This window comes from Methylobacterium sp. UNC300MFChir4.1 (assembly GCF_900110155.1).
Classification (GTDB): Bacteria; Pseudomonadota; Alphaproteobacteria; order Rhizobiales; family Beijerinckiaceae; genus Methylobacterium.
Genome location: NZ_FOCS01000005.1, coordinates 111,946 through 225,827, shown reverse-complemented (window position 1 = coordinate 225,827; position 113,882 = coordinate 111,946). Strand labels below are relative to the sequence as shown.

103 protein-coding genes and 2 pseudogenes (2 of these 105 only partly in view) are annotated in these 113,882 nt (G+C 72.0%); 58 read left to right on the top strand and 47 right to left on the bottom strand.

Annotation, left to right across the window (positions count from 1 at the left end):
• Positions 1-1,160: the 3' portion of a protein adenylyltransferase SelO gene (locus tag BMY19_RS09970; RefSeq protein ID WP_100251587.1), read on the top strand. It extends 316 nt beyond the left edge of the window; 1,160 of the gene's 1,476 nt are visible here — the last part of the coding sequence; the start codon falls outside the window, past its left edge; the stop codon is at positions 1,158-1,160.
• 16 nt (positions 1,161-1,176) lie between these two features.
• On the opposite strand, the gene BMY19_RS09965 is transcribed toward BMY19_RS09970, so the two are convergent.
• Positions 1,177-1,392, bottom strand: a complete 216-nt coding sequence (locus tag BMY19_RS09965) for a hypothetical protein (RefSeq protein WP_056522883.1) — start codon at positions 1,390-1,392, stop codon at positions 1,177-1,179.
• Between the two features lie 443 nt (positions 1,393-1,835).
• Here BMY19_RS09965 and BMY19_RS09960 point away from each other — a divergent pair, with 443 nt between their 5' ends.
• From BMY19_RS09960 to BMY19_RS09935, 6 genes are all read left to right on the top strand, one after another.
• Entirely contained in the window at positions 1,836-2,768 is a 933-nt protein-coding gene (locus BMY19_RS09960) for a glycine betaine ABC transporter substrate-binding protein OsmF (protein WP_020090994.1), read from the top strand.
• 207 nt (positions 2,769-2,975) lie between these two features.
• Entirely contained in the window at positions 2,976-4,166 is a 1,191-nt protein-coding gene (locus tag BMY19_RS09955) for an ABC transporter permease (protein WP_100251586.1), read from the top strand.
• Positions 4,163-5,095 carry an ABC transporter ATP-binding protein gene (locus tag BMY19_RS09950; RefSeq protein ID WP_100251585.1) on the top strand — a complete coding sequence of 311 codons (933 nt, stop codon included), beginning with the start codon at positions 4,163-4,165 and terminating at the stop codon, positions 5,093-5,095. Before BMY19_RS09955 ends, BMY19_RS09950 begins: the two co-directional genes overlap by 4 nt.
• Positions 5,095-5,835 (top strand): ABC transporter permease, encoded by a 741-nt coding sequence (locus tag BMY19_RS09945; protein WP_100251626.1) that lies wholly within the window; start codon positions 5,095-5,097, stop codon positions 5,833-5,835. The genes BMY19_RS09950 and BMY19_RS09945 overlap by 1 nt, the downstream gene beginning before the upstream one ends.
• A gap of 257 nt (positions 5,836-6,092) precedes the next feature.
• Positions 6,093-6,311, top strand: coding sequence for a hypothetical protein (locus tag BMY19_RS09940; protein ID WP_020090998.1), 219 nt, complete (start codon positions 6,093-6,095; stop codon positions 6,309-6,311).
• 138 nt (positions 6,312-6,449) lie between these two features.
• A complete protein-coding gene (locus tag BMY19_RS09935; RefSeq protein WP_244534877.1) occupies positions 6,450-6,914 on the top strand; it encodes a hypothetical protein in 465 nt (154 codons plus the stop codon).
• Between the two features lie 16 nt (positions 6,915-6,930).
• Here BMY19_RS09935 and BMY19_RS09930 read toward each other — a convergent pair whose 3' ends face one another.
• The 4 genes from BMY19_RS09930 to BMY19_RS09915 all read right to left on the bottom strand — a co-directional run bounded on the left by BMY19_RS09930 (position 6,931) and on the right by BMY19_RS09915 (position 8,474).
• A complete protein-coding gene (locus tag BMY19_RS09930) occupies positions 6,931-7,242 on the bottom strand; it encodes a hypothetical protein (RefSeq protein ID WP_100251584.1) in 312 nt (103 codons plus the stop codon).
• 84 nt (positions 7,243-7,326) lie between these two features.
• On the bottom strand, positions 7,327-7,734 hold the full coding sequence (locus BMY19_RS09925; RefSeq protein WP_020091001.1) for a hypothetical protein: 408 nt from the start codon (positions 7,732-7,734) through the stop codon (positions 7,327-7,329).
• Positions 7,734-7,994: a hypothetical protein gene (locus BMY19_RS09920; RefSeq protein WP_056523187.1), complete on the bottom strand. Its 261-nt coding sequence runs from the start codon at positions 7,992-7,994 to the stop codon at positions 7,734-7,736. The genes BMY19_RS09925 and BMY19_RS09920 overlap by 1 nt, the downstream gene beginning before the upstream one ends.
• A gap of 129 nt (positions 7,995-8,123) precedes the next feature.
• Positions 8,124-8,474 (bottom strand): hypothetical protein, encoded by a 351-nt coding sequence (locus tag BMY19_RS09915; protein ID WP_056522867.1) that lies wholly within the window; start codon positions 8,472-8,474, stop codon positions 8,124-8,126.
• A gap of 73 nt (positions 8,475-8,547) precedes the next feature.
• Between BMY19_RS09915 and BMY19_RS30450 the strand changes: the two genes are divergently transcribed.
• From BMY19_RS30450 to BMY19_RS09900, 4 genes are all read left to right on the top strand, one after another.
• Positions 8,548-8,790 carry a hypothetical protein gene (locus BMY19_RS30450; RefSeq protein WP_139215628.1) on the top strand — a complete coding sequence of 81 codons (243 nt, stop codon included), beginning with the start codon at positions 8,548-8,550 and terminating at the stop codon, positions 8,788-8,790.
• Between the two features lie 70 nt (positions 8,791-8,860).
• Positions 8,861-9,274: a Ros/MucR family transcriptional regulator gene (locus BMY19_RS09910; protein ID WP_100251583.1), complete on the top strand. Its 414-nt coding sequence runs from the start codon at positions 8,861-8,863 to the stop codon at positions 9,272-9,274.
• A gap of 137 nt (positions 9,275-9,411) precedes the next feature.
• The gene (locus BMY19_RS09905) at positions 9,412-9,654 is read left to right on the top strand and encodes a hypothetical protein (protein WP_091676038.1); all 243 of its coding nucleotides are present in this window, start codon (positions 9,412-9,414) and stop codon (positions 9,652-9,654) included.
• A 222-nt stretch (positions 9,655-9,876) separates the two neighbouring features.
• Positions 9,877-10,716, top strand: coding sequence for an alpha/beta fold hydrolase (locus BMY19_RS09900; protein WP_091977898.1), 840 nt, complete (start codon positions 9,877-9,879; stop codon positions 10,714-10,716).
• 160 nt (positions 10,717-10,876) lie between these two features.
• Here BMY19_RS09900 and BMY19_RS09895 read toward each other — a convergent pair whose 3' ends face one another.
• Positions 10,877-11,338 (bottom strand): GNAT family N-acetyltransferase, encoded by a 462-nt coding sequence (locus BMY19_RS09895; protein ID WP_100251582.1) that lies wholly within the window; start codon positions 11,336-11,338, stop codon positions 10,877-10,879.
• A gap of 380 nt (positions 11,339-11,718) precedes the next feature.
• On the opposite strand from BMY19_RS09895, the gene BMY19_RS09890 reads away from it, so the two are divergent.
• On the top strand, positions 11,719-13,017 hold the full coding sequence (locus BMY19_RS09890) for an MFS transporter (RefSeq protein WP_244534876.1): 1,299 nt from the start codon (positions 11,719-11,721) through the stop codon (positions 13,015-13,017).
• Positions 13,018-13,151: 134 nt separating this feature from the next.
• Positions 13,152-14,111 (top strand): helix-turn-helix domain-containing protein, encoded by a 960-nt coding sequence (locus BMY19_RS09885; RefSeq protein ID WP_100251580.1) that lies wholly within the window; start codon positions 13,152-13,154, stop codon positions 14,109-14,111.
• A gap of 19 nt (positions 14,112-14,130) precedes the next feature.
• On the opposite strand, the gene BMY19_RS09880 is transcribed toward BMY19_RS09885, so the two are convergent.
• A complete protein-coding gene (locus tag BMY19_RS09880; protein WP_100251579.1) occupies positions 14,131-16,275 on the bottom strand; it encodes a peptidase domain-containing ABC transporter in 2,145 nt (714 codons plus the stop codon).
• Positions 16,272-17,588, bottom strand: coding sequence for a putative HlyD family type I secretion protein (locus BMY19_RS09875; RefSeq protein ID WP_100251578.1), 1,317 nt, complete (start codon positions 17,586-17,588; stop codon positions 16,272-16,274). The genes BMY19_RS09880 and BMY19_RS09875 overlap by 4 nt, the downstream gene beginning before the upstream one ends.
• Before the next feature lie 551 nt (positions 17,589-18,139).
• On the opposite strand from BMY19_RS09875, the gene BMY19_RS09870 reads away from it, so the two are divergent.
• The gene (locus BMY19_RS09870; RefSeq protein WP_012321783.1) at positions 18,140-18,370 is read left to right on the top strand and encodes a hypothetical protein; all 231 of its coding nucleotides are present in this window, start codon (positions 18,140-18,142) and stop codon (positions 18,368-18,370) included.
• 85 nt (positions 18,371-18,455) lie between these two features.
• Positions 18,456-19,370 (top strand): AraC family transcriptional regulator, encoded by a 915-nt coding sequence (locus BMY19_RS09865; protein WP_100251577.1) that lies wholly within the window; start codon positions 18,456-18,458, stop codon positions 19,368-19,370.
• Positions 19,371-19,374: 4 nt separating this feature from the next.
• Here BMY19_RS09865 and BMY19_RS09860 read toward each other — a convergent pair whose 3' ends face one another.
• Positions 19,375-20,736, bottom strand: coding sequence for an NAD(P)H-dependent oxidoreductase (locus BMY19_RS09860; RefSeq protein WP_020091013.1), 1,362 nt, complete (start codon positions 20,734-20,736; stop codon positions 19,375-19,377).
• Positions 20,737-20,954: 218 nt separating this feature from the next.
• Complete coding sequence (locus tag BMY19_RS09855) at positions 20,955-21,863, bottom strand: LysR substrate-binding domain-containing protein (protein WP_100251576.1); 909 nt, start codon at positions 21,861-21,863, stop codon at positions 20,955-20,957.
• 129 nt (positions 21,864-21,992) lie between these two features.
• Here BMY19_RS09855 and BMY19_RS09850 point away from each other — a divergent pair, with 129 nt between their 5' ends.
• The gene (locus tag BMY19_RS09850) at positions 21,993-22,856 is read left to right on the top strand and encodes a class II aldolase/adducin family protein (RefSeq protein ID WP_020091015.1); all 864 of its coding nucleotides are present in this window, start codon (positions 21,993-21,995) and stop codon (positions 22,854-22,856) included.
• Between the two features lie 56 nt (positions 22,857-22,912).
• Here the strand turns inward: BMY19_RS09850 and BMY19_RS09845 are convergent, their stop codons facing one another.
• Positions 22,913-24,046, bottom strand: a complete 1,134-nt coding sequence (locus BMY19_RS09845; protein ID WP_100251624.1) for a citrate synthase — start codon at positions 24,044-24,046, stop codon at positions 22,913-22,915.
• A 75-nt stretch (positions 24,047-24,121) separates the two neighbouring features.
• On the opposite strand from BMY19_RS09845, the gene BMY19_RS09840 reads away from it, so the two are divergent.
• From BMY19_RS09840 to BMY19_RS09775, 14 genes are all read left to right on the top strand, one after another.
• Positions 24,122-25,576 carry a CoA transferase gene (locus BMY19_RS09840; protein ID WP_100251575.1) on the top strand — a complete coding sequence of 485 codons (1,455 nt, stop codon included), beginning with the start codon at positions 24,122-24,124 and terminating at the stop codon, positions 25,574-25,576.
• Positions 25,577-25,839: 263 nt separating this feature from the next.
• Positions 25,840-27,303: a class II fumarate hydratase gene (gene fumC, locus BMY19_RS09835; protein ID WP_100251574.1), complete on the top strand. Its 1,464-nt coding sequence runs from the start codon at positions 25,840-25,842 to the stop codon at positions 27,301-27,303.
• 46 nt (positions 27,304-27,349) lie between these two features.
• Positions 27,350-29,077 (top strand): ubiquinone-dependent pyruvate dehydrogenase, encoded by a 1,728-nt coding sequence (gene poxB, locus BMY19_RS09830; protein ID WP_100251573.1) that lies wholly within the window; start codon positions 27,350-27,352, stop codon positions 29,075-29,077.
• 30 nt (positions 29,078-29,107) lie between these two features.
• Positions 29,108-29,506, top strand: coding sequence for a cupin domain-containing protein (locus BMY19_RS09825; protein WP_100251572.1), 399 nt, complete (start codon positions 29,108-29,110; stop codon positions 29,504-29,506).
• Between the two features lie 11 nt (positions 29,507-29,517).
• The gene (gene mqo / locus BMY19_RS09820; RefSeq protein WP_100251571.1) at positions 29,518-31,029 is read left to right on the top strand and encodes a malate dehydrogenase (quinone); all 1,512 of its coding nucleotides are present in this window, start codon (positions 29,518-29,520) and stop codon (positions 31,027-31,029) included.
• 107 nt (positions 31,030-31,136) lie between these two features.
• Positions 31,137-32,549: a cytochrome ubiquinol oxidase subunit I gene (locus BMY19_RS09815; protein WP_100251570.1), complete on the top strand. Its 1,413-nt coding sequence runs from the start codon at positions 31,137-31,139 to the stop codon at positions 32,547-32,549.
• A 6-nt stretch (positions 32,550-32,555) separates the two neighbouring features.
• The gene (gene cydB / locus BMY19_RS09810; protein ID WP_100251569.1) at positions 32,556-33,542 is read left to right on the top strand and encodes a cytochrome d ubiquinol oxidase subunit II; all 987 of its coding nucleotides are present in this window, start codon (positions 32,556-32,558) and stop codon (positions 33,540-33,542) included.
• 47 nt (positions 33,543-33,589) lie between these two features.
• On the top strand, positions 33,590-35,446 hold the full coding sequence (locus tag BMY19_RS09805) for an FUSC family protein (RefSeq protein WP_100251568.1): 1,857 nt from the start codon (positions 33,590-33,592) through the stop codon (positions 35,444-35,446).
• On the top strand, positions 35,443-35,667 hold the full coding sequence (locus tag BMY19_RS09800) for a DUF1656 domain-containing protein (protein WP_020091025.1): 225 nt from the start codon (positions 35,443-35,445) through the stop codon (positions 35,665-35,667). The genes BMY19_RS09805 and BMY19_RS09800 overlap by 4 nt, the downstream gene beginning before the upstream one ends.
• A gap of 1 nt (position 35,668) precedes the next feature.
• Positions 35,669-36,664: an HlyD family secretion protein gene (locus BMY19_RS09795; protein WP_091675993.1), complete on the top strand. Its 996-nt coding sequence runs from the start codon at positions 35,669-35,671 to the stop codon at positions 36,662-36,664.
• Positions 36,665-36,756: 92 nt separating this feature from the next.
• Positions 36,757-37,788, top strand: coding sequence for an aldo/keto reductase (locus BMY19_RS09790; protein ID WP_056522820.1), 1,032 nt, complete (start codon positions 36,757-36,759; stop codon positions 37,786-37,788).
• A 135-nt stretch (positions 37,789-37,923) separates the two neighbouring features.
• Positions 37,924-38,862: a pirin family protein gene (locus BMY19_RS09785; protein ID WP_100251567.1), complete on the top strand. Its 939-nt coding sequence runs from the start codon at positions 37,924-37,926 to the stop codon at positions 38,860-38,862.
• A 167-nt stretch (positions 38,863-39,029) separates the two neighbouring features.
• Positions 39,030-39,566: a hypothetical protein gene (locus BMY19_RS09780; protein WP_091927734.1), complete on the top strand. Its 537-nt coding sequence runs from the start codon at positions 39,030-39,032 to the stop codon at positions 39,564-39,566.
• 31 nt (positions 39,567-39,597) lie between these two features.
• Positions 39,598-40,116, top strand: a complete 519-nt coding sequence (locus BMY19_RS09775; protein WP_020091030.1) for a hypothetical protein — start codon at positions 39,598-39,600, stop codon at positions 40,114-40,116.
• 51 nt (positions 40,117-40,167) lie between these two features.
• On the opposite strand, the gene BMY19_RS09770 is transcribed toward BMY19_RS09775, so the two are convergent.
• The gene (locus BMY19_RS09770; protein ID WP_100251566.1) at positions 40,168-40,611 is read right to left on the bottom strand and encodes a Ros/MucR family transcriptional regulator; all 444 of its coding nucleotides are present in this window, start codon (positions 40,609-40,611) and stop codon (positions 40,168-40,170) included.
• Between the two features lie 121 nt (positions 40,612-40,732).
• Between BMY19_RS09770 and BMY19_RS09765 the strand changes: the two genes are divergently transcribed.
• A complete protein-coding gene (locus tag BMY19_RS09765; protein ID WP_100251565.1) occupies positions 40,733-41,701 on the top strand; it encodes a helix-turn-helix domain-containing protein in 969 nt (322 codons plus the stop codon).
• A 7-nt stretch (positions 41,702-41,708) separates the two neighbouring features.
• Here the strand turns inward: BMY19_RS09765 and BMY19_RS09760 are convergent, their stop codons facing one another.
• From BMY19_RS09760 to ppk2, 3 genes are all read right to left on the bottom strand, one after another.
• A complete protein-coding gene (locus BMY19_RS09760) occupies positions 41,709-41,936 on the bottom strand; it encodes a hypothetical protein (RefSeq protein ID WP_020091033.1) in 228 nt (75 codons plus the stop codon).
• A 583-nt stretch (positions 41,937-42,519) separates the two neighbouring features.
• A complete protein-coding gene (locus BMY19_RS09755) occupies positions 42,520-42,768 on the bottom strand; it encodes a hypothetical protein (protein ID WP_139215627.1) in 249 nt (82 codons plus the stop codon).
• Positions 42,769-42,846: 78 nt separating this feature from the next.
• A complete protein-coding gene (ppk2, locus tag BMY19_RS09750) occupies positions 42,847-43,794 on the bottom strand; it encodes a polyphosphate kinase 2 (protein WP_244534875.1) in 948 nt (315 codons plus the stop codon).
• A gap of 154 nt (positions 43,795-43,948) precedes the next feature.
• Between ppk2 and BMY19_RS09745 the strand changes: the two genes are divergently transcribed.
• Positions 43,949-44,224 carry a hypothetical protein gene (locus tag BMY19_RS09745; RefSeq protein ID WP_020091037.1) on the top strand — a complete coding sequence of 92 codons (276 nt, stop codon included), beginning with the start codon at positions 43,949-43,951 and terminating at the stop codon, positions 44,222-44,224.
• Between the two features lie 57 nt (positions 44,225-44,281).
• Positions 44,282-45,142, top strand: coding sequence for a hypothetical protein (locus tag BMY19_RS09740; protein ID WP_020091038.1), 861 nt, complete (start codon positions 44,282-44,284; stop codon positions 45,140-45,142).
• Between the two features lie 24 nt (positions 45,143-45,166).
• On the opposite strand, the gene BMY19_RS09735 is transcribed toward BMY19_RS09740, so the two are convergent.
• The 6 genes from BMY19_RS09735 to BMY19_RS09710 form a co-directional block, all read right to left on the bottom strand.
• A complete protein-coding gene (locus tag BMY19_RS09735) occupies positions 45,167-45,547 on the bottom strand; it encodes a response regulator (RefSeq protein WP_100251622.1) in 381 nt (126 codons plus the stop codon).
• 128 nt (positions 45,548-45,675) lie between these two features.
• Entirely contained in the window at positions 45,676-47,028 is a 1,353-nt protein-coding gene (locus tag BMY19_RS09730; protein ID WP_100251563.1) for an LLM class flavin-dependent oxidoreductase, read from the bottom strand.
• A 19-nt stretch (positions 47,029-47,047) separates the two neighbouring features.
• On the bottom strand, positions 47,048-47,608 hold the full coding sequence (locus BMY19_RS09725; protein WP_100251562.1) for a cupin domain-containing protein: 561 nt from the start codon (positions 47,606-47,608) through the stop codon (positions 47,048-47,050).
• Between the two features lie 19 nt (positions 47,609-47,627).
• Positions 47,628-48,566 carry an ABC transporter substrate-binding protein gene (locus BMY19_RS09720; RefSeq protein ID WP_100251561.1) on the bottom strand — a complete coding sequence of 313 codons (939 nt, stop codon included), beginning with the start codon at positions 48,564-48,566 and terminating at the stop codon, positions 47,628-47,630.
• On the bottom strand, positions 48,566-49,660 hold the full coding sequence (locus BMY19_RS09715; protein ID WP_091977919.1) for an LLM class flavin-dependent oxidoreductase: 1,095 nt from the start codon (positions 49,658-49,660) through the stop codon (positions 48,566-48,568). Before BMY19_RS09715 ends, BMY19_RS09720 begins: the two co-directional genes overlap by 1 nt.
• 27 nt (positions 49,661-49,687) lie before the next feature.
• Entirely contained in the window at positions 49,688-50,833 is a 1,146-nt protein-coding gene (locus tag BMY19_RS09710) for an acyl-CoA dehydrogenase family protein (protein ID WP_100251560.1), read from the bottom strand.
• Positions 50,834-51,323: 490 nt separating this feature from the next.
• Between BMY19_RS09710 and BMY19_RS09705 the strand changes: the two genes are divergently transcribed.
• From BMY19_RS09705 to BMY19_RS09695, 3 genes are read left to right on the top strand one after another with little or no spacing between them, the layout of a single operon-like run.
• On the top strand, positions 51,324-52,424 hold the full coding sequence (locus tag BMY19_RS09705) for an ABC transporter substrate-binding protein (protein WP_100251559.1): 1,101 nt from the start codon (positions 51,324-51,326) through the stop codon (positions 52,422-52,424).
• Between the two features lie 8 nt (positions 52,425-52,432).
• Complete coding sequence (locus tag BMY19_RS09700) at positions 52,433-53,437, top strand: ABC transporter permease (RefSeq protein ID WP_100251558.1); 1,005 nt, start codon at positions 52,433-52,435, stop codon at positions 53,435-53,437.
• Positions 53,431-54,222, top strand: a complete 792-nt coding sequence (locus BMY19_RS09695; RefSeq protein ID WP_056522794.1) for an ABC transporter ATP-binding protein — start codon at positions 53,431-53,433, stop codon at positions 54,220-54,222. The genes BMY19_RS09700 and BMY19_RS09695 overlap by 7 nt, the downstream gene beginning before the upstream one ends.
• A gap of 12 nt (positions 54,223-54,234) precedes the next feature.
• Here BMY19_RS09695 and BMY19_RS09690 read toward each other — a convergent pair whose 3' ends face one another.
• The 4 genes from BMY19_RS09690 to BMY19_RS09675 all read right to left on the bottom strand — a co-directional run bounded on the left by BMY19_RS09690 (position 54,235) and on the right by BMY19_RS09675 (position 58,606).
• Positions 54,235-55,593: an MFS transporter gene (locus BMY19_RS09690; protein WP_100251557.1), complete on the bottom strand. Its 1,359-nt coding sequence runs from the start codon at positions 55,591-55,593 to the stop codon at positions 54,235-54,237.
• Positions 55,594-55,633: 40 nt separating this feature from the next.
• Positions 55,634-56,539 carry an amidohydrolase family protein gene (locus BMY19_RS09685; protein ID WP_100251556.1) on the bottom strand — a complete coding sequence of 302 codons (906 nt, stop codon included), beginning with the start codon at positions 56,537-56,539 and terminating at the stop codon, positions 55,634-55,636.
• Between the two features lie 4 nt (positions 56,540-56,543).
• Positions 56,544-57,779: an MFS transporter gene (locus tag BMY19_RS09680; RefSeq protein WP_020091050.1), complete on the bottom strand. Its 1,236-nt coding sequence runs from the start codon at positions 57,777-57,779 to the stop codon at positions 56,544-56,546.
• Positions 57,780-57,865: 86 nt separating this feature from the next.
• Positions 57,866-58,606, bottom strand: a complete 741-nt coding sequence (locus BMY19_RS09675) for a GntR family transcriptional regulator (RefSeq protein ID WP_100251555.1) — start codon at positions 58,604-58,606, stop codon at positions 57,866-57,868.
• Between the two features lie 223 nt (positions 58,607-58,829).
• Here BMY19_RS09675 and BMY19_RS09670 point away from each other — a divergent pair, with 223 nt between their 5' ends.
• The gene (locus tag BMY19_RS09670; RefSeq protein ID WP_234081819.1) at positions 58,830-59,009 is read left to right on the top strand and encodes a hypothetical protein; all 180 of its coding nucleotides are present in this window, start codon (positions 58,830-58,832) and stop codon (positions 59,007-59,009) included.
• A 398-nt stretch (positions 59,010-59,407) separates the two neighbouring features.
• Positions 59,408-61,726 (top strand): catalase/peroxidase HPI, encoded by a 2,319-nt coding sequence (katG, locus tag BMY19_RS09665; protein ID WP_100251554.1) that lies wholly within the window; start codon positions 59,408-59,410, stop codon positions 61,724-61,726.
• A gap of 61 nt (positions 61,727-61,787) precedes the next feature.
• On the opposite strand, the gene BMY19_RS09660 is transcribed toward katG, so the two are convergent.
• From BMY19_RS09660 to BMY19_RS09630, 7 genes are all read right to left on the bottom strand, one after another.
• Positions 61,788-62,942, bottom strand: a complete 1,155-nt coding sequence (locus tag BMY19_RS09660; protein ID WP_100251553.1) for a M20 aminoacylase family protein — start codon at positions 62,940-62,942, stop codon at positions 61,788-61,790.
• Between the two features lie 78 nt (positions 62,943-63,020).
• The gene (locus tag BMY19_RS09655) at positions 63,021-64,391 is read right to left on the bottom strand and encodes a DUF3100 domain-containing protein (protein WP_244534874.1); all 1,371 of its coding nucleotides are present in this window, start codon (positions 64,389-64,391) and stop codon (positions 63,021-63,023) included.
• Between the two features lie 219 nt (positions 64,392-64,610).
• The gene (locus BMY19_RS09650; protein WP_100251551.1) at positions 64,611-66,149 is read right to left on the bottom strand and encodes an aldehyde dehydrogenase family protein; all 1,539 of its coding nucleotides are present in this window, start codon (positions 66,147-66,149) and stop codon (positions 64,611-64,613) included.
• Positions 66,149-67,033: an NAD(P)-dependent oxidoreductase gene (locus BMY19_RS09645; protein ID WP_100251550.1), complete on the bottom strand. Its 885-nt coding sequence runs from the start codon at positions 67,031-67,033 to the stop codon at positions 66,149-66,151. The genes BMY19_RS09650 and BMY19_RS09645 overlap by 1 nt, the downstream gene beginning before the upstream one ends.
• Before the next feature lie 101 nt (positions 67,034-67,134).
• Positions 67,135-68,046, bottom strand: a complete 912-nt coding sequence (locus BMY19_RS09640) for a LysR family transcriptional regulator (RefSeq protein WP_100251549.1) — start codon at positions 68,044-68,046, stop codon at positions 67,135-67,137.
• Positions 68,043-69,284: an amidohydrolase gene (locus BMY19_RS09635; RefSeq protein WP_100251548.1), complete on the bottom strand. Its 1,242-nt coding sequence runs from the start codon at positions 69,282-69,284 to the stop codon at positions 68,043-68,045. Before BMY19_RS09635 ends, BMY19_RS09640 begins: the two co-directional genes overlap by 4 nt.
• A gap of 13 nt (positions 69,285-69,297) precedes the next feature.
• On the bottom strand, positions 69,298-69,747 hold the full coding sequence (locus tag BMY19_RS09630) for an Lrp/AsnC family transcriptional regulator (protein ID WP_020091060.1): 450 nt from the start codon (positions 69,745-69,747) through the stop codon (positions 69,298-69,300).
• 147 nt (positions 69,748-69,894) lie between these two features.
• Here BMY19_RS09630 and alr point away from each other — a divergent pair, with 147 nt between their 5' ends.
• The 3 genes from alr to BMY19_RS09615 all read left to right on the top strand — a co-directional run bounded on the left by alr (position 69,895) and on the right by BMY19_RS09615 (position 72,975).
• The gene (gene alr / locus BMY19_RS09625; protein WP_100251547.1) at positions 69,895-71,028 is read left to right on the top strand and encodes an alanine racemase; all 1,134 of its coding nucleotides are present in this window, start codon (positions 69,895-69,897) and stop codon (positions 71,026-71,028) included.
• An 8-nt stretch (positions 71,029-71,036) separates the two neighbouring features.
• Positions 71,037-72,296 carry a D-amino acid dehydrogenase gene (locus BMY19_RS09620; RefSeq protein WP_100251546.1) on the top strand — a complete coding sequence of 420 codons (1,260 nt, stop codon included), beginning with the start codon at positions 71,037-71,039 and terminating at the stop codon, positions 72,294-72,296.
• Positions 72,297-72,639: 343 nt separating this feature from the next.
• Positions 72,640-72,975, top strand: a complete 336-nt coding sequence (locus tag BMY19_RS09615; protein ID WP_100251545.1) for a hypothetical protein — start codon at positions 72,640-72,642, stop codon at positions 72,973-72,975.
• Between the two features lie 25 nt (positions 72,976-73,000).
• On the opposite strand, the gene BMY19_RS09610 is transcribed toward BMY19_RS09615, so the two are convergent.
• From BMY19_RS09610 to BMY19_RS09580, 7 genes are all read right to left on the bottom strand, one after another.
• Entirely contained in the window at positions 73,001-74,086 is a 1,086-nt protein-coding gene (locus tag BMY19_RS09610) for a protein-glutamate methylesterase/protein-glutamine glutaminase (protein ID WP_091675931.1), read from the bottom strand.
• On the bottom strand, positions 74,083-74,931 hold the full coding sequence (locus tag BMY19_RS09605; protein WP_091927761.1) for a CheR family methyltransferase: 849 nt from the start codon (positions 74,929-74,931) through the stop codon (positions 74,083-74,085). The genes BMY19_RS09610 and BMY19_RS09605 overlap by 4 nt, the downstream gene beginning before the upstream one ends.
• Before the next feature lie 13 nt (positions 74,932-74,944).
• Entirely contained in the window at positions 74,945-75,418 is a 474-nt protein-coding gene (locus BMY19_RS09600) for a chemotaxis protein CheW (protein ID WP_091927762.1), read from the bottom strand.
• A gap of 102 nt (positions 75,419-75,520) precedes the next feature.
• Positions 75,521-77,713, bottom strand: coding sequence for a HAMP domain-containing methyl-accepting chemotaxis protein (locus BMY19_RS09595; protein ID WP_100251544.1), 2,193 nt, complete (start codon positions 77,711-77,713; stop codon positions 75,521-75,523).
• Positions 77,714-77,776: 63 nt separating this feature from the next.
• Positions 77,777-78,187, bottom strand: a complete 411-nt coding sequence (locus tag BMY19_RS09590) for a chemotaxis protein CheW (protein WP_234082945.1) — start codon at positions 78,185-78,187, stop codon at positions 77,777-77,779.
• Between the two features lie 98 nt (positions 78,188-78,285).
• Entirely contained in the window at positions 78,286-80,373 is a 2,088-nt protein-coding gene (locus BMY19_RS09585; protein WP_100251543.1) for a chemotaxis protein CheA, read from the bottom strand.
• A gap of 629 nt (positions 80,374-81,002) precedes the next feature.
• Positions 81,003-82,250 (bottom strand): methyl-accepting chemotaxis protein, encoded by a 1,248-nt coding sequence (locus BMY19_RS09580; protein WP_091675917.1) that lies wholly within the window; start codon positions 82,248-82,250, stop codon positions 81,003-81,005.
• Positions 82,251-82,568: 318 nt separating this feature from the next.
• On the opposite strand from BMY19_RS09580, the gene BMY19_RS09575 reads away from it, so the two are divergent.
• Both BMY19_RS09575 and BMY19_RS09570 read left to right on the top strand, forming a co-directional pair.
• Entirely contained in the window at positions 82,569-82,850 is a 282-nt protein-coding gene (locus tag BMY19_RS09575) for an STAS domain-containing protein (RefSeq protein ID WP_100251542.1), read from the top strand.
• 33 nt (positions 82,851-82,883) lie between these two features.
• Entirely contained in the window at positions 82,884-83,249 is a 366-nt protein-coding gene (locus tag BMY19_RS09570; protein WP_100251541.1) for a response regulator, read from the top strand.
• A gap of 63 nt (positions 83,250-83,312) precedes the next feature.
• Here BMY19_RS09570 and BMY19_RS09565 read toward each other — a convergent pair whose 3' ends face one another.
• Both BMY19_RS09565 and BMY19_RS09560 read right to left on the bottom strand, forming a co-directional pair.
• Entirely contained in the window at positions 83,313-84,437 is a 1,125-nt protein-coding gene (locus BMY19_RS09565) for a hypothetical protein (protein WP_100251540.1), read from the bottom strand.
• Between the two features lie 77 nt (positions 84,438-84,514).
• A complete protein-coding gene (locus BMY19_RS09560) occupies positions 84,515-85,471 on the bottom strand; it encodes a putative antibiotic biosynthesis monooxygenase (protein ID WP_056529849.1) in 957 nt (318 codons plus the stop codon).
• Positions 85,472-86,609: 1,138 nt separating this feature from the next.
• On the opposite strand from BMY19_RS09560, the gene BMY19_RS09555 reads away from it, so the two are divergent.
• Entirely contained in the window at positions 86,610-87,092 is a 483-nt protein-coding gene (locus tag BMY19_RS09555) for a nucleoside deaminase (RefSeq protein ID WP_012321704.1), read from the top strand.
• A gap of 87 nt (positions 87,093-87,179) precedes the next feature.
• Positions 87,180-88,568, top strand: coding sequence for an FAD-binding oxidoreductase (locus BMY19_RS09550; RefSeq protein WP_100251539.1), 1,389 nt, complete (start codon positions 87,180-87,182; stop codon positions 88,566-88,568).
• A gap of 12 nt (positions 88,569-88,580) precedes the next feature.
• Here the strand turns inward: BMY19_RS09550 and BMY19_RS09545 are convergent, their stop codons facing one another.
• Positions 88,581-89,675: a DUF4272 domain-containing protein gene (locus tag BMY19_RS09545; RefSeq protein WP_091927768.1), complete on the bottom strand. Its 1,095-nt coding sequence runs from the start codon at positions 89,673-89,675 to the stop codon at positions 88,581-88,583.
• A 459-nt stretch (positions 89,676-90,134) separates the two neighbouring features.
• On the opposite strand from BMY19_RS09545, the gene BMY19_RS09540 reads away from it, so the two are divergent.
• The 7 genes from BMY19_RS09540 (at position 90,135) to BMY19_RS09510 (ending at position 99,771) form a co-directional block, all read left to right on the top strand.
• Entirely contained in the window at positions 90,135-92,255 is a 2,121-nt protein-coding gene (locus tag BMY19_RS09540; protein ID WP_100251538.1) for a M48 family metalloprotease, read from the top strand.
• Between the two features lie 7 nt (positions 92,256-92,262).
• Positions 92,263-92,778 (top strand): hypothetical protein, encoded by a 516-nt coding sequence (locus BMY19_RS09535; RefSeq protein WP_100251537.1) that lies wholly within the window; start codon positions 92,263-92,265, stop codon positions 92,776-92,778.
• A gap of 175 nt (positions 92,779-92,953) precedes the next feature.
• Positions 92,954-93,229: a CsbD family protein gene (locus BMY19_RS09530; protein ID WP_100251536.1), complete on the top strand. Its 276-nt coding sequence runs from the start codon at positions 92,954-92,956 to the stop codon at positions 93,227-93,229.
• Positions 93,230-93,796: 567 nt separating this feature from the next.
• Complete coding sequence (locus tag BMY19_RS09525) at positions 93,797-94,075, top strand: hypothetical protein (RefSeq protein ID WP_244534873.1); 279 nt, start codon at positions 93,797-93,799, stop codon at positions 94,073-94,075.
• Between the two features lie 65 nt (positions 94,076-94,140).
• Positions 94,141-95,313, top strand: a complete 1,173-nt coding sequence (locus BMY19_RS09520) for an efflux RND transporter periplasmic adaptor subunit (RefSeq protein ID WP_244534883.1) — start codon at positions 94,141-94,143, stop codon at positions 95,311-95,313.
• 131 nt (positions 95,314-95,444) lie between these two features.
• Positions 95,445-98,633 carry an efflux RND transporter permease subunit gene (locus BMY19_RS09515; RefSeq protein WP_020091083.1) on the top strand — a complete coding sequence of 1,063 codons (3,189 nt, stop codon included), beginning with the start codon at positions 95,445-95,447 and terminating at the stop codon, positions 98,631-98,633.
• A gap of 190 nt (positions 98,634-98,823) precedes the next feature.
• Complete coding sequence (locus tag BMY19_RS09510; protein ID WP_100251535.1) at positions 98,824-99,771, top strand: hypothetical protein; 948 nt, start codon at positions 98,824-98,826, stop codon at positions 99,769-99,771.
• A gap of 202 nt (positions 99,772-99,973) precedes the next feature.
• Here BMY19_RS09510 and BMY19_RS31620 read toward each other — a convergent pair whose 3' ends face one another.
• Positions 99,974-100,762, bottom strand: coding sequence for a family 16 glycosylhydrolase (locus BMY19_RS31620; RefSeq protein ID WP_280141616.1), 789 nt, complete (start codon positions 100,760-100,762; stop codon positions 99,974-99,976).
• A complete protein-coding gene (locus BMY19_RS31275; RefSeq protein WP_280141615.1) occupies positions 100,659-101,255 on the bottom strand; it encodes a glycoside hydrolase family 16 protein in 597 nt (198 codons plus the stop codon). The genes BMY19_RS31620 and BMY19_RS31275 overlap by 104 nt, the downstream gene beginning before the upstream one ends.
• Before the next feature lie 483 nt (positions 101,256-101,738).
• Here BMY19_RS31275 and BMY19_RS31615 point away from each other — a divergent pair, with 483 nt between their 5' ends.
• From BMY19_RS31615 to BMY19_RS09490, 3 genes and pseudogenes are all read left to right on the top strand, one after another.
• Complete coding sequence (locus tag BMY19_RS31615; protein WP_280141614.1) at positions 101,739-104,348, top strand: beta strand repeat-containing protein; 2,610 nt, start codon at positions 101,739-101,741, stop codon at positions 104,346-104,348.
• 120 nt (positions 104,349-104,468) lie between these two features.
• Complete coding sequence (locus tag BMY19_RS09495) at positions 104,469-106,178, top strand: type I secretion system permease/ATPase (protein ID WP_244534872.1); 1,710 nt, start codon at positions 104,469-104,471, stop codon at positions 106,176-106,178.
• Positions 106,175-107,501, top strand: a pseudogene (locus BMY19_RS09490) (HlyD family type I secretion periplasmic adaptor subunit). The gene BMY19_RS09495 and the pseudogene BMY19_RS09490 overlap by 4 nt, the downstream one beginning before the upstream one ends.
• 499 nt (positions 107,502-108,000) lie before the next feature.
• Here BMY19_RS09490 and BMY19_RS09485 read toward each other — a convergent pair.
• Positions 108,001-108,225, bottom strand: a complete 225-nt coding sequence (locus BMY19_RS09485) for a hypothetical protein (protein ID WP_020091090.1) — start codon at positions 108,223-108,225, stop codon at positions 108,001-108,003.
• A gap of 984 nt (positions 108,226-109,209) precedes the next feature.
• Between BMY19_RS09485 and BMY19_RS09480 the strand changes: the two genes are divergently transcribed.
• Positions 109,210-109,476, top strand: a complete 267-nt coding sequence (locus BMY19_RS09480) for a hypothetical protein (RefSeq protein ID WP_100251532.1) — start codon at positions 109,210-109,212, stop codon at positions 109,474-109,476.
• Between the two features lie 79 nt (positions 109,477-109,555).
• Complete coding sequence (locus BMY19_RS30845) at positions 109,556-109,729, top strand: hypothetical protein (RefSeq protein WP_170862935.1); 174 nt, start codon at positions 109,556-109,558, stop codon at positions 109,727-109,729.
• 509 nt (positions 109,730-110,238) lie between these two features.
• Here BMY19_RS30845 and BMY19_RS09475 read toward each other — a convergent pair.
• Positions 110,239-110,628, bottom strand: a pseudogene (locus BMY19_RS09475) (IS481 family transposase); the annotation flags it as partial.
• A 124-nt stretch (positions 110,629-110,752) separates the two neighbouring features.
• On the opposite strand from BMY19_RS09475, the gene BMY19_RS09470 reads away from it, so the two are divergent.
• Positions 110,753-112,369 carry an FAD-dependent oxidoreductase gene (locus tag BMY19_RS09470; protein ID WP_026604614.1) on the top strand — a complete coding sequence of 539 codons (1,617 nt, stop codon included), beginning with the start codon at positions 110,753-110,755 and terminating at the stop codon, positions 112,367-112,369.
• A 516-nt stretch (positions 112,370-112,885) separates the two neighbouring features.
• Here the strand turns inward: BMY19_RS09470 and BMY19_RS09460 are convergent.
• Positions 112,886-113,882, bottom strand: the 3' portion of a protein-coding gene (locus BMY19_RS09460; protein WP_100251531.1) for a HAMP domain-containing sensor histidine kinase. Its footprint extends 422 nt past the window's final position; only the last 997 of its 1,419 coding nucleotides appear in the window; the start codon falls outside the window, past its right edge; the stop codon is at positions 112,886-112,888.

Here is a 113,882-nt window from a genome sequence, read left to right as displayed (position 1 = left end):
ACATCCAGCTGAAGGGCGCGGGCCCGACGCCGTTCTCCCGGCGGGGCGACGGGCGGGCAGCGCTCGGCCCGGTCCTGCGCGAGTACCTCGTCAGCGAGGCCATGGCGGCGCTCGGCATACCGACCACCCGGGCCCTCGCCGCCGTGACGACCGGCGAGCCGGTGGTGCGCGAGACGCTCCTGCCGGGCGCGGTCCTCACGCGCGTGGCGGCGAGCCACATCCGGGTCGGCACCTTCCAGTTCTTCGCGGCGCGGGGCGACGTCGAGGGCCTGCGGGCGCTCGCCGACCACGTCGTCGCCCGGCACCATCCGGACGCGGCCGGGGCCGGCAATCCCTACCGGGCGCTGCTGGAGGGCGTCGTCGCGGCCCAGGCGGCCCTCGTCGCCCGCTGGTTGCACGTCGGCTTCGTCCACGGGGTGATGAACACCGACAACATGTCGGTCGCGGGCGAGACGATCGATTACGGGCCCTGCGCGTTCCTCGACGCCTACGATCCCCGGACGGTCTACAGCTCCATCGACCGCAACGGCCGCTACGCCTACGGCCAGCAGCCGCGGATCGCGCTCTGGAACCTGACCCGCCTCGCCGAGACCCTGCTGCCGCTCCTCGCCGAGGGCGAGGACGCCGCGGTCGCCGAGGCCGAGGCGGCGCTGGCCACCTACGCGCCGCGCTTCGAGGCGGCCTATCACGGCGGCCTCGCCCGCAAGCTCGGCCTCGCCGAGACCCGCGACGGCGACGCCGAGCTGGCGGGCGACCTCCTCAAGGGCATGGCCGAGAACCAGGCCGACTTCACCCTGACGTTCCGCCGGCTCTGCGACGCGGCGGCGCGGCCTGAGGCCGACGCGGCCGTGCGCGACCTGTTCGTCGACCCGACGCGCTACGATGCCTGGGCGGCCGCGTGGCGCGCGCGGCTGGCGCAGGAGGCACGCGACCCGGTCGAGACCGCCGCCGCGATGCGCCGGGAGAACCCGGCCTTCATCCCGCGCAACCATCGGGTCGAAGCGATGATCGAGGCCGCCGTGGAGCGGGACGACTTCGCTCCGTTCGCGACGCTCCTCGCCGTGCTGGCCCGCCCCTACGACGACCAGCCGGACCACGCCGCCTTCGCGGAGGCGCCCGCGGGCGGCGGCGTCGGCTACCGGACCTTCTGCGGCACCTGAGCCCGCGCGCCGCCGGTCAGGACCGCGGCCACGTGAAGATCTCGCGCAGCCCGCCCGCGTGGCGAAACCAGTGGACGCGGGTCGCTGGATTGAAACCGTGATCCTGGTACGAAGTGGCGATCACCGACACGAGAGTCTCGGCCGCCGAGCGGTCGTGAATGTCGTAGGCCAGAAGTTTGGGAGTACCGTCGGTCTCGCGGGTGAGATCGCGAACCAGAATCGAATACGACATATCCCCCCTCCTTTCGACACAAAGCATGTACTCAAGATTATATCGCCAAAGCCAGGATCGTTCGCGGAAGGATCGTGTAAAGGTTAAACAAAATTAACGGGAATGTGTTGATTTGATACGGCCCCGGTTGGACTCGCCGGGCACGCAGGTGTTCGCGGGGGTCGCGCGGCCCGCGACGCCGGAGCGGTCCGGTTCGGGAGACGCGGCTGTCGACCGGGTTCGGGCACCGAATCACGCCGCGGCGCCGGCCCGAGAGCTGCTCCCGATCGTGTCGCAGCGGTCTGGACGGACGACGATTCGGGCGGAGTCAGTCGCGCCATGCCCCCTCTCCCGTGCGGCACAGGCTCGGCGCGCCTCCGCCTCAACTTGACCGGGACCGGCCCTAGATGTCGGAAGGCGGGCGCCCGACCGGACCGACGGGGCGCAGGGCAGAGCCGGAGGCCATGGTGAAGCGGATCCGGGCGGGGCTCGTCGCGGCAGGGCTCGCGCTGCTGACAGCCCAGTGCGCGCCCACGCCCGGCGCGCCGGCGGCCGGGATCGTCGTCGCCTCCAAGCTCGACACGGAGGGCGGGGTGCTCGGGAACATCATCCTGCAGGCGCTCCAGGCCCGGGGCCTGCCGACCGTCGACAAGATCCAGCTCGGCGCGACCGCGATCGTCCGCCAGGCCCTGATCGAGGGGCAGATCGACATCTATCCCGAATACACCGGCAACGCGGCGTTCTTCTTCGGGAAGGCCGATCTCCCGGTCTGGAAGGACCCGGAGGCGGCCTACCGCACGGCCCGGGACCTGGATCGCGCGGCCAACGACCTCGTCTGGCTGACGCCCGCCTCGGCCAACAACACCTGGGCGATCGCGGTGCGCGAGGAGGTCGCGCGGGCCGCGGGCCTGAGGACCATGAGCGACTTCGGCCGCTACGTGGCGGGCGGCGGCGCGATCAAGCTCGCCGCCTCGTCGGAATTCGTGACCAGCCCGGGGGCGCTGCCGGCCTTCGGCCGGGCCTACGGCTTCACCCTCCGGCCGGACCAGCTCGTCATCCTGGCCGGCGGCGACACGGCCGCGACGATCGCGGCGGCGGCGCGGGGCACCTCCGGCACGAACGCCGCCATGGTGTTCGGCACCGACGGCAGCATGGCGGTCGCGCGCCTCGTCATGCTGGACGACGACAAGGGCGTCCAGCCGGTCTACCAGCCGGCGCCGGTGGTCCGCGGCGCGGTCCTCAAGGCCCATCCGGAGATCGCCGCGGTGCTGGACCCGATCTTCCGCAAGCTCGATCTGGCCACGCTCCGGGATCTCAACGGCCGGGTCCAGATCGGCGGCGAGCCGGCCTCCGCGGTCGCGGCGGACTTCCTCCGCCAGAACGGGTTCGTGCGGTGAGCCGGCCGCGCGGACAGCGCGGCGCGACGCGCCCTCACCGGCGGAGCCGTCCGCGGCCCGCGGGATCCCGCGTCGACAAGCCGGGGCTCCGCCGGCAAGGATGCGCGGCGGGGCGCCCGAGAGCGTCGCGACGCCGGTGACCCGCCTCATGAGACCCGCCGCATTTCCGTCCATCGTCGCGCCCCCGGGCGCCGCCGCAGCGTGAGGATGGGGGAATCCCTCGCGACCGGGCGGTTTCGCCCGGGCGTCGATCCGCTGGGCGCGGCCTTCGCGGCCGTCCTGGCACTGAGCCTGCTCGCCCTGCCGCTGATGACGACCCGGCCGAACCGGATCGCGGCCGGCACCGCGCTGACGGCGTGGTCGGCTCTCACCCCCGGCGCGGCGCTCCTCCTCGGGGGCGTCGTCGCCCTCGCGCTGCCGCCGCTGGTCCTGCGGTCGGCGCCGATCCTGCGGCTGGCCGCCGCCGCCGCGATCCTGCTGCTGCTCGGCCTCGCGGCCGGCTGGGCGGCCGATCACCTGACCGCGCCGGGCGACCGGCACGGCCGGGTCTCGCCGGACGCGGGCTGGTGGCTCGCCTTCGTCACGGCGGCCCTCGCGGCCGGCGACGGGCTGGCGCGGCTGCGGCCGGGACCGGTCCTGCGGATCGCCGCGCTCGCCCTGCTGGTCGCCGCGACGGGGCTCGCCCTGCGCACCGGCTTCTGGGACAACCTCTCGGTCCTGCGGGAATATGCCAGTCGCTCCGACACGTTCGGCCGGGAGCTGCGGACCCACGCCGCCCTCGCCCTCGCATCGGTGGCGGCCGCCGCCCTGGTCGGGATCCCGGCGGCCGTGCTCGCCCGCCCGGTCGCGCCCGCGCGGACGGGCCTGCTCACGGGCCTCAACGTCGTGCAGACCGTCCCGTCCATGGCGCTGTTCGGCATGCTGATCGCGCCCCTGGCCTGGATCGGCCGGGAGGTGCCGAGTGCGGCCGCCCTCGGCATCGCGGGGATCGGCGCCGCGCCGGCCTTCGTGGCGCTGTTCGCCTACGCGCTCCTGCCCGTGGCCGCCGCGACCGTCGCGGGCCTCGACGCGGTGCCCTGGCCGGTGCGCGACGCCGCCCGGGGCGTCGGCATGACCGCGCGCCAGCGGCTGTTCCAGGTCGACCTGCCCCTCGCCCTGCCGGCGATCCTGACCGGGATCCGGATCGTCCTCGTCCAGAATATCGGCCTCGCGGTGATCGCGGGTCTCGTGGGCGGCGGCGGCCTCGGCGTGTTCGTCTTCCAGGGCATCAGCCAGAACGCGGGCGACCTCGTCCTGCTCGGCGCGCTGCCGACCGTCGCCATGGCGACCGGCGCCGCGGTGCTGCTCGACGCCGTCATCGACCTGAGCCGCGGCCGCGCGGCGGAGCGGATCCCATGATCGACCTTGCCGGGGTGAGCCGCGACTTCGAGGGGCGCACGGTGGTGGCGGACGTCACCCTGCGGGTCGAGGCCGGGGCGATCCTGACGGTGGTCGGCACCTCGGGATCGGGCAAGACCACCCTGCTGCGGATGATCAACCGCCTGATCGAGCCGAGCGCCGGGACGATCCGGATCGCGGGCCGGGACGTCCGGGAGGTGCCGCCGCACCTGCTGCGGCGCGGGATCGGCTACGCCATCCAGGGCCACGGGCTGTTCCCCCACCGCACGGTCGCGGAGAACATCGCGGTGGTGCCGAGGCTCGTCGGCTGGGACCGCCGGCGGATCGCCGCGCGGGTCGACGAGCTCCTCGGCCTGTTCAACCTCGATCCGGCGATCTACCGGGACCGCCTGCCGGCGGCGCTCTCCGGCGGCGAGCAGCAGCGGATCGGCGTCGCCCGGGCGCTCGCGGCCGAGCCGCCGATCCTGCTCATGGACGAGCCCTTCGGCGCCCTCGATCCGATCATCCGCGGGCGGGCGCAGGCGGACCTTCTGGCGATCCAGGCGCGCTACGGCACCACGATCGTGCTGGTGACCCACGACATGACCGAGGCCCTGCATCTCGGCGACCGGGTCGCCGTGATGGATGGCGGGCGCCTCGTGCAGGAGGCCGCGCCGGCAGACCTCGTCGGCGCGCCCGCCACCGCCTTCGTCGGCGCCCTCCTCGGCAGCGGCGACCGGGCCTTCCAGCTCATGGCCCTGCGCGCCGTGGACGATCTGATCGAGCCCGGCCCGGCGCCGGGCGCGCCCATCCCGGCCGGGACCACGGTGCGGGCCGCCCTCGCCGAGAGCCTGTGGTCCCGGCGCCCGGCGCTGCCGGTCAGCCGCGACGGCGTCGTCCTGGGCCGGGTGACGCGGGAGGCCCTCGAGGCGCGGGGCGCCCGGCCGTGATCCGCGCCCCGCAGATCGCCCGGGCCGCGCTCCTCGCCCTGCTCGGGGCGTTCCTGGTCGCCCCGGGGTGGTTCGCGCCCCTGTTCCGGCCCTTCGCCCCCGGCGACACGCCGCCGATCTACGCCCAGACGCCGCTGCTGACGCTCGCCGTCAACCACCTCCTGCTCGTCGCCGCCGCGAACGTGACCGCGGCCGCGATCGCCCTCGGCCTCGCGGTCGCGGCCACGCGGCCGGCCGGCCGCGACGTGCTGCCCTTCGCCCGGTCGGTGGCCCGAATCGGGCAGACCTTCCCGCCCGTCGCGGTCCTGGCCCTGGCCGTGCCGATCCTCGGGTTCGGCGCGGTCCCGACCCTGATCGCCCTCGTCCTCTACGGGCTGCTGCCGATCTTCGAGACCGCGCTCACCGGGCTCGAGGATCTCGACCCGGCGCTGATGGAGGCCGCCCGCGGCATGGGGCTGACCGACCGGCAGAGACTCGTCCGCGTCGAGCTGCCCCTGGCGCTGCCCATGATCCTGTCGGGGATCCGCCTCGCCGCGATCATCGGGCTGGCGACGGCGACCATCGGCTCGACGGTCGCCGCCAGCACCCTCGGCGAGGTGATCATCTCCGGCCTGCTGACCGGCAACACCGCCTACGTCCTGCAGGGCGGCCTCGTCGTGTCCGCGCTGGCGCTCCTGATCGACGGCGGTTTCCGCCGACTCGAGCGCGGCGCGGCACGCCGGGCTGGATTTCCTTCCTAGAGGCGACTAGAAGGCCAGCGGGGTCGTACGCGCGGCCCTGGGGCGTGGAACCCCCTGTCTGATGGTCGGTGCCGACCACAACGGCACCCGTATCCTTGGCCACACGGTCGGGGAGCCTGCGGCGTATGTCCAGGCGTTCCGGCGCTAAAGGTCGTAGGGACCGTTCAGACACGGTTTTCCAACTCCCCGACTCGGGATGGTCGAAGGCTCGCTCGCGGGGGCGCACCGCGAGCCAGGGCCCGCCGGGAGGATGGGCCATGGGTTCCAGCGATCCCGAGACGCGCAGGCGGCAGCTCGACCGGCTGCGCGCGGCCTACGAGGCCCGCGCGGGCCGGCCGGACCTCACGGCCATCGGCAGCGGTGCGCGGCACTCGCGGGTGCTCCTGGGACGCATCCTCGTGGTGCTCGGCGGCCTGCCGGACGGGGCCGGACTGCCGGCGATCGGTCCGGGCGGGAACGGACGCGCCCAGACGTAGCCGCGCGGGTCGCGGCGCCGGACGGCCGGCGAGACGCGCGACCGCGGCGGCCTGACCGGCACGGAGGCTGGCGTGAAACCGGATCGACGGATCCGGTGCGACGGGACAGGCGGGTCGACCGGCGATAAGACGCTGCCCATGACGTCGCCCATGACGCCCGCCGACCGGGACCGGTTCGAGAAGTGCCTCGCGCTCGCCGATCAGGGGGCCACGGCGGGCGAGCGCGCGGCCGCCCGGGCGGCCGCCGAGCGCATCGCCCGGGGTGCCGGGCTGACCCTCGCGGCGGCGGCCGAGGCGCTCCGGCGGAGCGGGCAGGCCTCCGCCGATCGGGCGACCCGCCCGCCCCCGCCCCGGCGGTCCTATCCCTGGGCGCAACCCAAGGAACCGGTGACACCCGTCACGGTCGAGGAATTGCTGCGCCAGAAGGCCGAGACGGAGGCGTGGCGCAAGCGCAGCGCGGCCGCCGCCGACCGCCGCCGGAAGCGGGAGCGCGCCGATCAGGAGGCCTACGTGGCGGAGCAGCGCGCCCGGCAGGCGGAGCGCGACCGGGACTGGGCGCGCACCCGCGCGGATCCCCCAGGGGCGCCGGAGGACGGGACCTGAGCGCCGGTCGGCCGGCTCAGCGGTGATGCCGCGGCCGCGCGCTCCGGTGCGCCCGCGCCCTGCGGTGCCGCGGCGCGACCCGCGGCGGCGCCGGCGGCTCCGCGGCGGCGACCGGGGGCCCGGGCGGGACGCCGTCACGGGCGGCGACGATCCGGCGGGCTTCCTCGACGCTCATGTCGCAGGCGCTCGTCATGCCCTGCAGGGCGCCCAGGGCGCGGTTGTACTCGGGAAGGTTGATGCATCCGGGGACGCCCCACGCCCAGGCGGGGACCGGCGCGGAGCCCGCCACCGCCAGCGCGAGGGCGGCAAGAGCGTTCCTGAGCGACACGGATCCCTCTCCTCTTCACCGAGGCCCGGATCCCGCCCCCTGAGGCAGCACGCCCCTCCGGGGGGCGGGTTCACGGACGCCCGATCAGGCCCCGCCGCACATGTGCTGGGAGTCGGGCAAAGTCCAGGAATCCAGCGTGCGCAGGTTGGTCGTCGTGTACATCTTGCCGCGATCGTCGCCCTTGGGGCAGCCCGTCGGCACGAGTACGAGGCAGGTCATGACCCGGTCGCCGACCCGCGACCGCGCGACCGCTTCGACATACGCGTAGGAGACGCCGTAGACACCGTTCTTGAGATCGACGCTCGTCCCGTCGCCGATCCCGTCGCCCTTCGGCTTCACGAGCGTGTCGCTGAACCGGGTCCCGATCCGCGCGATGGTGGTCGCCGCGCAGGTGCCGACCCGCGTCGGCACCTGCGCCTCGGCGGCGGACGCGAACCCGAGACCGGCGACCACCAGGGCGCCGGCCAGGATCGGTCCGGGGGCAGCCACCATCAGGCGGCTTCGAGGAGGAAGTTGGCCCGGCGGAACATCAATTCGCGCCGGTAGAAGTAGACGCCGCGGTGCCGCATCGCCGCGTGCGCCGCGTCCACGTCGAATCCGTACGGCCTGTCCCGGGTCGTATCGATGCAGCCGACATACATCCATCGGACACCGTCGATGAGCGACGGGATGGGCTGGTCCTGTCGGACGGCGCAGAACTGCTCCCCGTCCGAGGCCGAGATGAAAATGTAGAAGGTCTTCCGCGCGCACATCCGAACCTCCATGGGACTCGGGGGTGTAACCGCAACGCCACGGTCAAGCTATAAACCGACCTTGAAGCAATAGTCAAGCTTCTGCCACATTTCCGTCACGTGTGGGACAGACCGCCCCGGCCGCACGCCTCACAGGCAGCCGACCCGCCGCAGGGCGCCGATCAGCTTCCGGCCGACGCGGTAGCCGTTGAGGGATTCCGATCCGAGGATGCGGACGGTCTCGGCCGACGCGGTGCGGTCGTACAGGAACACCTGGAAATCCGACCGCCCCTGCCCGACGGGGCCGCTGCTGACCTGGCCGCAGAATGCCACGGCGGACTCCGCCTCGGCGGGGATCGGTCGGATCTTGCGGAATCTCACGAGGCCCGCGTCCGGGAAGGCCGCGGCGACCCGCGCCCGCATCTCGGCCTCCAGATCGTCGGCGCCCTGCCCGTGGGCGAACGGCGCCGCGAGCAGGCCTCCGAGGAGCGCCGCCAGCATCGCGCGTCCCCATCCCGCCCCAGGCACGGTGCGGGACTTCCGGACCCTCGACCTCGGCACGGACGGGCGGCGTGTGGCGGCCATGAACGGACTTCGCGATGCGCTCGAAGCGTATTGGATCACGAAGATCTGCGAAGTGGAAGCGTCGGAACCTCGCTGGCGAATTGTCCGGCAGGCGCGACCCGAAAAATCCGGCGGCGCTCTCCCAATCTCGGACAGGACCATGGCCATGTCATTGACCAACCGGACGGCGCGCGTCGCATCGAAATTCTGCATTCAAAATTCGTTACTTGCCAAGCATGTCATTCTGCATTGACAGACGATAATGTCCGAGTATTCCTGGTCTATAATAGGTGTCGGCAGGGTCGAAGAAGGGGTCGATCGCTTTGCGCAAGAACCAGGACCAGCTCGAGCCGACCATCAGCGACGTGGCCCTGCGCGTCGTGACCGCCTATCTGTCGAACAACGCGCTGCCGCACACCAGCATACAGCCGCTCCTGATCACCGTGCACGGCGCGCTCTCCGCGCTCACCGACCGGCCGGCGGTCGTCGAGGCGCCGCCCGAGCAGCCCGACGCCGCTCAGATCCGCGGCTCGGTCCGCCAGGACGGCATCGTCAGCTTCATCGACGGCCGGTCGTACAAGACCATGAAGCGGCACCTCACTTCGCACGGGCTGACGCCGGAACTCTACCGCGCGCGCTACGGGCTGCCGGACGATTACCCGATGACCGCGCCGGGCTACGCCGAGCGCCGGTCAGAGATCGCCAAGGCGATCCGGCTCGGCAGCAAGGCCGCCTGATCGACGCAGCCCGTCCGCCGAGCCCCCGTGAACCGATGGCCCGCACGGACGTAGACGCGCTGGGCGGGGCGGCGCGCGCGTGCCGGCACTGCGGGTTGGCCCGTCTGGCAACGCGATCGGGTGAGAGGGATCTGGCCATGAAGGGTCTGTCTGGCTGCGTCGCCCTCCTTCTCCTCGGCATCGGACCGGCCTCGGCGCAGACCGTCCTGGCCCCGTCCGGAGACTCGGCCGTGACGCAGCCCGGTGGGACGGCGGGGCGGGCCGCGCGACGCAACATCCAGGAGGCCTACCGCAACGGCGACGTGGTCGGCCATCGACATGCGCCAGCCGCCCCCGCGCCCCGGCCGGACCGGCCCCGCCGCACGAGCCCGCGCTTCTAGAGGCCCCGCTCCTCGCGCGAGCGCCGTGCTGCGCGCCGGCCTTCGGTGCCCGGGCGCCGGCGGAGGCCGCGCTCGCCGCCAGCGGGCCACGGTCTGAAATCGTTCTGTAATCCGAGCCGGTCACGGTCCGCGCGCAGGTCGACCGCAGATCGCGGTCGCGGCGGGTCGCGCTGGACCGGATCGCCCCGGCAGCCCGGCCCCGGCAACGACGACAGGTGCTCGATGCTTCGGACTGCGATCGCCCTGACTCTTCTGCTGGCCGGAGCCCCGGCCTGGGCCGGACCGCGCTGGCAGGACCTGCCGCCGACCCCCGCGCCGGTCGCCGGCACGGTTTCCGGTCGCGCCGCTGTCAACGGCATCCGGCTGTATTACGCCACGATCGGCAACGGTCCGCCGGTCGTCCTGCTGCACGGCGGCCTGTCGAACTCCGATTACTGGGGCCACCAGGTCGCGGCGCTCGCCGCCCGCCGCACGGTCATCCTCGTGGACAGCCGCGGGCACGGCCGCAGCACCCGGGACGATCGGCCATTCGGCTACGACCTGATGACCGACGACGTGGTCGGGCTGCTCGACGTGCTGAAGATCCCGCGCGCCGACATCGTCGGGTGGAGCGACGGCGCGATCCTCGGTCTCGACATGGCGATGCGCCATCCCGACCGCGTCGGCAAGGTGTTCGCGTTCGGCGCCAACGCCGACCCGTCGGGCCTGATCGAGGGTGTGGAGACGAACCCGACCTTCGCCGCCTTCATCGACCGGGCCGGCAAGGAGTACGAGGCCCTCTCGCCGACCCCGAAGGACTACGCCGCCTTCGTCGACGCGGTCGGCCGGATGTGGGGCGGGCAGCCGCGCTGGACCGAAGCCGATCTGAAGCGGATCCGCGCGCCGGTCCTCATCGCGGACGGCGACCACGACGAAGGTATCAAGCGCGCGCACACCGAGTACCTCGCTGCCACGATTCCCGGGGCTGGGCTGCTGATCCTGCCCAATGCCAGCCACTTCGCGTTCCTCCAGGATCCGGCGCTCTTCAACGCGGCGCTCCTCGGCTTCCTGGACGGGCCTTGAGGGTCCTGGGCGGCCCCCTGACGCGCGCGACTCACCGGGCCGACAGCCAGCCTTGCTGGCCCTAACCCAGTCGGCCTCTGCGCCTGGACGTACGGATCGCGGACGCGCGGCGCGGGCCGCTTCGGGAACGGCGGCGCGACGAGGACGCCGACCCGACCCGTCAGGCGATCGCGAGATGGAGGAACTGGTTGAAGTCGCTCGGCACGTAGGTCCCGAACGCGGGGCCGTTCACGAAGCCCCGACGCCGATAGAGTTCGAGCGCGGGCGCGAATGCGGGTCCGCGTCCGGTCTCGAGGCTGAGGCGTCGCGCGCCGCGGGCGGCGGCGGCCGCGATAATGGTGTCGAGGATCGCCGCGCCGGCTCCCAGGCGGAGGAAATCCGGATGCGTCCGCATGGACTTCACCTCCGCGGTGCCGTCCGTCGCCATCCTGAGCGCCCCGACGCTCGCCACCCGCCCGCCGCGGCGCGCCGTCCAGACAGTCACGTCCGGTGCTTGCAGGCCTGACAGGTCGAGAGCGAACACGCTGCCCGGCGGCGAGGATGCGTGCATGCCGGCGAGATGGAGCGCCAGCAGCGCCCGTGTCTGCGTATCGGACAGGTCGTCCCGCGCGATCTCGAACATCGTGCCCTGGCCATCCGCCTCGACATCCCCCGCGCAGGATGTCCTCCCGATCAACGATCAGCAAGGCGCGGAACGGCGGTGCGGCCCCCGCGCCGAGGCTCCCGGCGGAGGGCGGATCGACAGCTCCGCAAGACCCGCGGACCGCCGACCTCCCTGCGACCCGCAACCATGGCGCGCATGGTGCATTTGTGAACGCCGTCACGTTCCCCGGTGGGGAACACGCTGCCGTGGCGGTGCGTCACCGGTTGCGGGCACGCTCCGGCCGGAGAGGACTCACACGCTTGATCGACGCCGGAAGTCAGACCGCGAGTGCCTCCGATGCCGCCGCATCGGTCGCCGGGTCGATCGCGGCCGTCACGCGGCGGCTCGATTCCCTTCCGATGACGCGGCTTCACGCGGTGGCGCTCGCCGTCTGCACGCTGGGCCTGTTCACCGACATCGCCGAGGTCGCCCTGAGCAACGCCCTGGCGGCCATCTTCCTCGCGCCGCCCCACAACCTGCCGCGGGGCAGCCTCTCGCTGCTCCTCGCCTCCGTGTTCGCCGGCGGCGCCGTGGGCGCGCCCGTCTTCGGAATGCTGGGGGATCGCCTCGGCCGCAGGCGCGCGCTCCAGGCCTCCCTCGCGCTGATGGCCGCCGGATCGCTGGCGGCCGCCGCGAGCCAGGGGCTCACGGCGCTGACGATCGCCCGGACGGTCTCGGGGTTCGCGATCGGCGGGTTCCCACCCCTGGTCGCCACCTACCTCGCCGAGGTGACGCCCGCGCGCCGACGCGGCGCGACGCTGCTGGTCTGCGCCGGACTCGGGCTCCTCGGCGGCTTGGCCGCCATCGGCCTCGTCCAGATGATGGCCCCGGCCGCGCCGCTCGGGATCGAGCCGTGGCGCTGGGCGCTGATCCTCGGGGGCGCCCTGGCGGCGCTCGGCGGCGTCCTGTTCGCGCGGCTGCCGGAATCGCCGCGGTGGCTCGCCTCGGTCGGGCGCTCCGCCGAGGCCGACGCCGCCTGCCGCCGGTTCGAGCGCGCGGCCGGCCGGAGCCGGGTCGCCGCCCCCGCCGACCCGGACCCGGACCCGCCCGCGACCGGGCCCGCGGGGTTCCGGGGCCTGTTCGCCGAGACGCGCCAGCTGCGCCGGACGGCCCTGTTCGTCGGCCTCTACACCCTCGCCCCCCTGGCGACGATCGCCTTCCCGCTGCTCAGCGCCGTCGTGATGGTGGAGAAGGGCTTCAAGGTCGATCAATCCCTCGTCTTCGCCGCGCTGTCGATGCTCGGCCCGCCCCTGGGTACCCTGCTGACCGCGCTGGCGATCGACCGGCTCGAGCGGCGCGCCGTCCTGACGGCCCTGGCGGCGGCGATGGCGGCCCTCGGCACGGCCTTCGCCGCGAGCGGCACGTTCCTGACCCTGGTCCTGGTCGGCATCGCCTTCAACACCGCGGCGGCGACCTACGGCAGCATCCTCGCCGTCTACGCGACGGAGCTGCTCCCGACGCCGCTGCGGGCCTCGGCCATGACCTGCGCCTGGGCCGGCGGCCGGGTCGCGGCCGCGCTGGCGCCGATCATCCTCCTGCCGATCCTCTCGGCCTACGGGCCGCACGCGATGTTCGCGGTGATCACGCTCGTCCTCGCGGCGAGCGCGGCCCTGCTCCTCGCCGGACCGCGCGGCCTGTCCGGGCAGGCCCTTGCTTAGGAAAACCCGGACGCGCGGGTCTCCGACCCGCGGCGCCGCGCCGGATGGCGTCGGTTGCCAATCCGGCAAGATTCACACGATAAAGTTGCGCAGGCAGCCGGACGGAACCGCCGGGCACGCCGGGGGTGTCACACGTGTCTAGCCCGGTGCTCGTCCCGAGCCTCGTCGAGACGACCCGTCACGTCGACCCCAAGCAGGCCTTCGAGTTCTGGCGCTGCACGGCCCTGGCGGCGTTCGGCGATATCGACCGGCAGCATCCGCGGGAGCGGTTCTCGGCCAAGCGCCTGACCGTGGCCTCGGACGGCTGGTCGCTGACCCACACGGTGAGCAGCCCGGTCGAGGTGGAGTTCCGGTCCCGCCACGTCGACCGGAACGCCCGCGGGATGGTGGTGATCGGCCTCGCGCTCGACGGGATCGGCTACCAGGAGCAGAATGGCCGCGGGGCCCAGTTGACCCCTGGCGACATCGGCTTCCTGTCGCGGAACCGGCCGTTCGTGGCCGGCACCCAGAGCGCCTACGACGAGGTCCGCCTCGCCGTTCCGCGCGAGATGTTCGAGGCCTTCGTCGGCGACGCCGACGCCTTCGCGGGCCGCAGCCTCACCCCGCACCCGTCCGGGGCGGAGGTCCGGGCCCGGCTGCGCGGCGTGGCCGGCTCGATCGCCTGGATGTCCGCCGACGAGGCGCAGGCGGCCGTCGAGGGCGTGCTCCACCTCCTCGGCCACCTCGTCGACGGCGCGGCCCGGCGCGGCGATCCGGAGGCGGTCTCGCAGGCGGCCGTCGTCTCGCTCGCCCGCGCCCACATCGCGCGGCGGATGCACGATCCCGACCTGAACCCGCAGGACATCCAGCGCGCGCTCGGTCTCTCCCGGACCAGTCTGTACCGCGCCTTCGCGGAGACCGGCGGCATCGCGGCGGCGATCCGCGACGCGCGCCTCGACCTCGCGCGCCGGCGCCTCGAGGCCCGCCGCGACGACAAGATGCGGATCGCCTCGATCGCCTACGCGTGCGGCTTCACCGACGTACCGACCTTCAACCGCGGCTTCCGCAAGCGCTTCGGCCTGGCCCCGGGCGACCTCCGGCCCGCGCTCCCCTAGGCGAAGCGCGTCGGGCGCGTCAGCCCGCGGCGGCGAGATCCGCCCGGTCGCGGACCTGGGCGGGGAAATCGAACACCGCGTCCGCGTGGGCGATCGTCGCCGGGCGATGGGCGACGATGACCCGCGTCATCCGCAGGTCGCGCAGGGCCTGGGCGATCACCGCCTCGGTGGCCTCGTCGAGGTGGCTCGTGGCCTCGTCGAGGAACAGGATCTCTGGCCGCCGGTAGAGGGCGCGCGCCAGCACGATGCGCTGCTTCTGGCCGCCCGACAGGGTCGAGCCCATGTCGCCGACGAGGCTCTCGAAGCCCATGGGCATGCGGCGGATGTCGTCCAGGATCGCCGCCCGGGCGGCGCACTCGGCGATCCAGCCCGCGTCCGGATGCTCGTCGAAGGCCGCGATGTTCTCGGCGATCGAGCCGGCGAACAGGCCGTCGCTCTGCATCACGCCGGCGATCCGGCGCCTGTAGGACCCGGCGGCGGTGCGGATGTCCTGGCCGTCGGCGGTGACGATCCCCTCGCTGGGCGGCGTCAGCCCCATCATCACCTTCATGAGCGAGGTCTTGCCGCATCCCGAGGGACCGGTGATCGCGAAGCACGCGCCGGCCCGCACGGACAGCGAGACGCCGCGGAAGATCCAGGGCTCGTCGACCCCGTAGCGCAGCGCCAGGCCCGCGCCGGCGAGCGTTCCGGCCTTCAGGGCGACGACCGGGGGCGCCCCCGGCTGCGCCCCGGCGGCGAGATCCTGCTCCTCCGGCTCGCACAGCACGATGTCGGCGAGCCGGTCGGTCTGCACGTCGAGCATGCGCAGCTTGAACCACGCGTCGATCAGGCTGCCGATCCGGGTGGCGAACTGGTCGCGATAGGCCAGGAACGCCACCAGCATGCCGAGCGACAGGGAGCCGCCGATGACCGCGCGGGCGCCGAGCACCAGCAGGATCAGCCGGTCGAGGCCGAACAGGAACTCGTTCGCGCGGCCGAACACGAGGTCGAGGCGCTGCAGCCGCAGCCGGGCGTTCAGGGCCGTGACGAAGTGGTTCATCCAGGCGCCGCCGCGCCGCTCGAGCAGGTCGAGGAGCTTGACGCTCGCCATGCCGCGGACCGTCTCGATGAAGTGCGTCTGCTGGCGGGCCTCGGCCACGAGGGCCTCCTCGCTCCCCTCCCGGTACGCGCCGTAGGCGAAGACCCGCAGGACCGCGTTGAGCGCCGTCGAGGCCAGGACCACGGCGACCAGCCAGCCGCCGTAGACCGTCAGCATCACCAGCATGCCGACCGCCATGAGCCCGTCGAGCATGGCCTGGACGAGATCGGTCGTCAGGCCCTTCTGGATGGTGGCGAGGGAGCCGAACCGCGAGATCACGTCGCCGACATGGCGCTTCTCGAAGTAGTCGAGGGGCAGCCGCGACAGGTGGTCGAACAGGCCGGCCGACCACTGGTAGTTCAGCCGGGTTCCGGCCAGCATGATCGCCCAGGTGCGGGCGATGCTGAGGCCGAGCTGGAGCAGCAGCAGCAGCGCGAGGCCGATCGCCACCACGAGGAGCAGATCGTGGTCGGCGTTCACGATCACCTCGTCGATGACGACCTGCGAGGCGATGGGCATCAGGAGTGCGACGAGCTCGATCCCGAGGGAGAGGGCCAGGACCTGGGCCAGGGCGGCGCGGATGCCGGCCATGTTGCGGAACAGGTCGCGCAGCCGCAGGCCCGGGGCGGCCCGCTCGCGCCGGAAGCCCGGATTGGGCACCGCCTCCAGAGCGACGCCGGTGAATTCCCGCGAGGCCTCCGCGAGGCTGACCCGCCGCCGGCCGCGGCCCGGATCGTTGATGACGAGGCCGCCGCGCTCGACCCGGGTCAGCACCACGAAGTGGTTGAGGCCCCAGTGCAGGATGCAGGGCAGCCGGAGCCGGGGCAGGTCCGTGAGTTCGACCCGAAGCGCGCGGGCGGTCAGGCCCTGGGCGCCGCAGAGGTCGATCAGGTTGCGCAGGGTCATGCCCTTGAGGGACAGGGGATGGCGCCGCCGCAGCGTCGCGAGGTCGATCTGGCGCCCGTGATAGGCCAGGACCATGGCGAGGCAGGCCATGCCGCACTCGGCGGCCTCGGCCTGGAGGACGACCGGCACCCGGCGGCGGAGCCCGAAATCCAGCCGGGCGGCGAGGGACGGCGCCGTCACGGGGCGGCCTTCCGGACCGGCAGGGCGTCGAGGCCGCCGCGCGTGACGAGGGCGAGGCTCTCCCGGACATGCGTCACGGGATCGAGCAGCCAGCGGTAGAGCGACCGCTTCTCCAGGGCGATGTCGGCCTCGACGCGCATGCCCGCCTCGAGGCTGCGCCGCTCGCCGTAGGCCAGCACGGTGTCGGAATCGGGCCGGACCACGATGCGGTAGAGGTCGGTCCCCTCCCCCCGGGCGGCGGCGCGCCGCGCGAAGTCGGGCGCGTCGTCGCTGCCCAGCGGCGCCCGCGTGACCTCGGTGACGACGCCGCGGTGCAGGCCGAAGCGCTGGAACGGGAAGGCGGCGTAGCGCAGCATCACGGGCGCGCCGGCCTCGGCGAAGCCGATAGCCGACGAATCGACGAACAGGTTGGCCTGGAGGCGCCCGGCGCTCGGCAGCAGGGTCAGGAGCGTCGCCCCGGCCGCCACGGTCTGGCCGACCTGCGCGCGGATCGACGTCAGGGTCCCGGCCTCCGGCGCCCGGACCTCGATGGCGCGGCGCGCCTCGCTCTCGGCCTTCTGCTGCGCCAGCTGGGCGGCGGTCCGGTCGAGGTCGGCGAGGTCGCGGGCCAACCGGTCGTCGTAGGCGGCGAGCTGGGACTTCGTGTCGGCGAGCTTGCCGTCGATCTGGAGGCGGCTCTGCTGGAACTGGGCGAGCTGCGCGCTCGCCTGCATGTAGAGGTAGTTCTGGCTCTGGAAGTCGGCGGCGCGGGCGTAGCCGCGCGCCACGGCGTCCGCGAGTTCCTCGACCCGCGCCCGGAGCGGCGGAACCAGCTTGTCCTGCAGGTCGATCTGCTTGGCGAGCTGGGCCGACTGCTCGCTCAGATTCGCCACCTGCTCGCGCAGCGCCTGCCGCTCCGTGCCGGCCAGATCGGCCCGGGCGGTCCGCTGCCGCTCGACGCTCTGGCGCTGGCGCTCCAGCTCGGCGATCACGCGCTCCTGCGTGGGGCCGCTCGCCGACACGGCGTCAAGGTCGATCGTGTACAGGAGCTGCCCGCGCGCGACCTTGTCGCCCTCGCGGACGCCGGTCGAGCCGACGCGCCCCGCCACCGGGCTGGCGAGGCTGATCAGCCCGATATCGGGCGCGAGCAGGCCGACGGCGTGGATGCGGCGCGTGTAGGTGCCCTGACAGGCATACAGGCCGACCGCCGCCACCATGATCACGCAGGCCGCGGCCACGAGGCGGACCGGCAGAGGCTGGATGATCTGCGCCTCGCCCAGCCACGCGTTGCGTCGCGCCTCGATAACCTCAAGTCGAAAGAGCGGACTTGGCACCCGGAGAAAGCAACCTTCCTGAAGGAGACAGCCGTATTCGAGGGCAATGCTCAGCGCATCTGCCACCTTACTCGGTCGCATCACGGGAGTTTCATGTCAACACTTGCCGACACGGCGAATTTTGAATAATCCTGCCCGCGTCAGAACGTCGCGCCTGCGTCGAAAATCGTCCGTTTTCAATGGTTTATTCCAATTCGCCGTCGAGCTTACTTTGCAGCGCAACAGGACGTCAGTTTTTGCATCATCGCGTGCTGCGTTGCGAAAACTCGACGGCGTGAGACGCGGTGAGACGCGCCGCTTCGCAGCGCAGGCGGCCGCAGTGCCGACAGCGTCTGGCGCGCGGCCTGGGAAAGACAAGGCCTGTCAGTTTTTGCGCATTGGCCGGGCTCGATCGTCCGCGAGCATTATCGGCTGGCCATGACCGATTGACACGAAGCACATCTCTGTAATCCTAAAGGCAGGTGCCGACGTCCAAGGCGCCTAGACGCTACGATCAGGCAATAGATCGAAGCAAATAACCTTCTACCTGAATCTCAATCTGGAGAACGATCATGCAGGACAGCATCGATACCGTCCGCGAGCTGAGCGCCGCCGAGCTGGACCAGGTCGGCGGTGGCCTCGGGGTCGGCCTCACTGTCGGCCTCGGGGTCGACGCGAGCCAGGAGCTCGGTGCGGTCTCGGGGGTCGTGGGCCAGGTCGGCGGTCTGGTGAGTGGCCTGGTGGGCAGCGTGCTCGGCGCGGTCGGCGGTGTCGTCGGCGGCGTGACCGGCTCCCTGCGCTGACGGTCTGACACCGGGAGGGCGGCCGCGGGGCCGCCCTCCTCCGTCGCGGGGCGTGACCGCGACGACACCGGAATCACGGGCCCGCATGGACAGCACAGCCGAGAGTTCAGCCGCGACCACAGCCGAGACGATCGCGTACGCAACGAGCGGCAGCACCGGGCATCTCTCCGGCCGCCCCGAGCTGACCTGCTACGCGCCGAGCGACCGCGGCCTCCCGGAGGTCGCCTTCATCGATTTCCGCTTCCCCACCGGCGGGTGGAGCACGCACGCGGTCACCGGCCTTGAGGTCGCCGCCAGCACGCAGCCCGCGGGGGCGCACCACGCGGTCGATTACGAGGTCGCGGCGCGGCTGACCGAGCGCGAAGGCCTGCTGGTCCGGCGTCCCGGCCTGAACGGCACGACCCGTTGGGCGGGCCCGTATGCCGGCCGCGTCCTCTCCTTCTCGGCCGCCGCCGTCGAGCGGCTGGCCGAGGCGCCGATCGGCAAGATCGCCTTCGCGGCGGACGGGCGCGATCTCCGCGCCTGCCGCAGCACCTGGCACATCCTCGACGCGCTGGCTTGCGCGCACCGGGACGACCCGTCGCCCGACGCGCTGCTGATCGAGAGCCTCCACCTGGCGATTCTGCGCTCGGTCGTCGCCGCGCGCGCTCCGGGCCGGTCGGCGGCGCCCGACCTCTCGGCGTCGCAGGCCGGGCGGGCCTGCGCGTATATCCGGGAGCACCTGGACCGGGAGATCACCGTCTCCGCCCTGGCCGGCATCGTCGGGCTCAGCGAGGGCTACTTCATCCGAGCCTTCCGCCAGACCACCGGGGTCACGCCCTACCAGTACATCATGCGCGAGCGCGTCGGCCGGGCCGAGGCCCTGATCCGCTCCGGCGCGGGATCGATGGCGGAGGTCGCCGCGCGATCGGGCTTCACGAGCGCCAGCGCCATGAGCCGCACGTTCCGGAAGCTCGTCGGGCGCTCGCCGACCGGGCGCACGGCCGGCCGGCGCGCCTGAGGCGCTACCCGGCAGCCCGCCCCGCCGCCCCGCGGAACAGGTCCTCCATCTCGCGCCGGACGCGGATCGCCTCCTGATCGGCGTCGAAGGCGACGTCGCTCCAGCGCACGGCCCGGCCCGCGGGCACGTCGTTCTTCAGGACCATGTTGTGGGCGAGGCCGATCGGCAGGGCGTCCTGCGCCAGGGAATCCGCCGCCGGCATCAGCTTGCCGTAGACGGTGAACCCGCCCTCGCCGTCGAGCCGCTCCCCGGCCCGCAGCGCGCGCTTGGCCGTCGCGGCGACGTCGCCGCGCCAGTCGCCCGTCGCCCCCGTGGCCTCGCCGCGGACCGCGATGGAGGCGACCGAGATGCCGAGCTCGAGCCCGATCAGGTGATAGGGCTTGTAGGTCGCGGCGAACCGGCCGCTCGAATCGGTCTTGAGGCCATATTGCGCGAAGCAGTCGCGCACGTAGGCGCTCGGCGCCTCGAACACCGCGTAGACTCCCCAGCGCAAGTCCCGGAAGACCGGCCGCCCGTCCCGCTCCACCGACGAGACCACCTCGACGGTGCCGCGCTCGGTGAGGAGGCCGCCATCCGCCGCGGGCTTCAGGACGCTCGGCAGGTCGTCGACGCCGCAGGGCGGGAAGGCGAGGCCATCGCGCGGCGGGGTGAGCCCGCAGGCATTGGCCACCGCGGCCATCTCCAGCGCCGACTTGGTGCCGTCGAGGAAGGAGTTGAACATCTGCGGGTTGAAGTCGCCGCCCGCGACTTGGCTCTCGCTGAAGCCGTAATGGCCCCAGACCGTGTCGGGCGTGGAGGCGTGGTAGGCCGGGAGGTACTTGGTGCCCTTGCCGGCGCAGATCACCTCCAGCCCGATGGTGCGGGCCCAGTCGACCAGTTCGGCGATGAGCGCCGGCTGGTCGCCCGAGGCCATGGAGTAGATCACCCCGGCCTCGGCCGCCCGGCGCGCCAGCAGCGGCCCGGCCAGCACGTCGGCCTCGACGTTGACCATGACGATGTGCTTGCCGTGCGCGAAGGCCTTGAGCGCGTGGCGGATGCCGGCGGCCGGGCTGCCGGTGGCGTCGATGACGATGTCCACGAACGGGCTCGCGATCATCGCGTCGGCATCCTCGGTCACGAGGGTCGTGCCGCCGCGCGCGGCCTCCTCCAGCCCCCGCGCGGCGAACCGCGAATCGTCCCAGCCGACCCGGCGCAGCGATTCGCGCGCCCGGTCGGGCGACAGGTCGGCCACCGCGACGAGGTGGATGCCGGGCGTGCGCGGCGCCTGCGACAGGTACATCGAGCCGAACTTGCCGGCCCCGATCAGCCCGACCCGGACGGGCCGGCCCTCGTCGGCGCGCCGCTGCAGCTTGGCGGAAAGGGACATGGGGCGTTCTCTCCCTGGGTGGCGCGCGGTCGGGACCGGACCCCGCCGCGCTCGCCGCGTCGTTGGACGGGGACCTAGCGCGGTTCCCGATGCCGTTGAGGCCCACCGAATAAAAAGACGGGGGGTCTGTTCGGGCGACGCGCCGCTCCCTTCTCCCGTGCGGGAGCGGGGCGGGGTGAGGGATCGGGTCTCTCCGCCTCGGGCCGCCTCGGGCCGCCTCAGGCCGCCTCGGCCCGGCTCTGCGCCTCCACGTCGAGGAGCCAGTGCCGGAAGGCCCGGATCTTCTCCAGGGCCCCGTCGCGCTCGCGGTAGCAGATGAAGTGGAGGTCGCGGGTCAGGCTCGCGACCCGATCGCCGCCGAGGCGCACCAGCTGCCCGGCGGCGAGCTCGTCCCGGGCGAACCGCAGGGTCTCCAGCGCCACGCCGAGCCCCTGAACGGCCGCCGAGATCACCAGCGAGCCCCGATCGAAAGCCGCTCCGGCTGCCCCGGTCGGCAAGGGTAGGCCGTTATGGGCGAACCAGTCCGGCCAGCGGACGGGGCTGAAGGACGAGTCGAGCCGGGTGAAGGGCCCGATCAATCCGGCCGCGTCCGGCTGCGCGGCCCGGGCGACCTCCGGCGCGCAGAGGGCGGCGATCTCCTCCGGGCCGAGGGATTCGACGGTCAGGCCGGGCCCGTGCGGCGGCCGGCCGTAGGCAATCAGGATGTCGATCTCCTCGTGCCGCCCGAGATCCACCGGGTCGGCGCTGGTGGAGAGGCGGATGGCGATGCCGGGATGCGCCTCCACGAAGGCGGGGAGCCGCGGCCCGAGCCACTTCGCCGCGAAGCTCGGCGTGCAGTGCACGGCCAGCGACGCGGGCGACGGCGGGCTGAGGTCGGCGCAGACCGCCTCGATCGCGTCGAAGGCGCTCGAGAGCCCGGCCAGCAGGCGCTGGCCGTCGGCGGTGAGGAGCGCCTGGCGGTTCGCCCTCCGGAACAGGGCGCGCCCGAACCAGCGCTCCAGCGCCCGGATCTGGTGACTCACCGCCGAGGGCGTGAGGTGCAGCTCCGCGCTGGCGCGGGCGAAGCTGCCGAGGCGCGCGGCCGCCTCGAAGGCCCGCAGGGCGGAGAAGCTCGGGATCCGGCGCATGCGCAATCCATGAATTGAATTCATGGAAAGCGTGAAAAATCGTCGTTTGTCAACGCGCGGATCCGGCAGGATAGTGCCGACCACGACGCGATCGGCGGCCCGGTCCGTACCCCGACGAAAGGAGACGCCATGCTCGACGATCACGCCCACGAGGCGGCCGTCGCCCTCGACCTGCCGAACGACGATGCTGGCCGCAGGCGGACCTCGATCTACCAGCCCGAGCAGGCCGGCCTGATCTTCCCGGAGATCCCGGACTTCGCCGACCACGCCGAGGAGCGGGACTACCGCAAGAAGCACCTCGTGGCCGCCTGCCGCGCCTTCGCGATGCACGGCTTCGACTACGGCTTCGCCGGCCACCTGACGATCCGCGACCCGGAGCGTCCGGAGCTGTACTGGACCAACCCGATGTGCGTGCACTTCTCGCAGGTGCGGATGTCGAACCTGATCCTGGCCGACCACAAGGGCCGCGTGGTCGAGGGGCGCCACGCCATCAACCGCGCGGGCTTCGTCCTCCACGCCGCCGTGCACGAGGAGTACCCGGAGGTCATGGCGATGTGCCACGCGCACACCACCTACGGCACCGCGTGGTGCGCCACCGGCCGACCGCTGGAGATGATCAGCCAGGACGCGGCGGCCTTCTACAACAGCCACGCCGTGATCGGCGCCTCGGCGGGCGCCGTGGCGGTGGAGAAGGAGAGCGGCCTGTCGGTCGCCCAGCAGATCGGCCGCAACCGCGGCGTGCTGCACCAGAACCACGGCCTGCTGACCTGCTCGCAGCACAGCATCGACGACGCGGCCTTCTGGTTCATCGCCCTGGAGCGGGCCTGCCAGCAGCAGCTCCTGGTCGAGGCCTCCGGCATCAAGCCGCAGCTCCTCTCGGAGAAGACCGCCCGCTACAGCCGCGAGCACGTCGGCAGCGACTACATCGGCTGGCTGCACTTCCAGACGCTGTACAGCCACATCGCCGAGACCCAGCCCGACATGTTCGCCTGAGGCCGGCGCGGGAGTCTGCGACGGATTGAGGGCCGGCCGCGAGGCCGGCCCTCTCGCTATGGGCGGTCCGCCGGGCTGCGCCGCCCCTCGTACCGGGCCCGCGGCCGGATCAGCGTCCCCTGGCGGCCCTGCTCCATGGCGTGCGCCGCCCAGCCCAGGCTCCGGCCGAGCAGGAAGATCGTGAACGGCGCGCTCCGCGGCAGGCCCGCCGTCCGGACGAGCGCCGTCAGCGCGAAGTCGATGTTCGGCCGCGCCCCCGTCGCCGCCTCGGCGCAGTCCCGGACGGCGTCCAGCAGGGGGTCGGCGGGCAGGACCGCGCCCAGGGCCGCGGCGCGGACGTCGCCGTCCGGGTAGAGCGGGTGGCCGAAGCCCGGCAGCGCGCCGCTCCGATCCAGGCAAGCGCGCACGGCCGCTCTCGGGCCCGTCGCGGCGGCCTCGCCGACGAGCCGCAGCACCGCCGCCGCGGCGCCGCCGTGGCGCGGTCCCGACAGGGCGCTCAACCCGGCCATGAGGCAGGCCGCGATCGGCGCGCCGGTGGAGGCGGCGACGCGGGTCGCGAAGGTCGAGGCGTTCAGTTCGTGGTCGGCCAGCAGCACCAGCGCCTGGCGGACCCGGTCGGCGGTCGCGGCGTCGAGGGACCAGAGCCGCGCCAAGCCCTGATGCAGGGGCGCCCGGCCTTCGGGGATGCCGCAGGACGCGGCGAGATGCGCGACGGCGCGGCGCGCGTCGCGGCACAGGCGGTGGTGGCCGCGGCCCAGCGCGGCCTCGGCCTCCTGCAGAAGCCCGGCCAGCGCCAGGAACGGCGTCGCGGCCGCGTCGGCCGGAACGTCGAACAGCGTCGCCTCCGGGCTGTCCCACAGGAGGTCGGCGGTCGCCTCCAGGCTCGCGTCGCGGGCGAACGCCACGGCGTCGCGGCCGCGATAGATCAGGCTGCCCCGGTGGACGGTGCTGATCGCGGTGACGACCGACGGCTCGCCCCAGGCCATGGCCCCCGCGGCGATCGCTGCGCTGGCGCGGCTCCGGCCGCGCCGGTCGGCGAGCGTCGCGACGTCGGCAGCCCGGTACTGGCTGTGGCGCCGGCCCGGCGCCCGCCGCGCCTCGATCAGCCCGCGGCTGACGTAGGCGTAGAGCGTCTGGGCCCGGATCCCGAGGGCGTCGAGGGCTTCGGCGCGGTCCAGCCATTCCGTCATGTTGATCAGATGTATCAAGATTGATCGATCCGTCGATGGCCGGCAGCCTGCGCGAACCGATCGAGGGCCGGGACCATGCGCGAACGACACGCCGACCACTACGCCCTGGCGCCGATCCTCGCGGAGGCGCTGGCCGCCCTGGCGCTGCCGCCCGAGGCCGGGGACCGGCTGGCGGTGACCGGCACCGGGAGCCTGCCCTCCTGCTTCCCGGTCACCGCGCTGGCGACGGCGTCGATCGGCGCCGCCGGCCTCGCCGTCTCCGAACTCCTCGGCCTGTCCGGCCCCGCGCCCGCCGTCACGGTCGACCGGCACCTGGCCTCAGCGTGGTTCGGCACCTCCGTGCGGCCGCAGGGCTGGACGCTGCCGGCCGCCTGGGACCCGATCGCCGGGGACTACCAGGCGGCGGATGGCTGGATCCGGCTGCACACCAACGCGCCCCATCACCGCGCCGCCGCCCTCGCAATCCTCGACTGCCCGGGCGAGCGGGAGGCGGTCACGGCCGCCGTGGCGCGCGCGGCGGCCGAGGATCTGGAAGCGGCGATCCTGCGCGCCGGCGGCTGCGCGGCGGCGATGCGCGGCCCCGACGACTGGCCGAGGCTGGACCAGGGCCGGGCGGTCCGGGCCGAGCCCCTCGTGGCGCTCGCGGAACGTCCCGTCCAGCACCGGGTGCCGTGGCGCCCGGACCCGGCCCGTCCCCTCGCGGGGATCCGGGTCCTCGACCTGACCCGCATCCTGGCCGGGCCGGTGGCCACGCGCGTCCTGGCCGGCCTCGGGGCCGACGTCCTGCGGATCGACCCGCCGGGCTGGGAGGAGCCGTCCCTGGCGCCCGACATCACCCTGGGCAAGATCTGCACGCGGCTCGACCTCCGGCAGGCCGCCGACCGCCGGCACTTCGAGACCCTGCTCGCCGAGGCCGACATCCTCGTGCACGGGTACCGCCCGGACGCCCTGGAGCGGCTCGGCTACGGCGCGGCGCGACGCCGGGCACTCAACCCGGACCTGATCGACGTCGCGCTCTGCGCCTACGGCTGGACCGGACCCTGGGCCGGACGGCGCGGCTTCGACAGCCTCGTCCAGATGGCGACGGGCATCGCGGCGGCCGGGCAGCGGTGGAAACGGGCCGACCGGCCGGTGCCGCTGCCCGTCCAGGCGCTCGACCACGCCACCGGCTACCTGATGGCGGCGGCGGCCGTGCGAGGCCTGATCGCCCGGCAGCGCGACGGGCACGCCGTCACCGCGCGGCTCTCCCTGGCCCGGACCGCGCGCCTGCTCACGGACCATCGCGGCAGCGCGCCGGGGCCCGCCTTCGGCGGATATCGGGACGCGGATTACGCCCCGGAGATCGAGGACACGGCGTGGGGACCTGGCCTCCGGCTGCACGCGCCCGTGCGGATCGAGGGCGCGCCGCTGCGGTGGGATCGCCCGGCCTGCGATCTCGGCACGACGGAGGCCGCACAAGTCAGACATTTCGGCAGCGCGCGCTTGTCCGGCTCGAAAGCCGCTCCGGGGAGCAGAAGCGCTATAAATTGACCAATCGCGAGAATGTTTTTGCAGCCTCCGCGCGGCGGAACGCTTGACACCGATCTATGTTATCTGGCAATTCGCATTCATGATCTGTAATGCGTTTTGTCGGCGTTTTTAATACTAGGTTTAAGTGAAGATTTAATAGTCAGCTTTCTTAAAATCTGCACATATCGACCGAAGACCGAAAATAATACCACCGTTTACGTCAAAGCGCACCCGGTTCGCCGAACCCGTCTCGCACTGTGCCAGACGGTCCGACACCGAGAAGGATGACGATGAACGAGTCTGCCCCGGGCCACCCCATCCTGCGCGACGTTCCGATCGGCATCGCCGCCACCGGGATGCGGCACGAGACGGACTCGATGGGCGGGATCGACGTGCCGGCGGACCGCTACTGGGGCGCGCAGACGCAGCGCTCGCTCCAGCACTTCTCGATCGGCGACGATCGCATGCCCAAGCGGGTCTACCACGCCTACGGCTACGTCAAGAAGGCCGCCGCCCTGGTCAACGCCGCCGCCGGCCGCCTGGAAGACTGGCGCGCGCAGGCCATCGTCCAGGCCGCCGACGAGACGATCGCGGGCAAGCTCGACGCGCACTATCCGCTCTACGTCTGGCAGACCGGCTCCGGCACCCAGTCCAACATGAACGTCAACGAGGTGCTGTCGAACCGCGCGATCCAGCTCCTCGGCGGTGTGCTCGGCTCCAAGAGCCCGGTCCACCCGAACGACCACGTCAACATGGGCCAGTCGTCGAACGACACCTTCCCGACCGCGATGCACGTCGCCACGGTGCTCGAACTCGACGAGGTCCTGCTCCCCAAGGCGCGGGCGCTGGCCGACGCGATCGACGCCAAGGCGCGGGCCTGGATGGACGTGGTCAAGACCGGCCGGACCCACCTGCAGGACGCGACGCCGCTCACCGTCGGCCAGGAATGGTCGGGCTACGTGGCCCAGATGCGCGACGCGCTGGCCCTCGTCGAGGCGTCGCGCGCCGGGCTGTACAAGCTGGCGGCCGGCGGCACCGCGGTCGGCACCGGCCTCAACGCTCCGGAGGGGTTCAGCGCGGAGATCGCCGCCAAGATCGCCGATCTCACTGGCAAGCCGTTCGTCACGGCGCCCAACAAGTTCGCCGCGCAGGGGTCGCTGGACGCCACGGTCGCCGCCATGGCGGCGGTGCGCGGGCTCGCGGTCGCACTGATGAAGATCGCCAACGACATGCGCTGGCTCGCCTCGGGGCCCCGCTGCGGCCTCGGCGAGCTGCTGCTGCCCGCCAACGAGCCGGGCTCCTCGATCATGCCCGGCAAGGTCAACCCGACCCAGTGCGAGGCCCTGGTGATGGTCTGCATCCAGGTGATCGGCGAGGACAACGCGGTCGCCTTCGCGGGCTCGCAGGGCAATTTCGAGCTCAACGCGATGCGCCCGATCATCATCAACAACACGCTGCATTCGATCCGCGTGCTGGGCGACGCCTGCGAGAAGTTCCGGACCTACTCGGTCCAGGGCACCGAACTCAACCGGACGCGGATCGACGAGACCGTGAACCAGTCGCTGATGCTGGTCACGGCCCTGTCGCCGGTGATCGGCTACGACCTCGCCTCGAAGATCGCCCACCGCGCCAACGACGAGGGCACGACGCTGCGCGCGGCCGCCCTGGCCGAGGGCGTCCCGGCCGAGCGCTTCGACGCGGTGTGCGATCCCAGGACCATGATCGGCCACGGGCTGGCCGGCGCCTGAAGCGCGCCGGGACCGTCCGTCCGCCCCCTCAGCTGAGCGAGACACCATGAGCACGAAGGTCGCCGATCTGTTCGTCCGGGCGCTGGCGCAGGCCGGCGTGAAGCGCATCTACGGCGTGGTCGGTGACAGCCTCAACGGCCTGACCGAGGCCCTGCGCCAGGACGGCTCGATCGCCTGGATCCACACGCGCCACGAGGAGAGCGCCGCCTTCGCGGCCGGCGCCGACGCGCACCTGACCGGCGAGCTCGCGGTCTGCGCCGGATCCTGCGGGCCGGGCAACCTGCACCTGATCAACGGCCTGTTCGACGCGCACCGCTCCCGCGTGCCCGTGCTGGCCATCGCGGCCCAGATCCCCTCGGCGGAGATCGGCCGGGGCTACTTCCAGGAGACGCACCCGCAGAACCTGTTCCAGGAATGCAGCCACTACTGCGAGCTGGTCTCCTCGCCGGCCCAGCTGCCCGGCGTGATCGAGACCGCGATGCGCGTCGCCATCGCCGAGCGCGGGGTCGCCGTCGTGGTGATCCCCGGCGATGTCGGCCTCATGGCCATGCCGGGGAACGCGCCCGAACTCTCCGCCGCCCTCGTGCCGCCCCCGCCCGTGGTGCGCCCGCGCGAGGCCGACCTCGACGCGCTCGCCGAGATGCTCAACGCGGCCGGGCGCGTGACCCTGTTCTGCGGCCGCGGCTGCGCCGGCGCCCACGCGGAGCTGCTGCAACTCGCCGAGGCGCTGAAGGCGCCTGTCGTCCACGCGCTCGGCGGCAAGGAGCACGTCGAGTGGGACAATCCCTACGACGTCGGCATGACCGGCCTGATCGGTTTCTCGTCGGGCTACCGGGCGATGCTCGACTGCGACACCCTGCTGCTGCTCGGCACCGGCTTCCCCTACCGCCAGTTCTACCCGGACGACGCCAAGGTCGCGCAGGTCGACCTGCGGGCCGGGAGCCTCGGGCGCCACTGCCGGATCGATCTCGGCCTGATCGGCGACGTCGGGGAGACGATCGCGGCGCTGCTCCCGAAGCTGCAGGCCAAGACCGACCGGGCGCATCTCGACGACAGCCTCGCCCATTACCGCAAGGCCCGCGCCGGGCTCGACGCGCTGGCGGTGGGCAAGCCCGGCGGCAAGATCCACCCGCAATACGTCGCCCGGACGCTCAGCGAGGCGGCCTCCGAGGACGCGGTCTTCACCTTCGACGTCGGCACGCCGACGATCTGGGCGGCGCGCTACCTCGCCATGAACGGCAAGCGCCGGCTGATCGGCTCGCTGAACCACGGCTCGATGGCCAACGCCCTGCCGCAGGCGATCGGCGCGCAGGCGGCCTATCCCGGGCGGCAGATCATCTCGTTCTCCGGCGACGGCGGCTTCGCCATGCTGATGGGCGACCTGCTGACCCTCAACCAGCACAAGCTGCCGGTGAAGATCGTGGTGCTGAACAACGGCACGCTGGGCTTCGTCGAGATGGAGATGAAGGCGGCGGGCTTCCTCGAGACCGGCGTCGAGCTGGTGAACCCGGACTTCGCCGCCATGGCGAGCGGGGCCGGCATCTTCGCCCGGCGCGTGGAGGACCCGGCCGCGCTGCCGGACGCGATGGCCGCGATGCTCGCCCATGACGGCCCGGCGCTGCTCGACGTCGTCTCGGCCCGCCAGGAGCTGTCGATGCCGCCGAAGGTCGGCCTCGAGCAGGTGACGGGCTTCGGGATGTGGCTCGCCCGGGCGGTCATCGACGGGCGCGGCACCGAGATCATCGACCTCGCCAAGACCAACCTCTGGCGCTGAGGCGCCCTTCCGAAGCCGGAGCTCTGCCCGATGATCCGCTGCGTACGCATCTGGACCGGTGACGACGACAATTCCTACTTCGAGGAAGGCGTCATCGACCTGCCCCACGGCGAGCGCGACGACATCCTCAGCGGCACGACCGACGTGGTCTCGATCTCCTTCCGCGAGACCCAGGCCGGCGGGACCTACGCGTGGCACGCGGCGCCGACCCGGCAGTTCGTCATCACCCTGCGCGGCACCCTCGACTTCCAGACGAGGGCCGGCGCGCACTTCACGATCCGCCCCGGCGACATCCTCATCGCCGAGGACACGGCCGGCTCCGGCCATTCCTGGCGCCTCGTCGACGACGAGCCCTGGTGCCGGGCCTACGTGATCCTCGCCCCCGGCGCCGAGGCCCGGCTCCCCTTCGTCCCGAACAAGACCGCCTGAGGAGGGGCCCGATGGCCGAGATGAGCTTCGACGACGCTCCCGACGTGGTGCTGATCGGCGCCGGGATCATGAGCGCGACCTTCGGCACGATGCTGAAGGAGCTGGAGCCGTCGCTCAGGATCGCGATGTTCGAGACGCTGCACGACTGCGCGCAGGAGAGCTCGGAGGGCTGGAACAACGCCGGCACCGGCCACGCGGCCAATTGCGAGCTGAACTACACCCCCCAGCGCCCCGACGGCAGCGTCGACATCGCCAAGGCCCTGGAGGTGAACACCGAGTTCGACATCTCGCGCCAGCTCTGGGCGCACCTCGTGCGGAAGGGCGCGATCCCGGACCCCCGCGCCTTCATCCATCCCTGCCCGCACATGAGCTTCGTCTGGGGGGCCGAGAACGTCGCCTTCCTCAAGGCGCGCTACGCCGCGATGTCGGCCCACCACTGCTACCACGGCATGGAGTACAGCGAGGACCCGCAGGTCATCGCCGGCTGGGCGCCGCTGATCATCGAGGGCCGCGATCCCGGCGAGCCGATCGCCGCCACCCGGATCGTCACCGGTACGGACGTCGATTACGGCGCCCTGACGCACCTGCTGGTGAAGCAGCTCGCGGCGCAGCCCGGCTTCGCCGTCCACTACAACCGCAAGGTCGTCGCCCTCGACCGGGTCGACGACGGCCGCTGGGCCGTGACCGTCGAGGACACCTACGACGGCACGCGCCAGACCGTGACGGCCAAGTTCGTGTTCATCGGCGCGGGCGGCGGCTCGCTGCCGCTGCTGCAGGCCTCGAAGATCCCGGAGGGGCGCGGCTACGGCGGCTTCCCGGTCTCGGGGATCTGGCTGCGCTGCGACGTCGACGCGGTCAGCGCGCGCCACCACGCCAAGGTCTACGGCAAGGCCGCCTCCGGCTCGCCGCCGATGTCGGTGCCCCACCTCGACACCCGCATCATCGGCGGCAAGCGCTCGCTGCTGTTCGGGCCCTACGCGGGCTTCTCGTCGCGCTTCCTGAAGCACGGGTCGCTCACCGACCTGTTCACCGCGCTGACACCGCACAACATCGTGCCGCTGCTCGACGTCGCCAAGGACAACGTCGCGCTCACCGAGTACCTCGTGGGCCAGGTGCTCCAGAGCTCCGACCACCAGTTCGCGACCCTCAAGGACTTCTTCCCCAAGGCGCTGAAGCAGGACTGGACCTCGGCGGTGGCCGGCCAGCGGGTGCAGACGATCAAGCCGACCGGCAAGTCGAACCCGCTGGAGGAAGGCTACCTCGAATTCGGCACGGAGCTGGTGGCCGCGGCCGACAACTCGATCTGCGCCCTGCTCGGCGCCTCGCCTGGCGCCTCGACGGCGGCCTTCATCGCGGTCGAGGTCCTGGAGAAGTGCTTCGCCGACCGGCTCACGCCGGATGCCTGGCTGCCCCGCCTCAAGGCGGTGATCCCGACCTACGGCATCGACCTCAAGCGGGACGCCGAGGCCTGCCGTCGCACCCGGGCCGAGACGGCGCCGGTCCTGAGGATCGAGAACGTCTGACAGGTTCGCGAGGCGCGGTTCCCCGCGCCCCGCCGGCGGACATCTGAGGGTGCGGCGCGCCCGGCCCGCGGCGGCGGACCGGCGAGCCTCGGCCGGAGAGAGGAACGATGGACATCTCCGCCCTGATGCTCTCGCGCATCCAGTTCGCCTTCACGGTGTCGTTCCACATCATCTTCCCGGCCTTCACGGTCGGGCTGGCGGCTTGGCTCGCCTTCCTCCAGGCCCGGGCGATGATCGCGCGCGAGCCGGTCTACGACCGCCTGTTCGACTTCTGGCTCAAGATCTTCGCCGTCGCCTTCGGGCTCGGCGTGGTCTCCGGCATCGTCATGGCGTTCCAGTTCGGCACCAACTGGAGCGAGCTCGCTCGCCGCACCGGCCCGATCCAGGGGCCGCTCCTCGGCTACGAGAGCTTCACGGCCTTCGCGCTCGAGGCCTCGTTCTTCGGGGTGCTGATGTTCGGCCGCAGGCGGGTGCCGCGCTGGTTCTACCTGTTCGCCTGCCTGATGGTCTGCCTCGGAACCAGCCTGTCGTCGTTCTGGATCCTCGTGAACAATTCGTGGATGCAGTACCCGACCGGCTTCGCCCAGCGCCCGGACGGCGTGTTCGTGCCGACGGACTGGTGGGCGATCATCTTCAACGGGGTCGTCTGGGTCCGCTTCCCCCACATGGTCCTGGCCGCCTACGTCACCACCAGCTTCTGCGTGGCCGCGACGGGGGCGTGGTACATGCTGCGCGGCAGCGACCGGATCGAGGCCCGCGCCATGATCCGGATGGGGCTCGGCCTCGCCGCGATTCTGGTGCCGCTGCAGCTGTTCTTCGGCCACCTCACCGGCGACTACGTCGTCAAGCACCAGCCCTCGAAGATCGCCGCGATCGAGGGCCACTGGGAGAGCCAGGCACCGGCCGGCGAGATCCTGTTCGCGTGGCCCGACGAGGCACAGGAGAAGAACCACTTCGTCATCGCGCTGCCCGCCCCGATCGGCAGCCTGATCGACGACGGCACCCTCACCGGCAAAGTGATCGGCATCAAGGACATCCCCAAGGCCGACCGGCCGCCGGTGCTGATCCCGTTCTTCGCCTTCCGCATCATGGTCGGCTGCGGGCTGCTGATGCTGGCGCTGGCCTGGGGCGGGATGGCCTTCTACGCCACCGGGCGGCTGGAGCGGGCGCGCTGGCTGCAATGGGCGATCTTCCTGTCGTTCCCGCTGGGCTTCGTGGCGACGCTGACCGGCTGGTTCACCGCCGAGGTCGGGCGCCAGCCCTGGACCGTCTACGGCCAGCTGCGCACCGCCGACGCGGCGACGCCGTTCCTGGCCGCACCGCAGGTTGCGACCTCGCTCGCCGTGTTCGGCGCGGTCTACGCGCTGATCTTCGCGGCCGGCACCGTCTACATCTACCGCATGCTCAAGGCCGGCATCCTGCCGACCCCGGCCCGTGCGGGAAGCGCCGCCAACCCCAAGCGGCCGCTCGCCGTGCCGGGCGACAGTCCCGGCACCCCCAGCGGCAATCCGGCGGAGTGAGCGGCCGTGATCGAATTCTGGGCCGCCGCCCTCGCCCTCACCCTGATGCTCTACGTGCTGCTCGACGGGTTCGACCTCGGCGTCGGCATGCTGTTCGGGATCGCCCCGGACGAGACGGCGCGCCGGCACATGATGCAGGCGATCGCCCCGGTCTGGGACGGCAACGAGACCTGGCTGGTGCTCGCCGCCACGATCCTGTTCGGCGCCTTCCCGACGGTCTACGCGCTGCTGCTCTCGGCCTTCTACCTGCCGCTCCTCCTGATGCTCGCGGCCCTGATCCTGCGCGGCGTCGCCTTCGAGTTCCGCTACAAGTCCGGGCGGCTGCGGCGGGTCTGGGACGCGGGCTTCGTCGGCGGCTCCTACTGTGCGGCCTTCGTGCAGGGCGTGACGGTCGGGGCGCTCGTGCAGGAGCTGCCGGTGCAGGGCGGGCTCTACGCCGGCGGGGCGTTCACGTGGCTCACGCCGTTCTCGCTGCTCTGCGGACTCGGCCTGTGCCTCGGCTACGCGCTGCTCGGCGCCGCGTGGCTGTGCGGCAAGACCGAGTCCGACGTGCGCGACCTCGGCTTCCGGCTGCTGCCGCGGCTCCTGCTGGGCGTGCTGGTCTTCCTCGGCGCGGCCTTCGCGTACGCGCTGGCGATGAACCTGCGGGTATTGCACCGCTGGGTCGAGCGGCCCGAGATGCTGGTCCTGCCGCTCGTGGGGGCCGCGGCCTGCGCCGGGCTCCTCTACGCGGCGCGGCGCCGGATCGATGCCCTGCCCTTCCCGCTGGTGGCGCTGATCTTCGCCGCCGCCTTCGCGACGCTCGCCGCCTCGTTCCTGCCCTACATGGTGCCGTTCAGCGTGACGGTGACCGAGGCGGCGGCGCCGGAGGCGAGCCTGTCCTTCATGTTCTGGGGCGCGGGGATCGTGGTCCTGCCGATCACCCTGATCTACACCCTGGTGGTCTACCGGGTGTTCAAGGGGAAGGTCGACATCGCCGAGCACTATGACTGAGCCTGCAGCCGGGTTCCCGGACCCGCCCCGGCCGGCGAGGCCGCGCGATGGCCGGTGAGGTCGCGCTCTCCGAGGACGCGCCGGGCCTCCTGCAGCGCCTCGCGGCGTGGTGGCCGCGCGAGGCGGCCGAGGCCGTGCGCATCGCGCTCACCGCCATCGCGGCGATCTGGCTCGCCATGTGGCTCGAGCTGGCGCTGCCGCACTGGGCCGGCTGGACGGTCATCTCGGTGACGCTCGCCACCCGCGCGGCCTCCCTGCGCAAGAGCCTGTGGCGCGCCGGCAGCACCCTGGTGGGCGTCACCGTCGCGATGGTGCTGGTGGCCAATTTCGCCCAGGCGACCCTGGCCTTCGACCTCGCGCTGGCCCTGTGGATGGGCCTGCTCACCGCGGCCTCCAGCGTCGAGAGCGGCCAGCGCGCCTACGGCTTCGCCTCGATGGGCTTCACCGTGCCGATCATCGCCCTGGCCGACGTGCAGAACCCGGAGGCGGTGTTCCAGATCGGTGTCGACCGCTGCTCGACGATCCTGCTCGGGATCGGCTGCGCCTACGCGTCGAACGTGTTCGTGGCGCCGGGCGTCCCCGCCGTCAGCCGCGCCCTGGCGGGGCGGCTCGAGGCGGCCGCGGAGGCCTGCGACGCCTGGATGGCCGCCCTGCGGCGGGGCGAGCGGCCCGGCCCGATGCCGATCGCCGCGGTCATGACCCTGGGCGAGGAGGTCACCGACACGTTCACCGAGCAGCCCTCCCTGCGCTCCGGCGGCCGCGGCATCCGCAACGCCGCCCCCCGGCTGCGGCGGGTGCTCGCCGCGGGCCTGCTGCGGGCGCTGCTGCCGGACCGGTCGGGATCGCGCTCGACCGACCTGATCGGGGCCGGCGGGGCGATCGCCGTCCGGCAGGTCGGGCGCGTCCGGGTCTCGGCGCGGCTCCTGCGGGCCGGCGGGCGCGTGGGCCGGCGGCGCGTCCCGTTCCGCCCGCACCTGCTCCTGTGGAACGACCTGGACTGGGACGGCTGGCACGCCTTCGACAACGCCCTGCGCACCGCCGCCGCCGTCCTGCTCGTCAACGGCTTCTGGTACGTCACCGGCTGGTCGCACGGGGCCGGCGCCGCGACCTGGGCGAGCCTCGTCTGCGTCCTGCTCGCCGCCCATGCCGACCCGCGGGCGGAATCCCGCGCCTTCCTGGTCGGCGCGCTGCTCGCCGGCGTGGTCGGGCTCACCGTCCGCTACACCCTGCTGACGACCACCGGGAGCTTCGCGCTGCTGGCCGCGGTGCTGCTGCCGGTGGCGATGCTGGCGGTGGTCGGCCGCGCCGACAAGCGCGCGATCTACGGGATCGGCTTCGGGTTCTTCGTCTTCGGCGTGCTCGATCCCAAGAACCCGATGACCTACGACCTCGCCGACTCGCTCAACACCGTGCTGGCCGAGCTGCTCGGCATGGCGGTGGCGGCGATCGCGTTCGCCGCCCTGCCGCCGCCGGTGAGCGCCGCGACCCTGCGCCTGCGGGCCCGACGCCGGCTGGTCCGGTCGGTGCGCGGCGCGGCCCTCGACCCGGCGCTCCTGCTGCCGCCGCTCGACCGCTACCTCGCCCGGGGCTTCGGCCGACTCGCCCTCATCGGCGCGGACGACGCGGCGGCCCGGAGCGGCGAGCGCCTGCTCGTCATCGGGCTCCTGCTGCTCGCCCTGCGGGAGACGGACGACCGGGAGGGCCGCCGCGTCGGCCGGGCGGTCTGGGCGCGGCTCGCCGAGTCCCGTCCGGCGGGGCCGGAGACGGCGCCGGATCCCTTGCGCGCGCTCGCCGACCGGGCGACCCTGCCGCTCCAGGCGGAGCGCATCGGGGCGTTGGCCGCCCTCGTGTCGGATCTCGACCGCGCGGGCTGGCCGAACCTCGATCCGGGAGGGCGGGCGTGATCGGCGTGGTCGGATTGCGGGCGGTCGACGTGCTGGGGCTCTTCGTCGAGCCCGCGGTGATCTGCCTGCTCGCCGCCCTGGTGATCACCTGGGCCCTGCGCTGGATCCTGGACTGGATCGGCATCAACCACCTTGTCTGGAACCGCGCCCTGTTCGACTTCAGCCTCCTGACCGCCGTGACGGCGCTGCTGATCCTGTCCCTGCGCGTCCAGGGCCCGTGAGATGGCCCTGAAACCGCGACCGTCGCTGCGCGACTGGCAGCCGCCGCCCGCCTACAACGTCGCCGCCACCCTGCTGGCGCTGGCGGCGGCCGTGGGCCTCGCCTACCTCGCCTTCCTCTACTACGCCTACACGCCCTGGACCCGGGACGGGCGCGTGCGCGTCTACACCGTGCAGGTGGCGCCCGAGGTCTCCGGCACGGTGGTGGCGGTCCGGGTCCGCGACAACCAGTTCGTCCGCAAGGGCGACGTGCTGTTCACGATCGATCCCGGCACGTTCAGGAACGCCGTGACCCAGGCCGAGGGCGCCCTCGCCAGCGCCCGGGCGCGGGCCGGGTACCTCGCGGGGATCGCGCAGCGCACCGCCGACCTCGACGACCTCGCCACCACGCCGCAGCAGAAGCAGACGACCAGCGGCCAGGCGCAGGCCGCCCAGGCCGACGTGGTCCAGGCGGAGGGCGCGCTGGCGCAGGCGCGGCTCAACCTGGAGCGCACGACCCTGCGGGCGACCGTGAACGGCTGGGTCACCAACCTGCTGCTGCAGGAGGGCGGGTTCGCCGCCACGGGACAGCCGGCGCTGACGCTGGTCAACGGCGACAGCTTCTGGATCGAGGGCTATTTCGAGGAGACGCAGCTCCCGCGCATCGGCGCGGGCGACGCCGCGCGCGTGTCGCTGATGGCGTGGCCGGACCGTCCGATCCGGGGGCGCGTCACCGGCCTCGGCCGCGGGATCAGCGTCGCCGACGCCGCCCCGGGCGTCCAGGGGCTGCCGACGGTCAACCCGATCTTCACCTGGGTCCGGCTGGCGCAGCGGGTGCCGATCCGGATCGACCTCGACGACGTGCCCTGCCCGATCGTGCTGGCGGCCGGGATGACGGCGAACGTCGCGATCCTGGCCGAGAAGGCCGGATCGCCGGACGCCCTGCCGCCCGGCCGGCGCACGGGCGCGGCCGCCGGCCAGCGCTGCGACGGGGCGCCGGTCGTCGAGTCGCGGCGCTGACGGCCCGCGCCGGCCGGGAAAACCGGGCGGCGCGGCGCGTTGATCCGGCAGGCGCGCCGCCGCGCGGCGGCCGCAATCGCGACGAGGACTCGATGGACTACAGGCAGTTCGGACGCTCCGGCCTCACCGTGCCGGTGCTCAGCTTCGGCACCGGCACCTTCGGCGGCACGAACGAATTCTTCCAGCGCTGGGGGCAGACGGACGTCGCCGAGGCGACCCGCATGGTCGATCTCTGCCTCGATTCCGGCGTCAACTTCTTCGACACGGCCGACATCTACTCGGGCGGCGCCTCGGAGGAGATCCTGGGCCAGGCCCTGAAGGGCAAGCGCGACCGGGCGCTGATCTCCACCAAGGCGACCTTCCGGTTCAACGACGAGCTGAACCAGGTCGGCTCCTCGCGCTACCACCTGGTCCGCGCCTGCGAGGCCAGCCTGAAGCGGCTCGGCACCGACCATATCGACGTCTACTTCATGCACGGCTTCGACGCCCTCACCCCCGTGGACGAGACGCTGCGGGCGCTCGACGACCTCACCCGCGCGGGCAAGATCGGCTATATCGGCGCCTCCAACTTCTCGGGCTGGCAGCTGATGAAGGCGCTCGCGACCTCCGAGCGCCACGGGCTCGCCCGCTACGTCGCCTACCAGGGCTACTACGCGCTGATCGGCCGCCACTACGAGTGGGAGCTGATGCCGCTCGGCCTCGACCAGGGCGTCGGCCTGATGGTCTGGAGCCCGCTGGGCTGGGGCCGCCTCACCGGCAAGATCCGCCGCGGACAGGCCAACCAGAGCGGCCGCATCGCCGCCGGCGGCGCCGAGGGCGGGCCGCCGGTCTCCGACGACTACCTGTTCGGCGTGGTCGACGCCCTCGACGCCGTGGCGGCCGAGACCGGCAAGACGGTGGCGCAGGTGGCGCTCAACTGGCTGCTGACCCGTCCGACCGTCTGCAACATCGTGGTCGGCGCCCGCAACGAGGAGCAGTTGAAGCAGAACCTCGGCGCCCTCGGCTGGACCCTGACGGCCGAGCAGGTCGCCCGGCTCGACGCGGCGAGCCAGGAGACCCCGATCTACCCGTACTGGCACCAGCGCGGCTTCGACGAGCGCAACCCCAAGCCGACACCCTGGTAGGCCGTCGCCCCGGCCGGGACGATCGGGCGATTTTTCGGAAACGATGCGTTTCGATCGTTTCTGTTCCAACCCGGACGCTCCCGGTCCAGGATGCCTGCGGATGGGGGGCCGATCCCCGCGCGGAGGAGCAAGGCGATGAGCTGGCACAGTGCCGATGACCCGATCCCGGGCGACCATTTCAGCTGCGACGCGATCCAGACCCTGATCGTGCCCCGCTCGCGCGATCTCGGCTCCTTCGCGGTGCGGCGGGCGCTGCCCTCCACCGAGTGCCGGATGGTCGGCCCCTTCATCTTCTTCGACCAGATGGGCCCCTCGGAATTCCTTCTCGGGCAGGGCATGGACGTGCGGCCGCACCCGCATATCGGCCTCTCCACCGTCACCTACCTGTTCGACGGCGAGATCATGCACCGCGACAGCCTCGGCACGGAGCTGCCGATCCGGCCGGGCGAGCTGAACTGGATGACCGCCGGCCGCGGCATCACGCACTCGGAACACACCGCCCCGACGCTGCGTCAGACCGGCTCCCGCCTGTTCGGCATCCAGAGTTGGGTCGCGCTGACGGACCGGGACGAGGAGAACGCCCCCGCCTTCGAGCACTACGACGCCGCCGCGCTGCCGGTCCTCACCGGCGAGGGCAAGACCGTCCGGCTGATCGCCGGCGAGGCCTTCGGCGCGCGCTCGCCGGTCCGGACCTCGAGCCCGATGGTCTACGCCGACGTGGCCCTCGAGGCCGGCGCCGTCCTGCCCCTCGATCCGACCTACGACGAGCGGGCGATCTACACGGTCGCGGGCGCCATCGAGATCGCCGGCGACGGCTTCGGCCCCGGCCAGCTGCTGGTGTTCCGCCCCGGCGACCGCATCAGCGTGCGCGCCACGGAATCGGCCCGGTTCATGGTGCTGGGCGGCGAGCCAATGGACGGCCCGCGCCACCTGTGGTGGAACTTCGTCTCGTCCCGGCCCGAGCGGATCGCGCAGGCCAAGGAGGATTGGCGCCAGGGCCGGTTCGACACCGTGCCGAACGACGCCGAGTTCATCCCGCTGCCGGAGGACCCGCAGCCCGTCCGCTACCCGTGAGACGGCCCGCGATCCGGCGGTCCCGCGCGCGACGTCGCGCGGGTATCGCCGCGGCAGCGCAACCCTAGCGCGAACATTAAGGAGTTGTTAACCATTTTCCGTCGGTGTGAGGCGGACGCCGATGCCTCACCGAAGGCTTGCGCTGCACCCTGTCGGCAGGACGCGTGATGGAACAGACGAAGCACCCCAGGGCCGAGGCGCTGGACCAGATCGATGCCGTCGCGCGCGACGCCCGCGAGCCGACGACACGGATCCGCACCGGCAACCTCGTCCTGCTCGCCGCGGACGAGCGCGTCTCGGCGCAGGGGCGCAACCAGAACCCGTCGCCGGTCGAGCGGTGGCCCGACCTGCTGGAGCGGGTGCAGGGCGCGGCGCGCTACATCCGGGACGTCGAGGACCGGGCACAGGAGCAGGAGACGCACGTCCAGGACCTGCTGCGGCAGGTGCGCGCCGACATGGACGCGGCCCGCGCCCAGGTGCTGGCGGCCGAGCGGGAGACCCACGAGGTCCACGCGCAGGCGATCAAGCTGATCCAGGCCGCCGAGGACCGGGCCGCGGCCGCCGAGGAGCGGGCCGCGGCGGCGGAGCAGATGCTCCAGCGCATCGCCGAGACGATCGACGCGGAATTCGTGATGCAGCCGGGCGGACAGGTGACCGGCCAGGCGGGCAGCGCTCGGGCTTCCGCGACGCGGGCGGCTTCGTGACCGGCGCGGGCCCGGCGGGATCGCCACGGCGATGAACGCGACGTTCTGGGCCCAGCTCGACGCCCGCATCGCGCGTGAGCGCGGAGAACCGACGGAGCCGGCTCCGGGGATCGCCGACGGCCCCCTCGTGGCCGACGCGCCGAGCCCGGCGGCGCGTTCCGAAGCGTCCCCCGAACCCGATCCGGAGACGCCGTCGCGGCCGGTGGCGGACTGGAGCCAGATCCTCGACACCCTGTCGGCCGCGACCGTCGCGAAGCAGGCGCAGGATCAGCGCCTGCACCAGCAATCGACCGCCTGCGAGACGCTGGCCGCGGATCTGGAGGCCGCCCAACAGGAGATCCGGACCCTGCGGGCGCTCCTGGAGGAAGCGCGGGCGCAGGCGGCGCGGCAGGTCCTCGAACGCGAGGCGGAAGCCGACCGGCGCGTCCGGGAGGCCCAGGCGCGGGCCGAGGCCGCGACCCTGCGGGCGGCGGCGGCCGAGGACTGGCTCAAACGGATCGAGCAGGCGAGCCGGGATCTGCTGCCCGACGGACGGCACGCGGCCGCCTGAGGCCGGGAGCGCCAGCCACGAATCAGCCGCGGCCTGCCGAGGCGAGTCGGCTCAGGCGGCGCGCGCGCCCGGCACGCCGAGGCCGATGGAGCGCGCCAGCGCGGACCGGCGCTCGGCATATTCCTGCGCGACCATCGGATAATCGGCCGGCAGACCGTAGCGCTCGCGGTAGCTCTGCGGGTGCAGGCCGTGGGCCGTGAGATGGCGCTTGAGCGTCTTGTACCGGCGCCCGTCGATGAAGCTGACGATGCCGTCGGGCCGGATCGAGCTGCGGATCTGCGCGGCGGTAGGCCGGTCGCGCAGCGCGTCCGTGTCCCCCGCAGCCTCGATCGACGCCGCCCCGTTGGCGGCCAGCGCGGTGATCGCGTCGTGACACTGCGCGATCAGGGTCGGAAGGTCGGCGGTCGGAACCCGATTGTTCGATACATAGGCAGCGACGAGCCCTGCCGTCAGCACGATATTGGATTGGGGGCTGACGAGGGACGAATCGGACACGTTATGGGCTCCTGACAAGGTCGAGAACCCTCTTAGGTTGGTCGGCGCCGTTGCGCTTGCCTGAAAGCGTGCTACCGTTTTCCCGAGCGCGCGCGGCGAAGCATGAATACAAGAATTTTCTATGAGGACTTTGTTCTCTACGGCGGATTTCAAGCCGAAAGACAGTTTCCGCCTCTGGCGTGAGACGATCTTCGACCGGATCGTGCCGGTCGAACTTACGCCTGCCGTGGCGCACGCTTTCACCGGCACGCTGGAGGCCGCGGAGGTCGGGCCGCTGCTGATCACGCGCGTGACGCAGAGCGCCGTCACCACCGTCGCGACCCCGGACACGATCCGCCGGCACGGCAAGTACGAGACCCTGAACGTCGCCATCACGCTCAAGGGCCGCGTGTTCAGCGCGCAGGACGACCGCACCGCGATCCAGAATCCCGGCGACATCGTCGTGATGGACCGTCGGCCGGCGACGATGGCCTCCGACGTCGACACGCAGACGCTGTTCGTCGAGCTGCCGCGCGCGGCCCTGGAGCGCGCCCTCGGCTCGACGCGCCGGTTCACGTGCCTCACGATCGGCGCGGATCAAGTCGGCACGTCGATGGTCACGACCTTTTTCCAGGAACTGGTCCGCAACGCGGAGCGCCTGACGCCGGACATGTCGAACCGCATGGCGTCGGTCGGCGTCGATCTCATCGTCGCGAGCATCGCGGAACGCCTCGCGCACGAGACCCCCAAGAACATCCAGGGCGTCCTGATCTTCCAGCGCGCGCTGGCCCACATCGAGGCCCATCTCGGCGACCTGAACCTCGACCCCGCCCGGCTCGCGGCGGCCGTCGGCGTGTCGCTGCGCCACCTCCAAGCCCTGTTCCGCGAGCAGGACCGCAACATCGCCGACTGGATCTGGCGGCGGCGGCTGGAGACCGCCGCGCAGCGTCTCGCCGATCCCGGCTTCGCCCATCTGGCCGTCGGTGAGCTGGCCTACAGCTGCGGCTTCTGCACCCAGAGCCATTTCAGCCGCCGCTTCAAGGACAGCTACGGGATCTCGCCGAGCGAGTACCGGTGGCGCAACCGCGGCGCGGACCAGCTCGCCGGCTGACGTCCGGCTACTGCAGGACGGCGCCCGCGGTGTTCGCGCGGATCCATCCCGGAGCGAGGATGTCGCCGCCCTCGGTGATGATCCAGGGATTGGCATCCTCAGCGTCGATCGCCGCGACCGCGGCGGCGAGGGCGGCCCGCAGCGTCGGGAAACTGTGCGACACGGCCACCCGGGCCGGCGCGTAGCCCGGCCAGAGGGTCAGTTCGGCGGGTCGGTCGAGATCGGTCGGCAGCATGGGTCGTGCGGGGCTGGAGGGGCACGCCGCCTGGGCCGCGGGCGTGCGGGGAAGCGGACGGAGAGCTGGCGCGATCAGGCGGCCTTCGGCTTCGGCCGGGGCACGCGCACCTCGACCATCTGGCCGGTCATCGGGTTGAGGATCAGCATGTCAGCACGTCTCCGGTGGACCTGCCCGTAGAACGCCCGCCGATCGCGCCCGGATCGGGGCGGTCGGCGCAATTGTGCGGTTTGGGTAAACCGATCGTTCACCCTGAAGGCGCGCCGTTCATCCGCGCCGTCTCCGCCCCAGATTACAACCGGGCGTCGTGTGGTCGGAGGTCGGTACACCTACCGCTTTAGGCGTAGGATCCGACGCGCGTCGTCGCGATGGCCGAGCCGCGGGCATACAAAAGCCCGCCACGGCAGGACCGGGCGGGCGGAGTGGCGGCATAGGGTCGGGAGGTTCGCCGTGGCGGCGACCTGCCATCCCGCCCATGACGGCCGCATGACAGCGGTATGCCAGCGCGATGACAGCCGCATGCCAGCCGCATGCCAGCCCCACGAATATCGCGCGGCCGTCGCGCGACAGGTGGCCGATCCGGTCAGACCCGCTCCGGCTCCGCCAGCAGGATGGCGGCGCGGATGGCGGCCCGGCGCAGCCGGGCATCGGCCCAGGGCTGATCGATCAGCGTCCGGGCGAAGGGATGCGAGGCCACCGCGGCCGCGGGATCGATGCGGAAGCCGTCCCCGAACGCCACCGAACCGGGCGTGGGATCGGCCAGATAGGCGTCGATGACAGCCGAGACGTCGTCATCGACGATATCCAGGGTCGTGAACAGGTCGAGAGTCATGGGGCGCTTCGCCATGGCGGCGCTATAGCCGCGCCACCGCGACAGGATCACGACTCCCGCGCCGTCTCCGCGCCGCGATCAGAACGCGGCCGGAACGATCATCGCGGCGGGGACCGGGCCGCGCACGTAGTCCGCGTGCCGCAAGCGCTCGGGCAAGTGGACCGCCGGGTGCTCCACGCTGCCGTAGGGGATCTGGTCGAGCAGGTGGCTGATACAGTTCAGGCGGGCCCGTCGCTTGTCGACCGCCTCGACCACCCACCAGGGCGCCTCGGGGATATGGGTCCGCGCCAGCATGTCCTCCTTGGCCCGGGTGTAGTCCTCCCAGCGGCGCCGCGACTCGACGTCCATGGGCGACAGCTTCCACTGCTTGAGCGGATCGTGGATCCGCATCCGGAAGCGGAATTCCTGCTCGGCATCGGTGATCGAGAACCAGTATTTTACCAGGACGATGCCGGAGCGCACCAGCATGCGCTCGAATTCGGGGACCGACCGGAAGAACTCCTCGACCTCCGCCTCGGTGCAGAAGCCCATGACCCGCTCGACGCCGGCGCGGTTGTACCAGGAGCGGTCGAACAGCACGATCTCGCCGCCGGCGGGCAGATGGGAGACGTAGCGCTGGAAATACCATTGCGTCCGCTCGCGCTCGCTCGGGGCAGGCAAGGCGGCGACGCGGCAGACGCGGGGATTGAGGCGCTGGGTGATCCGCTTGATCACGCCGCCCTTGCCGGCCGAGTCGCGGCCCTCGAACAGCACGACCACGCGCAGTTTCCGGTCCTGCACCCAGTCCTGGAGCCGGACCAGCTCGTGCTGCAGCCGGAGCAGCGCGCGGAAATAGACCTTGCGGTCGAGATGATCGGGCGGCGCGCCGCCGAGCTCGGCCGCGAGCCGGTCGAGGCGATCCTCCTCGAGCCCGAGTTCCAGCTCCTCGTCGTAGCTGTCGGCGAGGTCACGCCGGATCGCCTCCAGGGTGGCATCCGAGGTGGCATTCAAGGTGGCATCCGGGGCAGAGCTGTCGTCGGGCCGCATCGCCGGTTCTCCTGCGCGTCGCGGGGCCGACCTAGAGCAGCGTTCCGTGACACGCCTGAGAAAGCGCCGCGCCCGCGGCGGCCGATCCCATGTCGCGCCCGTGATCGTTCCGTCATACGGTTCCGCCACCGATCGGGGCGACCGGAGATGCGTCATGGCTGGAGAAGCGAAGAGGGCCGGGCCGAAGCGCCGGCGGGACGACCCCGATCCGGCGCGCGCCGAGGGCGAGAAGGTCGGCGCGCGCATCGATGCCGCCTTCGAGAAGCTCGCCGGGAAGCTGCGCGCCCGCGCCGACAGGGCCCGCGCCAAGCTCGACGCGGCGACGAAGGCCGAAAAGCGGGCGGTGCTGCTGCGCCGCTACGAACTCTACGCGGACGCGGCGGCCTATCTCGAGGAGCGGCTCGTCGATCGCGGGGGGCGATCCGCGTGATCTCCACCGACCCGGCCGGGCGCGGCGCCGCCCGACGCAGCTGACGGCGAGGATCCCATGTTCGACGCGACCAAGATGCTCGCCGACGCCCTCGGCGAGCACCTGGCCCTGACCTACCAGCGGACCTTCGGCAGCCGGGAGCCGCGCTACGCCGAGATCATCGAGGCCGCGGCGCGCCTGACGATCGAGCGGATCGTCGGGAGCGACGCCCTCTACCATGACGGCGACCACACGGCCCTCGTCACCCTGGTCGCCCAGGACATCCTCCGCGGCCGCTTCCTGCAGCAGGGCATCACGCCCGAGGACTGGCTGCACATGATCCTGGCCGCCCTCTACCACGACATCGGCTACGTGCGCGGCGTCTGCGCCGGAGACCGGCTGCAGGCCTTCGTCATCGACGCGCAGGGCACGACCGTCAGCCTGCCCCGGGGCGCCTCTGACGCGGCGCTGGCACCCTACCACGTGGAGCGCTCGAAGCTGGCCGTGCAGGAGCGCTTCGGCACGCACGATCTCGTCGACGCGTCCCGGGTCATCCGGGCGATCGAGCTGACCCGCTTCCCGGTCCCCGAGGACGATTCCCATCGCGAGACCGGGACCGAGGCCGGGCTGCTGCGGGCGGCCGACCTGATCGGTCAGCTCGGCGACCCGCTCTACCCGCGCAAGTTGAACGCCCTGTTCCACGAATTCGCCGAGATCGGCGTCAACGCGGAACTCGGCTACGACAGCCCGGCCGACCTCGCGGAGCGCTACCCGTCGTTCTTCTGGGGCAAGATCGAGCCCGTGATCGGGGACGCGATCCGGTTCCTCGACCTCACGGTCGAGGGGCGGGGCTGGGTCGCGAACCTCTACGCCCACGTCTTCGCCATCGAGCACGACCGCCGGCGCATGGGCCCGCATCCCGGGCCGGGCCCCCTCTGAGGCCGCGCGGGCGGCGCGGCGGCCTCAGGCGGCCGCGACGAGCCTGGTCACGGCCCGGACCAGCTCCGCCGCCACAAACGGCTTCTCCAGGATGGGCCGGCTCGCCTGGGCCGGGGCGCCGGTGACCCGCACGTCGCCGGTGGCGAACAGGTACGGCACGCCGAGGACGCCGAGACGCTCGGCGACCGGATAGACGCTGTTCCCGTCGCCCAGATTCACGTCGAGCACCGCGGCGTCGGGCGTCTGCTCGGCGATCAGGTCCAGGGCGAGATCCGCGCGCGGGACCGGGCCGATCACCTCGGCCCCGGCGCTGTGCAACCAGCGCTTGACCTCGCTGGCGATGAAATACTCGTCCTCGACGACGAGGACGCGGCACCCGGACAGGGGCGGAACAGCCTCGGGCACGATCCCCTCCCATCGGCGCGCGACGATCCGAGAATAACCGCGCGACACGACCGGAGGTTCGCGCCGTTCGCATGATCCGCCACGCACCCCGACGGCGCGGGACCGCGCCGGCCCGCGCGGCGGGTCGATCAGCCCCCTGGCCGAGCCGGGGCGTCGGGCGGGAAGAAGCGGTTGGCCGGCCGCGCGAGGCCGAGATGGTCGCGCAGCGTCGTCCCCGCGTAGTCCCGGCGGAACAGCCCGCGCCGCTGCAGCTCCGGCACCAGCCGGTCGACCACGTCGTCGAGCCCCTCGGGCACGAACGGGAACATCACGTTGAAGCCGTCGCAGGCGCGCGTCTCCAGCCACTCCTCCATGCGGTCGGCCACCTGCGCGGGCGTGCCGACCATCTGCAGGCCGCCGTAGCCGCCGACCTTGCGGGCGAGTTCCCGCACGGTCGCGCCAGTGCGGCGGGCGTAGTCGACGATCTGGGCCTGCCCGCTCTTGCTGGCGTTGCTCTCGGGGAGCTCCGGGAGCGGCGCGTCGAGGGCGAAGCCCGTCGCGTCGACGCCGAGGCGGACCGAGAGGTTGGCGAGGCCGCTGTCGGGATGAACGAGGTCGTCGAGACGCGCCTTCTTGGCCTGCGCCTCGTCCTCCGTCTCGCCCAGGACGATGAAGCAGCCGGGCAGGATCTTGAGCTGGTCCGGGTCGCGCCCCGCCGCCGGCATCCGCCCCTTCACGTCGGCGTAGAAGGTCCGCGCCGCCTCCACGGTCGAGGCCGCGCCGAACACCATCTCGGCGGTCTCGGCGGCGATCTGCTTGCCGGCCTCGGAGGCGCCGGCCTGGACGATCACCGGCCAGCCCTGCACCGGCCGGGCGACGTTGAGCGGGCCCTTCACCTTCAGGAAGTCGCCGCGGTGGTCGAGGACGCGCATCTTCGCCGGGTCGAAGAACAGGCCGCTCGCCGGATCCATCGTGAAGGCGTCGTCGGCGAAGGAATCCCACAGGCCGGTCACTACGTCGAAGAACTCGCGCGCCCGGGCGTAGCGGGTGGCGTGCTCCAGATGCGCGTCGCGGCCGAAGTTCAGGGCCTCGTCCGGGTTGCCGGAGGTGACGAGGTTCCAGCCGGCCCGCCCCTTCGAGATGTGGTCGAGCGAGGCGAACTTGCGGGCGACGTGGTAGGGCTCGTTGTAGGTGGTCGACGCGGTGGCGATCAGGCCGATCCGCTCGGTGAGCACGGCGAGCGCCGGCAGCAGGGTCAGCGGGTCGAACGACGTCACGGTGGCCGAGCGGCGGAGCGCCGCCACCGGCATGTTCATCACCGCGAGGTGGTCGGCCATGAAGAACGCGTCGAACTTCGCGGCCTCCAGCCGCCGGGCGAAGTGCGCCAGGTGCTCGAAGTTGAAGTTCGCGTCCGGATAGCCGCCCGGATAGCGCCACCACGCGGTGTGGATGCCGACCGGGCGCATGAAGGCGCCGAGATGCAGCTGGCGGTCCCGGCTCATCGCTGCCGTCTCCGGTCTCTCACGGATGCTTGTGGATCGGGTCGACCCAGTACACGGTCTCGGGCGCCTCGGCGGCCTCGACGTCGGGCAGGTTGACCACCACCGCCTCGTTGTCGGAGCGCACCAGCACGCAGTGCAGCGGCTCGTCGGTCGAGGCGTTGATCTCCTGGTGCGGCACGAAGGGCGGCACGAAGATGAAGTCGCCCGGCCCGGCCTCGGCGACGTATTCGAGCCTGTCGCCCCAGCGCATCCGGGCGCGGCCCGAGACCACGTAGATCACGCTCTCCAATTCGCCGTGGTGGTGCACGCCGGTCTTGGCGTCGGGCTGGATCGCCACCGTGCCGGCCCAGATCTTCTGGGCGCCGACCCGGGCGGCGTTGATCGCGGCCTGCCGGTACATGCCGGGCGTCTGCGCGGTGTTGGCGTCGAGCCGGTCGCCGGGGATCACCCGAACGCCGTCGTGCTTCCAGCGCTCGGACGCCCCGTGATCGTGGGCGTGAGCATGGGCGTGAGCATGGGCGTGATCGTGGGCGTGGCCATGATCGTGGCTGTGGCCGTGGTCGTCGCCGTGGTCGTGCATGTCGGGTCCTCCCGCGCCATCATTGCACGGCGGCGGCGGTTTGCGAGACGCTCGTGTCGAGGATCGCCTCGGCCCGCGGCGCGCGGGCCTTCGGGATCAGCCCGGCGCGGACGTAGAGATCGATGTTGCGCTGCTCGTCGGCGATCACGGACGCGTCGATCGGGACGGCCCGGTAGGCGGCGCGGCCGAACCAGCGCAGCGGCACCGCCTCCGGCAGGCCGATGAGCTTCGACCAGACGGACGCGTAGGGCGCCGGATCCTTCAGGGCCCAGGCCCGGGCGCGGGCGAGGCGCGCGCCGAAATCGGCGAGCAGCGCCCGCTTGGTCCGGATCGCGTCGTCGCTCGCCACCGCGAAGGTCAGGCCCGGGGTGATGCCGTTGCCGTCGCGGATCACCCGGACGAGGCCGGCGAGCTCCGCCGTGGAGGTGTAGGGCTCCCAGGTCGCCCAGGCGTCGACCGCCCCGGAGGCCAGCGCGATCTTGGCGTCGGCCGGCGGCAGGAAGCTGAAGGTCACGCTGTCGGCGGGTAGGCCCGCCTCCTCCAGCGCCGCCAGGACCACCTGATGGCCGATCGAGCCGCGGTTCGTCGCGACGCGCTTGCCCTTCAGGTCCGCCACGGTGCGGACGGGCGATTCCTTGAGCACCAGGATCGCCAGCCCGTCCTGCCGGTTGCGGAAGGCCAGGAACGCCTTCACCGGCACCCCGGCGGCCGCCGCGAAGGTGAAGGGCGCGTCGCCGACGCCGCCCGCGTCGATCGCGCCGGCGTTCAGCGCCTCGAGCAGGGGCGCGGCCGCCGGGAACTCACTCCAGTCGAGCCGGTAGGGCAGCCCGTCGAGCACGCCGGCCGCCTCCATCAGCGCGCGGGCGTTGCCGCGCTGGTCGCCGACCCGCAGCACCTCCTGCGCGTGCGCCGGCCGGACCGCCAGGAGCGCCAGCAGGGCGAGGATGACGGCGCGCATCAGGCGGCCTCGGCGGCGCCGCGGCGCCCGAGGGCGGCGCGGACGGCGGGCAGCAGCGACCGGCCGTACTGGAGCGCGTCCTCCAGCGGGTCGAAGCCGCGGATCAGGAAGGTCCGCACGCCCAGGTCGTGATAGTCGAGCAGGGCGTCGGCGACCTGCTCGGGGGTGCCGACCAGGGCGGTCGAGTTGCCCGCCGCCCCGGTCTCGGCCGCGATGGCGGTGAACAGGCGCTTGTCGTGGCGCGGCCCCGCGGCGGCGGCCGCGAGGAGCCGCCGGGAGCCCTCGTTCTGCGGCGTCGCCGCCGGGCCGAGGCCCTTGGCGGCCCGGACGGCCCGGGTCCGGGCCAGGATGTCCTCGGCGCGCTCCCAGGCCCGCGCCTCGGTCTCGGCGAGGATCGGCCGGACCGACAGGCTGAAGCGCGGCGCCCGCCCGTGGGCCGCGGCCGCCGCCCGCACCCGGCCGATCAACTCGGCGACCTGCGCGTGCGTCTCGCCCCAGAGGGCGTAGGTGTCGGCGTGGCGGCCGGCCACCGCCAGCGCCGCCGGCGAGGCGCCGCCGAAATAGACCGGGATCGCGTTGACCGGCTTCACCTCGGAGAAGCCGCGCTCCACCCGGTAGTGATCGCCCGCGTAGTCGAACGGCTCCGCGGCGGTCCAGCTCTGCCGGACGATGTCGAGGAACTCCCGGGTGCGGGCGTAGCGCGCGTCCTTGGTGAGGTGGTCGCCGTCCTGGGCGAGTTCCCGGTCGTCGCCGCCGCTGATCACGTGGATCGCGACCCGGCCGCCGGTGAGCTGGTCGAGGGTCGCGAACTGCCGCGCCGCCACGGTGGGCGCCGTGAATCCGGTGCGGTGGGCGATCATCAGCCCCAGCCGCTCGGTCACGGCGGCGACCTGCCCGGCGAGCAGGAGCGCGTCCGGCGTGGTCGCGTGGAAGGCCACCAGCACCCGGTCGAACCCGCCCCATTCGTGCGCCTGCGCCAGGAGCTTCAGGTAGTCGCGGTCGATGGACGGCCCCGCCGCCGGGTGGATCTCGGAGGTGTGGCGGGGGGCGACGAAGCCGATGAACTCGACGGCATCGGGGGGAAGCAGGCTCATGGTGCGATCTCCGGGTCGAGGGCGGATTCAGGCGCCGAGGGCGGCCCTGCCGGCGGCGGCGCGGACGGCGTCCCCTTGCGGCCAGTGGATGCGTGCGCACAGGACGTCGCGCAGGTGCCGCTCCAGCGGGTTCGCCCGGGACAGGCCGGCGTTGCCGGACAGCTCCGCGGCGCGCTGGACCGCCGCGACGGCGTTCTCCGTGGCGGTGAGCTTCACGAAGCCGGACTCGCGCGGCGTCGGGGGATGTCCCGCATCGACCTCGGCGGCGAGCCCGGCGACGAGGCGCGCGTTGACGGCGAGCAGCCGCTCGTTCTCGCCGACCGCCTCGTGGAAGCGCGGCAGGCTCGCCAGCGGCGCCCCGAGGCTGCCGGGCCGGCGCGCCCGCAGGAAGCCGGTGAACCAGTCCTGCGCCGCCCGGGCCACGCCGTCGTAGAGGGCGGCGAGCAGGGTGCAGCTCCAGGCCTGCTGCCAGGGATCGGGCCCCGACCAGCCGCCCGGCGGCCGCAGGTCGACGGCGTGGTCCCCGGGGATCGGCACGTCCGTGAAGTGGACGTCGTGGCTGCCGGAGGCGCGCAGGCCGAGATGGTCCCAGGTCTCCGCGATGCGGATGCCCGGCGCGTCGAACGGCACCAGGACGGTGCCGGTGCGCGGCTCCGCCTCGTCGGTGCGGACGAAGACGAGGCCGTAGGCGAGCCCCGGCGCCCCGGTCGCGTAGATCTTGTGCCCGGAGATCCGCCAGCCCGCGCCGTCGCGGCGGGCGACCGTGGCCGGCAGGCCGCCCCGCGAGGGCGTCCCGAGCTCGGGCTCGACCCGCAGGGCGTTGATCAGCGCCCCGCGCGCCACCGCCGCCGCGCCGACCGCGTCGGCGAGCGCGCGCGGCCACGGGGTGTCGGGCCGGTGGATCAGCCCGTGCTGGAGGTACTGCATCGCCACGACCAGGGCGGTCGCCGGGTCGGCGGCGCCGAGCGCGCGCACCAGTGCGGCGGCCCGCGCGAGACCCGCGCCGCCGCCGCCGAGACGCCGCGGCACGGTGACGGCCAGGAGCCCGGCCTCCCGGAGCGCCGCGAGGGAGTCGTGCGGGAAGGTCCCCGCGCGGTCGTGGTCGGCCGCGCGGGCGGCGAGCCGTCCGGCGAGGCTGCTGACGATGTCGGGGGGCGGGACGGCGACGGTCATGGGGTGTTCGGCGACGTGATCGGCGGGCGGCCGCGCGGCGCCATCCCGGGAGCCGCGATGGTCCGCCGGGACCCGGGTCGCGTCAACGGAATGCCGTTCCGAATATTCATGGATCGGAAGGAGGATGTTGCCGCGTCGTCGGACGGTGAAGAAGAACGTGTTTCCGCCCGCCGGGGGCAGGAATCGATCGTTCTCCCGGTCGTCGTTCGGGACCCCGTCATCGAGAGACAGACGAACAACGCCCCTCGCCGATGAGTCGAAGCCTCTGAGCGCCGAGCGACGGCGCCGATCCGTGAATGATCTTACCCGATCGCGCGAAAATAGAGGAAACGCTTTCGTTGACTCGGTCCTGCAGCGATCGAATACTCGGCACCCTGATCCCTCGACGGATCATTCCCGAAGACGAGGACGCCAGATCCGCCCGGTCGCGCCACCGGTGCGGTGACGCGCGCCGTTCCCGCCGCGCGGTCGCGCGGCCCGGAGACCCGAGATGACCGAAGCGCCCTCCCGACCGGGCAGCCCCTCCTCCGATCCATCGCCTTCCCGGCGGCGCCTGCTGCAGGTCGGCGCCGCGGCGGCCGCTCTGCCGCTCGGCCTCGGCATGGGCACCGGCCGCGCCTGGGCACCCGGACCGGGGGCGCCGTTCGACCCCGGCCCGCTCTGCCGACCCGCCGCCGCGGAGGCGCCCGCGGGCCCGCTCCGGACGGTCAAGCTGGCCTGGAACGCCACGGCCATCTGCACGGCGGCCGCGCCGCTCGCCAAGGAGCAGGGGATCTTCGCCCGGCACGGCCTCGACGTGGAGTTCGTCAATTTCGGCGGCTCGACCGAGGCCCTGCTGGAGGCGATCGCCACGGGCAAGGCCGATGCCGGGATCGGCATGGCCCTGCGCTGGCTCAAGCCCCTGGAGCAGGGCTTCGACGTTAAGATCACCGCGGGGCTGCACGGCGGCTGCCTGCGGCTGCTCAGCGCCAAGTCCTCCGGCATCGCCGACATCGCCGGGCTGAAGGGCAAGACGATCGCGATCAGCGACCAGGCGAGCCCGGCCAAGAACTTCTTCGGCCTGCTGCTCGCCAAGGCGGGGATCGATCCCGAGAGCGGGGTCGAGTGGCGGCAGTACCCGGCCGACCTGCTGAATCTCGCGGTGGAGAAGGGCGAGGCGCAGGCGCTGGCCGATTCCGACCCGCGGACCTGGATCTGGCTGAAGGACCCGCGCTTCACCGAGGTCGCCACCAACCTGTCGGGCGAGTTCGCCACCCGCACCTGCTGCGTCGTGGCCGCCCGCGGCAGCCTGATCCGAAACGACCGCTCGGTGGCGCGCGCGCTGACCCGGGCGATCCTGGAGGGCGGCCACGCCGTCCACCGGGATCCCGAGGCCGCCGCCCGGGCGTTCTCCGGCTACGGCGGCAAGGGCTCGATCGCGGACCTCGCCGCGATGCTGCGCAGCCAGCAGCACGGCGACAGCCCGGTCGGCGGCGATCTCAAGCAGCAGCTCGCGCTATACGGGGACGAGCTGAAGCAGGTGAACGTCCTGCGGCGGTCCACCGACACGGCGAAGTTCGCCGAGCGGATCTACGCCGACGTGCTGAGCTGAGGCGCGCCATGTCCGGAAGCATCACCGCCGGCGTCGCCCCGCGGGCCGCCGCCCCGTCCCGAAGGCTGCCGCGGCCGCCCTGGCGGATCGTCCTCGCGGGCGGCGCCTGGCTCGCCCTGGCCGGCGTGACCCTCGGCCTGCCCGAGGCGGACGACCTGCCCGAGACCGCGGCCCTCGGGTCCGGCGCGGCGGCGCTCGGCCTCGCCCTCCTGACGCTCGCGCCCGTGGCCGGCCGCCTCGGCGCCCTCGGGTCGCGGCTGCGGCACGGGAGCCCCTGGCTCGCGGCGCTGGCACTGGCGCTGATCGCCTGGGAGGCGGTCACGGCGAAGTTCGCCCTGCTGCCGATGCCGTTCTTCCCGTCGCCCCAGGCGATCCTGGAGGTCTTCCTCGACGACTGGCCGAAGCTCGGCGGCAGCATCCTCAACTCCCTGATCCTGCTCTCCGGCGGCTACGCCATCGGGGCGGCGACCGGCTTCGTCCTGGGCGTCGCCATCGGCACCTTCCGGGCGGTGGGCTACTGGGCCCACCCGGTGCTGCGCTTCGTCGGGCCGCTGCCGGCCACGGCGTGGCTGCCCCTCGCCTTCTTCGTCTTCCCGTCCTCGTGGTCGGCCAGCACCTTCCTGGTGGCGCTGGCGACCGGCTTCCCGGTCACGGTGCTGACTTGGTCGGGGGTGGCGGGCGTCAACAAGGCCTATTTCGACGTGGCGCGGACGCTCGGCGCCTCGCGCGGCTTCCTGATCCTGCGCGTGGCGATCCCGGCGGCGCTGCCGCACGTCTTCGTCGGGCTGTTCATGGGGCTCGGCGGCTCCTTCGCGGTGCTGGTCGTCGCCGAGATGCTCGGCGTGAAGTCCGGCCTCGGCTGGTACCTCCAGTGGGCGCAGGGCTGGGCCGCCTACGCCAACATGTACGCGGCGCTGATCGTGATGGCGCTGATGTGCTCCTCCCTGATCACGCTGCTGTTTCGCCTGCGCGACCGCCTGCTCGCGTGGCAGAAGGGGCTGGTGCAATGGTAGCCGCCGCAACCCTCGAACGCCCCGCCGCCCAGAGCGCCGGGGCCCGCCTGGCGGTCGAGGCCGTCAGCCACGCCTTCGCGATCCGCGGCGCGCCCCTGCCGGTCCTCGACCGGGTGAGCCTCGACGTGGAGCCCGGCGGCTTCGTGGCGCTGCTCGGCCCCTCGGGCTGCGGCAAGTCCACCCTGCTGCGGCTCGTCGCCGGCCTCGAGCCGCCCGACCAGGGCGCGATCCGGGTCGACGGCGACCTGGTGGAGGGCCCGGACCCGTCCCGGCTCCTCGTCTTCCAGGACCCGACGCTCTATCCGTGGCGGACCGTGCGCGGCAACGTCGCCCTGGGGCTGGAGGCGCGCGGCGTCGGGCGGTCGCGGGCGGCCCTCGTCGACCAGGCGCTGGGGCTCGTCGGCCTCACGGGCTTCGCCGACGTCTACCCGCACCAGCTCTCCGGCGGCATGGCGCAGCGGGCGGCCCTCGCCCGGGCGCTCGTCAACGCGCCGCGGCTGCTGCTCCTCGACGAGCCGCTGGGCAAGCTCGACGCCCTGACGCGGCTCGCCATGCAGGCCGAGATCCTGCGGCTCTGGCAGGAGAAGCGCTTCACCGCGCTCCTCGTCACCCACGACGTCGAGGAGGCGCTGGTGCTGGCCGAGCGCGTGATCGTGCTCTCCGACCGCCCGGCCGCGATCCGGGCCGAGCTGCCCGTCGCGGCGCCCTATCCGCGCCACCGCGACGATGCCGAGATCGTGCGGCTGCGCCGGGAGATCCTGGGGATCCTCGGCCAGCCGACCTGACGGGTCGCCGCCTCAGCCCCGGACGATCGACGGGGTCGCCCCGACGGTCGCCGCCCGCGGCTGGTGCCGGCCGATCCAGAAGACCAGGGCGCAGCCGACGCCGGTGAGCGCGCAGAGCGGCAGCAGGGCGACGGGGAAGCTGCCGGTCTGCTCGCGCAGCACGCCGATCAGCGAGGTGATCGCCCCGGTGCCGAGATGCGCCAGGGTGTTGATCGCCGCGATGCCGGCGGCCGTCTGGGCCGGCGGCAGCGTCTCCGTGGCGAGGGCGAAGAACGGGCCCTTGATCGCGTAGTTGCCGAGCAGGACCAGCGAGAGCAGGACCAGCGTCATCCAGAGCGAGCCCGTCAGCAGCGTCAGGGCGAAGCTCGCCGAGGTCAGCGCCAGCGGCAGGGCCGTGCCCCAGATCCGCTCGCCGCTGCGGTCCGCCCGCAGGCCCCAGACAATCATGAAGACCGAGGCGATGCCGAACGGGATCATGTTCAGCAGGCCGGTCTGCAGATTGCTGAGGCCGAACCCCTTGAGGATCTGCGGCATCCACAGCGACAGCGTGTTGCTGGTGGCCGAGCTGCCCGCGTAGATCACGGCGAGCAGCCAGACTTGCCGGCTCGCGAGCACCGCCCAGACCGCCGCGAGGCCGTGGGCGTGGTGCCCGGCGCTCGCCTCGGCGGCGCGCCGCTCGGTCTCCAGCCGGTCCGTCAGCCAGCCGCGCTCCGCCGGGCTCAGGAAGGTCGCCTCGGCCGGCCGGCTCGGCAGCAGTGCGAGGGCGGCGACGCCGAGCAGGACGGCCGGGACCGCCTCCATGATCAGCAGCCACTGCCAGCCGCGCAGGGACGCGGCGCCGTCGAGGGTGAGCAGCGCCGCCGAGAGCGGCGAGCCGAAGAAGCTGGAGAGGGGGATCGCGACCATGAACATCGCCACGATCCGCGCCCGGTAGGCCTTGGGGAACCAGTAGGTCAGGTACAGGATCACGCCGGGGAAGAACCCGGCCTCGGCCGCGCCGAGCAGGAAGCGGGCGGTGGCGAAGCTCAGCGGACCGGTGACGAAGGCCGAGCCGATGCCGACGAGCCCCCAGGTGATCATGATCCGCGCGATCCAGATCCGCGCGCCGACGCGCTCCATGGCGAGGTTGCTCGGCACCTCGAACAGGACGTAGGCCACGAAGAACAGGCCGCCGCCCAGGCCGAAGGCCGCGGCGGAGAGGCCGAGATCGTGGTTCATGGTCAGCGCCGCGAAGCCGACATTCACCCGGTCGACGTAGGCGATGAAGTAGCAGAGCACGAGGAAGGGGATCAGGCGCAGGCCGACCTTCCGCATCGTTCGGCTCTCGAAGGCGGCCGCGTCCGCCGCGTGTGGCGTGGTCGGTGTTGCCATGGTCCTGTCCTCGCTGGAATTCGGGCGGGCCCGCCTCGGCCTAGCGGTCGAAGCGGAAGAGTTCGGCGGGCGTCTCGGCGAGGACGATCCGGCGCTCGGCCGGGTCCGGCACCCAGGCGTCGAGGTCGCGCCGGGCCTCCGCCGGGCTGGCCTGGGTCTCGAACTGCGTGTGCGGCCAGTCGCTGCCCCAGAGCAGGCGCCGCGCCCCGAAGGCGCCGCACAGGCGCTCGGCGGCCTGCACCGCCGTCTGCCGGCCGGCCTCGCCGCTGCCGATGCGGTAGGCGCCCGAGAGCTTGACCCAGACGCGGCCGCCGCGGCCGAAGCCGAGCAGGTCGGCGAAGCCCGGATCGGCGATGCCGAGGGCGGGGTCGATCCGGCCGAAATGGTCGACCACCACGGGGACGCCCGCCGCGACCAGCGGCGGCAGCAGCCGCGCGAGGCGCCGCGCCTCGGCCTGGACCTCGATCTGCCAGCCGAGATCCGCGACGCGCGCGAGGTGGGCGCGCCAGACCGGGCCGGCGAAATCCGGGTCCGGCCGGCCGATCAGGTTGAGGCGCAGGCCGACGACGCCCTGCCCGGCGAGGTCGCGCAGGGTCGCGGTCTCGGCCTCCGGGGCCAGCACGGCGATGCCGCGCAGCCGCTCCGGCGCGGAGCGCAGGGCCGAGACCATGTAGCCGTTGTCGGTGCCGAGGAAGCTCGGCTGGATCAGCACGCCGCGGGCCATGCCGTTCCGGTCCAGCATGGCGCGGTAATCGGCGATGCTCGCGTCGTAGTCGGGGGCGTAGCGCCGGTCGCCCGTGAGGGTGAGGGAGCGGGTGAAGACGTGGGCGTGGGTGTCCACCGCCGCGACGCCGTCGTCGGCGGTCCCGGCCGCGCGGCCGCGGGCGGGAAGCGCGAGCGTGACGCCGCCCGCGAGCAGGGTGCGGCAGAAGTGGCGCCGGTTCATCGGATCATCTCACGGTCTGGGGGATCAGCGCGCCGCCGGGCTGCCGATCCGGCAGGAGCGCGACGGCGAGGAGGACGAGCCCGTAGGCGCCGAGGGCCGACAGGCCGATCGCCGGGCCGAGGCCGCAGATCTCGCTGAGCAGGCCGACGCCGAGGGGCAGCAGGCCGGAGGCGAGGCGGCCGGCGTTGTAGCAGAAGCCCATCCCGGTCCCGCGCAGCCCGTCCGGGAAGAGTTCGCTGAACAGCGCCGCGAGACTCGCGGGGATTCCGGCCGTGCAGAAGCCGAGGGGCGCCCCGAGGAGGAGCAGGCCCGTGCCGCCGACCGGCAGCAGCAGGTACAGGACGACCAGCGCCATGCAGCCGGCGGCGTAGAGCGCCACGGTCCGGCGGCGGCCGAGCCGGTCCACGAGGCCGCCGGCGACGAGGCATCCCAGACCGAAGGCCGCGATGATGATGGCGAGGTAGAGCCCGGTCCCGAGGACCGAGGCGCCGCGCTCGACGCTCAGGTAGGTGGGCAGCCAGGTGAACAGGGCGTGGAAGCCCCCGTGGGCGCCGAGGCCGAGCAGCGTCGCGAGCACCGTGATCCGGCGCAGGCCGGGCGCGAAGATCGCGAGCCCTCCGGCCCGTGACGGCGCCGGCCCTGCCACGGATCGGACCGGCTCGGGGACGGAGCGGCGGAGGTAGAGCAGGAGGAGTGCCGGCGCGAGGCCGCAGGCGAACAGGGCTCGCCAGGCCGTCTCCTGATCCAGCACCGAGAACGCCGCCGTGGACAGGAGCACGGCCGCGCCCCAGCCGAGCGCCCAGCCGCCCTGGACGGCGCCCAGCGCCCGGCCGCGGTGCTCGGGCCGGATCGCCTCCGCCATCAGCGCGGCGCCGGCCGCCCACTCGGCGCCGAAGCCGATCCCCTGCAGCGCCTTCAGGGTCAGCAGCTGGGCGAAGCTCTGCGCGAAGGCCGCCAGGAAGGTCGCGACCGCGAACCACAGCACCGTGATCTGGAGGGCCCGGACGCGGCCGATCCGGTCCGCCGCGAGGCCGCCGAGCCAGCCGCCGATCGCCGCCGCGACGAGCGTGACCGCGCCGATCAGGCCGGCCTCCGAGCGGCTCAGGCCGAAGCTCGCGACCAGCGCGGGAATGGCGAGGCTGAACATCTGCACGTCCAGGGCGTCGAGCGACCACCCGCCCAGACAGGCCCAGAAGGTGCGACGCTCGGCCGGACCGACCTCTCGGTACCAGCGGAACACGGGCTTTCCTCCGTCCTCCGAGGAGGACTAGTCATTTATATGAATAGATGAGCACGCGTGGGTCGGCACGTCAAGGCGCCGGCCTTTCAGCGGATGTCGACGTGATACCGGAAGTCCCGGGCGGCGCCGCGCGTCACCCGCCACTCGATCGGGCGGGCATCGAAGCCGTAGGCGAGGCGCTCGATGACGACGACCGGATCCCCGTCGGCGATCGCGAGGTGCCCCGCGTCGGTCGCGTCGGCGATGCCGACGGTCAGGGTCTCCTCGGCGCGGGCGACGATCTCCCCGCAGAGGCGCTCGTAGGCGGGGTAGAGGAGGTCGCCGATCTCCGTCAGCGGGGCTTCGAGGAGCGGCGCGAACCGCGCGGCCGGCAGCCAGATCGTCTCGGACAGGATCGGGCGGCCCTGGAGGTGGCGTGTCCGGATCAGCCGGATCGCGTCGCCGCGCGCGTCCAGGCCGAGGGCCTCGCGGACGGTCGCTGGGGCCGGACAGGCCTCGCGCGACAGGATCCGGCCCTCCGGCACGGCCTGCGTGCCGTCCGGGCCGAGATGCCGGAAGAACCGGAACAGGGACCGGTCGAAGCGCGGCCGCCGAACGAAGGTGCCGCGGCCCTGCTGCCGCTCGACGAGGCCGTCGGCGACGAGGACGTCGATCGCCTTGCGCACGGTGCCGATGGCGACGCGGTGGGTCGCCGCCAGTTCCGCCTCCGTGGGGATCGGTTCGCCCGACCGCCAGACGTTGCGGGCGATCTGGAAGGCGATCTCGTCCCGCAGGCGCTGGTAGAGCGGCAAGCGGAGATCGGGCTGGGGTGCGGTCACGACGGTCATGTGTATGACTGTATGACTATCGCCGGCAGGCGCCAATGGGCGACGGAGTGGTGCCGGCGCGCGCCGATCCCGTGGTCCACAGCGTCGCAGTACAGGACCCATTCGCCGGGCCGCGGGTTTCCGCCGAGATTTCCCGGGATCATGGTCCAGCGAGGCGCGGATGGTCGAATATCGTACGTCTCGAGAGACCCGTCAGGGTCGGCGCGGCAGGCCGGTTCTTATCGTGCTCCTCGTCAGTGTGGGGTTGATGGTCGCCGCCCTGGCCGGCCTGATGATCTGGCAGGGTGAGACCGCGCCGCCCGACTACGCCAGCCAGAGTCAGGCCGCCGCCCGCAAGGTCGTCACCGGCTCCGAGAGCGGATCAATCAGCGCCCCGCCGGCCGGGACGCGATCCACGCCCTGACCGACGTCGACCGGCGCCGGCCGTCTCGATCGGTCCGCGCGGGGACAGGACCTCCCCCCGCGAGACGACCATCATGACGGTCGGCCCACAGCTCCAAGACGAAGGGCAATGCCCGGGCGCGGGCCGTTGTCGACGTCGAGTCGATGCCGGCGCTCCGCGACGGCGGCGACAGGGCAGATCGCGACAACGTCATCGCGGTCTCTGCGGGAGCCTCCACCGCAAGCCCGGCAAGACTTCGACGCCCCGCGCTTGATCCAGCCGGAGACCGCCTCATTTCGTCACGAGTCTCGAGCGCGACGGGAATCGCCTGAGGGTTCGGACCGCCTGCACCGCCCACCGCCTTCGACGTCCGGGCCCCGCGCGCCCGGCCGTCGCGCAACACCAAGGGGGACCACCCGATGAGCGAGACGATCGACAAGACGGACACGACGTCGTTTCACATGGCAGGCCAGTGTCCGTTCGGCGGCGACCGGATCGGCGGCGCCCACGGCAACCGGCCGACGCTGGAGAACTGGTATCCCCATCGCCTGCGGGTGGAAGTGCTCCACCAGAACGGGCTGGCGGCCGATCCCCTGGGCCCGGATTTCGACTACGCGGCCGAGTTCGCCAAGATCGACTTCGACGCGCTCAAGCGCGACATCAAGCAGTTCCTGACCTCGTCGGTGGAGTGGTGGCCGTCCGACTACGGCAATTACGGCCCGCAGATGATCCGCATGGCCTGGCACTCGGCCGGCACCTACCGGATCGCCGACGGGCGCGGCGGCGCCGGCACCGGCATGCAGCGCTTCGCCCCGATCTCGAGCTGGTGGGACAACGGCAACACCGACAAGTCGCGGCGCCTCCTGCAGCCGATCAAGCACAAGTACGGCAACGCCCTGTCGTGGGCCGACCTCATGGTGCTCACCGGCAACTGCGCCCTCGAGATCATGGGCCTGCCGACCTACGGCTTCGCCGCCGGCCGCCTCGACGCCTGGGAGGCGGACGACGCGACCTACTGGGGACCGGAGGTCGTCGAGATGGGCTCGGTCTCGAGCTTCGACGACATGGTCAACCGCGACAAGCGCTGGCGGGGCAAGAACGGCGACGCCGATTACGACCTCGAGAACCCGCTGGCCGCCTCGCACCAGGCGCTGATCTACGTGAACCCGGAGGGCCCCTACGCCAGCGGCGATCCGCTGGCCTCCGCGCGCGACATCCGGATCACCTTCACCCGCATGGCGATGAACGACGAGGAGACCGTGGCGCTGATCGCGGGCGGCCACGCCTTCGGCAAGAGCCACGGCATGGTGCCGGCCAAGGAGATCGGGCCGCCGCCCGAGATGGCGCCGATGGAGGCGATGGGGCTGGGCTGGCACAACCCGAAGGGCACCGGCTCCGGCAAGGACACGATGACCAACGGCATCGAGGGCAGCTGGACCCCGGATCCGACGAAGTGGGACAACGCCTACCTGGAGAACCTCTTCAAGTTCGAGTGGGAGCAGACCAAGAGTCCGGCGGGCGCCCTGCAGTGGACGCCGAAGGATCCCGCCGCGCCGAAGACGCCGGACGCCCACGTCGCGGGGCAGATGCACCCGCTGATGATGATGACGTCCGACATCGCCCTGAAGGTCGATCCCGACTACCGCAAGGTCTGCGAGAAGTTCCTCAACGACTTCGACGCCTTCACCCAGGCCTTCTCCAAGGCGTGGTACAAGCTCACCCACCGCGACATGGGTCCGAAGCACCGCTACCTCGGCCCGGAAGTCGTGATCGAGGACGGGCTCCTGTGGCAGGACCCGCTGCCCGAGCGCGACTACGCCCTCGTCGGCGAGGCGGAGATCGCCGCGCTGAAACAGGCGATCTCCGGCACGGGCCTGTCGGTCTCGGATCTCGCCTTCACGGCCTTCTCGGCGGCCTCGACCTACCGCGACAGCGACAAGCGCGGCGGGGCCAACGGCGGCCGCCTCGCCCTCGCGCCGCAGAAGGACTGGGCCGTCAACCGGCGGGCCGCGCCCGTGGTCGAGGCCCTGCGCGGCGTGATGGCGACCTTCAACGGCGGCCGCAGCGACGGCAAGAAGATCTCGCTGGCGGACCTGATCGTGCTGGGCGGCTGCGTCGCCGTGGAGAAGGCGGCCCGCGATGCCGGGGTCGAGACGCCGGTCCCGTTCACGCCGGGCCGGGTGGACACGACCCAGGCGCTCACCGACCTCGAGATGTTCGAGTGGCTGAAGCCGGTGGTGGACGGGTTCCGCAACTACGTCGACGACGGCTTCGGGCAGATGACGCGCAGCGTCTCGCCGGAGGAGATGTTCCTCGACAAGGCGAACCTGCTGACGCTGACGGCCCCGGAATGGACCGTCCTGACCGGCGGCCTGCGCGCGCTCAACGCCAACCACGACGGGTCGAGCCGGGGCGTCCTGACCGACCGGGTCGGGGCGCTGACGACCGACTTCTTCCGCAACCTGACCGACGTCGATCTGGTCTGGGAGAAGGCGGATGCGGAGGGGATGACCTTCGCGCTCAAGGACCGCGCGAGCGGGCAGACGAAGTTCGAGGCGACCCGCAGCGACCTCGTCTTCGGCTCGAACGCGCAGCTCCGGTCCATCGCCGACGCCTACGCGGGCAGCGACGGCCAGCGGCGCTTCGTGGCGGACTTCGTCAAGGCCTGGGACAAGGTCATGATGCTCGACCGCTTCGACGTGAAGGGTCACCGGCGTTACGGGCCGATGGCGGCCTGACGCCCGCCATCGGGATCGCCCGCGCCTCCGGCGCGGGCGATCTCTCAGGGTGCGCGCCGCGTCACGGCCTGAGGCTGTGCGCCCCCAGCGCGGCCCAGTAGGCGGCGCCGACCGGCAGGGCCTCGTCGTTGAAATCGTAGCCCGGATTGTGGAGCGGCAGGCTCTTGCGCGTCCCGTCGGTCCCGATCCACGCGTAGGCGCCGGGGCAGGCCTCCAGCATGTAGGCGAAATCCTCCGACGCCATGGAGGGGCCGACCTCGCCCCGGCGCGCGGTGATGTCCGGGACGGCCCCGGCCGCCTCCAGGGCGGTGCCGACGGCGTCGGCGGTGTTGACGGTGGCGGGGTAGCCGAACCGGTAGTCCACCTCCGCGCGGGCGCCGTGCGTGGCGGCCGTCCCGCCCGCGATCGCCTCGACGAGTTCGGCCACGCGCTTGCGCACGGCCTCGTCCAGGCAGCGGACCGTGCCGCGGATGACCGCGCGCTCGGGGATGACGTTGTAGGCGTCGCCGCCGTGAATCTGCGTGACGCTGAGCACGACCGGGTCCGTGGGGGCGATCCGGCGGCTCACGATGGTCTGCAGGGCCAGGACGATCTCAGAGGCGACCACCAGCGTGTCGGTGCCGCGCTCCGGCATGGCCGCGTGGGTACCGAACCCGGTGACCGCGATCTCGAACGTGTCGAGGGAGGCCATGATGGCGCCGACCCGGGTCGCGAAGGTCCCCAGCGGCAAACCCGGCCAGTTGTGCAGGCCGTAGACGGAATCGCACGGGAACAGCCGGAACAGGCCGTCCTCGACCATGGCGCGCCCGCCGCCCTCGCACTCCTCCGCCGGCTGGAAGATGAAGTGGACCGTCCCGGACAGGTCGGTGCGCGACGCGAGGTGCCGGGCCGCGCCGAGCAGCATCGCCACGTGGCCGTCATGGCCGCAGGCATGCATCACGCCGGGCGTCCGGGAGGCGTGAGCAGCGCCCGTCGCCTCCTGGATCGGCAGGGCGTCCATGTCGGCGCGCAGGCCGATGGTCGGACCGTCGCCCCGGCTCAGGGTCCCGACCACGCCGGTGCGCCCGAGCCCGGTCTTCACCGACAGGCCGCAGGCGGCCAGTTCCCGGGCGACGAGATCCGCCGTGCGGATCTCCTGGAAGGCCAGCTCGGGATGGGCGTGCAGGTCGCGCCGCCACGCGACCATCCGCTCCACGGTCTCCGCCTCGATGCGCATGCGATCTCTCTCAGATTCGGGAGGCTGCCGGAGCGCCTCGATCCCCCGCCCGGACCCTACGCCGATCGGCGCGGCGGTTCACCCCAGCGGCGGGTGCATGAAGAACTGCGCGATGAGGGCCGCGCCGAGGAAGGTCCCGGCATTGGCCATGAACGAGACCACGACGATCCGCCAGCCGAGGCGGCGGAAGGCGGGCACGTCCTTGGCGACCGAGAGCCCCGCGAAGGTCAGGATCGGCGTGGCCAGCGCCAGGAAGTTGAGCTTGCCGGTCAGGGCGGCGATCTCGGCGGCGTAGGGCGTCCCGGGATAGGTCAGCGCCATGCCGATGATCGACACCCAGAGGACGGCGGGCAGGCGCCGGCCGAGGAGCAGGTAGAGGCCCCAGCCGGCGAGCACGGTGCCGATGATGATCGCCATCCCGGCCACGACGCTCGCGTCGGGGACGATTCCGTAGGTCAGCCAGTTGCCGATGAGCCCGTAGGCGCCGATCAGGATCCAGGCGAGCACGGTCTCGCCGAGGCCGATCCGCACCTCCCCGTGGGCCGGCTGATGGGCGGGCGCCTGCGGGTCGGCGGCCGCCGGGCGGGCGGCGTCCGGCCGGTTGCGGCCGAGGATCGGCTCCAGCTTGCCGTAGGCCCAGATCGTGAAGGGCAGCGACAGGAACAGGGTGAAGTACGTGCCGATCGTGGTGGTCACGAGGTTGCTGGCCGCCGCGAAGGTGGCGACGTCCTTGGCGACCTCGGGCGTCTGCTGGGCCGCGATCGCCCCCGAGGCCGCGGCCATCATGCTGCCGGAGCCGACCCCAGCCCCCATCGCCAGCGCCAGCGGGTTGAAGATGCCGAGGCTGGTGATCAGCCCGGCCAGCAGGGCGATGAACACCGCGCCGAACACCGTGCCGGTCAGGTACTCGGCCAGCACGCCGCGCCCCTCCGGCGAGTCCATGCCGTAGCGCTCGCCGATGATGGCGAGGCTGGGCTCGCGGCCGACCGAGAAGGTTGCGCCGATCGCCTCGCGCTTGATGCCGAGCAGGAGCGCCACCGGCAGGCCGAACACCATCGTGCCGAAGAAGTGGCCGAATTCCTGGAAGGCCAGGGCCCAGCCCGAGGCGAGGATCTTCGGCAGCGAACCGCCCACGAGCAGGCCGAGCTTGGCGATGAAGATCAGGAGCGCCGGCTGCAGGTAGGCGCCGGCCGCGTTCTGCAGGGCGCCCGACAGCCGCAGCGGCGCGGGCAGGCGCGGGCTCATCAGCCCCAGCGCGCCGCCCAGCAGCAGGGCCCAGAGCAGCGGGAGCAGCACGATCTTGCCGGCGCCCACCGGGATGCTGACGTTGCCGATCGCCTCCGCGATGACGACGATGACGAGGGCGAGCAGGAACAGCGTCAGCTTACCCCCGCCCGAGACGGGCGGCACGGCCGGCCGCGTGTTCGTCGCAAACAGTTCCCCCGCCATCGTCATCCTCCTTGGCCCCCCTTGGGGGCACCCGTTGCTGTGCGTGCCGATCTTGATCGCCGGCTTGTCGGTAGATCGCTGCGCGGACGCCGCCGCGGGGCGTGCCCGAGCCGGATGGAGCGCGGGTCCCCTCTCTCGTGCGGGAGAGGGGAGACCGTCGCGCTGTCGGAACCCGCGTCGCTCGCTGCTCAGTCTGTCGCGACGCGATCGGGCACAGCGCTAGCCCACGTAGCCGAAGGTGACGGCCGGCGCTGCGGCGGTCTCGACCCAGACGCTCTTGGTCTGGGTGTAGGCCATCAGCGCCTCGCGGCCGGAGGAGCGGCCGAAGCCCGAGCGGCCGAAGCCGCCGAACGGCGAGGCCACGTTGATGGTCTTGTAGCCGTTCACCCAGACGGTGCCGGCCCGAAGCGCCGCCGCGACCCGGTGGCCGCGCCCGCCGTCGCGGGTCCAGACCGCGCCGGCGAGGCCGTAGGGCGTGCCGTTGGCCAGCGCGATCGCCTCGTCCTCGCCGTCGAACGGCAGGACCGCCAGGACCGGGCCGAACACCTCCTCCCGGGCGATCGCCGCGTCCGGCGCGACGCCGTCCACGATGGTCGGGCCGTAGTAGAAGCCGCCCGTGTCGCGCAGGGACGCGGGGCAGGCCCCGCCGGTCGCGATCGTGGCGCCCGCCCCCGCGGCGGCCTCGACCATGTCGGCGATCTTGTCCCGCTGGCGCCGGTTGTTGATCGGGCCGATCTGCGTCTCCGGGTCGGTCGGCGCGCCCACGGGGATGCGCGCGGCGGCGCGGGACAGGCGCTCGACGAAGGACGCGTGGATCGAGCGGTGCACGAGGAGCCGGGAGCCCGCCACGCAGCTCTGGCCGGCGCCGCCGAAGATCGCGGCCTGCGCGCCGATCAGCGCCCGGTCGAGGTCGGCGTCGGCGAACACGATGTTGGCCGACTTGCCGCCGAGCTCCAGCACGCTCGGCACGATGGCGCGGGCCGCCGCGGCGGCGATCTGCGCGCCCGCCTCGGCCGAGCCGACGAACACGACGAGCCGCGTCTCGGGATGGGCCACCGCAGCGGCGCCGGTGGTCGGGCCGGCGCCCGCCAGCACCGAGACGAGGCCGCGGGGCATCCCCTCGGCGCGGTCGCAGAGCACGCCCAGCGCCAGCGAGGTCAGGGGCGTCAGCTCAGAGGGCTTCAGCACCACGGCGTTGCCGGCGCAGATCGCCGGCGCGATCTGCCAGCCCGCGGTGAAGATCGGCGCGTTCCAGGGCGTGATCTGCACGACGGTGCCGAAGGGCTCGTGGCGGGTGTAGTTCAGGTGCGAGGTCGGGACCGGGATGACGTCGCCGTGCAGCTTGTCGCACCAGCCGGCGTAGTACTCGAACATCTCGGCGACCTTGGCGACCTCGCCGCGGGTGTCGCGGATCGGCTTGCCGGCCGAGAGGGTCTCCAGCTCGGCGAGCGCGCCGGCATGCTGCCGGACCAGGGCGGCGACCGCCCACATCGCGCGGCCGCGGGCGGCAGCGGTCATCCCCCACCACGCGCGCTGGGCGTCGCTTGCCGCCGCCATGGCGGCCTCGACGACCGACGGGCCGGCATCGGCGAAGGTCGCGAGCACGCCGCCGTCGGCGGGGTTGGTGAGATCGAGGGCGGCGCCGGTCCCGGCGAGGATCTCGCCGGCCACGACGCTGCCGATGCGGCCGCCCGGCAGCAGGTCGGCCAGGAGGGCGGCGACCCGGTCGGCGGCGGGCGAGTGCGGCGTGCCGGACATCAGTGGGCTCCCTTGGGATCGCGGTAATCGGCCATGCGGGTGAAGTCGGCCGTGTCGGGGATGGCGGGTTGCGTCGCCTGCCAGATCCGCTTCACCTCGGCGGAGAGCGGCAGGTCGATCCCGCATTCGGCGGCGAGTTCGAGGGCGAGGCGCACGTCCTTGCGCATCAGGCCGGCCGAGAAGCCGCTGTCGAAGGTGCCGGACTGGACCCAGCGCGGGACCATGACCTCGCTGATCGCGCTGCGGCCGGTGGCGGTGTTGACGACCTTGACGGCCTCCTCGGCCGTGAGGCCCGCCGCCTCGGACAGGCGCAGGGCCTCGCCGGTGGTCACCAGATGGGCCGCCACCAGCAGGTTGTTGACGAGCTTGACGATGTTGCCGGCGCCCGACGGCCCGACATGCGGCGCGCGGGCCGACATGGCCTCCAGGACCGGGCGGGCCAGCTCGTAATCCGCCGCGGCCCCGCCGATCATCATGGTCAGGGTGCCCTCGGCGGCGCCGGACGGGCCGCCGCTCACCGGGGCGTCGAGGAGCGCGTGACCGGCCGCGGCGAGGCGCTCGGCGAGGCGGCGGGTCGTGCCGGGATCCGAGGTCGAGGTGTCGATCACCACCACCTTCCGGTCGGTCCGGGACAGGAGCCCGCCCTCCGCGGTGACCACCGAGTCCACGTCCCGCGCCAGCGGCAGCGAGAACACCAGGGCGTCGGCCCGGCCGAGCACGTCGTTGAGGGCGTCGAGGACTGTCACGCCGGCCGCCTCGGCGGCGGGGCGCCGGGCCGGACTGAGGTCGTAGCCCAGGACCGCGAAGCCCTTGCGGGCCAGGGTCGCGGCCATGCCCAGACCCATGTTGCCGAGCCCGACGACGCCTACCGTTGCGATGGTCATGCCGATCCGTCCTCACGAAGCGGCACGATAGTTCCGGCAAACGAGTGTTGCGACAACAACCGATTTCTGCACGAAGCGTGCGGAAAATCCGCACGCTCGCGTCACGCCGGCGGCGGCCGGAACGCCACCATGTGGTCGGCCAGCCAGCCGAGCAGCCGCGCCGCGCCCTCCGGCAGGCGCCGCCCCGCGCGGATGACGAGGTGGGCGCTCGCCTCCGACAGGATGGCGTCGCGCAGCGGCAAAGCCGCGAGGAGGCCGTCGCGCAGCTCGGCCGCGACCACGAAGCGGGGCAGGAACGCGACGCCCATGGCGGCCATCACGAAGCGGCGGTGCAGCTCGAAGGACGCCGTCTCCAGCCGCGGCACCAGCCGGAATCCGCCGTCGGCCTCGACGCGGCCGATCAGCTGCCGGACCCCGTGGTCGGGGGGCAGGAGGGCGGCGGGCTCGGTGGCGAAGCTGCGCAGCGGGACCGGCGCCGCACCGTCGGCGAGGGGATGCCCCATCGGCAGGACGGCGAGGAGCGGCTGCCGGGCGGAGACGATCCCGCGGACGTCCGGGTGCGCGGGCGGGTTGTAGACGAGGCCGATATCCGCGTCCCCCCGGGCGATCGCCGCCAGGATCCCGTCGGTCGTGCCGATCTCGACCTGATAGGCGATGCCCGGATGGTCCTGGGCGAAGCCGGCCAGGGCGTTGTCGAGGAGGTCGATCAGGAAGCCGGCGCCGCAGCGCAGGCTGACCGTGCCCCGCTGCACCCCGCGCAGGCGCTTCAGCTGGTCCTCCAGCAGGGCCGCCTCGTCGGCTTGCCGCTGCGCGTGCTCGGCGACGAGGCGGCCGGCCTCGGTGGGCACCACGCCCCGGGGCAGGCGCTCGAGCAGGGTCTCGCCGACCTGGGCCTCCAGCTCGATGATCTGCCGGCTCACCGCCGAGGCGGCGACGTTCAGGACATCGGCGGCCGCCCGGACCGAGCCCGCGCGCACGACGGCCAGCAGGTAGCGCAGCGCGCGGTCGTTCACGGCGGCGGGTCCCCGGCGGCCGCGCCGCGCCGGTCGACCGCGACGGCGCCCCGCGCCACGACCAGCACGGGCTCCTGGCGCTCCACGATCACCTGCGGCACGCCGGCGGCCGCGAAGGCGATCAGGTCGGCCCGCGCGCCGGGCGCCACCGCGCCCGGACCGAGGCCCAGCACCCGCGCCGGGACGGCGGTGATCGGCGCCAGCAACGCCGCGAGGTCCGCGTCGGTGCGCAGGTCGAACCGGTAGGCGGCGAGCTGGGCGCGGGCGACCATGCCGGTGACCGTGGCGGGGTTCCAGCAGTCGCGGACGTTGTCGGTGCCGAGGCAGACCGGGACGCCGAGTTCGCGCAGCCGCGGGATCGGCGGGCATCGGGCCCCGCCCGGCACGCTGCTGAGGATCGCGACGCCGGCCCGGTTCAGGGCCTCGGCGATCCGGCCGAGTTCCAGGTCGTCGGCCTCCGCGAGGGCGAAGGCGTGGCTGATCGTGACCTGCCCGCCGAGCCCGGCCGCCGCTGTCCGGGCCGCGATCGCCGCGATCGTGGCGAGTCCGGCCGCGCCGCCCTCGTGGAGGTGGATGTCGATGCCCCGCCCGTGCCGCTCGGCCAGGGCGAAGACGATGTCGAGGTGACCGTCGCGGTCGCCGTCGATGCCGACGGGATCGAGGCCGCCGACGAGGTCCGCGCCCATCCGCAGGGCCGCGTCCAGGTCGTCGGCGGCCGGCGGGCAGCCCAGGATCCCGCTCTGCGGGAAGGCGACGATCTGGATCTGCAGGCGGTCGGCCCAGCGCGCCCGCAGGTCGAGGATCTGGGCGAGGTGGTCGAGCCGCGTGACGTCGTCGACGTCGACATGGGTCCGCAGGCTCGTCGTGCCGCCCCGGAGCAGGCGTTCGAGCAGCGCCTCGGCGCCCTGCTCGGCGAGCGGGATCCGCGTGGCCCGGCGGAACGCCTTCTCGTCGTCGATGATCGCGCGGACGGACCCCGCCGCCGCGTGCGGGCGCCACGGGAGGCCGAGCAGGCACTTGTCGAGGTGGACGTGGCCATCGGACAGGCCCGGCAGCACCAGGGCGCCGCCGAGATCGATCGTGCGGCCGGCGGGCGGGAGCGGCGCGGCGGGATCCCGCAGCGCCGCCACGCGGTCGCCCCGGATGTCGATCGTCGCCCGGCTTCCCTCGGCGAGCGCGGCGTCGTGGAGGCGCAGGTCGCAGGGGGCATCCCAGCGCGGTTCGGTGCTCGGCGTCATGGCGGGGCTTCCTTCAGAGCGGCCGGCCGGCGGCCACGACGGTCCGGATCGCGAAGCTCGATTGCAGCCGGGCGACCCCCGGCAGCCGCGACAGCACATCCTTGTGCAGCCGCTCGTAATCGGCCGCGTCGATCACCTTGAGCTTCACGAGGTAATCGGCCGTCCCGGTCATCAGATAGCAATCCTGCACCTCGGGACAGCGCCGGACGGCCGCCTCGAACCGGTTGAGATAGTCCTCGGTCTGGCGGTCCAGGGTGAACTGCGTGAGGACCACGAGGCCCGGCCCGTCGACCGCGCCGCCGATCAGCGCGGTGTAGCCCCGGATGATTCCGGATTCCTCCAGCAGCCGCACGCGGCGATGGCAGGCGGACGCCGACAGGCCGACCGCCGCGGCGAGATCCGCGTTGCTGATCCGGCCGTCGCCGCGCAGGGCCTGGATGATGCGGCGGTCGATCGCGTCCACGCGCGCCTCGCAGGATCTTCGAACTGGCCGCAGATATTTCCACGGCCAAGCTCGAAATTCAAATCTCTTCGACAGGATGCACGCTCGTTCGACGATCCTTCGTGTAGCCTTTTGGCACTGCATCCGAGCGCCGCTCCGAGGGCCGCCATGAGCATGATCGACCGCGCGCTCCGGCCCGATGCGGGCCCGGCCGGGACGGCCTCCGCCCTCCTCACGATCGATCTCGCGGCCATCGCGGAGAATTACCGCCTGCTCGCCGCGCGAGCCGGGACGGCCGCCTGCGCGGCCGTCGTCAAGGCGGACGCCTACGGCCTCGGCGCCGACCGGGTCGCGCCGGTCCTGGCCGCCGCGGGCTGCCGGCACTTCTTCGTTGCCCAGGTCGGCGAGGGCGTCGCCCTCCGGTCCATCCTCGGGCCCGGGGCGGCGATCGCCGTGCTCAACGGCGCCGCCCCGGGCAGCGAGGCGACCTGCGCGGACCACGACCTCGTGCCCGTCCTCAACGATCGGTCCCAGCTCGGCGGCTGGCAGGGCCTGGCCCGGCGGCGCGCGCGGCGCCTGCCGGCGATCCTCCAGGTCGATACCGGCATGGCCCGCTTCGGCCTCGCCCCGGACGAGGTCGGCGCGCTCCTCGACCGGCCGGACGCCCTCGCGGGCCTCGACCTGCGGCTGGTGATGAGCCACCTCGCCTGCGCGGGCGAGCCGGACAGCCCGGTCAACGCGGCGCAGCTCTCCGTCTTCCGGGCGGTCCGGCAGCGCCTGCCGACGGTGCCGGCGAGCCTCGCGGCCTCGTCGGGGATCTTCCTCGGTCCGGACTTCCACTTCGACCTCGTGCGCCCCGGCGCCGCCCTCTACGGGATCGCCCCGCAGGAGGGCGCGGAGAACCCGATGCGGCCGGTGATCGGGCTGCGGGCCCGGGTGATGCAGACGCGCGGCGTCCCCGCGGGGACGCCGGTCGGGTACGGCCACGCGGCCCGAGTCGACAGGGACAGCCGCCTCGCCACGGTCGCGATCGGCTACGCGGACGGATTCTTCCGCAGCACGGCGGGCGGCGCGGCGTGGTTCGGCGGCGCCCGGCTGCCCGTGGTCGGGCGCGTCTCGATGGACAGCCTCGTCCTCGACGTCACCGACGTGGCGCCCGGCACCCTCGGGCCGGGGGCGCTCGTCGACATCGTCGGGCCGGAGCGCGACGTCGACGCCGTCGCCGCGGCGGCCGGCACGATCGGCTACGAGGTCCTGACCAGCCTCGGCCACCGCTTCCACCGCATCTATCTCGGAGCCTGAGGCCCGCCATGCACGTGATCATCCTCGGCGGCGGCGTCGTCGGCGTCACCTCGGCCTACTACCTCGCCCGGGCCGGCCATCAGGTCACCGTGCTGGAGCGCCAGCCGGGCTCCGGCCTGGAGACCAGCTTCGCCAATGCCGGGCAGGTCTCGCCCGGCTACTCGGCCCCCTGGGCGGCGCCCGGGATCCCCGTGAAGGCGCTCAAGTGGCTGATGATGCGGCACCGCCCCCTGGTGCTGTGGCCGCGGCTCGAGCCCCGCCTCTACGCGTGGCTCACGCGCATGCTCGCGAACTGCACCGAGGAGGCCTACCAGCGGAACAAGGGCCGCATGGTCCGACTCGCCGAGTACAGCCGCGACGCGCTGCGCGACCTGCGCACCGAGACCGGCATCGCCTACGACCACCGGGAGAAGGGCACGCTCCAGCTCTTCCGGACGCAGAAGCAGCTCGACCATGTCGGCGACGACACCCGCGTCCTCGACGCCTACGGCGTGCCCTACACGGTGCTGGACCCGGCCGGCTGCGTCAGTGCCGAGCCGGCGCTCGCCGCCGTGCGCGACGTCTTCGTCGGCGGCCTGCGGCTGCCGGGCGACGAGACCGGCGACGCGCACCTGTTCACGCAGCGCCTCGCCGCGATCTGCGAGGGCCTCGGCGTCACCTTCCGCTACCGCACGGCGATCGCGCGCCTGCATCACGCCGGGGACCGGGTGACGGCGGTCGAGACCGCCGACGGCGACCTCCTGCGGGCGGATGCCTTCGTGGCGGCGCTGGGCAGCTACACGCCGGCCCTGCTGCGCCCCCTCGGGATCGCCCTGCCGGTCTACCCGGTGAAGGGCTACTCGCTCACGCTCCCCATCACCGATCCGGCGGCCGCGCCGGTCTCGACGGTGATGGACGAGACCTACAAGGTCGCGATCACCCGGCTCGGCGACCGCATCCGCGTCGGCGGCACCGCCGAGCTCGCCGGGTTCAGCAGCGCCCTGCGCCTGCCGCGCCGCGAGACCCTCGCGCGCTCGGTGCAGGACCTGTTCCCGGCCGGCGGCGACCTCGACCGAGCCGCGTTCTGGACCGGCCTGCGGCCGATGACGCCGGACGGCACGCCGATCGTCGGGGGCACGCGGGTCGGGAACCTGTTCACCAACACCGGTCACGGCACGCTGGGCTGGACGATGGCCTGCGGATCGGGCCGCCTGCTCGCCGACCTCGTGTCCGGACGGGCGCCGGAGATCGCGAGCGACGATCTGGCCCTCGACCGCTACGCCGCGTGAGCCGGCCGGCCGGATCGGCCCTGACCGGTCCGACTCCCCGTCGCCCGGTCACTGAACCGCCGTCGCGCTGCGCAGCGCGTGCCGTGGCGCACCAGCACAACTCTGCCCGGTATCGCCCCGAACGCGATCCGACCGTGCGTTGAGCAAGACTCCGGGAATCGTCGCGAGTCGCCGTCACCACCGGGCACAATCATTCATCATTCACCGAGATACGACCACCGGTTGATTACATGACGTTCATGGCGTGCGGATTCGCATAATCGTCGGATGACTTCCGACAGGCCCAGGCAACCCTTCGCAGCGTGTCGAGTTGAGGACCTGAACGAACCATCCGGGTGCGCAGATGAGTTTCATCGTCGTACAGGGCCAGGACGATCACGAGCAGGCAGATGCCGTTCTCCGGGGCGTCGCCGACGGGCTGGCCCGCCTGTTCCGCGTGCCCGAGCATCCGCCCGGTGTTCAGCACCTGCTAGATTCCGGGACGCAGGAACAGGGTCCCCACCCTGAACAGATCACGCAGCGCAGCGCGCGGCGCGGCGGAAGCAAGAAGCTTCCTCGAGGCCGGTCGGTGAAGACGGGTACGGGCCGGACGCGGCGCGCAGCGGACCAGCCGTCCAGCCGCACGCAAGGGCGCCGGGCGGTGGCCGACGCGCTGGCCGGGCAACGCGACCAGTCCTGAGCCGGCACCGGCCCTCGGCGCGGCTTCAGCGCCCCGCGGACAGGCCGAAGCGCCGGATCTCCAGATGCATCTGCTCCAGCGGCAGGATCTTGGCGGCCGCACCGCGGTCGATCGCCTCCTTGGGCATCCCGAACACGACGCAGCTCGCCTCGTCCTGGGCGACCGTCTGCGCCCCGGCGCGACGCATCTCCAGCAGGCCGTTGGCGCCGTCGTCGCCCATGCCGGTCAGCAGGATGCCGAGCGCGTTCGCGGCCGCGGCCCGGGCGGCCGACCGGAACAGGACGTCGACCGACGGGCGGTGGCGCGCGACGAGGGGACCGTCCTTCACCGATACCGCGTAGCTGCCGCCCCGGCGCTCGACCATGAGGTGCCGCCCGCCCGGGGCGATCAGGGCACGGCCCCGCACCACGGGATCGCCGTCCTCCGCCTCCTTGACGGCGATCGCGCAGAGGCCGTTCAGGCGCTTGGCGAACGCCGCCGTGAAATGCTCCGGCATGTGCTGCACGATGACGAGACCGGGGGACTCGGCGGGCAGCACCTCGAGCACGTCGCGCAGCGCCTCCGTGCCGCCCGTCGACGCGCCGATGCAGACGATCCGGTCGGTCCCGGCCACGACGCGCCCGGGCACGGGCGGCGGCAGGACGACGTCGGCCGAGAGCTTCGCCTCCACCAGCGGCCGGGACGGCCGGCTCCCGCGCAGCTTGGCCCGGGCGGCGGCCCGGACCGCGTCGCAGACCCGGACCGTGGATTCGAGCAGGAACTGGCGGGTGTCGACGCGCGGTTTCGGCAGCACGTCGACGGCGCCCGCCTCCAGCACCTCGAACAGGATCCGGGACCCGGCCTCGGTCAGGGTCGAGCAGACGATCACCGGGAGCGGCTTCTGCGCCATGATCTTGCGCAGGAAGGTCAGGCCGTCCATGCGCGGCATCTCGAGATCGAGGATGATGACGTCCGGGATCTCCTCCTGGATGCGGCGCGCCGCGATGAACGGATCGGCGGCGGTGCCCAGGATCTCGATGTCGGGCGCCGTCCCCAGGATGCTGCACAGCGTCTGGCGGACGGAGGCCGAGTCGTCGACGATCAGGACGCGGATCGGTCTGGACGCGCTCACCGGCCGGATTCCCGCAGCTTGCCGAAGACGGTCGAGGAGATCTGGTCGAGGCCGGCCACGCCGACGCCCGCCATGGATTCGGAATGGCCGACGATCAGGTAGCCGCCGGGGCGCAGGTGCCCGGCCAGGCGCGCGACCACCGCCTTCTGGGTCGGCTTGTCGAAGTAGATCAGCACGTTGCGGCAGAAGATGAGGTCGACGTCCCGGTCGATCGGGTAGGTCTCGTCCATCAGGTTGAGCCGCTGGAACCGCACCCGGGCGCGCAGCTCCGGCACGATCCGCCCCTCGCGCCGGGCCGGATCGCGCGCGACCATCACGTAGCGGCGGCGCAGGTCCGGCGGCACGGCGTCGAGCATCTCGGCCGGGTAGATCGCCGTCCGGGCACGGTCGAGCACCTCCGAGGAGATGTCGGTCCCGAGGATGGCGTAGCGGAACCGGTCGGCGGCCATGTCGTGCAGGACCATCGCCAGCGTGTAGGCCTCGGCACCGGTCGAGGCCGCCGCGCTCCAGACCTTGAGCAGCGGCCGGTCGCCCCGCGCCGCCAGCCGCGGCACGATCGTCTCGCGCAGCAGGTCGAAATGCGCGGGCTCGCGGAAGAAGTCGGTCTTGTTCGTCGTCACGCAGTCGACGAGGTGCGGGAACTCGTCCGCGAGGTGGCCGGCCTCGAACAGGTGGCGGCCGTAGGCCTCCAGGGTCGGGAGATCGAGGGCGCGCATGCGCTTGCGCAGCCGCCCCTCGACCATGGTGCGCTTGGCCGGCGGGAGCTGGATGCCGGCATGCTGCTGGACGAGGTCGGCGACCGAGCGGAAGTGCCGGTCGCTCAGGTGACCCGGATCGGCCTCCATGGTGGCGGATCCCTTAGGCGGCCTGCGGGGTCGCGACCAGGGCCGGGCCGTCGCCGTCCATGAGCGCGACGAGGTCGAACACCACCACGAAGGCCTCGCCCCGGCGGCCGATCCCCGCGATGTAGCGGGCGTTCCAGCGCCCGCCGACCTCGGGCGCCGCCTCCATCTCGGCCCGGTCGAGTTCGGTCACCTCGATCACCCGGTCGGCCACGAACCCGACCCGCAGCGGCCGGCCGGGCATCGGCACGTTGAGCAGGATGATCCGGGTGGCCGGCGTGCGCGCCACCGGCGGCAGGCCGAGCTTGGTCCGCAGGTCCACCACCGGGTAGCTCTGCCCGCGCACGTCGATCATGCCGAGCAGGAAGGCCGGCGCCTGCGGCAGCGCGGCCGGGACCCGGTAGTCGAGGATCTCGTGGACGTGCTCGACGTCGATCCCGAAGGTCTCGGCCCCGAGGCCGAGGGTCAGGTACTGCCACACACTGGACATGCAGGGTCTCCGGCTGGATCGCGGCTCACGACGGCGGCTGACGACGGCGGCGGGATCCGCGCGGGCACGGGCACCGCGCGGATCCGGGCCTCGGGCGAGGTGTCAGGCGACCCGGGTGAAGGCGGCGTCCTGCGCGTCGCCCTCGCCCATGTCGAGGGCGAAGCCGCCGCCCCCGGCCGGGCCGCGCGCGCCCGCCCGCTTCGGGCTCGGGGAGCGGATCGCCGCCGAGGGCGTGCCCATCCGCGCCGCGGTCGCGCGCAGCCGCGTCACCGCCTGGTCGACACCGGCCACCGGCGCGGCCGCCTCGGTGATCCGGAAGTAGGCGATCGTCGCCTGCAGCTTCTCGGCCTGGGTGGCCAGCTCCTCGGAGGTGGCCGAGACCTGCTCGGAGGCGCTGGCGTTCTGCTGGGTCACCTTGTCGAGCTGCTGGATCGCCTGGTTGATCTGGCCCGAGCCGACATCCTGCTCGCGGCAGGCGGCGGTGATCTCCTCGACCAGGCTGGCGGTCTTCTTGATGTCGGGCACGAGCTTGCCGAGCATGTCGCCGGCCTGCTGGGCGGCCTTGACGGTGTCGGACGAGAGCGTGCCGATCTCGGCCGCGGCCGCCTGGCTGCGCTCGGCGAGCTTGCGCACCTCGCTGGCGACCACCGCGAACCCGCGACCGTGCTCACCGGCCCGGGCCGCCTCCACGGCGGCATTGAGCGCCAGCAGGTCGGTCTGGCGGGCGATCTCCTGCACGATGGTGATCTTCTGGGCGATGGTCTGCATGGCCTCGACGGCGCGGCCGACGGCGATGCCGCTCGCCTCGGCGTCCTGGGCCGATTGCCGGGCGATCGTCTCGGTCTGGCTGGCGTTCTCGGCGTTCTGCTTCACGTTGGCGGCCATCTCCTCCATGGAGGCCGAGGCTTCCTCGGTCGACGAGGCCTGCTCGGTCGAACCCTGCGACAGCTGCTCGGCCGAGGCCGAGAGCTCCTGGGACCCCGCCGAGACGTTGCCGGCCGCCGCGGTCGCCTCGGCCACGACGGTGCGCAGCTTCGACAGCATGGTCTGCAGGGCGAGGCCCATCGTGTCCTTGTCGGAGAGCGGCCGGGCCTCCACGGTGAGGTCGCCCTGGGCGATCGCGTTGGCGAGCGCCGCGGTCGCGTTCAGGTTCTCGGTCATGCGGCCCATGGCGCCGACGAGGTCGCCGAGCTCGTCGTTGGTCGTGACCGTCGCGGTCTGGCTCAGGTCGCCCATCGACACCGCGTCGGCCAGCGAGACGGCACGGCCGAGGCCGCGGGAGATCGACAGCGCGAGCCAGGTCGCGATGCCGAGGCCCATGAGGAGCGCGGCCGCCGCCACGCTCAGCAGGATCGTCTGACCCTGGGCGGATTCCGCGTTGGCCTGGGCCGCGGCGTCGTCCATGAACCGCTTCTGCCGATCCGCCAGCGCCTCGAACGCGTTGATCGCCGTCGTGCTCACCGTCGCGTACTCGCCCGAGGCGACCTCGGCCGCCTTCACCGAGCTGCCGATCTCGACGAGGGCGAGCGCCCGCTGGAAGGAGGACGCCCAGGTCCCGAACCGCTCGCGGACGGCCGTCACGGCGATTCCCGCCGCCTGGGACGCCGCCGCGAGCTCGTCCACCGACCGGTTGATCTCCTCGCGCGACTGCTTGGCGAGGGCCACGCGCTGCTGGAGCGCCTCGACGCTCGTGGTCCCGGTGGCCGAGGTCAGCTGCCCCCAGGCCCGCTCGACCCGGCTCTTGAACACCGCGGCGACCCGGGCGAGCCGCTCTCCGGCGGGGCTCTGGGCGTCGGTCGCCGTGTTGATCAGGGCGTCGAGGTCCGTGCGCAGGGCGGCCAGCGCCGGGCGACCCGCCGCATTGATCTCGGCCCAGGTCTTCCCGTTGGAATTGTCGCGGGTCAGCTCCAGAGCCCGGTTCCCCAGCGCGTTCTGCTTCTCGTACTTGGCCGACAGGTCCTCGTAGAGCCGCTTGCCCTCGTCGGTCATGAGCAGGGGCTTCACCTTGGCCAGCGACGCCATGGCGTCACCGTGGTTGGTCGCCGAGCGCTTGGCGAACTCCGTCATCTGCGTCTCGTCCGGGCTGATCAGGGCTCCGCGGACGTTGAACGCGCTGCGGATGGCGTGCGCCTTGCCCTCGAGGACCTGCTTCTGGATCTCGGCGCGGCTCAGGACGTACTTCATCGTCGCGTCGGCGGCCGTGAGCCTCTGGTAGCCGACCCCGCTGGCCGTCCCCAGGAGAACGAGGATCGCGCCGAAGCCGACCCCGAGCTTGGCCTTGATCGAGAAACGCATCGCCCTTTACCCCTACGCAAACACGAGATTCTGACGGGACTTCGGAAATACTTCGGAAAGACTTCAGTCGAGGATCTGCTCGAGCTCGGGGACGATGATGAATTCGTCCCCCGCCTTGACGATCGAGCGGATGTATTCCGGGCGCCAAGTCGTGCCGACGGGCGGCACCGCCTCGCACTGCGCCGGATCGACCTCCGTGACCGCGAACACCTTGTCGGCCACCAGCGCGACGACCACGGGGTCGCCCGCTACCGGCACCTCCAGGACGAGGAAGCGCGTGTCCGGGCTCGCCGACGCCGCCGGCATCCCGAACCGCTCGCGGATGTCGGCCAGAGGCACGACGTTGCCGCGCACGTTCACGATCCGATCGATATGCGGGCGCGCCCCCGCCACCCGCGTCGCCGGGATCGGATCGATGATCTCGCGCACCATCCCGGCCTCCAGCGCGAAGCTCTCCGAGCCGATCCGGAACATCACCACCTGCTGGCCGCCCTGCCGACCGTCCCGCTGGCCGCCGTCGGCGGCCGCCTGCGGGCCGGGCTCGACGACTCCGCGCGCCACGCCGCCGCTCATCACGCCACCTCCTGGTACTCGCGCACGCCCTCGGCGCGCCCGCCGCTCACGAGGCGGCCGACATCGATGATCAGCGCGGCCGTGCCGTCACCCAGGATCGTCGCCCCGGAGAAGGTCGCCACGTCCGCGTGCAGCTTCGACAGCGACTTGATGACGGTCTGGTGGTTGCCGATGATCTGGTCCGCCACCAGGCCGACCCGCGCCTCACCGGCGGCCACCACGATCACCTTCTGGTGCAGGTCCGGCTCGCCCGCGGCCCCGAACAGGCTGCGCAGCCGCAGGAACGGCACCAGCGCGCCGCGGATGTTGAGGAAGTCCCGCCCGCGGCCGCCGCGCTCGCTGGCGGGCAGCTCGACGCATTCCTCCACCGCGGCCAGCGGGATGACGTAGCGTCCCTCCCCCACCCGGATCAGCAGACCCTCGATGATCGCCAGCGTCAGCGGCAGGCGCAGCGCCACGCAGGTGCCGCCGCCCGGCTCGGTCGCGATGTCGATCGTGCCGCGCAGGCTCTCGATCGTCTTCTTGACGACGTCCATGCCGACCCCGCGCCCCGACAGGGCCGAGATCTCCTGCGCGGTCGAGAAGCCCGGCGCGAACAGGAACTGGTAGATCTGCTGGTCGGTGAGCACCGCGCCCGGCGCGCACAGGCCCTTCTCCTCGGCCTTGGCGCGGATGCGGGCCGCGTCGAGCCCGGCGCCGTCGTCGCGCACGCTCACCAGCACCTGCGCGCCGACATGCTCGGCGGTGAGCGTGATCCGCCCGGTGGCGGCCTTGCCGCCGGCCGCGCGGCGCTCGGGCGCCTCGATGCCGTGGTCGATCGCGTTGCGGATCAGGTGGACGAGCGGGTCGGCCAGGCGCTCGATCACGGTCTTGTCGAGCTCGGTCTCCTCGCCGGCGGTGACGAACTCGACCGGCTTGCCGAGATCGCGCGAGAGGTCGTGGACGAGGCGGCGGAAGCGGCCGAACAGGGCGCCGATGGCGACCATGCGGATGCTCATCGTGGTGTCGCGCAGCCGCGCGGACAGGCGCTCGATCTCCTCGGCGATGGCCTTGAGGCCGGGATCGGCATGCAGGCCGGCGAGCTGGCTGAGCCGCGCCTGGGCGATGACCAGCTCGCCGACCCGGTCCATCAGCTCGTCGAGCCGCTCGGCCTCGACCCGGACGCTGCTGGCCGGCCGCTCCTCGGCCCGCCGGGCCGGGACGCGCTCGGCGGCCCGGCCCGCGGGCTCGACCGCCCCCGGTCCGGCCGGTCCGGTCTCGCCGGACGCGCGGGCGGCGAGATCGGCAGCCGGAACCGCGCCGGACGGCGGCCCGGACGGCGGCCCCGACGGCGACGGTGCGGCCTCGGCCGGCTCGGGCGCGGCGTCCGGTGGCGCGGCCGAGACCGGGACGAGCGTCAGGGTCATCTCGTCCCGGACGAACAGGAAGACGTCCTCGATCGCCTCGCGGGGCACGGCCGCCCGCAGCGTGACGTCCCAGCCGATGGCGAGGCTCTCGGGGTCGAGGGCCGGCAGCTCGGGCAGCGCGTCGAGGCGCGGCACGATCGTGCAGGCGCCGAGGTCGCGCAACTCGTCGAGGAGCGCCAGGGGATTGGTCCCGTTGCGGAGGATCTCGGGCGCGAACGCGATGCCGATCTGCCAGCCGCCCTCCCCCGCCGCAGCGGGCTCGGCGGCCGGCTCCGGGAGGAGCGCGGACGGGGCGGCCGGGCGGGACGGGGCTCCGAGCAGCTGCTCGAGTTCGGCCAGGATGGCCTCGCCGATGATCGGGGCGCTCGCCTCGGGCTCCTCGATGAGGCCGCGGATGTAGTCCTTGGCCGAGAGGGAGACGTTGACGAGGTCGCGGCCGACCGGGACCTCGCCGCGCCGGACGCGGTCGAAGGCGGTCTCGAAATCGTGGGTGAAGGCGGCGACCTGCTCGAAGCCGAACATGGCGCCCGAGCCCTTGATGGTGTGCAGGGCCCGGAAGGCCGTGTCGATCAGGGCCCGGTCCTCGGGCCGGTCGCCGAGGTCGAGCAGCGTCGTCTCCAGGCGGGCGAGCAGCTCGGCGGCCTCGGCGCGGAAGATCTCCGCGGGATCGAGAGCAGTCATGGGACGAACGGACCCCCGGACACAGAACGCAGATACAGAACCAACCGCCCGATCCTGAGCGCGAACGGACGCGCCGATACCGGAGACCGGCCGCGTCCTTCGCGATCAGGCAGTCGAACAGACTGTCCCGGCGCGCGGCGACCGCGCGGTGACGGGACACGACGCGAAGACACCGCCTGACTTCGTGGGTTGTATATAATCGGACCAGAAATTTTCGGTTAACGAACAGATTTGAGTCCTGAACGGGAAGTATATCCACATCGGGTTCGAAGAGCTTGATTATCGGATACTGCGATCGTGTGACACGCGGATCACAGGATCTCGGGCGCGCGGTGCGGCACGGCTCCGGCCATCACGGCGCGTCGACGCGCGTCGACGAACGTCGATGGACTCGGTCGGACGTCGACGGACGCGGACGGGCGTGGACGAACATCGACGTCCACCGGCGCGCAGCCGCGCGGATGCCGGCCGCGGCAGGTCCCTGCGGGCGGCGCGCGGATCGCGACGGGACTGGAACCGGGAACGGGGCCGGACGCGGCCGGTCCGGCGCGGGAAGGCCCGGCCGCGGCGCGACCGCCGACCGGGCCCGAACGGGCTGCCCTCGGCGCGCGCCGGCGCGGCGGGCGCGCTCAGAACAGGTCGATGCCGTCCAGATCGTCGGCGGCGTCGGCGGCCGGCGTCTCGGACGCCGGAGCCCCCCCGAGCAGGCGCTCGGTCAGGCGCGCGCGAACCTCCCCCAGGGTGCAGCCGGCGATCGCCGCCGCGATCCAGGCCGGATCGGCCGCGGCATCCGGCGCCGCGACGCGGTCCGCGCTGTGGTCGGCGAGCCGCCCGAGTTCCGCGCCGGCCGAGCGCAGCAGGCCCTCGACGTTCTGGATGCGCTGCTTGGCCCGGTCCTGGAACTGCATCGCCACGATCGCCGCCGACACGTCCTGCGTGATGGCCTGCGTGGTCTCGGCGGTCTGCTGCAGGATGCCCGCGACCTGCGCGTTCTGCTCGACCAGCGCCCGCATCACCATGCGGACGCGCGTCTCGGCGGTCCGGCTCTCCTCGGACATGTCGATCGCCGCGATGTCGCCCAGCAGGGCATGGCTGCCGCGCAGGCCGGCCGCCATGGTGCCGATCTGCTGCTTGATCACGTCCGACAGGGCGTTGATCGTCGTGGCGAGGCCGCGCACCTCGTCGGCGACCACCGCGAAGGCCGCGCCGCTGGCGCCGGCCCGGGCCGCCTCGATCTTGGCGTTCAGGGCGAGGAGGTTGGTCTGGCGGTTGATCCGCTCGATCTGCGCGACGCTCCCCTCGACCGACGACAGGCCCTCGAGCACCCCGGCCAGACCCTGCGCGAGGGTCGACCCGCGGGACGACATCAGGGTGATCCGCTCGATCAGGGCGGTGAGCGTCTCGCCGAGGCCGGCGGCGACGTCGCCGAGCTGCAGGGTCCGGTCGTCGATCCGGACGGTCTGCACCGAGGCGACGAGCCCCCGGACGATCTCCGACTGCTCGCAGGTCGTGGCGGCGATGCTCTGGAAGCGGTTGGACAGGCCGTGGACGTTGGCCTCCACGTCGGTGGAGACGATCCCGAGTTCGGCGACGAGGGCGTCGAGCAGTGTCCGCTGCTGCGCCGAGAGGCCGAGCCAGGCCTGGAGCAGGTCGGCCGCCTGCGCGGCGGGCGCCGGCTCGGCCACGATCGCGGCGGGCGGCGGCGCGGGCTCGCTGGACGACGCGGCCGCCTCCGGGAGCGGGGCGGCCGGGATCGCCGCGCCCGATCCGCGCCGGTCATCGAGCCCCACCTCGGACCCCACCTCGGGCCGCATCCCGGGCCGGCGGAACCGGTCCGGGACCTGCCTGAGGATGTCGTGGGCGACTTGGAAGGCCATCGGCGGGCGGGTCTCTCGGCGTCGTCCGACGCGCGCGGGTCATGAACAATCCCACGGTCGGTACCCGACCGAGGCTAAGGATCGCCGTTGAAGAAAGCGTTATCGCCCGGCCGATGGCCGCTGCGGCCGGCAGAGATCACAGTATTAGCCAATCAACACTGTCCGCGGCCGGACAGACCTCCGTCCTGTGCTGCGTCTGCGGCCGCGTCGGCCGTCCGCGATCGGCCGAACCTTCAGGAAGAATTTACCCGCCGCGGTGTTGACTCGGGCGCGGCGGCGCGTCGCCCCGCACGTCCGTCGTCGAGGTCACGAACCCGCATGTCCGAGGCTCCCGTCCTCACGCTCGGTCCCGACTGCACCATCCGGACCGTCCGGGCGCTGCAGGACACGCTGGCGGCGGCGCTCGCCGGCGGGGAGGGCCTCACCCTCGACTGCGTGGCGGTCGAGCGCGCGGACGTCACCTTCGTCCAGGTCGTGCTCGCGGCCGACCGGACGGCGCGGGGTCGGGCCGCCGGGATCGCGCTGGTCAACGTCCCCCCGGCGGTCGAGAGCGCGTTCCGGCGCGCCGCGATCGAACACCCCAGCGCGCCGCTCCTCTAGGCGCGCGTCAGGCACAAGAACGGAATCCGTGTCATGGCCACTGTCCTCGCCGTCGACGATTCGCCCAGCATCCGGCAGATGATCAAGGTGGTGCTCGGCCCGGCCGGCCACACGGTGATCGAGGCCGGCGACGGCGCCGAAGGCCTCGCGAAGGCCAGGGGCGAGAGCGTCAACCTCGTCATCACCGATCTCAACATGCCGGTGATGAACGGGCTGGAGATGATCAAGCAGCTGCGGACGCTGCCGAGCTGCACCGGCGTGCCGATCCTCTTCCTGAGCACGGAATCCGACGAGGCGATCAAGCAGCAGGCGAAGGCGGCCGGGGCGACCGGCTGGATCACCAAGCCGTTCAAGCCCGAGCAGCTGCTCGCCGTCGTGGGCAAGCTCGTCCGCGCCTGAGGCCGCCTTCGTCGGGCCCGACACCGGGCCCGTCATGTCCCCGACCGCGCCGATCCGGCGGGCTCATTTCAGGTGGTAGGCCACCCCGGCGATCAGCGCCTTCTCCTCGGTGTTGAGCGTGCGCCGCGGGTCGCCCCCGAACTTGTTGTGCCAGTACTGGAACCCGGCGAAGACCTCGACCCGGTTGGGCGTACCGGCGACGAGCTGCCCGACATCGAGCACGAGGTTGGTCTGGGAGACGAATTCCAGCTGGGTGTCGTTCTCGTTGAATCGACCGTAGCGCCCCTTGGGCAGCACGATCGTGTTGAAGCCGGCGAGCGACAGCGGCAGCCCGGTGAACGGCAGCGGGATCGTGTAGGTGATCTCGAATTCCGGCGTCATCTTGAACTCGACGCTGCGGAAGTGCGCGTAGTCGAAGCCCGGCACCGGCCCGTATCCGGCGAAGCCGTTGCGGGAGAACTCCTTGTAGCCCTGGACCTTCAGGTTCACGAACCCGGCCGGCACGTCGAAGGCGAAGCTCAGCCCAAAGGTCCCAGCGCGCTTCTCGGAATCGAAGGTCGTGTCCTTGGTGTTGACGTCGGCCCCGAACGACAGGCCGACATCCTTCACGAAGCCGGGGATGGCCAGGGCCTGCGTGTCGAAGACCTTGTCGAGGCTCAGGACGCCCCGGTAGATCAGGTAGAACTCGGTGGCGCCGACGCCCTCGAACCGGCCAACCTGATTGCCGGCCGGATCCTGGGATCCGGACCGGAGGATGTCGAGGGAGAGCAGGTTGGTGCCGTAGGCCCACGCGTTGGCGTGGAACAGGTTGATGACGGTCTTGGGGACCTCGCGCCCCACGAACTGGCCGTCGGGACGCTGGACCCGGAGGCCGGGCTCCGCCGAGGGTCCCTGGAAGCGGTAGCTCACCACAGTGTCGGAGAAGTTGAAGAAGGACGGCGGCGGCGCCGCCATCACGGTGGCGGCCGCGACGGCAACGGCGGCCTCCTGGCGCCGCGCGCGGGCCGCGGCCGCGACCGACGTCCCGTCGGCCGCACCCGTCCCCGACGTGGCCGAGGAACTGGCCGCGGCCGTGGCCGGAGCGGGCGCAGGCTCGGCGCGGGCGGGCCCGGCCAGACCGACCCCGCAGGCCAGGATCAGCAGGCCGGCCGCCGGGCGCGGGCTCGCCCGGGACACCGACCGGAGCATCGCGCGCCCTGTCCCCGCGCCCGGCCCCTGCCCGCGACGGCGCCGCGCGGGCCGCGACCGCCCGGGCGCGCCGCCGGTCAAAACAGCTTCCAGAACACGAGGATCATGAGCCCGTAGGCGGCGATCAGCAGCGCGGCGCCCTGCAGGTTGACCCGGGTCCGCCGCGCCGGATCCGGCGTCAGCCACCAGCCCAGCCGCTTGGCCGTCCAGGGCACCATCAGCGAGGTGAGCAGCACGCTGAACACGTTGCCGATGAACAGGGCGACCGGGAAATCCACCTTCAGCATGCCGGCCAGGATCGGCGTGCCGACCAGGACGCCCCACAGGAACACGGTCGGGTAGAGGGTCAGCACGACGATCATGTTCATCTTCCACGCCGCGGGCGCGCCCTCTCCGGGCGGCGCGACGTTGCGGAACCACTGCTCGAAGCCGCTCTGCACCGTCCGCGTGTGGAATTCCGCGGTCATCGGCGCCGCCTCGGCGACCAGGGCCCGCCGCTCGGGCGAGTCCATCCAGGTGCGCAGGTTCGCCTCGCTGTCGAAGCGCAGGATCGCGACGTAGTCCTCCTGCACCCCCGGCACGGCCGGCTCGAACCGGTAGCCCTGCATGCCGGGCGCCCGCGACTGCGCGGCCGCGATCTTCTGCTCCCACCGGAGGTAGGCGGCCTCCATGCCGGGCTTCACGCGGGTGCTGATCACCGCGCTGACCGGCGAGGTCCGGGCCGCGCCGGCGTCGTCCTTGACGATGTGGACGTCGTCGCGGCCGACGAGCATCGGCGTGGCGCCCTGGATGCGGGCCTGCCGCTCGGGGGAGGCCATCCAGGTCTTGGCCTGCTCCAGGCTGTGGAACCGCTGCACGATCACCCAGTCCACCTGCAGCGGCGGGCGCGGCGGGATCAGCTGCTGCTCGATGAAGCCCGGGAAGGCCGCGACGACGGCGCTGGTGTCGACCTGCCAGCGGGCGAAGGCGTCCGCGCTCTCCGGCCGGATGGTCGTCTGCGTCACGATGCTGACGGACGATGTGGCACCGCTCATGAACCGACGCGCTTCCGTTGCACGGCTGCCTGCACTCGCGCGTTGGCTTCGCGCGGCCCCCGGCGCCGCGCCCGGTCACCGCCCGGCGGGTCCGGGGCGGTGCCGAGAGGCGCCACCTCCGGCGACCCGGACGGCCGGTCCATGGACCGCGGCACCGAGGCGGCGGCGGACCCGCAGGGATCTGCCGCGCCGCGGAACACGAGGATAAACAACCGAAAATTGATCTTGCATCGAGCGCCCGCCACTCCATTGGCAGCACTGCTCTGCATGCCTGTATCAGCGGGCAATCTTCGACCGGAGTCAAGACCTCGACGCAGAGGTCGAATATTTTAATTGTAAATACAGCACGTTCTCTACGGCGATCGTCTTTTAAGCGGAAACGCTTGCACGATATTTATCTTCCGCGCGCGCGGCCCGGAATGCCGGACTTTTTCGGCGCCCGCTCCGCCCGAGCCCCGCCGAGCTGGGACGGAGCGACAATGAAAAAACGGGGCGGAGACGATCGTCGCCGGGCGCGGCGGAGGGTGTGGCGCAGGGTCGGGGCGCAGGGTCGGGGTGCCCTGCCATGACGGGACGGATTATTTCTTGTCCGTCCGTCTCAGGCGGGGCGCCGCCGTCCCGATCAGGAGCCGCCGCCGTGACCGCGACGCGCCATATGTGCTGCTCGTATCGGGCCGGAGAGCCTGATCGATCATCTCTTCACGGTCGTTTTATTGCATTTCCCTATATTTACAATTCGACTGCCGACGATCGCGGGCCGGCGTTGACGCGGCACTTCCGCCCCTGTCTATTCTGTCGCCAAGCCGCGGGTAGCCGCTCGTTACTGGCTGACGACCATGCGTTCGCAGGAGGCACGGTTTCAGCGGAACGTCCCGATCCGCGCGCGGCCCCGTCGCCGATCCTGCCCGCGCGGCTCGACGGCGGTCGCGCTCCGTGACACCCCGCACCGCTCAGCCGGACCGCGCGGCGACATCGCTCAACCCGAAGCCAATGCCGGTCGGCCGACCCGGAGTTGTTAAGCACGCCGCGCGAAGTCTAGTGCGGTCCGACACAACAATCCGGACCGCCCCTCGATTAAGAAATCTCCGCGGTTCATAGTCCCGACCAACCGACCCGTTTCGCGACGACAGAGGTTCCAATGTCTGACAACCACGAAAAGTTCATGGCCCGGGCGATCGCCCTGTCGGAGAAGACGTCGCTGGTCGACAGTGCCGGCGGCGTGTTCGGCTGCGTGATCGTCCAGGACGGCGAGATCATCGCCGAGGGCGCCAACCGCGTCGTCGCCGAGAACGACCCGACCTGGCACGGCGAGATCGAGGCGATCCGGAAGGCCTGCAAGGCGCAGGGCAGCTTCAAGCTCCGGAACGCGACGCTCTACACCAGCGCCGAACCCTGCCCGATGTGCATGGCGGCCGCCTACTGGGCCGGCGTCAAGAACGTCTACTACGCGGCGCAGGTCGAGGACGCGCTGGAATACGGCGGCTTCGACGACAGCATGATCTACGCCGAGCTCAAGAAGGATGTCGGCGAGCGCTCCATCCCGACCCAGCAGATCATGCGCGAGGAGGCCGTCGAGGTCTGGAAGAAGTACGCCCAGAAGGCGGACCGCGTCCCCTACTGAGGGCCGGATCGCGAGACCGGCCGTCCTGCTCCGCCCGCTCAGGCCGCGTCGCCCGAGCGGGCCTCCACGCCCGCGCAGTGCCCAGTCATGAATGCTGAGACCTTGAGGACGGCCTGCAAGGGCCCGGTCATCGACGCGGGCGACCCGCAGTTCCGGGAGGCGCTTCACGGGAACCTGTGGAACAGGCTGATCCCCGACCGGGCGCCGCAGATAATCGTCAGGGCCGCCGACGAGGACGACATCGTCGCCACCGTAAAGTTCGCCCGCGCGCACGGCCTCAAGGTCGTCGTCCGCGGCGGAGGCCACAACTGGTGCCAGCCGACCCTGCGCAACGGCGGGATCCTGATCGACCTCGGGAGCCTCGACAGGATCCTGGCGATCGATGTCGCGCAGCGCCGGGCCGTCATCCAGCCGATCGTCAGCAACCGCGACATCCAGAAGGCGCTCAACGCCCACGGACTCGCCTTCCCGACCGGCCACTGCCCCCAGGTCAAGGCGAGCGGCTACTTCCTCGGCGGCGGCATGGCCTGGAACCCCACGGTCTGGGGCTACGGCACCGAGAGCCTCGAGGCGATCGAGCTCGTCACCGCCCAGGGCGAGCGGATCCGGGCCAGCGAGACCGAGAACCCGGACTTCTTCTGGGCCGCGCGCGGCGCCGGCCCGGGCTTCTTCGGGATCGTCACGAAGTATTTCCTCAAGCTCCACGCGCTGCCGAAAGCCATTCACGGGAGCGAGTATTTCTATCGCCTCGAGGATGCGCCGGCCGTCGGCACGTGGCTCGGCGAGGCGGCGCCCACGATCGCGCCGAGCGTCGAGCTGACCCAGTTCCTCGTGAAGGCGCCGCCCGCGCTGGCCGAGGCGGCGGCGGACCGGAACGGCTGGGTCTGCATGGTCACCGCCACCGCCTTCGAGGACACCCCGGAGGCGGCCCGGCGCGCGCTGGCGCCGCTCGATGACGCACCGGTCGCGCCCCTGTCGAGCGCGCGGGTGACACCCCTCGACTTCGAGCAGCTGTTCGACGCGTCCGGCGCGCTCTTCCCGGAGGGCGTGCGATCCCGGGTCGAGGCCACCTTCTCCAATCACAGCCCCGGCGCGGTGATGGCGGCCATCCTGCCCCTGTGGCAGCGGGCGCCTTCGGCGACCTCGGTGTTCCTGTCGACGATCTTCTGCGGACCCGACGTCCCGGGGCCGCAGCGGAACATGGCCCGCTCCATGACCTCGAAGGTCTATGGCGGCCCCTGGACCATGTGGCACGAGGCGGACGACGATCAGGCCAACGCCGCCTGGCATCGGGCGGTGATCGCCGCGCTGAAGCCGCTCAACATCGGCTACTACATCGGCGAGACCAACACGGTCGAGCAGCCCGAGATCGTCGCCCAGGCGTTCACGCCCGAGAAGTGGCAGAGGCTGTGCGCGCTGCGCGACGAGCACGATCCGGACCGCGTGTTCTTCGACTATTTCGACGGTCTCCGCTGAGCCGCGGCGCGGTCACGTCGGCGTGTCGGTCGCGTCCCAGGGCGTGTCGCGGTCGTTCTGGAATCCGGTCAGCCAGTTCAGCGCGACGTGGCGCTCCGCCACGACGTCGCCGTTGAGCCCCGCGGGGGCTGTCCCCTTCTGCCGCGCCTGCCGGACGACCCAGTGCGCCCGCCACGCGCGGTCCAGCGCCTCCAGGATCTCGCCGGGCGGCCGCAGCCGCGCGGCGTCGGCCGCGCCCGCGTCCCGGGCGAGCGGCGCGACCGCCCGCCAGAGCGCGTCGACGTCGACCGTGGCGTCGCTGTCGGCGATCCGGGCCGCGCGCACGCCGAGCGCCCACAGCAGGGTGTTCGCGGCCTCGTAGCGCCAGGACGCCGCCGCGGCGTCCTTCGGGTCCGCCGCCTCGATCTGGGCGCGCTCGGCCGGCGACAGGGCCGCGAAGCCGGTGGGATTCAGCGTCCTCTGCCCCGGCTCGCGCAGCGTCGTGCCGGCGCCGAAGGCCTGCCCCCAGGCCGCGATGTAGAGCAGGGCCAGAGCCCGCCGGAGCACCTCCGCCGGCGGTCGCAGCGCGAGCTCCGCCTCGCCGAGCGCGGGGGGCATGCCGGCGGGCGGCTTCGGGTCCAGATCCTCCAGGCGCTCCAGGGTCCGGGCGCGGCGCGCGACAGCGTCGGGCGGGTAGGGCAGATGCGCGGCCGGATCCGTCTCGCCCGCGGCCGACAGGAGGAGCGCCATGTCGGGCGCCCGCACGGATCCGTCGGGCAGGAAGAGGACGGCGTTCGCCGCGAGCGCCCAGGCTTCCAAGCGGGGCAGGTCGGACGCGGCGACCGCGAAGCTGACGTGGTTGCGGACGCGCTGCAAGTGGCGCCAGAGATGGTAGCGGAGGGCGGTCATCTGCCCGTCGCCCCGTCCCATGACGTAGCCGATGAACCCGTCGAGATGCGGCTGCAATTCGGGGTCGGACAGGTCCCGCCGGCCGTTCAGCGCGTGGTCGAAGGGGAGCGCGGGCAGGTCGCGCACGGTCGCGTAGGCGTTGACGAGAAGCGGTTCGTCCGGCGCCGCCTCCGCCGGTGCCGCATCGGCGCGTCCGAACAACCGCTTCAGCAGATTCATGGTCTCTCCCTTCCGGTCTTCCCGCGGAGCGGCGCCTCCGAGGCTGGCATCCGCACTGGGCCCGGTCGCGCCGGGCGCGCGAGCGCGGAAGCGCCCAGAGTGGGGCGGGCGCACCGGCCGGGCAAGGCGCGCCGCGCCCGGAGCCCTCGGAGGCCGGACCGCAGCATTCGGTTGACGTGGCCGTTCGGCCGGTTAGAAAACCGGCCGTCGAATCGGTTATCGATCCGGTTGCGCCCAATCTTTGTCGCTCGGAAGCTGTAGCTCGACCGCATCTATAGCCTCCTGGACCGGGACTGTTCGCTGCGCCGGCTCGATACCGGGACGCCGACCCGACCGCAATCCTGCCGCGCCCGCCCTGCCGCGCCGGCGTCTCGCCATCAGGAGCCGACCATCGCCGAAGCAGCGCCCCCGCGCGACCGCTCGCGACCGCGCGCCCTCGCCGGGCTCCTGGCAGCGACCGTGCTGCTGCCGCTCGCGATCCTGCTGATCGGGCTCTGGCAGGGCCAGCGCGGCCTCGACGACTGGCGGGCCTTCGCGGCCGAGCGCGACCGCCTCGGCGCGGTCGTGGCGGATCTGGAGGCGCGGTCTCCGCGGGACGGGCGCCCCGATTTCAGCCTGCAGTTCCGGCACGACGGCCGCCTCTACGGCGGCCCCTACGCCGCGGTGAAGGCCCGCGAGATCCGCGACCACGCGGGGACCCTCGCCGCCGTGATGGACTGGCGGCGCAGGCTGCCGGCGGTCGCGGTCGCGGGCGGCGGAATCGCGGCGGCGCTCTCCGTGCTCGTTCTGCTCGTCGGCGGCCTGCTCGGGCAGCTGGGACGCGGGTCGCGCGACGCCCTGGTCCGCGGCTTCTCGCTGGTGCGGCGGCTGCTTCCGCCCGCCCTCGCCGCCCAGATCGTGGCGGCGACCGCCGGCCTCGTGGCGGTGGTCCTGTTCGAGGCCGGGCTGCTCGTCGACGGCGGCCTCAGCGGCGGCGGCGTGAAGCTCCTGGCGATCGCGGCCGGCGCGGTCGGCGCCACGATCCTCGCCGCGTGCGGCGCCCTGATCGGCCTGCGCCGGGCCCTCGTCGCCTTCGCGCCCGAGCCGCTGCCGATCCTGGGGCGGCGGATCGCGCCGGCCGAGGCGCCGGGTCTCTGGCGCCTCGTCGAGGCGCTCGCCGACCGGATGGGCGCGCTGAAGCCCGAGGCCCTGGTCGTCGGCCTCACCGAGGGCTTCTTCGTCAGCGCCGGCCCGGCCGTGCTCGAGCCCGGCGGCGCGCGGCTCGACGGCCGGATCCTCTACGTGCCCCTGCCCTATCTCGCCCTGCTGCGCGTCGACGAGACGGCGGCGATCCTCGGGCACGAACTCGCCCACTACGCCGGCGGCGACACCGCCTACAGCCAGCGCTTCCTGCCGATCTACGCGGGCGTCGGGCGCTCCCTCGACGCGATGGCCGAGCGCGAGCGCGGCGCGCTCGGCGTGCTCGGGCCGTCGATCCGCCTCGGCCTGTTCGTGATGGAGCAGTTCCACCTCGCCGTGCGCCACTGGAGCCGGGTGCGCGAGTTCGCGGCCGACGCGGCCGGCGCCGCCGTGACCTCCCCCGACGCCTCGGCCCGGGCGCTCCTGCGCTACGGCGCCGCGCGCCCGCGCGTCGTCGAGACCCTGGACGCCGCGACCGACGCGCCGGAGACGGCCGCCGCCGACCTCGTGGCGGCGGCGTTCGACGGCGCGATCGCGCGCGGCCTCGAGGATCCGGCGGCGCGCCTCGAGGACGAGCAGGCCCACCCGACCGACACCCACCCGCCGACCCGCGACCGCGTCGCGGCCCTCGGGCTGGCGATCGACGCGGACCTGCTGGCCGCGGCCGGAACCGCGCCGCCGGCCCGGGCCCGCGACCAGCTCGCCGCCTACTTCGCCGACCCCGACGGCCTGTGCCGGGCCGCGACGCGGGACTTCCTCGGCGCGGTCCGCGCGCGGGCGGCCGCCGCCCGCGCGCATCTGGAGGCGACCGCCGCGGAGATCGGAACCGAGGAACGGGTGCTGCGCGCCAGCCACCGCGCCCGCGGCCTCGCGCTGGCCGCCAGCGCCGGCCTCTTCGCCGCCGCCGCGCTCGCGCTCGCCCTGCTCCGCGTCCCGGGGCTGTCGCCCTACGAGGCCCGGATCGTGTCGGCCGTGGCGCTGGCCCTCGCGGCCGCCTTCGGCGCGGCGGGCGCCTTCGTCCTGTCACGGGGCGAGCCGATCGCCCTGATCCTGAGCCCCGCGGGGCTGACGGCGCCCGGTCTCGACAGGGTGATCCCCTGGGAGGCCGTCGCCGATCTCGACATGTCGCTGAGCCGCGGCGGCATCGTCACCCGCCTGCTGCTGCCGCCGGGCGCGGACTGGCCGGAGCGGGCCCCGGGGCGGCACCCCGTGAAGCTCGACGCGAAGCGCCGCATCGTGACCCTCACGGTCGGACTGCCGCGCCGGATGAAGCCGCAGGATTTCGCCGACCTGATCGCCCGCTACCAGGCCGCGCACCAAGCCCGCCGCGCCCTGGCCGAGCGCGCCGCGCGCGCGACCGTCGCCGCCCACACCCCCTCTCCCGAAGCTCAGACTGCTTGAGGATCATATGGGATCGCCCGCGAAGCCCGAGACCGCCGAGACCCTGCGCCTGCCGCCCGACCGCGCGAGCTGGACCGTCATCCTGGGCGTGCTGTTCGGCTTCGTGCTGTTCGGCGGCCTCCTGGCAGCCAGCGCCGTCTACACGGCGCCCGTGCTGATCTCGGACTGGCAGGTCCGCGAGGCCGCCCGGCCCGTCCCGAACGCCCGCGTGAGCGACGGCAAGTGCAGCACCAAGCTCGTGTTCCACATCTGCGACGCGACGCTCTCGCTGCGGACGCCCGCGGGCAGTGTGACCCGCCGGGTGAACTACGTGTTCACCGGCCTGCACGCGGGCGACTGGACGATCGGGGTGATGGCCGACCCTGCGCATCCCGAATCCGTCACCACCGATCTCGGCCTCGACCGGCTGTGGAACCGGGCGATCACCCTCCTGGCGATCGACGGGGTGATCCTGGCCGGCCTCGCCGGCGCGCTGATCTCGATCCTCCGCAACGGGCGCGCGGCGTTCCGGACCGCCGCCTGACCGGCCCCGCGCCGGGATCTCGGCCGCGCAGGGCCGTCCGCGTCACGGGACACGCCCGAACCGGCGGACCGGTGCCGTACCGGTTGCCGGTCCGGCGATCCGGTACGTGTGCGTCATTGCGCCGGCGCGGACGGTCGGTCAGACCGCGCTCCCTCGAACCTCTCGGGAGAACCGGATGAGCAGCACCCGCAAGACGGCGCTTCGTGGCGCCCTCCTCGGTCTCGCCCTCGCAGGCCCGGCGCTGGCCGACGACACGCCGACGACGGCGGGCGCGGTCGACCGGCTCAAGGGCCTCGCCAACGAGACGGTCGGCGGCGCCAAGCGCGGCGTCGGCAACCTGACGGACGACGAGGCGCTGAAAGCCGAGGGGCGCGACCAGAAGCTCCGGGGCCAGGCCCAGCAGGAGCGCGGCAAGGCCAAGGACGCCGTCGAGAACGCCCTCGACAAGTAGGCGGGTGGGGCCCCGGCCGCGGCGCGGCCGGGGCCCGCCGCACCGATCGAAACGGTCTCGCCGGCCGGCATGACGGACACCGTCAGCGCCTCGGCCTGTCCCGGAGCCGGAGCCACTGGCCGCGCCGGGCGCGACGGACAGCGCCAGGCTGGCGCCGGCGCCCGCGGCCCGAGCGATCGTACAGTTGCCCTGCGTACTCGCTCAATCGACCTATTACGCTGGAAAGCTCTCATTATTTTAGCAAACATTCCAATTTTTCATTCTATCTTACTCACTTGGCAGACATCACAGAAATCATACGGCCGCTCTGCCGGACGCCGCCGCTTTAGGTAGTGCGCCGTGGTTGATAACGATTTTTGTTGCAACAACTTAACCGCGACATATGCTATCGATACAGGATAGGCGACCGAATCGGGCCGGTCTTGAGTATCGAACCTGTATTGCTGCAGGGCACGGCAACCGTGCGGGGCCGCCAGAACAAGGATCGACCGGACCGTCCGGTCGACGCGACGCGCGGGTGTGCGGATCATGATGTTTGCTGTCCCCGCCTTGCTGTTGGAGCTGGCGTTGACGACGCCGGTCTCGGACAAGATGCCGGTCTTCGACGTTCGCGGCAGCTGTCGGGCGGCGACGACGGCGATGACCCTCGATCCTGTTCGGCAGAAGCTCTGCCTCCAGGACGAGGGGTCGGCCCGTGCCGAGGTGGCGAAGAAGTGGTCCAGCTTCCCGGCGGTCGATCGGACGCGCTGCGCGGCGGAGGCCCAGCTCGACGGCCTGCCCAGCTACGTCGATCTGCTGGAGTGCCTGACCCTCGCCCGGGAAGCCAAGGCCGAGGACGATCAGTAGTGCGCGTCAGGACCGAGACCGAAGACCGTCCCGTAACGCTCTCAGGTTGAGGGTCGACCGTGCCGATCGTGCTGCAGCTTCCCGGATCCCTCCGTCTCCTCGCCCTGGCGGCCATCGCGGGACTCGCCGCCGGTTGCCGCGATGCGAACCAGTACGTCCCGCCGCCGCCGCCCAGCGTCTCGGTCGCGCAACCGCTCGTGCGCACGGTCACGCGCTACTTCGAACTCACCGGCAACACCAAGGCGTTCGCGGCCGTCGAGCTCGAGGCACGGGTCCAGGGCTTCCTAGAGGCGATCACCTACAAGGACGGCGCCGTCGTGAAGAAGGGCACGCCGCTCTTCTCGATCCAACGCAACACCTACGAGGCGCAGCTCAAGCAGGCGCAGGGCGCCCTGGCGGCGCAGCAGGCCGCCCTGGCGAATGCCCAGTCCGAGTATCAGCGCCAGTCCACGCTGGGCCGGCAGGAATTCGCCTCGCAGGCGCGCGTCGAGGACGCGAAGACCAAGCAGGACCAAGCCAGCGCCGCCGTCATGGAGGCGCAGGCCAACCTCGACATCGCCGCCATCAATCTCGGCTACACGCAGGTCTCCGCACCGTTCGACGGCGTGGTCACCAACCACCTCGCGGATGTCGGGGCGCTCGTCGGCATCAGCGGACCGACCAAGCTGGCGCAGCTCGTGCGCATCGATCCGCTCTACGTCTACTTCAACATCAGCGAGCAGCAGGTGCTGCTGGTCAAGGAGCACCTGCTCGCGACGCATCGGACGCTGGGCGACCTATCCAGGATCCCCGTGGAGATCGGCCTGCAGACCGAGACCGGCTATCCGCATGCCGGCAAGCTCGACTACCTCGCGCCGCAGGTCGACCCGTCCACCGGCACGCTGATGGCGCGGGCGCTCATCGAGAACGGCGACCACGCGCTCCTCCCGGGCCTGTTCGTTCGGGTCCGGGTCCCGGTCGGGCGCCAGGACAAGGCCCTGCTGGTGCGCGACGACGCCATCGGGACGAACCAGCAGGGCAGCTACGTGCTCACGGTCGGCGCCGACGACACGGTCTCGCAGCGGGTGGTGACGCTCGGGCCCCGGGACGGGCGCTACCGGGTGATCGAGACCGGGCTCGCACCCGGCGACTGGGTCGTCACGGACGGCATCCAGCGGGCAATCCCAGGGGCGAAGGTCGCGCCCCAGAAGGTGGCGGTGGCCGAAGCCTTGCCCGACCCGGCGCCACTCCCGCGGTGAGCCGTCGTCCGGAAGTCCCGGCGCTGCCGACGAGGCCGACACGCCCGACGATCGGACAGTGATCTCCGCCACCCCGCGTCCCGCCCTGGCGGCGGGCCGCCCCTGAGACGCCGGCACCGAGGGCCAACGGCATGATCTCGCGCTTCTTCATCGAGCGGCCGGTCCTGGCCAACGTGCTGGCCCTGGTCATGGTGCTGATCGGCGCGGTGTCGCTCTTCAACCTGCCGGTGTCGCAGTATCCCAACGTCGTGCCGCCGACGGTCCAGGTCACCACCCGCTACCCGGGTGCGAGCGCCCGCACGGTGGTCGACACGGTGGCGCTCCCGATCGAGCAGCAGGTCAACGGCGTCGAGGGCATGCTCTACATGCAGTCGACCAGCGCGAGCGACGGCACCTACACCCTCACGGTCACCTTCGCGATCGGGACGGACGGCGATCAGGCCCAGGTGCTGGTGCAGAACCGGGTCGCGATCGCGATGTCGTCGCTGCCGCAGGCGGTCCAGGTCCAGGGCGTCACGACCCAGAAGAAATCCACCGCGGTCCTGCAATTCGTCACACTGTCGGCCAGCGACGGGAAGTTCGACAGCCTGTTCCTGTCGAATTACGGCGTCATCAACGTGCAGAACGAGCTGGCCCGGCTGCCCGGCGTCGGCAACGTCACGGTCTTCGGCGCCGGCCAGTACGCGATGCGGATCTGGCTGGATCCCGACCTGGTGCAGGCCCGGGGCCTCACCCCCGACGCCATCATCAACATCGTGCAGCAGCAGAGCCAGGAGGTCACCGCGGGCGCCGTGGGGATGCCGCCGGTCCCGGCCGGCCAGGACTTCCAGTACACGCTCAACGTCAACGGGCGGCTCAACAGCGCCCCGGACTTCGAGAACATCGTCGTCAAGGCGGACGCGCAGGACGGCGGCCGCATCACCCGCTTGCGCGACGTCGGCCGCGTCGAGCTCGGCGCGCAGACCTACAGCCAGTCGTTCACGCTGAACGGGCAGCCCGCCGCCGGCATCGGCATCTACCAGCTGCCCGAGGCGAACGCGTTGACGGTGGCGAACGCGGTCCGCACTCGGATGGCCGAGCTCGCGAAGACCTTCCCGTCGGGCCTCGTCTACGCCATCCCGTTCGACACGACGGAGTTCGTGCAGGCCTCGATCCACGAGGTCTACATGACGCTGTTCGAGGCGGCCGTCCTGGTCCTGATCGTCATCCTGGTCTTCGTCCAGGACTGGCGCGCCATGCTGGTGCCGGCGACGACGGTGCCGGTGACGATCATCGGCGCCTTCGCCGCCATGGCGGCGATGGGCTTCAGCGTGAACCTCTCGACGCTGTTCGCGATCGTGCTGGCCATCGGCATCGTGGTGGACGACGCCATCGTGATCGTCGAGGGGGTCTCCCACCACATCGACGAGGGCCTCTCGCCCCGGGCGGCGGCCGAGAAGGCGATGGAGGAGCTGTTCGGCCCGATCATCGGCATCACCCTGGTGCTCATGTCGGTGTTCGTGCCGGCCGCGTTCCTGCCCGGCCTGACCGGGCAGCTCTACAAGCAGTTCGCCCTGGTGATCGCCGCCACTGCGCTGATCAGCGCGATCAATGCCGCCACCCTGAAGCCGACCCAGTGCGCCCTGTGGCTGCGCAAGCCGGTGCCGCCGGAGAAGCGGAACGTGTTCTACCGCGGCTTCAACCGCGTCTACGGGGTCCTCGAGGGCTGGTACGCCCGGCTGATCGCCACCATGGTCCGGCGCAGCCGCCTCATGGTCGCCGTGGCGCTCCTGCTGATCGGGCTCGCCGGATGGGGGCTGACCCGCCTGCCGACCGCCTTCCTGCCCACCGAGGACCAGGGCTACGTCCTGATCGGCGCACAGCTGCCGGACGGGGCCTCGAAGGAGCGCACCGACGCGGTGATGCAGCGGATCAGCGTCCAGGCGAAGGCGACGCCGGGCGTCGACAACGTGCTCTCGATCAGCGGGATCTCGGTCCTCGATTCGAGCGCCAGCCTGCCCAATGCCGGCGTCGCCTACGTGGTTCTCAAGAACTGGGATGTCCGGGCCAAGGAGAGGGGCCAGGATCTGCGCAGCCTCTACGAGCGCTTCAACACGATGCTGGCGGGCGTCGAGGACGCCGAGACCTTCGTGCTGATCCCGCCGCCGATCCAGGGCATCGGCAACGCCAGCGGCTTCACCATGCAGATCGAGCTGCGCAACGGCGACTTCGACTACCCCCTGCTGGAGAGCCTCGCCCGGACGGTCGTCGCCGACGGGAACTCGCAATCCGGGCTGCGGAAGCTCAACACCTCGTTCCGGGCCGGCGTGCCGCAGATCGCGATCGCGGTGGACCGGGTCAAGGCTGAGGCCCTCGGCGTGACGGTCGGGCAGGTCTTCTCGACCCTCTCGAGCTACGTCGGGTCGTCCTACGTCACGCAGTTCAACAAGTTCGGCCGGACCTTCCAGGTCTACGTGCAGGCCGCGCCCGATTACCGGCTCCGCCCCGAGGACGTCGAGAACCTGAAGGTGCGCGCCGGCAACGGCGTGATGGTGCCGCTCGGCACCGTCGTGGAGATCAAGTCCGTGCAGGGCCCGTCCCTGATCAGCCTGTACAACCTCTACCCGACGGCGACGATCGTGGGCGGGGCGGCGCCGGGCTTCAGCTCCGGGCAGGCGCTGGACCTGATGCAGCAGATCGCCGCCAAGGTGCTGCCGCCGGGCACGGGCTACGACTGGACGGCGATGTCGTACCAGGAGAAGGCGGTCGGCGCGCAGATCTACCTCGTGTTCGCGCTGGCCATCCTCCTCGTCTACCTGGTCCTGGCCGGCCAGTACGAGAGCTGGATCCTGCCGCTGGCGGTCCTGCTCGGCGTGCCGCTGGCGCTGCTGGGCACGGTCGGGGCGCTGCTGCTGCTCGGCGTCGCCAACAACCTCTACACGCAGATCGGCCTGATCCTGCTGATCGCGCTGGCGAGCAAGAACGCCATCCTGATCGTCGAGGTCGCCCGCGAGAAGCGGCAGGCCGGACTCGACATCGCGGCCGCCGCCGTGGAGGCGGCGCGGCTGCGCTTCCGCCCGATCCTGATGACCTCGTTCGCCTTCATCCTCGGCGTGCTGCCGCTCGTCACCGCCTCCGGGGCCGGGGCCGCGGCGCGCAAGTCGATCGGCATCACGGTGTTCAGCGGCATGCTCGCCTCGACCTGCCTGGCGGTGCTGTTCGTGCCGTCCTTCTACGTGATCCTGCAGCGGATCGAGGAGCGCCGCGCGCGCCGGGGGCAGCCCGGGCCTGTCGCGTCCCCGCCCCCGGCCGGGACAACCCCCGAGACCGGACCGGCGTGAGCCGGAGCGCGGACGCGGCGCGGTTCCGCCCCGCGCCGCCGTCACCGCGCGACGCCGTTCCCTCCGACGCGCGGCGCCGGATCCGCGACCGGACCTCCGGAGACCACGCGTCCGGCATGCTCGACCGTTGACGGCCTTACATCGCCCACCCTATTAGATATAGCATTAGCTATAATGATGGGTCAGGGCTATGACGCACACCGGCGCTCCGCGTCGCCTCTCGGCTCTAGGATCGGTCCTGTGCGGCCTCGCCGCGGCGCTCGGGTTGGCCGCGGGGCTCTGGGTGGCCGCAGCGCTCGGGCCGGCACTGGCCCAGTCCCTGCCCACAGCCGCCGAGAACCTGACGCCGGGCGACCTCGACAGCGAGCATCTGTTCGGCTTCACCGAGGGGAGCGACCTCGGCGTTCCCGGGGAGGCGGAGCTGGAATGGGAGACGAGCGGGCGACTCGGCCGGCGCGTCGCCCGCTTCCTGACCGTGGACAGTTCCCTGGCCCTGAAGGTGCCGCTGACCAACGATTTCCGCCTGGCCCCGGGCGTCACCTTCAACGCCTACGACATCGGCGCGCCGGGCACCCCGGCCCGGACCACGGGCGGCTTCAACGGCGGCTTCCTCGAGACCCGGGTGCGCCTGATGGATCGCCGGACGGCCCCCTTCGGCCTGACCCTCAACATCGTGCCGGGCTACGGAACCGTCGACAGCGGGACGGGCGTGCCGGCGCGCAGCTTCGCCACCGAGATCGGCCTGCTGGCGGATCGCGAGATCATCCCCGGCAAGCTGATCGCCGCCGTCAATGTCGGCTTCGCGCTCTCGACGACGCGGCTGACCGTGATGGACGCGCGCGTGCGCGGATCGGGGATCGAGGTGGCGGGGGCGCTGGCCTACTGCGTCCGGCCCGGCCTCTTCCTCGGCGGCGAGGCACGCTATGCCCGGACCTACGACGGCTTGGCGCTCGACCGGTTCGCGGGCGAGGCCGTGTATCTCGGACCGACCGCCTACATGACCCTGTCACCCCAGGCCTGGGCCTCGTTCACCTGGAGCTTCCAGGTCGCCGGGCAGGCGACGGGCGAGCCCGGCCCGCTCGACCTGTCGAGCTTCGACCGCCATCAGATGCGGTTGCGCGTCGGGTACAGCTTCTGATCGCGGCCCTGTCGCCGCACCGCGGCCTGCGAGCCTCAGGGTGGGCGGACAGGCGCCGAGAACGCGACCCTGGTGGAGCAGTCGAGGGACCGAACCGCCCATGCCGACGGGCGGTGAGCCTGCCGTGGATGTCGGCTGAAGCGGCCCGGTCGCGACGAGAAGTGGGACTGGCTGCCCCGGAGCCGGTCTTCCGGAAGGACTATTACATGCCGAACATGTTCGCAGTCGGAGCATGCAACGTGAAGGCATGACCCTCATCAATCCAGCCGCTTCCGGCGTGACCTTGCTCGATGTAGCTGATCTCATCGGCGCTGGAAGCGTAGTAGTGCCGTCCGCTCTCGGTGTTGACGAACCGCTCGACGGTCAACGCATGCGATCCCGCGGCGGTCGAACTCGCGTAGGCGTCGAACGCAACACCGTCATAGTTGTAGCCGGAACCGTCCGAGAGAAGCCCGTCACGCTCCGCGGTGCTGGTCGTGTAGAAGTGGTCGCCGGTCGTCGGGTTGGTGAATCGAAAGACGTCAGCCGTGGCAGACGATGACACTGGCGCGGCCCAGCCGACGCCCTGATAGGCGTAGCCCGACGGGGTGCTCTCAAGCTGCGCGCGTTCTCCAGCGCTTGCCGTGTAGAAATGCCGTCCTGAGGCGGCGTCGTAGAAGTGAAAAACCGGCTCAAGCGCCGCGGCGCCCGGACTGGCCTGATAAGCCCGCATGTAGTCAATATTCATCTGCGCGGGAAATGGCGTCGACGCGTCGGCGTCGCCCGGCCAAGAGCCGCCGACGGCGAGATTCGCGATCATGTACATGGGCTTGTCCAGACCGGCCGGCGTCGGCGTACGATAGATCTCCTGTCCGTCGAAGTAGAAGGTCAGCGTGTCCGGTTGCCAGTCAACGCCGTAGGTGTGGTAGCCGCCGCTCATGTCGGCGACTGCGGAGATCCCCTGGCTCATCGTGTGGTTGCCGGGTGTCTGGCCGGGCGCCAGGCTGTGCACCGTGGTGTAGAGCGTGCCGGGGAGCGTGCCCGAGCATCTCCATCACGTCGATCTCGGGCGGCCAGGAACCGTCCGCCGGTAGCAGCCAGAACGCCGGCCAGAAGCCCTGACCGGCGGGCAGTTCGGCCCGCATCTCGAAATAGCCGTAGGTCTGGCTGAAACTGTGGAAGGTATTGACCATTCCCGACGTGTAGGGCTGATCCCCCAGGTCCTGGATCAGAGACGGATCCGACGGCGCGGCTGTGATGGTGAGGATGCCGTCGTGGACGCGGAACGGGTTCGGGAGCGCGCTGCCGTCGGGTTGATCGGCGCGGACATACCATTGCTGCTCCTGATTGAAGGGCCGCGTCCCGGTCGACGTGACGTGGATGCTCCACTGCGGGCCGCCGGACGTGTCGAGACCCGAAGTGCCGTCCCAGAGCGGCAGCGTGTCGAAGTCCTGGCTGTAGGTGAGTGTCGCCGTCTGGGCGAGATTCCTCGGATCAATGGCCACGGATCACCTGCCCATTCGTGCCACGCACTGAAGTGGCCGCGCCGCACGATACAATCATAAGCTGCATCGGAAAACAGGGCGCCTGGGTTCCGACGATGATTGCCGGGCACCGTCTGGTCGATGGCACGACGCGCGGGATGCCGCCGTCGATCCGAGCAGATCGATACGGAGGAGCCGATCGACAGCGAATATTTGAAATTATATTCCCTTCATCCTCCGATATTTTAGGATTACAACGAACATTGCCATTCTGGCTGATTTTATATACGCAACACTAATACAAATGATAGTCGAGCACGTCATTTCGGCGACGCATATTGCTGTCTGCGACCGAAGCGCGACGCGGTTGGACCTCCTCCCTCGGCGGTGTCGTGACCGGCCGCACGCAGCAACGGCAGGGCGCCGGCTCGGTATTCTTTACCGACGCTCGGGTCTGCAACCCATAATTGTACTGCCGGTTACGCATCAAAACCGGAGGTGCCCATGTCGTCGTCCCCTCTCGCCGCGCTCAACCCGTCGTCACGCTCGCTTGAGTGGCTGGTCGGGTCCAGCGCGCTACTGTCCTCCACCGCACTGTCGACCGGCCAATTGACGAGTCTCGGTCCGATTACCTCGCTCATCGAGAGTGCCGTCGACGTCGGTGCGGCGGACGAGGGCGGATCACTGCTTCCCGGCGCGCTGGCCGATACCGCGAACCAGATCGTCCTCGACACCCATGCGCAGCTCGAGAACGCGGGTCATCAGGTCGCGGCGCTGAACGGCCCGCTCCACGGTCTGACCAATCTCGGCGAGACGGTCGGGCTCGGTCATATCGGCGAGGCCGGCAACCTGATCACGGACCTGACCGGCGCGGTCGCCAACCCGACCGATGCCGGCAGCGTCGTCCCGGTGTTGAACGATGCCGGGCAGGTCGCCGAGGCTGCCGGAACCTTGCTGAATACTGTCACGGCCCCGCTCGTGGCCGGCAACGGCCTTGTCGGCTCCGGCGGCACGCTCGCGCCGGCGGTGGGGATTCTCAACCAAGCCGTCCTCGACCTGCACACGACGCTGGAGGATGTCGGCCATCAGGTCCCGGTGCTCAACGCCCCGATCCACGCCCTCACCGGCCTCGGCGAGACGGTCGGCCTCGGTCGCATCGGCGAGGCGGGCAATCTCCTGACCGACACGCTCGCCGTGCCGGGATCGCTCCTCAATGGCGGCGGCCTCAGCTCGGCCACGCCGGTCCTCGCGGATCTCGGTTCCGTCCTCGGAGCGACCGACACGCTGATCACCTCCGTCACCGGGGCCGCGACGGCCGGCGGGCTGCTCGCGTCGGGCGGCCTTCTCGCCCCGGTCGCGAACCTCGCGAACACCGCCGTCCTCGACGTCCACATGACCCTCGAGAATCTCGGGCACGAGGTCCCGCTGCTGAACGGCGCTGTCCACGGCCTGACCAATCTGGGCGAGACCCTCGGACTCGGCCATCTGGGCGAGGGCGGAAACCTGCTGACCGACGCCGCGGCCCTGCCCGGTGCCCTGCTGGGCGGCCAGGGGCTCAGCGCATTGTCCCCGATCCTCGGCGATGTCGGCGCGGTGGCCGGTGCGGCCGGCGGACTGCTCGGCGGCGTCACCGGCATCGTCGGCGACCTGGGGGGAGCGGGCGCGCCGGGCGCGGGCAGTCTCCTCACCCCCGTCACCGCCGCGGTGGATGGCCTGCTCGGCACCGTGACCGGCGGCGCTCCGGACGGAACCGGCACCCTGCTCGGGCCGAACGCGCCGCTGCAGCCGGTGGGCGCTGTCGCCAACACGCTGATCGACACCGTCCACGGGGCGCTGGAGCAGGTCGGACACGACGTGCCGCTCCTCAACGACCCGCTCCACGCGGTGATCGCGCTGGGCAACACGGTCGGACTGGGGGAACTCGGCGACAGCCACAACCTGCTCACCGACACCATCAACCTGCCCGGCGCGATCCTGACCGGGAACGCGCCCGGAGGCGTGGCGCAGGTCGTCGACGACCTCGGGCACGTGGCGGGCGCGCTGGGCGGCGTCGTCGGCTCGGCGACCGGCCTCCTCGACTCGGCCGGCGGCGGTCTCGGATCCGGCCTGCCGGGCGGCGGTCTACTGGCGCCGGTCACCTCCGCCCTCGGCGGCTTGACGGGGGATCAGGGTGCCGGAGCCCTCGACGGTCTCCTGGGCGGCCTGAACGGAGGCCCGGGTTCCGGCGCGGCCGGCGCGCTGCTCGGGACGAACGCGCCGCTGCAGCCGGTCGGAGACGTCGCCAACACGCTGATCGACGGCGTCCATGCGGCCCTGGAACAGGTCGGCCACGATGTGCCGGTCCTGAACGATCCGCTCCACGCCGTGATCAATCTCGGAACCACGGTCGGCCTGGGGGAGCTCGGCGGGTCGAGCAACCTCGTGACCGATGTCGTCAACCTGCCGGGCGCGGTCCTGAACGGCGACGGAGGCCCCGCGGTGGCGCAGGTCGCGAGCGATCTCGGGTCCGTGACGGAGGCGGCCGGCGGCGTCGTGGGCTCGGTGGCGGGGATCCTTCCCGCGGCCGGCGGGGACGGCCATCAGGCGGGCTCCCCGGTCGACGGCGTCGTCGCGACCGTGACCACGGTCCTGGGCGGGGGCGAGACCGGTGGGGCAGGGAGCGCCGTCGGCAACCTGCTCGGCACGCTCACCGGCGGCACGTCGGGCGAGCCGGGAGCCGAGACCCACCCGTTGATCGACGTGTCGGCGGGCCCGACGACCCCGACGCCGGTGGCGGACGTCGCCGTGCTCACGCCCGCCGCCGATCCGGCCCACACCGTCGACGTGAGCGCGGTCGCGGTGAGCGCCGATCAGCCGAGTCTGGCCACGGCGAACCTGCTCAGCGGCGACAGCATCCACCTGCCGCAGACGGGCGGCGGTGCCGACTCCCTCGTCGGCCACCTCGTGGACGCGGTGTCGGGAACCTCCGCCGCGCCGGCCGAGGTGGGCGCCGCCCAGGGCGTGAGCGTCGATCTCGGCGTCGTCACGATCGATCTCGGCGGCCACACCGAGGTCCAGCACACGGACCCGACTCCCCACACGGCCACGAGCGGCCTGCACCTGCTCGGCCTGTGAAACGCGGCCCCCGCCGCCGACGCGACGGGGGCTTCAGCGACGCCGGGGCCCGACCCGCTTCGGCTCGAACCGCTCCGCTGACGTGCCAAGCCGAGGGATCGACCTGTGACCGATGAACGCGTGTTGCGTGTCGCGAAGCGGCGCGAGTTCTGGTCCGCCGTCAGGGCCGGGCGCACGTGCCTGATCACCGTGATGATCGTCAGCGGTCTGATCAATCTGCTGATGCTCACGGCCCCGATCTTCATGCTGCAGGTCTACGACCGGGTGCTGCCGAGCCGGAGCATCGCGACACTCGTCGGTCTCGCCGGCATCACGCTGATGCTGCTCGTGATCCAGAGCGTCTTCGAGATCTTCCGTGCCCGGATCCTGGCGCGCTTCGCGCGCCTCGTCGACGAGCGCCTCGGTCCGCGGATCTTCCGGACCCTGCTGGTCCGCGGCGCCGAGATGCCGCGCAGCGATGACGGGCCCCAGGCCCTGCGCGATCTCGACACCGTCCGCGGCTTCGTGTCGAGCATGGCGGTCAGCGCCTTCTTCGACCTGCCCTGGGTGCCGCTCTACGTCGCGGTCTGCTTCCTGTTCCATCCCTGGCTCGGCGCGGCGGTGGCCGGGGGTGCCCTGTTCCTGTGCGTGCTGACGATCCTCACGGACTGGGCCTCGTCCGCGTCCACCCAGGAGGCCGTCCGAACGGCCGGTGAGCGCCGGTCCTTCACCGACATGGCGCACCGGACGGCACCGCTGCTCTCGGCGCTCGGGATGCGGTCCCGCATCGCGGAGCTCTGGCAGGTCCGGGCCCGGCGGAACCTCGACGTCGCGGCGTACGGGAACGACCTGGCCATCGGCTTCGGCACGACGGCGCGCCTGCTGCGCACGGTGCTGCAATCCGGCATCCTCGGCCTGGGCGCCTTCCTCGTGGTCCGCGAGGAGGCGACGGCCGGCGTGATGCTGGCCGCCACGATCCTGTCCGCGCGCGCCCTCGCGCCGGTCGACCTGGCGATCGCCAACTGGAAGTCGTTCTCGGGCGCCCGGCAGGCCTGGGGCCGCCTCGTCGCGTTCCTGCCCCGGCGGGAGCCCGCCGCCCTCACGCCGCTCCCGGCGCCGCGGGAGAGCGTGCGCGTGACGGCCCTGTCGATCGCGGCGCCCGGGACCGACACCCTGGTGCTCCACGACGTCAACGTCGCCCTCGCGCCCGGAAGCGCCCTCGGCGTGATCGGAGCCAGCGGCTCCGGCAAGTCCACCTTCGCCCGTGCCCTCGTCGGGCTGGCGCGCCCGAACCGCGGCGTGATCCGCCTCGACGGCGCGGCGATCGATCAGTGGGATCCCGATGCCCTCGGGCGCGCGGTCGGCTACCTGCCGCAGGACATCGAGATGTTCGACGGCACGATCACCGAGAACATCACGCGCTTCGATCCCGAGCCCAACCCCGAGGCCCTGCTGGCGGCTGCCCGGGCCGCCGGCGTGCACGAGGTCGTGCTCCGGCTGCCGGGCGGCTACGACGCCCGCGTTGGTACCGGCGGCCTGGGCCTCTCCGGGGGTCAGCGGCAGCGGATCGCGCTCGCGCGGGCGCTGTACGGCGATCCGTTCCTCGTGGTCCTCGACGAGCCGAACTCGAATCTCGACGTCGACGGCGATCGCGCCCTGTCCGCCGCCGTGCAGGGCGTGCGCGCTCGCGGCGGCATCGTCGTGGTGATCGCGCACCGGCCGAGCGCCCTGGCGGCGGTCGATCGCATCCTGGTCCTCGGGGACGGGCGCGTGCAGCTGCACGGCCCGCGCGACGAAGTTCTGTCGAAGCTGAACGCCCTGACGCGGCAGACGCCCACGAGGGTCGCATGACGACGGATCGCACGCCTGACGGGCCGGCTACGGATCCGACTTACGAGACGCGCCGCTCCTTGCGGCGGCACGTCGCCGGCGTCGCCGCCGTGATCGTGGTCGCCACGGGCGCGGGGGCCTGGACGGCGGCGACGGAATTGTCCGGCGCCATCATCGCCACGGGCTCGCTGGTGGTCGAGAGCAACATCAAGAAGGTCCAGCATCCGACCGGCGGCGTCGTCGCCGAACTGCCGGTTCAGGAGGGCGCGCGTCCAGGCGGGCGACCTGCTGGTCCGCCTGGACGCGACCACCGCCAAGGCCACCTACGACAGCGTCACCAAGAGCCTGTGGGAGATCGCGGCGCGCAACGCCCGGCTGGAGGCCGAACGCGACGGCCGCGCGAGCCTCGCCATCGCCCCCGAGCTCGAGGGAGCCGGACCGGATGTGGCCCGGATCGTCGACGGCGAGCGCAAGCTGTTCCGCTTCCGACAGGACGCGCTCCAGGGCCAGAAGGCGCAGCTCCGCGAGCGGGTCGGGCAGCTGAACGAGGAGATCAAAGGCCTGTCCGAGCAGGCCGCCGCGAAGGAGCAGGAGACCGCGATCATCGGGCGGGAGTACGAGGGTGTCGAGGATCTCTGGCGGAAGAACCTCATCCAGCTGACCCGGCTCACGAGCCTCCAGCGCGACATGTCCCGCCTGAAAGGCGAGCGCGGCGTCCTCGTCGCCAACATCGCGCAGACCAAGGGCAAGGTCTCGGAGACCGAGCTGCAGATCATCCAGCTCGAGCAGAATCTCCGCAGCGACGTCGCGAAGGAGCTGGCCGAGAACCGCGCCAAGGCGGCGACGCTGACCGAGCAGCGGATCACGGCCTTCGACCAGCTGCAGCGCATCGAGATCCGCGCGCCGCAGACCGGCTACGTGCACGAACTCGCGGTCCACACCCGCGGCGGTGTGATCTCCCCGGGCGAGCCGATCATGCTGATCGTGCCGACCGCGGATTCCCTCGTCGCGGAGGTTCGTGTGGCGCCGCAGGACATCGACCGGTTGCAGACCGGTCAGGCCGCGGGGTTGCGCTTCCCGAGCTTCGACCAGCGGACGACACCCGAACTCAACGCGCGCGTGACCCGGATCGCGGCGGATGTGAGCGAGGACAAGCGGACCGGCAGCTTCTACTACCTCGTTCGCCTGGGCGTGACGAAGGAGGAGATGAAGCGACTGGACGGGGCCAAGTTGATGCCCGGCATGCCCGTGGAGGCCTTCATCCGCACGGCAGATCGAACGGTGCTGTCCTACCTCACCAAGCCGCTCGTCGATCAAGCCCGGCGGGCGTTCCGGGAGAAGTGAGATCCGCCCGGTCGCCCGCATGGACGGTCACGGAACCTGCGGAGATCGCGGAGCCGATCCCTACAGGACCGACTGTGTCGCGCTCGGCGAAAAGCCGGTCCGAGCACGGGGAAGCACCGGCCAACGCACGTCCGCCTTCGCGGGCGGCGCGCATGCGAGAAGCCATTCCGCTTCCACCCGCTGCATTTGTTCAACGCGGGCTGTGGAGCTTCATCGCCTGGCGGCAGACGCACTGGGCAGGGGGCCACGGTGCGGAGGCGTGGGGTCACGAAGCCTCACAACGAGCACGGCTGCGAGCGCGGCGGTGACCGCGAGGATCGCGATCGTCGTGAGTCGGTCAGGCGGTCTCCGCTTCATGGCCACGTCTTAGCAGCTGCGCCTGCTCCTCGCAGGATGCGGACCTGACACGCCCCGACGCGCCCGGCTCCGATCGGGCGCCGGCCGGCGCCGTGCCGATCCCGGTGCACATGGCTCGACGCTGCGACCTTCTCCGATCCTGCTACCGGTTGGTGTCAGACGCCCGCGGCCCGATGGGTTCGCAGGAGACGAACAGGCTCACGAACCAGAACAGGGTCATGGCGGCGATCGCCGCCGCGGTCCCGAACAAGGGGCTGACGATCAGCGCGGCCAGCACGCCATGCTTCCACATCAGGGTAATCGCGATGAGCCAGCCGAGGCTCGCGGCGATAGATACCCGGATGATGCAGCATTCGGATGCCTGCATCACAACCTCCAAGTTCCATATACAACGCATACGTGCATGAAACGGTGATGGTTCAATGTGGCAAACTGCTGGGTTCGCGAGGGATCAGCTGCTCGGCACTGCCGAGCCGGGGCCGACGGCCCCTTCTCACGCGCGCGACAGCGGGTGAGACAATTCGGCATCCTCCACGTTCGATCGTCCGTCACACGAAGTGCGGCGGCAGGATCATGACCTGGGCGTGCACGACGAGACTGAACGCCATGGCGGCCGTCACGACGGCGTCGACGAGACGGTTCGTCAGGGTGATCGGCTTGGTCATCGTGGCCCCGTCAGCTCGGCTGTTCCGAGGCGGCCTTATGGTCAAGCTGGATGTCGCCAGGATTGCTCCGATTGTTGCATGAGGCTGGCAGGATCGACGTGCGCCGGCCGGAGCGCTCGGATTCCGGTCTCCCGCTTCGCGACATCGCCCTCATCGCGGTCCTTCGCGAGAGGCCGACCGCCGGGACGTCAGCCAAGCCCTGCCGCATCTCGGAACAGGCTGAAGGAGCGTTCTGCCGCTCAGCACCGACGCGGGCCTCGCGCCCAGCAGCGTAGGCGGCCTCCGCGGGTCTTCCGTGTCTTCGGTCTTCGGGTATCGGGCTTCTCCGTGTTGAGGAGGTCCACAACCCGCTTCAGAGCAGGTCCGGGGGCGGCACGGACCATGAGGTGGCGAGGTTCGAGGCCGGAGACGCGCTGCTGAGACCCGCGCCCGCCTCACATTGGGTCGCGGCGAGGGTCGCTCGCCGCCGCTGAGGCTAGAACGCGTTACCGGTCACCCTGTCGGGCGCCGCCATCCTGCTGTGTTCACAGGCCCATCGGCAGGTGGGCAACCCAACGGCGGGTGCTGCTCAGGTTCTGCGTAATCCGAACCCGAGGCGCCGGGGGATTTCCCGTTGAGGTGACGCTAATCCGACATATACCACTTTTAGTTGCATTAGCCATCTGGAAGAGGGGGCGGCGCGTCAGATGTCGGAAGCCATCCTTGCACGCGATCAACGGACGGAGTGGTTGCCCAGAAGCCGGCTCGGTCTCCTCATTTTCGTGCCGGGCGCACTGCTGTGGATCTCGATCGTCCTCTGCATGCTGCCGATCACAGTACTCGCATTCCCTGCGGAATGGATGTTCAAGGACAGGCCGAACCTCCATGCGACAGCCGTGACGATTCTCGTGTGCCTCGGCGCAGCCAATGTCGTGATCGCTCCGGCGACCGTGCTCTACCTCCTGTATGCCTGACTGGCGGGCGGGCTATGTGCTCCGCCGCAGGAACCAAGCTTGCGGACATCGCTTCGGTAGGCTGATGCGACGGTGAATCATGGCTCACATCGAGACAGTGTCGGTTCAGGATCAATCCATGCGTCCCTGGATGGATCGCTTCCTCGCGATGATCATGGTCGCAGGCGGCGTGGCGACGGTGGTGTGGATCGCCGCGATGCTGGTGGTCGGCTGGCAAATGGCCGTCGTGCTGATGGGCCTGAGTGCGGTCTGACAGGCGTCCCTGCCTGAGGGTTGACGCCACTGCTCCCGAGACGCCCCTTCCGCGACGGAGTGCGGGACCGCGGGCGCCCGATGGCGAAGCTGAGCGGGGTCAGCCTCCACCGCCGCCCCCTCCCCCTGTTCCGGGGCCGCCGAGATTGCCGTCCTTGTTCGGCGTGTTCCAGTGGATGATCCCGTCGCCGGGGGGCCGCGGCGCGGTATTGGGCGGCCGCGGGAAAGCGGAGGGGGAGAACGCAGTCGCGCCGCGCGGGGCGGGGCTGCTCGCTCGAGAACGCCGCGCGACAGCTTCGGTGCTCACGAAGCCCGCGAGCGCGACAACGAGCCACCTGATCGCCGCGCCAGTCATGGTCGACTTGCCTCGCGCTGAGGTGCGCCACCGAGCGGCGACGGCTGTGCGCAGGGTAGCAGGATCGCTGCGCTTTCGCAGCGGCAACCCATGTCCCTCCGTCTCGCCAGCGCGCGCAGGACGTCCGATGCCGTGTAGCGGTTCGCTTCTGCTTCCAGTTTGGCGAAAGCCAGCTTCGAGGTTCGGTCGATGGCCACAAACAGGTCAAGTTTGCCTTCTTCTGTCCTGACCTCGGCGATATCGATGTGCATGTAGCCATGGGATGATCGGCGAAGCGCTTCTTCTCGGGCTTGTCGCCTTCCTTCCGGTAGGCGACTGATGCCGTGCCGCTCCAGGCAGCGGCGCAGCGACGAGCGGGTCAGGTGCGGGATCGTGGGCTGTAGGCCGTAGAGGCAGTCGTCCAGCGGCAGCAGGGTATGCCGGCGGAAGGCGACGATGATGACCTCCGCCTCTGGGGTCAGAACCGTCGAACGGGGCTGCTTCGGCCCCATAGCGGCATCACCTGTCGTCTGCCGCGTTCGCCACTTCTGGACTGTCGTCGGGGCATCCCTCGCAGCATGACGGTCGACCGTCCCACCACACCGCGGGATCAAACATCGAGGGTCTTGCCTGTAGCGGCCGAGCCATCGATGCTGCGCTGCAGCGGATGGCCTAGGACGGGAGCGACCCTTGGAAACGATCGGCCGTGACCTGCGGGAGATGCAGCGCATACCCCTCGCTGCATCGCATGTCGCCGCATTGCGGGCGATCGGGGCCGAGAAGCACTACTCCGCAGGCGCCTTTCTCGTCCGTGCCGGTGAGCCAGCCGATCGCTTCGTGTATGTCGAGGCCGGCGAGATCGAAGTCGTGAATCCCTTCACGGACGAGCGCCATCTCCCATCCACCCTCGGTCCGACCCAGTTCATGGGCGAAATCTCGTTCCTGAACGGCGGCGTTTGGTCGATGCCCATGCGGGCGAGTGCAGATACGGTCGTCACCGAGGTGCCGCGCCCCGAGATGCTGCGACTGATGTCCGAGATCCCGGAGATGTCGGACATCATCATCACAGTCCTCGCCGCACGGCGGCGGCGGCAGCTCGACTCGCACGACGGCACGCTCGTGCTCATCGGCGAGGACGACGACCGGAGCGTACGGCGGATCGCCGAGTTCGCGAGCCGCAACCGGCTTCCCTACAGGACCTATCCGTTGGGCAGCCCGGAGGCGGCAAGCGTCGCAACGGCCTGCTCGATCTCGGCAAACCGACCGGCGGTCATCTTCGGCCGGGACGTGGTCGTGACCGAGCCGACGCCCGCCAAGGTCGCGCGGCTGCTCGGCCTCGACTACAACCTCGTCGACGACGAGGCCTTCGACGTCCTCATCGTGGGCGGCGGGCCGGCCGGGGTGGCAGCGGGCGTCTATGCGGGTGCAGAGGGGCTGCGCGCGTTGGTCATCGAGGATGTGGCGATCGGCGGTCAGGCCGGCACATCGAGCCGGATCGAGAACTACATGGGCTTCCCGACCGGGATCTCGGGCGCCGACCTCGTCTGGCGCGGCGAGATCCAGGCGATGAAGTTTGGCACTCGCTTCGCGATGCCGCGACGGGTGGCGAAGTTGGAGCGGCTCGAAGACGGATCGTTCTGTGCGACGTTTGACAACGGCCGGCGCGTTCGGGGACAGGCCGTCGTCGTCGCGACCGGCGTCCAGTACCGAAGGTTGCCGATCGACCGCCTCGAAGCGTTCGAGGGCGCCGGCATCTACTACGCTGCGACGGAGATCGAGGCGCGCTACTGCCGGAATGCCGAGGCAATCATTATTGGCGGCGGCAACTCGGCGGGCCAAGCTGCGATGTATCTCAGCCGCTCAGCGCGACACGTTCGCCTCCTGGTGCGCGGGCAATCGCTCGCCACCTCCATGTCGAGGTACCTGTCGAGCCGGCTCGAGGCAGACCCGGCGATCACGATCGAGTACGGGGCCGAAGTCACCGACCTGCACGGCGACGACCATCTCGACGCGGTGACGATCCGCACCGGCGCCGACGGAGCGACGCGCAGGATCTCGACCTGCGCCGTGTTCGTCATGGTGGGCGCCGCCCCCAATACCGGCTGGCTCTCGGGGCTCGTCGAGCTCGATGGACACGGCTTCGTCCTGACCGGAGACGCGATCGGCGCGCATTCGCCTTACGCGACGTCGCATCCGGGAATCTTCGCGGTCGGCGACGTCCGCGCCAGCTCCGTCAAGCGGGTCGCAGCCTCGGTCGGCGAGGGATCGGTCGTCATCTCCAAGGTGTGGGAGCACGTTCGGTCGTAGAGTTCGCCGCCCGGGACGCGCACGATCGAAGCGCCGGATCGACGAACGGCCGTTTCTGGGAAGCTCTGCTGACTATCTGCCAGACTGTTTCGGGTGGCTTCCTGCCCGCCTGCTTCCGACCGGCGGATGTCCCGAAGCGGACATCTCCACGGGGACCGCTCACGCCCTCGCCGCACCTTCGAACATCTTGTCCCAAGGTGTCGGGGATGGGAGCATACCACCGAGGAATGCCGGGAAAGCCTTCACGTTTGGATCGCCGCGTCGGCTCTCCGGCGACAGCGCCGTGAACACAGAGCGCTCAGTGGCGAAGCTCTGCAGGACCGGCACGAACGCGCCCCGCTCGACCTAGTGACCGGCCAGGTCACCACCACGACGCACTCTTCTGAACGTCCAAGATGGGTGGATCTGAAACGGCCTGCTTTCGACTGGTATAGTCATGGAAGCAGACGTGCCGCGACGCTTCTTGATACGCGAGCCCATTGGCAGATCATTTAGCGGGTAGGGCCAGAAATTCATTCAAGAATTGACAAGCGGACCTTTTCTCGAAGCTGTCCAATAAGTAGAAGACGTGCGGTCTTCGATGGTCAAATTCGGGAACGTCATCGCGAAACGGCAACCACCCTTTTCCGACGTGCGAACACTCACGCTTGCGGCGTGAATCTTGGCGATGGCGGCGACCAGGCTGAGGCCAAGGCCGTTGCCGGGGGTCTGGCGGGACATCTCGGCGCGGTAGAAGCGGCGGAAGACCTTCTCGTGCTCGCTCGCCGGCAGGCCTGGGCCGGTATCCTCCACGGCCACCTCGATCGCTTGGCCGGTCCAGGCGACCCCGACCCGGACGGTCCCTCTGGGGGGCGTGAACTTCACGGCGTTGTCGATGAGGTTCGACAGGGCCTCGAAGCAGAGGTCCCGGTCGCCGTGGACGGTGAAAGGCCCCACCGCCGACAGGACGAGCCGGACGCCCCTCTCTTCAGCCTCGGGCTCGAAGAAGTCGACCGCCGCAGCGGCGACCTCCCCGAGATCGACCGGCGCGAAGGCGGTCCGGCGGCCCTCCTCCATCGCGCCGATCCGAAGCACGGCCGTCACCATCGCGAGTGTCTGGTCGATCCAGGCGAGGCCCTGATCGATCGCCTCGTGCAATTCCGCCACCGTTCGCGCCTGCGCCCGGCTGCGTTCCAGCCGGGCCCGCAGGCGGGTCAACGGCGTCCGCAGGTCGTGGGCGACGGCATCGCCGACGCTGCGGACTTCGCCCATCAGTTGCTCGATCTCGTCGAGCATGCGGTTCACGTTGGCGGCAAGGCGGTCGAACTCATCGCCCCGGCCTCCGACCGGCAGGCGCTTGCCGAGGTTGCCGCGCATCACCTCGGCGAGCGCCACCTCGGTGGCGGCGAACCGCCTGCGGCCCCGGCGGGCGAGGACGAGGCCGCCGATCCCGGAGAGCGCCAGCATCGGCAGTAGCCCGAGGCCGAGCGCCCGCAGCGTCGTGACCCGCACCCGGTCGATGTCGTCGGTGTCG

Coding starts and splice junctions, on each gene's coding strand:
- BMY19_RS09900 (WP_091977898.1), top strand. CDS start 9,877: ATGCTTCGGACTGCGATCGCCCTGACTCTTCTGCTGGCCGGAGCCCCG.
- BMY19_RS09565 (WP_100251540.1), bottom strand. CDS start 84,437: ATGCTCCGGTCGGTGTCCCGGGCGAGCCCGCGCCCGGCGGCCGGCCTG.
- BMY19_RS09485 (WP_020091090.1), bottom strand. CDS start 108,225: ATGCAGGCATCCGAATGCTGCATCATCCGGGTATCTATCGCCGCGAGC.
- BMY19_RS09825 (WP_100251572.1), top strand. CDS start 29,108: ATGATCCGCTGCGTACGCATCTGGACCGGTGACGACGACAATTCCTAC.
- BMY19_RS09575 (WP_100251542.1), top strand. CDS start 82,569: ATGTCCGAGGCTCCCGTCCTCACGCTCGGTCCCGACTGCACCATCCGG.
- BMY19_RS09895 (WP_100251582.1), bottom strand. CDS start 11,338: ATGTTCGAGATCGCGCGGGACGACCTGTCCGATACGCAGACACGGGCG.
- BMY19_RS09725 (WP_100251562.1), bottom strand. CDS start 47,608: ATGCACGACCACGGCGACGACCACGGCCACAGCCACGATCATGGCCAC.
- poxB (WP_100251573.1), top strand. CDS start 27,350: ATGAGCACGAAGGTCGCCGATCTGTTCGTCCGGGCGCTGGCGCAGGCC.
- BMY19_RS09745 (WP_020091037.1), top strand. CDS start 43,949: ATGGCTGGAGAAGCGAAGAGGGCCGGGCCGAAGCGCCGGCGGGACGAC.
- BMY19_RS09920 (WP_056523187.1), bottom strand. CDS start 7,994: ATGTGCGCGCGGAAGACCTTCTACATTTTCATCTCGGCCTCGGACGGG.
- BMY19_RS09585 (WP_100251543.1), bottom strand. CDS start 80,373: ATGACTGCTCTCGATCCCGCGGAGATCTTCCGCGCCGAGGCCGCCGAG.
- BMY19_RS09955 (WP_100251586.1), top strand. CDS start 2,976: ATGGGGGAATCCCTCGCGACCGGGCGGTTTCGCCCGGGCGTCGATCCG.
- BMY19_RS09620 (WP_100251546.1), top strand. CDS start 71,037: ATGCACGTGATCATCCTCGGCGGCGGCGTCGTCGGCGTCACCTCGGCC.
- BMY19_RS09755 (WP_139215627.1), bottom strand. CDS start 42,768: ATGACTCTCGACCTGTTCACGACCCTGGATATCGTCGATGACGACGTC.
- BMY19_RS09545 (WP_091927768.1), bottom strand. CDS start 89,675: ATGAATCTGCTGAAGCGGTTGTTCGGACGCGCCGATGCGGCACCGGCG.
- katG (WP_100251554.1), top strand. CDS start 59,408: ATGAGCGAGACGATCGACAAGACGGACACGACGTCGTTTCACATGGCA.
- BMY19_RS09795 (WP_091675993.1), top strand. CDS start 35,669: ATGGCCCTGAAACCGCGACCGTCGCTGCGCGACTGGCAGCCGCCGCCC.
- BMY19_RS09685 (WP_100251556.1), bottom strand. CDS start 56,539: ATGAACCGGCGCCACTTCTGCCGCACCCTGCTCGCGGGCGGCGTCACG.
- BMY19_RS09515 (WP_020091083.1), top strand. CDS start 95,445: ATGATCTCGCGCTTCTTCATCGAGCGGCCGGTCCTGGCCAACGTGCTG.
- BMY19_RS09780 (WP_091927734.1), top strand. CDS start 39,030: ATGGAACAGACGAAGCACCCCAGGGCCGAGGCGCTGGACCAGATCGAT.
- BMY19_RS09605 (WP_091927761.1), bottom strand. CDS start 74,931: ATGGAGGCCGATCCGGGTCACCTGAGCGACCGGCACTTCCGCTCGGTC.
- BMY19_RS31615 (WP_280141614.1), top strand. CDS start 101,739: ATGTCGTCGTCCCCTCTCGCCGCGCTCAACCCGTCGTCACGCTCGCTT.
- BMY19_RS09865 (WP_100251577.1), top strand. CDS start 18,456: ATGGACAGCACAGCCGAGAGTTCAGCCGCGACCACAGCCGAGACGATC.
- BMY19_RS09590 (WP_234082945.1), bottom strand. CDS start 78,187: ATGTTCCGGATCGGCTCGGAGAGCTTCGCGCTGGAGGCCGGGATGGTG.
- BMY19_RS09775 (WP_020091030.1), top strand. CDS start 39,598: ATGAACGCGACGTTCTGGGCCCAGCTCGACGCCCGCATCGCGCGTGAG.
- BMY19_RS09635 (WP_100251548.1), bottom strand. CDS start 69,284: ATGACGCCGAGCACCGAACCGCGCTGGGATGCCCCCTGCGACCTGCGC.
- BMY19_RS09905 (WP_091676038.1), top strand. CDS start 9,412: ATGAAGGGTCTGTCTGGCTGCGTCGCCCTCCTTCTCCTCGGCATCGGA.
- BMY19_RS09965 (WP_056522883.1), bottom strand. CDS start 1,392: ATGTCGTATTCGATTCTGGTTCGCGATCTCACCCGCGAGACCGACGGT.
- BMY19_RS09645 (WP_100251550.1), bottom strand. CDS start 67,033: ATGACCATCGCAACGGTAGGCGTCGTCGGGCTCGGCAACATGGGTCTG.
- BMY19_RS09840 (WP_100251575.1), top strand. CDS start 24,122: ATGCGCGAACGACACGCCGACCACTACGCCCTGGCGCCGATCCTCGCG.
- fumC (WP_100251574.1), top strand. CDS start 25,840: ATGACGATGAACGAGTCTGCCCCGGGCCACCCCATCCTGCGCGACGTT.
- BMY19_RS09805 (WP_100251568.1), top strand. CDS start 33,590: ATGGCCGGTGAGGTCGCGCTCTCCGAGGACGCGCCGGGCCTCCTGCAG.
- BMY19_RS09730 (WP_100251563.1), bottom strand. CDS start 47,028: ATGAGCCGGGACCGCCAGCTGCATCTCGGCGCCTTCATGCGCCCGGTC.
- BMY19_RS09720 (WP_100251561.1), bottom strand. CDS start 48,566: ATGCGCGCCGTCATCCTCGCCCTGCTGGCGCTCCTGGCGGTCCGGCCG.
- BMY19_RS09760 (WP_020091033.1), bottom strand. CDS start 41,936: ATGCTGCCGACCGATCTCGACCGACCCGCCGAACTGACCCTCTGGCCG.
- BMY19_RS09615 (WP_100251545.1), top strand. CDS start 72,640: ATGAGTTTCATCGTCGTACAGGGCCAGGACGATCACGAGCAGGCAGAT.
- BMY19_RS09580 (WP_091675917.1), bottom strand. CDS start 82,250: ATGGCCTTCCAAGTCGCCCACGACATCCTCAGGCAGGTCCCGGACCGG.
- BMY19_RS09530 (WP_100251536.1), top strand. CDS start 92,954: ATGAGCAGCACCCGCAAGACGGCGCTTCGTGGCGCCCTCCTCGGTCTC.
- BMY19_RS09600 (WP_091927762.1), bottom strand. CDS start 75,418: ATGTCCAGTGTGTGGCAGTACCTGACCCTCGGCCTCGGGGCCGAGACC.
- BMY19_RS09845 (WP_100251624.1), bottom strand. CDS start 24,046: ATGACGGAATGGCTGGACCGCGCCGAAGCCCTCGACGCCCTCGGGATC.
- alr (WP_100251547.1), top strand. CDS start 69,895: ATGAGCATGATCGACCGCGCGCTCCGGCCCGATGCGGGCCCGGCCGGG.
- BMY19_RS09710 (WP_100251560.1), bottom strand. CDS start 50,833: ATGACCGTCGCCGTCCCGCCCCCCGACATCGTCAGCAGCCTCGCCGGA.
- BMY19_RS09480 (WP_100251532.1), top strand. CDS start 109,210: ATGTCGGAAGCCATCCTTGCACGCGATCAACGGACGGAGTGGTTGCCC.
- BMY19_RS09915 (WP_056522867.1), bottom strand. CDS start 8,474: ATGCTGGCGGCGCTCCTCGGAGGCCTGCTCGCGGCGCCGTTCGCCCAC.
- BMY19_RS09555 (WP_012321704.1), top strand. CDS start 86,610: ATGTCTGACAACCACGAAAAGTTCATGGCCCGGGCGATCGCCCTGTCG.
- BMY19_RS09890 (WP_244534876.1), top strand. CDS start 11,719: ATGACGCGGCTTCACGCGGTGGCGCTCGCCGTCTGCACGCTGGGCCTG.
- BMY19_RS09940 (WP_020090998.1), top strand. CDS start 6,093: ATGGGTTCCAGCGATCCCGAGACGCGCAGGCGGCAGCTCGACCGGCTG.
- BMY19_RS09765 (WP_100251565.1), top strand. CDS start 40,733: ATGAGGACTTTGTTCTCTACGGCGGATTTCAAGCCGAAAGACAGTTTC.
- BMY19_RS09690 (WP_100251557.1), bottom strand. CDS start 55,593: ATGGCAACACCGACCACGCCACACGCGGCGGACGCGGCCGCCTTCGAG.
- BMY19_RS09790 (WP_056522820.1), top strand. CDS start 36,757: ATGGACTACAGGCAGTTCGGACGCTCCGGCCTCACCGTGCCGGTGCTC.
- BMY19_RS09655 (WP_244534874.1), bottom strand. CDS start 64,391: ATGGCGGGGGAACTGTTTGCGACGAACACGCGGCCGGCCGTGCCGCCC.
- BMY19_RS09740 (WP_020091038.1), top strand. CDS start 44,282: ATGTTCGACGCGACCAAGATGCTCGCCGACGCCCTCGGCGAGCACCTG.
- BMY19_RS09595 (WP_100251544.1), bottom strand. CDS start 77,713: ATGCGTTTCTCGATCAAGGCCAAGCTCGGGGTCGGCTTCGGCGCGATC.
- BMY19_RS09860 (WP_020091013.1), bottom strand. CDS start 20,736: ATGTCCCTTTCCGCCAAGCTGCAGCGGCGCGCCGACGAGGGCCGGCCC.
- BMY19_RS09715 (WP_091977919.1), bottom strand. CDS start 49,660: ATGAGCCTGCTTCCCCCCGATGCCGTCGAGTTCATCGGCTTCGTCGCC.
- BMY19_RS09695 (WP_056522794.1), top strand. CDS start 53,431: ATGGTAGCCGCCGCAACCCTCGAACGCCCCGCCGCCCAGAGCGCCGGG.
- BMY19_RS09560 (WP_056529849.1), bottom strand. CDS start 85,471: ATGAGCGGTGCCACATCGTCCGTCAGCATCGTGACGCAGACGACCATC.
- BMY19_RS09815 (WP_100251570.1), top strand. CDS start 31,137: ATGGACATCTCCGCCCTGATGCTCTCGCGCATCCAGTTCGCCTTCACG.
- BMY19_RS09925 (WP_020091001.1), bottom strand. CDS start 7,734: ATGGTGGCTGCCCCCGGACCGATCCTGGCCGGCGCCCTGGTGGTCGCC.
- BMY19_RS09960 (WP_020090994.1), top strand. CDS start 1,836: ATGGTGAAGCGGATCCGGGCGGGGCTCGTCGCGGCAGGGCTCGCGCTG.
- BMY19_RS09785 (WP_100251567.1), top strand. CDS start 37,924: ATGAGCTGGCACAGTGCCGATGACCCGATCCCGGGCGACCATTTCAGC.
- BMY19_RS09675 (WP_100251555.1), bottom strand. CDS start 58,606: ATGACCGTCGTGACCGCACCCCAGCCCGATCTCCGCTTGCCGCTCTAC.
- BMY19_RS09660 (WP_100251553.1), bottom strand. CDS start 62,942: ATGCGCATCGAGGCGGAGACCGTGGAGCGGATGGTCGCGTGGCGGCGC.
- BMY19_RS09650 (WP_100251551.1), bottom strand. CDS start 66,149: ATGTCCGGCACGCCGCACTCGCCCGCCGCCGACCGGGTCGCCGCCCTC.
- ppk2 (WP_244534875.1), bottom strand. CDS start 43,794: ATGCGGCCCGACGACAGCTCTGCCCCGGATGCCACCTTGAATGCCACC.
- BMY19_RS09950 (WP_100251585.1), top strand. CDS start 4,163: ATGATCGACCTTGCCGGGGTGAGCCGCGACTTCGAGGGGCGCACGGTG.
- BMY19_RS09935 (WP_244534877.1), top strand. CDS start 6,450: ATGACGTCGCCCATGACGCCCGCCGACCGGGACCGGTTCGAGAAGTGC.
- BMY19_RS09705 (WP_100251559.1), top strand. CDS start 51,324: ATGACCGAAGCGCCCTCCCGACCGGGCAGCCCCTCCTCCGATCCATCG.
- BMY19_RS09850 (WP_020091015.1), top strand. CDS start 21,993: ATGCTCGACGATCACGCCCACGAGGCGGCCGTCGCCCTCGACCTGCCG.
- BMY19_RS09510 (WP_100251535.1), top strand. CDS start 98,824: ATGACGCACACCGGCGCTCCGCGTCGCCTCTCGGCTCTAGGATCGGTC.
- BMY19_RS30845 (WP_170862935.1), top strand. CDS start 109,556: ATGGCTCACATCGAGACAGTGTCGGTTCAGGATCAATCCATGCGTCCC.
- BMY19_RS09855 (WP_100251576.1), bottom strand. CDS start 21,863: ATGCGCCGGATCCCGAGCTTCTCCGCCCTGCGGGCCTTCGAGGCGGCC.
- BMY19_RS09870 (WP_012321783.1), top strand. CDS start 18,140: ATGCAGGACAGCATCGATACCGTCCGCGAGCTGAGCGCCGCCGAGCTG.
- mqo (WP_100251571.1), top strand. CDS start 29,518: ATGGCCGAGATGAGCTTCGACGACGCTCCCGACGTGGTGCTGATCGGC.
- BMY19_RS09535 (WP_100251537.1), top strand. CDS start 92,263: ATGGGATCGCCCGCGAAGCCCGAGACCGCCGAGACCCTGCGCCTGCCG.
- BMY19_RS09700 (WP_100251558.1), top strand. CDS start 52,433: ATGTCCGGAAGCATCACCGCCGGCGTCGCCCCGCGGGCCGCCGCCCCG.
- BMY19_RS09550 (WP_100251539.1), top strand. CDS start 87,180: ATGAATGCTGAGACCTTGAGGACGGCCTGCAAGGGCCCGGTCATCGAC.
- BMY19_RS09570 (WP_100251541.1), top strand. CDS start 82,884: ATGGCCACTGTCCTCGCCGTCGACGATTCGCCCAGCATCCGGCAGATG.